The 90573-nt window shown below is 68.9% G+C and carries 78 protein-coding genes and 2 pseudogenes; 40 read left to right on the top strand and 40 right to left on the bottom strand.

From position 1 onward, the window contains the following. The first annotated feature begins 206 nt into the window (after nt 1-206). Genes ACGFSA_RS23535 through ACGFSA_RS23525 form a run of 3 tightly spaced genes read left to right on the top strand, consistent with a single transcriptional unit; the run spans nt 207 to nt 2219 of the window. Nucleotides 207-1094: an AraC family transcriptional regulator gene (locus ACGFSA_RS23535; protein ID WP_393307207.1), complete on the top strand. Its 888-nt coding sequence runs from the start codon at nt 207-209 to the stop codon at nt 1092-1094. Between the two features lie 10 nt (nt 1095-1104). Further along, nucleotides 1105-1917, top strand: coding sequence for an AzlC family ABC transporter permease (locus ACGFSA_RS23530; protein ID WP_393307205.1), 813 nt, complete (start codon nt 1105-1107; stop codon nt 1915-1917). Then, a complete protein-coding gene (locus ACGFSA_RS23525; protein ID WP_393307203.1) occupies nt 1914-2219 on the top strand; it encodes an AzlD domain-containing protein in 306 nt (101 codons plus the stop codon). The genes ACGFSA_RS23530 and ACGFSA_RS23525 overlap by 4 nt, the downstream gene beginning before the upstream one ends. 117 nt (nt 2220-2336) lie before the next feature. On the opposite strand, the gene ACGFSA_RS23520 is transcribed toward ACGFSA_RS23525, so the two are convergent. Beyond that, nucleotides 2337-3251, bottom strand: coding sequence for a hypothetical protein (locus ACGFSA_RS23520; RefSeq protein ID WP_393307201.1), 915 nt, complete (start codon nt 3249-3251; stop codon nt 2337-2339). Nucleotides 3252-3330: 79 nt separating this feature from the next. On the opposite strand from ACGFSA_RS23520, the gene ACGFSA_RS23515 reads away from it, so the two are divergent. Next, on the top strand, nt 3331-3525 hold the full coding sequence (locus ACGFSA_RS23515) for a DUF3046 domain-containing protein (RefSeq protein WP_037701444.1): 195 nt from the start codon (nt 3331-3333) through the stop codon (nt 3523-3525). Between the two features lie 183 nt (nt 3526-3708). Beyond that, a complete protein-coding gene (locus tag ACGFSA_RS23510; protein ID WP_393307217.1) occupies nt 3709-4878 on the top strand; it encodes an AI-2E family transporter in 1170 nt (389 codons plus the stop codon). A 172-nt stretch (nt 4879-5050) separates the two neighbouring features. Here ACGFSA_RS23510 and ACGFSA_RS23505 read toward each other — a convergent pair. After that, nucleotides 5051-5293, bottom strand: a pseudogene (locus ACGFSA_RS23505) (short-chain dehydrogenase); the annotation flags it as partial. 267 nt (nt 5294-5560) lie between these two features. Between ACGFSA_RS23505 and recA the strand changes: the two are divergent. Both recA and recX read left to right on the top strand, forming a co-directional pair. Next, entirely contained in the window at nt 5561-6691 is a 1131-nt protein-coding gene (recA, locus tag ACGFSA_RS23500; RefSeq protein WP_393307198.1) for a recombinase RecA, read from the top strand. Between the two features lie 3 nt (nt 6692-6694). Next, a complete protein-coding gene (gene recX / locus ACGFSA_RS23495; RefSeq protein WP_393307196.1) occupies nt 6695-7423 on the top strand; it encodes a recombination regulator RecX in 729 nt (242 codons plus the stop codon). A 144-nt stretch (nt 7424-7567) separates the two neighbouring features. Here the strand turns inward: recX and ACGFSA_RS23490 are convergent, their stop codons facing one another. Continuing rightward, nucleotides 7568-8206 (bottom strand): hypothetical protein, encoded by a 639-nt coding sequence (locus tag ACGFSA_RS23490; protein ID WP_393307194.1) that lies wholly within the window; start codon nt 8204-8206, stop codon nt 7568-7570. Nucleotides 8207-8458: 252 nt separating this feature from the next. On the opposite strand from ACGFSA_RS23490, the gene ACGFSA_RS23485 reads away from it, so the two are divergent. Beyond that, the gene (locus ACGFSA_RS23485) at nt 8459-9070 is read left to right on the top strand and encodes an ArsR/SmtB family transcription factor (RefSeq protein ID WP_393307192.1); all 612 of its coding nucleotides are present in this window, start codon (nt 8459-8461) and stop codon (nt 9068-9070) included. Further along, a complete protein-coding gene (locus tag ACGFSA_RS23480) occupies nt 9067-11640 on the top strand; it encodes an FtsX-like permease family protein (RefSeq protein ID WP_393307190.1) in 2574 nt (857 codons plus the stop codon). Before ACGFSA_RS23485 ends, ACGFSA_RS23480 begins: the two co-directional genes overlap by 4 nt. A gap of 61 nt (nt 11641-11701) precedes the next feature. Here ACGFSA_RS23480 and ACGFSA_RS23475 read toward each other — a convergent pair whose 3' ends face one another. From ACGFSA_RS23475 to ACGFSA_RS23440, 8 genes are all read right to left on the bottom strand, one after another. Then, a complete protein-coding gene (locus ACGFSA_RS23475) occupies nt 11702-12109 on the bottom strand; it encodes a rhodanese-like domain-containing protein (protein WP_393307188.1) in 408 nt (135 codons plus the stop codon). Beyond that, complete coding sequence (locus ACGFSA_RS23470; protein WP_393307186.1) at nt 12106-12657, bottom strand: cysteine dioxygenase; 552 nt, start codon at nt 12655-12657, stop codon at nt 12106-12108. The genes ACGFSA_RS23475 and ACGFSA_RS23470 overlap by 4 nt, the downstream gene beginning before the upstream one ends. A 73-nt stretch (nt 12658-12730) precedes the next feature. Beyond that, nucleotides 12731-12802 carry a putative leader peptide gene (locus ACGFSA_RS23465; protein ID WP_309544753.1) on the bottom strand — a complete coding sequence of 24 codons (72 nt, stop codon included), beginning with the start codon at nt 12800-12802 and terminating at the stop codon, nt 12731-12733. Nucleotides 12803-12850: 48 nt separating this feature from the next. After that, nucleotides 12851-14467: an FAD-dependent monooxygenase gene (locus tag ACGFSA_RS23460; RefSeq protein WP_393307184.1), complete on the bottom strand. Its 1617-nt coding sequence runs from the start codon at nt 14465-14467 to the stop codon at nt 12851-12853. Between the two features lie 176 nt (nt 14468-14643). Continuing rightward, entirely contained in the window at nt 14644-15555 is a 912-nt protein-coding gene (locus ACGFSA_RS23455; RefSeq protein ID WP_393307181.1) for an amino acid ABC transporter permease, read from the bottom strand. Next, nucleotides 15552-16217, bottom strand: coding sequence for an amino acid ABC transporter permease (locus ACGFSA_RS23450; protein WP_393307179.1), 666 nt, complete (start codon nt 16215-16217; stop codon nt 15552-15554). Before ACGFSA_RS23450 ends, ACGFSA_RS23455 begins: the two co-directional genes overlap by 4 nt. A 75-nt stretch (nt 16218-16292) precedes the next feature. Further along, on the bottom strand, nt 16293-17135 hold the full coding sequence (locus ACGFSA_RS23445) for a glutamate ABC transporter substrate-binding protein (RefSeq protein WP_393307177.1): 843 nt from the start codon (nt 17133-17135) through the stop codon (nt 16293-16295). Nucleotides 17136-17194: 59 nt separating this feature from the next. Further along, nucleotides 17195-17980: an amino acid ABC transporter ATP-binding protein gene (locus ACGFSA_RS23440; protein WP_393307175.1), complete on the bottom strand. Its 786-nt coding sequence runs from the start codon at nt 17978-17980 to the stop codon at nt 17195-17197. A 340-nt stretch (nt 17981-18320) separates the two neighbouring features. Between ACGFSA_RS23440 and ACGFSA_RS23435 the strand changes: the two genes are divergently transcribed. Further along, complete coding sequence (locus ACGFSA_RS23435) at nt 18321-19013, top strand: response regulator transcription factor (RefSeq protein WP_393307173.1); 693 nt, start codon at nt 18321-18323, stop codon at nt 19011-19013. Nucleotides 19014-19028: 15 nt separating this feature from the next. Continuing rightward, entirely contained in the window at nt 19029-20423 is a 1395-nt protein-coding gene (locus ACGFSA_RS23430; protein ID WP_393307170.1) for an ATP-binding protein, read from the top strand. 43 nt (nt 20424-20466) lie between these two features. Here ACGFSA_RS23430 and ACGFSA_RS23425 read toward each other — a convergent pair whose 3' ends face one another. Then, nucleotides 20467-21465, bottom strand: coding sequence for a TAXI family TRAP transporter solute-binding subunit (locus ACGFSA_RS23425; protein WP_393307168.1), 999 nt, complete (start codon nt 21463-21465; stop codon nt 20467-20469). A 98-nt stretch (nt 21466-21563) separates the two neighbouring features. Between ACGFSA_RS23425 and miaB the strand changes: the two genes are divergently transcribed. Together miaB and ACGFSA_RS23415 are read left to right on the top strand one after the other, a co-directional pair. Beyond that, nucleotides 21564-23066 (top strand): tRNA (N6-isopentenyl adenosine(37)-C2)-methylthiotransferase MiaB, encoded by a 1503-nt coding sequence (miaB, locus tag ACGFSA_RS23420; RefSeq protein WP_393307166.1) that lies wholly within the window; start codon nt 21564-21566, stop codon nt 23064-23066. Nucleotides 23067-23178: 112 nt separating this feature from the next. After that, nucleotides 23179-23898 (top strand): class III extradiol dioxygenase subunit B-like domain-containing protein, encoded by a 720-nt coding sequence (locus ACGFSA_RS23415; RefSeq protein WP_393307164.1) that lies wholly within the window; start codon nt 23179-23181, stop codon nt 23896-23898. Nucleotides 23899-24016: 118 nt separating this feature from the next. Here the strand turns inward: ACGFSA_RS23415 and ACGFSA_RS23410 are convergent, their stop codons facing one another. Then, on the bottom strand, nt 24017-24256 hold the full coding sequence (locus tag ACGFSA_RS23410) for an antitoxin (protein WP_393307162.1): 240 nt from the start codon (nt 24254-24256) through the stop codon (nt 24017-24019). A gap of 23 nt (nt 24257-24279) precedes the next feature. Further along, nucleotides 24280-24519, bottom strand: a complete 240-nt coding sequence (locus tag ACGFSA_RS23405; RefSeq protein WP_393307160.1) for a hypothetical protein — start codon at nt 24517-24519, stop codon at nt 24280-24282. 234 nt (nt 24520-24753) lie between these two features. Between ACGFSA_RS23405 and miaA the strand changes: the two genes are divergently transcribed. The 6 genes from miaA to hflX all read left to right on the top strand — a co-directional run bounded on the left by miaA (nt 24754) and on the right by hflX (nt 32728). Beyond that, the gene (miaA, locus tag ACGFSA_RS23400) at nt 24754-25692 is read left to right on the top strand and encodes a tRNA (adenosine(37)-N6)-dimethylallyltransferase MiaA (protein WP_393307158.1); all 939 of its coding nucleotides are present in this window, start codon (nt 24754-24756) and stop codon (nt 25690-25692) included. 107 nt (nt 25693-25799) lie between these two features. Continuing rightward, the gene (locus ACGFSA_RS23395) at nt 25800-26237 is read left to right on the top strand and encodes a hypothetical protein (protein WP_393307156.1); all 438 of its coding nucleotides are present in this window, start codon (nt 25800-25802) and stop codon (nt 26235-26237) included. 103 nt (nt 26238-26340) lie between these two features. Next, on the top strand, nt 26341-27213 hold the full coding sequence (dapF, locus tag ACGFSA_RS23390) for a diaminopimelate epimerase (RefSeq protein ID WP_393307154.1): 873 nt from the start codon (nt 26341-26343) through the stop codon (nt 27211-27213). 142 nt (nt 27214-27355) lie between these two features. Continuing rightward, entirely contained in the window at nt 27356-29509 is a 2154-nt protein-coding gene (locus ACGFSA_RS23385; protein WP_393307152.1) for a RelA/SpoT family protein, read from the top strand. A gap of 99 nt (nt 29510-29608) precedes the next feature. After that, nucleotides 29609-31063 carry a M1 family metallopeptidase gene (locus tag ACGFSA_RS23380; RefSeq protein WP_393307150.1) on the top strand — a complete coding sequence of 485 codons (1455 nt, stop codon included), beginning with the start codon at nt 29609-29611 and terminating at the stop codon, nt 31061-31063. Nucleotides 31064-31207: 144 nt separating this feature from the next. Continuing rightward, complete coding sequence (gene hflX / locus ACGFSA_RS23375) at nt 31208-32728, top strand: GTPase HflX (protein WP_366688968.1); 1521 nt, start codon at nt 31208-31210, stop codon at nt 32726-32728. A gap of 75 nt (nt 32729-32803) precedes the next feature. On the opposite strand, the gene ACGFSA_RS23370 is transcribed toward hflX, so the two are convergent. Beyond that, nucleotides 32804-33973 (bottom strand): trypsin-like serine peptidase, encoded by a 1170-nt coding sequence (locus ACGFSA_RS23370; protein ID WP_393307147.1) that lies wholly within the window; start codon nt 33971-33973, stop codon nt 32804-32806. Nucleotides 33974-34195: 222 nt separating this feature from the next. Beyond that, entirely contained in the window at nt 34196-35419 is a 1224-nt protein-coding gene (locus tag ACGFSA_RS23365; RefSeq protein WP_393307145.1) for a trypsin-like serine peptidase, read from the bottom strand. Nucleotides 35420-35733: 314 nt separating this feature from the next. On the opposite strand from ACGFSA_RS23365, the gene ACGFSA_RS23360 reads away from it, so the two are divergent. Genes ACGFSA_RS23360 through ACGFSA_RS23340 form a run of 5 tightly spaced genes read left to right on the top strand, consistent with a single transcriptional unit; the run spans nt 35734 to nt 43777 of the window. Then, nucleotides 35734-37125 carry a diaminobutyrate--2-oxoglutarate transaminase family protein gene (locus ACGFSA_RS23360; protein ID WP_393307143.1) on the top strand — a complete coding sequence of 464 codons (1392 nt, stop codon included), beginning with the start codon at nt 35734-35736 and terminating at the stop codon, nt 37123-37125. Between the two features lie 29 nt (nt 37126-37154). Then, nucleotides 37155-39050, top strand: coding sequence for an IucA/IucC family protein (locus ACGFSA_RS23355; protein WP_393307141.1), 1896 nt, complete (start codon nt 37155-37157; stop codon nt 39048-39050). Nucleotides 39051-39102: 52 nt separating this feature from the next. After that, on the top strand, nt 39103-39837 hold the full coding sequence (locus ACGFSA_RS23350) for a GNAT family N-acetyltransferase (protein WP_393307139.1): 735 nt from the start codon (nt 39103-39105) through the stop codon (nt 39835-39837). A 60-nt stretch (nt 39838-39897) separates the two neighbouring features. Further along, on the top strand, nt 39898-41757 hold the full coding sequence (locus ACGFSA_RS23345) for an IucA/IucC family protein (protein ID WP_393307137.1): 1860 nt from the start codon (nt 39898-39900) through the stop codon (nt 41755-41757). 49 nt (nt 41758-41806) lie between these two features. Then, complete coding sequence (locus ACGFSA_RS23340; protein ID WP_393307135.1) at nt 41807-43777, top strand: ATP-dependent DNA helicase; 1971 nt, start codon at nt 41807-41809, stop codon at nt 43775-43777. Between the two features lie 118 nt (nt 43778-43895). Here ACGFSA_RS23340 and lexA read toward each other — a convergent pair whose 3' ends face one another. Beyond that, nucleotides 43896-44690, bottom strand: a complete 795-nt coding sequence (gene lexA / locus ACGFSA_RS23335; RefSeq protein WP_266980763.1) for a transcriptional repressor LexA — start codon at nt 44688-44690, stop codon at nt 43896-43898. A gap of 553 nt (nt 44691-45243) precedes the next feature. On the opposite strand from lexA, the gene nrdR reads away from it, so the two are divergent. Further along, nucleotides 45244-45756, top strand: coding sequence for a transcriptional regulator NrdR (gene nrdR, locus ACGFSA_RS23330; protein ID WP_393307132.1), 513 nt, complete (start codon nt 45244-45246; stop codon nt 45754-45756). 161 nt (nt 45757-45917) lie between these two features. Continuing rightward, entirely contained in the window at nt 45918-48830 is a 2913-nt protein-coding gene (locus ACGFSA_RS23325; protein WP_393307130.1) for a vitamin B12-dependent ribonucleotide reductase, read from the top strand. 98 nt (nt 48831-48928) lie between these two features. Here ACGFSA_RS23325 and ACGFSA_RS23320 read toward each other — a convergent pair whose 3' ends face one another. After that, complete coding sequence (locus ACGFSA_RS23320) at nt 48929-49465, bottom strand: TerD family protein (protein ID WP_393307128.1); 537 nt, start codon at nt 49463-49465, stop codon at nt 48929-48931. Between the two features lie 128 nt (nt 49466-49593). Continuing rightward, a pseudogene (locus tag ACGFSA_RS23315) lies at nt 49594-50548 on the bottom strand (DUF1152 domain-containing protein). 89 nt (nt 50549-50637) lie between these two features. Between ACGFSA_RS23315 and ACGFSA_RS23310 the strand changes: the two are divergent. The 4 genes from ACGFSA_RS23310 to ACGFSA_RS23295 all read left to right on the top strand — a co-directional run bounded on the left by ACGFSA_RS23310 (nt 50638) and on the right by ACGFSA_RS23295 (nt 53251). After that, a complete protein-coding gene (locus tag ACGFSA_RS23310; RefSeq protein WP_393307126.1) occupies nt 50638-51243 on the top strand; it encodes a YdbC family protein in 606 nt (201 codons plus the stop codon). Between the two features lie 102 nt (nt 51244-51345). Then, nucleotides 51346-51642, top strand: a complete 297-nt coding sequence (locus ACGFSA_RS23305) for a hypothetical protein (RefSeq protein ID WP_393307124.1) — start codon at nt 51346-51348, stop codon at nt 51640-51642. 25 nt (nt 51643-51667) lie between these two features. Beyond that, entirely contained in the window at nt 51668-52327 is a 660-nt protein-coding gene (locus ACGFSA_RS23300; protein WP_393307122.1) for a histidine phosphatase family protein, read from the top strand. A gap of 12 nt (nt 52328-52339) precedes the next feature. Then, nucleotides 52340-53251 carry an ADP-ribosylglycohydrolase family protein gene (locus tag ACGFSA_RS23295; RefSeq protein WP_393307120.1) on the top strand — a complete coding sequence of 304 codons (912 nt, stop codon included), beginning with the start codon at nt 52340-52342 and terminating at the stop codon, nt 53249-53251. 251 nt (nt 53252-53502) lie between these two features. Here ACGFSA_RS23295 and ACGFSA_RS23290 read toward each other — a convergent pair whose 3' ends face one another. Beyond that, nucleotides 53503-56667, bottom strand: coding sequence for a DNRLRE domain-containing protein (locus tag ACGFSA_RS23290; RefSeq protein WP_393307118.1), 3165 nt, complete (start codon nt 56665-56667; stop codon nt 53503-53505). A gap of 647 nt (nt 56668-57314) precedes the next feature. Here ACGFSA_RS23290 and ACGFSA_RS23285 point away from each other — a divergent pair. Together ACGFSA_RS23285 and ACGFSA_RS23280 are read left to right on the top strand one after the other, a co-directional pair. Beyond that, the gene (locus ACGFSA_RS23285; protein WP_393307214.1) at nt 57315-65270 is read left to right on the top strand and encodes a DddA-like double-stranded DNA deaminase toxin; all 7956 of its coding nucleotides are present in this window, start codon (nt 57315-57317) and stop codon (nt 65268-65270) included. 114 nt (nt 65271-65384) lie between these two features. After that, nucleotides 65385-65978, top strand: coding sequence for an Imm1 family immunity protein (locus ACGFSA_RS23280; protein ID WP_393307116.1), 594 nt, complete (start codon nt 65385-65387; stop codon nt 65976-65978). A gap of 218 nt (nt 65979-66196) precedes the next feature. On the opposite strand, the gene ACGFSA_RS23275 is transcribed toward ACGFSA_RS23280, so the two are convergent. The 7 genes from ACGFSA_RS23275 to ACGFSA_RS23245 all read right to left on the bottom strand — a co-directional run bounded on the left by ACGFSA_RS23275 (nt 66197) and on the right by ACGFSA_RS23245 (nt 72040). Beyond that, on the bottom strand, nt 66197-67504 hold the full coding sequence (locus tag ACGFSA_RS23275; protein ID WP_393307114.1) for a tyrosine-type recombinase/integrase: 1308 nt from the start codon (nt 67502-67504) through the stop codon (nt 66197-66199). Continuing rightward, nucleotides 67504-67731 carry a helix-turn-helix domain-containing protein gene (locus ACGFSA_RS23270; RefSeq protein ID WP_393307112.1) on the bottom strand — a complete coding sequence of 76 codons (228 nt, stop codon included), beginning with the start codon at nt 67729-67731 and terminating at the stop codon, nt 67504-67506. Before ACGFSA_RS23270 ends, ACGFSA_RS23275 begins: the two co-directional genes overlap by 1 nt. Next, nucleotides 67728-69176, bottom strand: coding sequence for a replication initiator (locus tag ACGFSA_RS23265; RefSeq protein WP_393307110.1), 1449 nt, complete (start codon nt 69174-69176; stop codon nt 67728-67730). Before ACGFSA_RS23265 ends, ACGFSA_RS23270 begins: the two co-directional genes overlap by 4 nt. Nucleotides 69177-69326: 150 nt before the next feature. Beyond that, the gene (locus tag ACGFSA_RS23260; protein ID WP_116156787.1) at nt 69327-70073 is read right to left on the bottom strand and encodes a DUF2637 domain-containing protein; all 747 of its coding nucleotides are present in this window, start codon (nt 70071-70073) and stop codon (nt 69327-69329) included. 35 nt (nt 70074-70108) lie between these two features. After that, complete coding sequence (locus ACGFSA_RS23255) at nt 70109-71500, bottom strand: cell division protein FtsK (protein WP_393307107.1); 1392 nt, start codon at nt 71498-71500, stop codon at nt 70109-70111. Nucleotide 71501: 1 nt separating this feature from the next. Further along, nucleotides 71502-71690: a hypothetical protein gene (locus tag ACGFSA_RS23250; RefSeq protein WP_393307105.1), complete on the bottom strand. Its 189-nt coding sequence runs from the start codon at nt 71688-71690 to the stop codon at nt 71502-71504. Further along, on the bottom strand, nt 71687-72040 hold the full coding sequence (locus ACGFSA_RS23245) for a hypothetical protein (RefSeq protein WP_301972571.1): 354 nt from the start codon (nt 72038-72040) through the stop codon (nt 71687-71689). Before ACGFSA_RS23245 ends, ACGFSA_RS23250 begins: the two co-directional genes overlap by 4 nt. A gap of 177 nt (nt 72041-72217) precedes the next feature. Between ACGFSA_RS23245 and ACGFSA_RS23240 the strand changes: the two genes are divergently transcribed. After that, on the top strand, nt 72218-73087 hold the full coding sequence (locus ACGFSA_RS23240) for a GntR family transcriptional regulator (RefSeq protein ID WP_393307102.1): 870 nt from the start codon (nt 72218-72220) through the stop codon (nt 73085-73087). 570 nt (nt 73088-73657) lie between these two features. Here ACGFSA_RS23240 and ACGFSA_RS23235 read toward each other — a convergent pair. Next, nucleotides 73658-73903, bottom strand: coding sequence for a hypothetical protein (locus tag ACGFSA_RS23235; protein WP_004000830.1), 246 nt, complete (start codon nt 73901-73903; stop codon nt 73658-73660). Then, nucleotides 73891-74142, bottom strand: coding sequence for a hypothetical protein (locus ACGFSA_RS23230; protein WP_093554521.1), 252 nt, complete (start codon nt 74140-74142; stop codon nt 73891-73893). The genes ACGFSA_RS23235 and ACGFSA_RS23230 overlap by 13 nt, the downstream gene beginning before the upstream one ends. Nucleotides 74143-74415: 273 nt before the next feature. On the opposite strand from ACGFSA_RS23230, the gene ACGFSA_RS23225 reads away from it, so the two are divergent. Then, on the top strand, nt 74416-75135 hold the full coding sequence (locus ACGFSA_RS23225; protein WP_393307211.1) for an XRE family transcriptional regulator: 720 nt from the start codon (nt 74416-74418) through the stop codon (nt 75133-75135). Between the two features lie 2 nt (nt 75136-75137). Then, nucleotides 75138-75608 carry an NUDIX domain-containing protein gene (locus ACGFSA_RS23220; RefSeq protein WP_301972569.1) on the top strand — a complete coding sequence of 157 codons (471 nt, stop codon included), beginning with the start codon at nt 75138-75140 and terminating at the stop codon, nt 75606-75608. Between the two features lie 1248 nt (nt 75609-76856). On the opposite strand, the gene ACGFSA_RS23215 is transcribed toward ACGFSA_RS23220, so the two are convergent. The 5 genes from ACGFSA_RS23215 to ACGFSA_RS23195 form a co-directional block, all read right to left on the bottom strand. Continuing rightward, nucleotides 76857-78125: a tyrosine-type recombinase/integrase gene (locus ACGFSA_RS23215; protein ID WP_393307099.1), complete on the bottom strand. Its 1269-nt coding sequence runs from the start codon at nt 78123-78125 to the stop codon at nt 76857-76859. Next, entirely contained in the window at nt 78122-78307 is a 186-nt protein-coding gene (locus ACGFSA_RS23210) for a helix-turn-helix domain-containing protein (RefSeq protein ID WP_393307097.1), read from the bottom strand. The genes ACGFSA_RS23215 and ACGFSA_RS23210 overlap by 4 nt, the downstream gene beginning before the upstream one ends. Next, nucleotides 78300-79646 (bottom strand): replication initiator, encoded by a 1347-nt coding sequence (locus tag ACGFSA_RS23205; protein WP_393307095.1) that lies wholly within the window; start codon nt 79644-79646, stop codon nt 78300-78302. The genes ACGFSA_RS23210 and ACGFSA_RS23205 overlap by 8 nt, the downstream gene beginning before the upstream one ends. Nucleotides 79647-79779: 133 nt before the next feature. Continuing rightward, nucleotides 79780-81108: an FtsK/SpoIIIE domain-containing protein gene (locus ACGFSA_RS23200; RefSeq protein WP_393307093.1), complete on the bottom strand. Its 1329-nt coding sequence runs from the start codon at nt 81106-81108 to the stop codon at nt 79780-79782. Beyond that, nucleotides 81108-81434 carry a hypothetical protein gene (locus ACGFSA_RS23195; protein WP_393307209.1) on the bottom strand — a complete coding sequence of 109 codons (327 nt, stop codon included), beginning with the start codon at nt 81432-81434 and terminating at the stop codon, nt 81108-81110. Before ACGFSA_RS23195 ends, ACGFSA_RS23200 begins: the two co-directional genes overlap by 1 nt. A gap of 259 nt (nt 81435-81693) precedes the next feature. Here ACGFSA_RS23195 and ACGFSA_RS23190 point away from each other — a divergent pair, with 259 nt between their 5' ends. Then, complete coding sequence (locus ACGFSA_RS23190; protein WP_393307091.1) at nt 81694-82539, top strand: GntR family transcriptional regulator; 846 nt, start codon at nt 81694-81696, stop codon at nt 82537-82539. A gap of 70 nt (nt 82540-82609) precedes the next feature. Here the strand turns inward: ACGFSA_RS23190 and ACGFSA_RS23185 are convergent, their stop codons facing one another. Next, nucleotides 82610-83332 carry a GntR family transcriptional regulator gene (locus tag ACGFSA_RS23185; protein WP_393307089.1) on the bottom strand — a complete coding sequence of 241 codons (723 nt, stop codon included), beginning with the start codon at nt 83330-83332 and terminating at the stop codon, nt 82610-82612. Nucleotides 83333-83488: 156 nt separating this feature from the next. Here ACGFSA_RS23185 and ACGFSA_RS23180 point away from each other — a divergent pair, with 156 nt between their 5' ends. From ACGFSA_RS23180 to ACGFSA_RS23165, 4 genes are all read left to right on the top strand, one after another. Next, nucleotides 83489-83686, top strand: coding sequence for a hypothetical protein (locus tag ACGFSA_RS23180; protein ID WP_393307087.1), 198 nt, complete (start codon nt 83489-83491; stop codon nt 83684-83686). Further along, the gene (locus ACGFSA_RS23175) at nt 83683-83913 is read left to right on the top strand and encodes a hypothetical protein (RefSeq protein WP_164190798.1); all 231 of its coding nucleotides are present in this window, start codon (nt 83683-83685) and stop codon (nt 83911-83913) included. Before ACGFSA_RS23180 ends, ACGFSA_RS23175 begins: the two co-directional genes overlap by 4 nt. 679 nt (nt 83914-84592) lie before the next feature. Beyond that, complete coding sequence (locus tag ACGFSA_RS23170) at nt 84593-84973, top strand: HYD1 signature containing ADP-ribosyltransferase family protein (protein WP_393307084.1); 381 nt, start codon at nt 84593-84595, stop codon at nt 84971-84973. A 2-nt stretch (nt 84974-84975) separates the two neighbouring features. Continuing rightward, the gene (locus ACGFSA_RS23165; protein ID WP_393307082.1) at nt 84976-85257 is read left to right on the top strand and encodes a DUF6881 domain-containing protein; all 282 of its coding nucleotides are present in this window, start codon (nt 84976-84978) and stop codon (nt 85255-85257) included. 130 nt (nt 85258-85387) lie between these two features. Here ACGFSA_RS23165 and ACGFSA_RS23160 read toward each other — a convergent pair whose 3' ends face one another. The 5 genes from ACGFSA_RS23160 to ACGFSA_RS23140 all read right to left on the bottom strand — a co-directional run bounded on the left by ACGFSA_RS23160 (nt 85388) and on the right by ACGFSA_RS23140 (nt 90436). Further along, entirely contained in the window at nt 85388-86671 is a 1284-nt protein-coding gene (locus tag ACGFSA_RS23160) for a tyrosine-type recombinase/integrase (protein ID WP_393307080.1), read from the bottom strand. Continuing rightward, nucleotides 86671-86895, bottom strand: a complete 225-nt coding sequence (locus ACGFSA_RS23155) for a helix-turn-helix domain-containing protein (RefSeq protein WP_393307078.1) — start codon at nt 86893-86895, stop codon at nt 86671-86673. The genes ACGFSA_RS23160 and ACGFSA_RS23155 overlap by 1 nt, the downstream gene beginning before the upstream one ends. After that, nucleotides 86895-88340: a replication initiator gene (locus ACGFSA_RS23150; protein ID WP_393307076.1), complete on the bottom strand. Its 1446-nt coding sequence runs from the start codon at nt 88338-88340 to the stop codon at nt 86895-86897. Before ACGFSA_RS23150 ends, ACGFSA_RS23155 begins: the two co-directional genes overlap by 1 nt. 150 nt (nt 88341-88490) lie before the next feature. After that, nucleotides 88491-89234 (bottom strand): DUF2637 domain-containing protein, encoded by a 744-nt coding sequence (locus tag ACGFSA_RS23145; RefSeq protein WP_393307074.1) that lies wholly within the window; start codon nt 89232-89234, stop codon nt 88491-88493. A gap of 35 nt (nt 89235-89269) precedes the next feature. Continuing rightward, nucleotides 89270-90436, bottom strand: coding sequence for an FtsK/SpoIIIE domain-containing protein (locus ACGFSA_RS23140; RefSeq protein WP_393307072.1), 1167 nt, complete (start codon nt 90434-90436; stop codon nt 89270-89272). Between the last annotated feature and the right edge of the window lie 137 nt (nt 90437-90573).

Below are 90573 nucleotides of genomic sequence, written 5' to 3'. Positions count from 1 at the left end.
CTGCATCGAACGCGGCACCCGCCGCGACGACACCCTCGCCAACGCCTACCGCGACTGGCTAACCGCCGCTTGACAGCCAATAGGAGCATCAACGGACTGATGCCGGGGGGTGGCAAGGGTACAAAGGTGACGAGGGCCGGTACCGGACCGTGAGGATGGCCGGTACCGGACGCTGACCACGGCCGGTACCTGCGAGAATTCCGGCTATGGCGGCACCATCGGTCCCGGGGCCGACCCCGGATTCGGCCGCGGGGGAGTGGGCTAGGTACTGGCAGTACGCGGAACTGCCCGACCTCGATCTTCTGCGCGCCCGGTACGTCCGCCACACCTTCCCGCGCCACAGCCACGAGGGCTATGTATTCGGCACCATCACCCGGGGCGTTGAGGACGTCGGGTTGCCCGGCGGCACCGTGCACGCGGGTCCCGGCACCGTTGTCATGATCAATCCGGAGGTGCCGCACACCGCCCGGGCCGGGGCCCCCGAGGGCTGGGTGTACGCCACGCTGTACCCGTCCGCGCAGGCGATCAACGACATCGCGGCCGATACGACGCGGCTGCGCGGCACGGTCGGCTTCGCCGAGACCAGCGTCCTGGACCCGGAGGCGGCCCGGCTCATCGGCGAGGTGCACCGGGCGGCCGAGGAGGGCAACGCACTCGCCGCCGACAGCATGCTGCGGATCATGGTCGCGCGGCTGCTCAGCCGCCACGGCAGCGTGCTGCCCGCCCGTGCTCCCCGGTCGGCCGGCGCCCAGGGCGCGGAGCGGGCGCGTGCGGTGCTGGAGAGCCGCATGGCCGAGCCTCCGACACTGGAGACGTTGGCCGCCGAGCTCGGCACCAGCCCCTTCGCCCTGCTGCGTGCGTTCAAGAAGCAGTACGGGATGCCGCCGCACACCTGGCTCACCGATGCCCGGGTGCGGCGTGCACGGCGGATGCTCGATGCGGGCATCGCGCCGGCGGACGCGGCGGCAGAGGTCGGCTTCACCGATCAGCCGCACCTCAACCGTCATTTCACCCGGATCGTCGGGGTGCCGCCCGGCGCGTACCAGCGCGAACGCGCAAAAACGTACAAGACCGGTCCTGCTTCGTCCGCGTAGCGTTCCCGCCGTGCCAGAACAGACAGCATCCTCCAAGAGACTCGGCGAGAAAGCCGAGACCGCCGACGGTGTCACCGCCGGTGGCATCGCCGCCGTCGGCGAGGCGAAGCCGGACGCGGCCGTCATCCGCGACGCGCTCGGCGTCGGTATCGCGGTGGGCCTCTCCGGCTTCGCCTTCGGTGTCACCTCGGCGGGCTCCGGCCTGAGCCTGCTCCAGACCTGCGCGCTCAGCCTCCTCGTCTTCACCGGCGCCTCGCAGTTCGCGCTGGTGGGCGCCCTTGCCGCAGGCGGAAACCCGTACACCGCCGCCGCCGGTGCGTTCTTCCTCGGCGTACGCAACGCCTTCTACGGTCTGCGGCTGTCACAGCTGCTCGCCCTCCCGCGCGCCGTGCGACCGCTCGCCGCCCACTGGGTCATCGACGAGACGACCGCGGTGACGCTGCCGCAGCCCACCCGGCGGGCCGCACGGATCGGCTTCACCGTCACCGGACTCACCCTGTACGTGCTGTGGAACCTGACCACACTGCTGGGGGCGCTGGGCGCCGAGGCGCTCGGCGACACCGACACCTGGGGGCTGGACGCGGCAAGCCCCGCCGTCTTCCTCGCCCTGCTCGCTCCGATGCTGAAGAGCACCACGGAGCGCATCACGGCCGCTCTCGCCGTCCTGCTCGCCCTGGGGGCGCTGCCCATGCTGCCCGCGGGCGTACCCGTGCTGCTTGCCGCGCTCGCCGCACCCGCCGTCCTCTTCCTGATGGGACGCAGGAAGGTATCGGCCACGGACAGTCCGGCCAAGGACGCGACCACGACGGAGGACGCCCGATGAACGTATGGATAGCCATCGCCCTCACCGCCGCTGGCTGCTACCTCGCCAAGCTGCTGGGACTGCTGGTCCCCGCGGGGGCACTGGAACGCCCGCTCGTACAGCGTCTTGCCGCACTCCTGCCGGTGGCGCTCCTGGCGGCCCTCACGGCGCAGCAGACCTTCGGGAACGGAGAGCAGCTGGTGCTCGACGCCCGGGGGGCGGGACTCGCCGCCGCCGCACTCGCCCTGGTGGTGCGCGCACCCTTCCTGGTGGTCGTGGGAGCTGCCGTCGTCGTCACGGCCGGGGTGCGCGCGCTCGGATAGCCAACCAGGCCGGACAGGCAGCGTGCTCGGACAGGCAACGTGTAAGGGGTTCGGCCGATCGAGCCGAGCCCCTTCGCCCCGTGACGACAGCGTCGGAAGCGACCGCGCCGCCCGGTCTCAGTGGACGCTGCGGCCGTGGGCCCGCAGCGTCAGCAGCGCCTTGAGCGTCACCAGGGGGCGGCCCTCCAGGGCGGTGCCCGGTGCCCACTGCCGCCAGTTCACCGGCCAGCCGCCGTCAGCCTGCTGCTCCGCCGCCAGATGGTCGAGCGAGCGTTCCAGCTCCTCGTCGGTGAACCAGCGGCGGGCGAGCGATTCGGGGGTGCGGGCGTAGTCGTACGGGAAATGCTGCTCGCCCGGTGCGTACCCGGCCGCCACCGGGTACTCCGCACGCCGCTCCGGATCCAGTACGGCCAGCCGCTGTTCCCGTACCAGCCGCCCGAGGCGGTCCGCCGCCGCCTCCGCCCGTGCCTGGTCCGGAGCGCCGTCGAGGAAGGCGACCGCGGCTTCGATCTCGTACGGATGCGACTTCTCCAGCGCGTCGACCGCCGCCCAGCAGAAATCGGTGGCCCGGAACAGCCAGGCGTGCCACACCGCGTTGCGGTGCAGCAGTCCGACGACGGGGCCGGTGGCCAGCAACTGGGCCGGAGGGTCGTCGACGATCGGGATGAACGGCGCGGCCGGATAGCCGCGCTGCGAGGGGAGAAGTGCGGGCAGCGCCCCTCCCTTGGTCGACACATCGGTCAGGAAGCGGCAGATCCGCTCCGCCCGCAGGCCGCTGCAGCGCCCGATGGAGTCCAGGACGCTGAGCGCATGGGCCGTGTGCAGCGGCTGGCTCACAGGGCCCCGCAGATCCGGTTCGAGTGCGTGACCGTATCCGCCGTCCTCATTGAGATAGGCGCCGAGCGCGGTCTCCACCGCGTCCGCGCTCCCTCCCAGGAAGTGATGGGCGAACCGCCGCTGCTCGAGGATGCGGGCCGTGAGCCAGATGAACTGCTCGGCACGTTTGAGGGGGCTTGCTCCTGTTCCGGCCATGGACCGACCGTAGGCCGGTAAGCGCTCTCGACAATGCGTAGCCGCCCGGCTGCACTCTCAGGAGCGGGATACTGAGGTCATGCGGTTGACGATTTTCTGGGAACGGATGGCGGACCACTTCGGTGCGGGGTACGCCGACTCCTTTGCGCGCGACCATGTGATGGCCGAACTCGGCGGGCGTACGGTGCACCAGGCGCTGGCCGAGGGCTGGGAGGCGAAGGACGTCTGGCGCGGTGTCTGCACGGCGGTCGGCATCCCCGCCGACAAACGCTGACGCCGTGCCCGCGCACCGCTGGGCCTCAGCTGTTCCCGGGGTGGGCGGCCGGCTGTCACAGCCGTAGGCGAGACTGGATCCGTGGCACCGACAGACGAGACAGCCCAGACCCAGCCGCCCTTGACCCAGCCCGTCCCGCCGGCCGCGCCATCGACCCCGCCTCCCGGCAGCGGGGCGGCGCGAATGCCCGCATGGCTGCCGCGAGCCATGGTTCTCGCCCTGGCGCTCTACGCCTGCTTCCGGCTCGGCAGTTGGGCGTTCGACCAGCTCATCGGGCTGTTGATCAATATCCTGATCGCCTTCTTCCTGGCGCTCGCCATAGAGCCTGCGGTGAGCCGGATGTCGGCGCGCGGTATGCGCCGCGGTCTGGCCACCTTCCTGGTCTTCCTCGTGGTGCTGATCGCCGCGGCCGGGTTCGTCGCGCTGCTCGGCTCGATGCTCGCGGGCCAGATCGTCGACATGGTCGAGGAGTTCCCCAAGTACCTCGACTCGGTGATCAACTGGACCAACCAGAATTTCCACACCGATCTCTCCCGGGTCGAGGTTCAGGACAGCCTGCTGCACTCCGACTGGCTGCAGAAGTACGTCCGGAACAGCGCGACCGGTGTGCTCGACGTCTCGACCACCGTGCTCGGCGGGCTCTTCCGGCTGCTGACGATCTTCCTTTTCTCGTTCTACTTCGCGGCCGACGGTCCCCGGCTGCGCCGCGCCCTGTGCTCCGTGCTGCCGCCCGCCCGGCAGGCCGAAGCGCTGAGGGCCTGGGAGATCGCGGTCGACAAGACCGGCGGTTATCTCTACTCGCGCGGACTGATGGCGCTCATCTCCGGGATCGCGCACTACATCCTGCTGGTGATCCTCGGTGTGCCCTACGCCCCGGCGCTCGCGGTCTGGGTCGGCCTCGTCTCGCAGTTCATTCCCACGATCGGTACGTATCTGGCGGGCGCCCTGCCGATGCTGATCGCGTTCACCGTCGACCCCTGGTACGCCCTGTGGGTGCTCGGATTCGTCGTGATCTACCAGCAGTTCGAGAACTATGGGCTGCAGCCCAAGCTCACCTCGAAAACCGTGGACATCCATCCGGCGGTCGCCTTCGGCTCGGTCATCGCCGGTACGGCTCTGATGGGCGCCGTGGGCGCGCTCATCGCGATCCCGGCCGTCGCCACGCTGCAGGCATTCCTCGGTGCCTATGTGAAGCGCTACGACGTGACGGACGACCCACGGGTGCACGGCCGGCATCTGTGGCGGCGCGGCGAGTCGGTGCTCCCACAGCTGCGGCGCGTGGCGACCCGGGCTCCGGGGAGCGACGGTGACGCGGATGCCGAGCGGCCGAACGTTCCGGATCCGCGGGCCTGAAACGACAACCGGACGGCAGGTGGCCCGGCAGACGGCGTCGCGCGCGCCGTGCGGGAGCGCGGGTTGCGGGGGCGTGGGGGTGCGGTCCGCGGGCGGGCTCAGCGATACCCGTCACGTCGTCCGGCAGGCCCGCTTCCTGGACCTCGGGGACGTACCTCCGGGCGTCGTCGCAGACCTCCGAGGGCACGAGATGGTCCACCCGCACCGGGATCCCGTGGCCGCCCGCCTCGTCCACGAGAGCCGCGGTCTGACCGATGGTCTCCGGACGGTTCATCTCCGACCGTTGGGTCCCGGTCGTCCGCCCGCTCACGTGGACAGTCGGTCCGACGGCTCCCAGCTGAACGGCGGCGCCTCGGCCCGTACCGCGCGGCGCGTCGGCGACCAGGGCCGCTCGTTCCGTCGGCGATATCCCCATACAGCCGGAATTCAGCATGAGATCGACCACGTTTTCTTGACTCCCCAAGTGCGCGATGCTAGGGCGCTACTCTGGGGGCGGGCCGGTCCGGCGCGGTGTGCTTGACACTGAAATCGAACATCCATTCTCATGGGATTCCGGCCGGGTTTTCCCGGGCCCGACCGTGGAGTTGTCCACAGGCCGGGAGGACGTCGAGGCCCATTGTCAGTGGCAGGGGTTAGCGTCTTTGACGTGAAGCGATCGACTCAAGCAAATCGGGTGGAACCCATGGCAGGAACCGACCGCGAGAAGGCGCTGGACGCCGCACTCGCACAGATTGAACGGCAATTCGGCAAGGGCGCGGTGATGCGCCTCGGTGAGCGACCGAACGAGCCCATCGAGGTGATCCCCACCGGGTCGACCGCACTCGACGTCGCCCTCGGCGTCGGCGGACTGCCGCGCGGCCGTGTGGTGGAGGTCTACGGGCCGGAGTCCTCCGGCAAGACGACGCTGACGTTGCACGCGGTGGCGAATGCGCAGCGGCTCGGCGGCTCGGTGGCCTTCATCGACGCGGAGCACGCCCTCGACCCCGAGTACGCGAAGAAGCTCGGCGTCGACATCGACAGCCTCATCCTGTCCCAGCCGGACAACGGTGAGCAGGCGCTCGAGATCGTGGACATGCTGGTCCGTTCGGGCGCTCTCGACCTGATCGTCATCGACTCCGTCGCGGCGCTTGTGCCGCGCGCGGAGATCGAGGGTGAGATGGGTGACTCGCACGTGGGTCTGCAGGCCCGTCTGATGAGCCAGGCGCTCCGCAAGATCACCAGCGCGCTCAACCAGTCCAAGACCACCGCGATCTTCATCAACCAGCTCCGCGAGAAGATCGGTGTGATGTTCGGCTCCCCGGAGACCACGACCGGTGGCCGGGCGCTGAAGTTCTACGCATCGGTGCGCCTCGACATCCGCCGCATCGAGACGCTGAAGGACGGCACCGACGCGGTCGGCAACCGCACCCGGGTCAAGGTCGTCAAGAACAAGGTCGCGCCGCCGTTCAAGCAGGCCGAGTTCGACATCCTCTACGGCCAGGGCATCAGCCGCGAGGGCGGTCTGATCGACATGGGTGTGGAGCACGGCTTCGTGCGCAAGGCGGGCGCCTGGTACACGTACGAGGGCGACCAGCTCGGCCAGGGCAAGGAGAACGCCCGTAACTTCCTCAAGGACAACCCCGACCTCGCCAACGAGATCGAGAAGAAGATTCTCGAAAAGCTGGGTATCGGCGTCAGGCCGGACGCGGCTCTGGGCGTCGAGCCCGGTGCGGATGCGGCGGGCGGCGCTGCGGCTCCGGCCGACGGTGTGAAGTCGGTGCCCGCTCCGGCCGGCAAGGCCAAGCCGGCCAAGGCTGCGGCGGCCAAGAGCTAGACCGTGACGCGTCGTACGGAGTGGCCGGACAGCGCTGTCGGCGCCGGTCCCGGCCCAGGAGTCACCGGGCGCACGACCGATTCCGCGTCCGAGTCCGCATACGGGCCGGAGGCCGGTCCCAGTCATGGCACCGGCTCGGGCGGGCGATTCGGCGAGGGCGCGGACCGTCGTGCCCGCACCCGCTCCAGGAACAGCGGCTCCCCTTCCTCGCCGAGGGCCGAGAAGGGGGAGCCGCGAGACCCGGTCGAGCACGCGCGCAATATCTGTCTGCGGCTGCTCACCGGGACTCCGCGCACCCGCAAGCAGCTTGCGGATGCGTTGCGTAAACGGGAGATCCCGGACGAGGTGGCCGAAGAGGTGCTGTCGCGTTTCGAGGACGTCGGGCTGATCGACGACACGGCGTTCGCGGACGCCTGGGTGGAGTCCCGGCACCACGGTCGGGGGCTGGCCCGCCGCGCTCTCGTCCGGGAGCTGCGGACCAAGGGGGTGGACTCGGCGGTGATCGACGAGGCCGTCGGGCAGCTCGACTCCGAGCAGGAGGAGGAGACGGCCCGCGAGCTCGTCGCGCGCAAACTCCGCTCCACTCGCGGACTGGACCGCGACAAGCGGCTGCGCCGCCTTGCGGGCATGCTCGCGCGCAAGGGGTACGGGGAGGGGATGGCCCTGCGCGTGGTGCGCCAGGCACTCGAAGCAGAGGGCGAGGACACGGAAGGCCTGGGCGAGCCGTTCTGACAGCGTCGCTATCGGGATGTGCAGGGCTGCGTACACAGGGGGCGTGCACGCAGCGGATGCATACGGCACGGGTATTCAGCGCAGAGGGCGTCCACGGTGACGGTGTGCACGCCGGGGGGCTGCGGGTAGGGGGAGACGCGGCGGTCACTGTCCGGCATGTGAGGCGCGGCGGATGGTGGCGTCCAGCAGGGCCACAGCATCCGCCGCGGTGCGGCCGGGGTGTCGGTTCCAGGGGCCGATCAGGTCGGTCCAGCCCTGCGAGCGAAGCTCGGCGACGATCCAGGCGCCGGCCCGGTCCACGGTGCCGAGGGAGCCGTAGCCCAGGCGGTGTGCGGTGAGGAGGGCGCCGCAGACGCACCGGGCGCCGCGGGCGTTCCGCAGCCGGTACGGGGTGTTCTGCCAGCCCCACTCGGTCAGGATCTGCCGAGCGTAGGCGAGGTGGGTGGAGGGCCGCAGTTCGGGCTGCCCGATGCGGCGCCAGCTGTGGAACCGATCGGGGAGGATCGCGCCGAGACGCCCGGGGAGGGGGCGCTCGCGCGGGGCGGCCGGGGGCACGGAGCGGACTGAGTCGGCGATCAGCTGATCGACGGTCACGGACAGCAGATCGCGCCAGTCGGCCGGATGCCGGTCCGCCGGGTGTGGCACGGAGCCGGGTGAGGCGGAACGCACCGGTTCGGGGACGGTGATGTCCCAGCCCGTGATGATCTGCTGCCAGGCCTCCGTGTCATGGAGGCGGGCGACCTGACGGTCGAGCTGGTCGGGGGTGAGGGCGGGGGTCGGCATCTGCGTGGCATCTCCGTCATATCGGTCCCTTGTATGAGGTGAATGTCTGCCTTGTGGCGAATGTGCTCCACCGGGGTGAGCCATTCGGGTGCGTGTCGGGTCGGATCCCGGTCGGTCCCGGGTCAGTCCCGGGTCGGTTCCGGAGCGGTTCCGAGGGGAGGCGGGACAGCGGCTGCCGGGGGAAAGCCCCCGTACGAAGACGCCGACGCGCTCCAGTGCCCAGGTATCTGTGCACAGAGCATTGTGTGACGCATGGCAGAGAAGTCCGGTGGCACCGAGATCACAGAGCTGGCCGCTCTCCGAGCGCTCGCACAGCCGAGGCGGCAGCAGATCCTTCAGCACCTCACCCTGCACGGCCCCGCGACGTCCGCGATCCTTGCCCGCGCCCTCGGGCTGAACACCGGGGCCACCAGCTACCACCTGCGCGAACTGGCCAGGTACGGCTTCGTGGAGGACATCCCGGCCGAGGAGCCGGACCGGCGTCGGGCGAGGTGGTGGCGGGCCGTTCCCGGCGACCGGCGCTTCCCGCCGCGGTCCCGCCAGAGCCCCGAGGTGCGGCTCGCCATGGACGAGCTGAACCGCCACGCATACGCCGCCGACCTCGCCCTCTTCGAGCAGCTTCAGCGCGACAGCGGCGAACGGGGCGAGTGGGCCGACGCGTTCCCGTACTCGCGCGGCACCATCCGGCTCACGCTCCCCGAGCTCCATGCGCTCTTCGAGGAGTACATCGCCCTCATGAACCGCTACAAGCGGTCCGACGCCGACACTCCGCCGGGCGCCCGCACGGTCCACACCCGGCTGCTCGCCTTCCCGGCCCCGCCCCTTGCGGCCGACAACCGCACGAGAGAGACGGACGCATCATGATGCTGCGCTACGCCCTGCAGACGATCCGAGACCGAAAGGGCGGGTTCCTCGGCGCCCTGCTGGCCCTGATGTGCGCCGCCGCCCTTGTCACCGCCTGCGGCACGCTTCTGGAGACCGGCCTGCGCGGACGGATCGCGACCGAGCGCTATGCCGCGGCTCCGCTCATCGTCTCCGCCGACCAGAACGTCCACCGGACCACCGTCAAGCACAAGGGCAACGGGAAGACGAAGGTCAAGCACAAGGCGAAACCCGTCGCTGAGCGCGCCTGGATCCCCGCAGCCACCGCGGACCGGATCCGGAACGTGGACGGCGTACGCAAGGTGGTCCCCGAACTCACCTTCCTCGCCGTGCCCGTTGCCCAGTCCGCCGACAAGCCTGCCGGCAAGGCCGCTACATCTTCCACGCCTTCCTACGGACACTCCTGGGCCTCCGCTTCCCTCACGCCTTTCGCTCTCACCGCAGGCCGTCCCCCCGCCTCCGCCGACGACGTGGTGATCGACCGGGGCCTCGCCGAGCGGACCGGCCTGAACCCCGGAGACCGGCTCACCGTGCAGTCCACCGGCGCTCCCCGCCCGTACCGCATCAGTGGTGTCGCGGCCCCGGCCCACCGCGGCGACCTCCGGCAGCAGACCTCTCTCTTCTTCTCCGGCGCCGAGTCCGCCCGCCTCTCCGCCCGTCCCGGCCAGGTCACCGCCCTCGGTGTGGTGCCCGCGCCGGGCACGGACCTCGACCGGCTGAAGCAGCAGGTGGAGCAGGCGCTCAGGGGCACCACCGCGCAGGTGTCCACAGGCGACGACCGCGGCCCCGTCGAGTTCCTGGATGCCGCGGGCGCCCGGATCAAGCTCGTTTCCATGGGCGGTGCGATGGGTGGCACCTCACTCCTCGTCGCGATCCTCGTGGTCGTCGGCACCTTTGCGCTCTCCATCCAGCAGCGCCACCGTGAACTGGCCCTGCTGCGCGCCATCGCCGCCACACCGCGCCAGGTCCGCCGTCTTCTCGGGCGTGAGGCGCTGGCAGTCGGGGCCGTGGCCGGCGTGCTGGGATCGCTCGCCGGACTGCCGCTCGCCGGCTGGCTCCACAGTCGATTCATCGACATGGGTGCGATCCCACCGTCGCTGGAACGCACCGCGGGCATCTTCCCGGTTTTCGCCGCCCTCGCCGTCACGCTCCTCGGCGCCTGGGCAGCCGCCAGGATCTCCGGCCGCAGGATCGCCCGTATCCGCCCCGCCGAGGCCATGGCCGAGTCCACGGTCGAGCGCGAGCGGCCGTCCGTGGTCCGGATCGCCGCAGGTCTGGTGCTGCTCGCGGGCGGCGGAGCGCTCGTCGCCGTACTCGGCAGCCTGCGCACCGAGGCGGCCTCGACCCCCGTCACCTTCCTGGCCGTCGTGGTGCTGGCCGCGGCCGTGTCGCTGCTCGGACCGTTGCTCGTCAAGGTGGCGGCGGCACTGCTCGCGGGCCCGTTCCGGCTGGCCGGTTCCGGGGGCACTCTCGCCACCGCGAACATCCGTGGAAACTCCATCCGGATGGCCGCCGTCGTCACCCCGCTTACCCTGCTCATCGCGATGACCTGCACGGTTCTCTTCGTCCAGCCGACCCTCGGTGACGCGGCCCGAGCCCAGGCCCGCGAAGGAACCCGTGCCACCTGGGTCCTCTCCTCCCAGGGGCCCGGAGTCCCGTCTGCCGCCGCCGAGGCCGTGCGCAGGACGCAGGGCGTGACGGCCGCCACCGAGGTCGTACGGACCACAGTCAGGGTCGGCCTCGAGAAGTTCACTGCTCAGGGCGTCACCCAGACCGGTCTCGCCCACACCTGGGACCCCGAGGTGACCAGCGGCTCGCTCGCCGGTTTCACCGCCCGTCCCGGCACCGCCGCGATCAGTGAACTCGCCGCCGAACAGCTGGGGCTGCACGCCGGCAGCGAGCTGACAGTGCACCTCGGCGACGGCACACCCACCACCCTCACCGTCGCCGCGGTCTACACCCGCGGCCTCGGTTTCGGCGATCTGACCCTGCCCCACGACCTGATCGCCCGTCACATGGACAACCCCCTCGCCGCCACGGTTCTGGTCGCCGGAGACAGCGACCGCAGCCGGCTCGTTGCCGCTCTGCGGAAGTTCCCCGGCATCGCCGTGCTCGCCCCTGCCACCGCCGACCGGCTCCAGGCGGACCGGCAGCAGCAGAACGCAGAGGTCAACTATCTGGCCATGGGCCTGGTTCTCGCCTTCACCGCGATCGCGGTCGTCAACACCCTCGCCATGTCGGTGTCCGAGCGGATCCGGGAGTTCGCCATGCTCCGGCTGGCCGGTGCCACTCGACGCCAGGTCCTGCGGATGCTCCGCATCGAAGCCCTGTCGGTTCTGCTGATTGCCGCCGTCCTCGGCACCGGCATCGCTCTCGCCGTGCTGACCGCCTTCAGCATCGGCATGACCGGCAGCGCGGCGCCCACCGTCCTGCCGTCGGTGTACGCGACAGTGGTGGGCGCAGCCGCACTGCTGGCACTCGTCGCCTCGACGCTGCCCGGCCGACTGGCACTCAAGGTCAGCCCGGTGGAGGTGGCGACGTCCAAGCAGTGACATCGCCGGCCGGTGGCGGGCGGAGCAGCGCAGGGAGCAGCACGGCCGGGCCCGCCACCGGTCAGGTGCCGACCGGCAGCCCCGCCGCCCGCCACGCCTGGAACCCGCCGATCAGATCGGTCGCCCGGTGCAGCCCCAACTGCCTCAGGGACGCGACCGCGAGACTCGACGCGTACCCCTCGTTGCAGACCACCACCACCCGCAGATCGTGGCTGACCGCCTCCGGCGCGCGATGGCTGCCCTGCGGGTCGAGCCGCCACTCCAGCTCGTTGCGCTCGACGACCAGCGCCCCCGGAATCAGCCCGTCCCGCTCACGCAGCGCCGCGTAGCGTATGTCCACCAACAGGGCGCCGTCCGCTGCGGCGGCGATCGCGTCGTGCGGACCGATGCGGTCGTATCCGGCCCGGACCCGCGCCAGCAGTTCGTCGATCCCCACCCTCACCGCACCGTTGTTGCGCTCGTCGCTCACTGCCAGTCCTCCGGGCGTTCGATGTGCTCAAGACGGAGTAGCGCACCGGTACGGCTGTAGCGCCGGATCTGCGGCAGCGGCGGATAGTACGCATGGACCGAGACCGCGTGCTCGGTGCCGGATTCGTTCAGCACCTCGTGCACATGGTGCCGGCCGAACGCCCTGCCCAGGCCGGTCGTCAACTGCCTGGACCGGTCGACGCCTTCGGTCAGTTCGAGGGATTTCCAGCCGTCGGCGGGCAGCCTGGCCGCGAGCGAATGCTCCGTGAGCGTGCCGGCCGCGGTGGTGAAGGCGCCGATCGAGTCGGCGTGGTCGTGCCAGCCGGTGCCGGTGCGCGGCGGCCAGCCGATCAGCCAGGCCTCGCTGCCGCCGGGTCCGTCGAGCCGGATCCAGGTGCGGCCCTCGGGATCGAGGGGGAGCGAGGCGATCAGACCGGGGTCCGCCGCCGTGCGACGGACGAAGTCGAGCAGTACCGCAGCCGTGGGACCGCCACCGGAGTCCGGGCCGGAAGAAGGCGTGCGTACAGAAGGTGGGGGAGAGGCAGACACAGGGACCGTCCTGAGAGTTCGCGCGTGATGCCCGGCGTGCGACAGGGCGCACGCCGCGGCAGGGAGAGGCGATTCAGCAGGACGGGCGACACACGCAGCCCGCATAGCGGACGAGGTCCATATGGACCCTCCGCCACAGGCGCACATCGGTGTCGGTCACATTTCGGAGTACACCATGTGCTGCCCGTGGGGGTCAATTGATGTCTGCGGTCTGGCCGGAGCGGACGGAGGCACGTGGCGCACCGCCGCGCACCGCGTCCGCCGCAGCGAAAAGTTCCGCCGGCCGGACCCCGCCGAACGATGCCACCAGATGTCCGTCCGGCCTGATCAGCAGCACGGTATGGGCCGGGGCACCCGGGTAGGCCTCGGCCACCAGCAGCTCCCCCGTCACCGGCAGGGCGTCGACCGACTCGACGAGCCGGGGCATCACCCCCGCGGTCAACCAATGGCGCCGGTCCCACACCCCGGTCCCCGGAGCGACCAGCACGACCAGCAGACGGCCCCGCCCCAGCCGCTCGCGCAGCCGTACGGTCGTGCCGTCGGGCGCCGTCACCCGGACATCGTCGACCGGCGCGCCCGGGGGCGTGCCCACCGATGTGTGCGCCTCGGCGTACGCAGGCGCAAGGGGGGAGTGCGAGTACGAGGGGGGCGCACCCAGTGGGCCGCACCCCAGGTGACCGTCGGCGAGCAGTGAATCGTGCCCCCGTGCGCTCCCGGGGACGATGCTCCGTAGCCCTCCGCCGCCGCGCAGTATCGGCAGCGACTGGTCCGCCGCGCGCAGACGGGAGGCGACCGCGGCCCGGCGCTCCGCCTGGTAGCTGTCGAGCAGCACGTCGGAGGCGCCGTGATGCCAGGCCTGCGCCAGCTTCCAGGCCAGGTTCTCGGCGTCCCGCAGCCCTTCGTCGAGCCCCTGCGTACCAAGTGCACCGAGCAGATGGGCGGCGTCCCCGGCAAGGAAGGCCCGCTGGACCCGCCAGCGCCGGGCCAGCCGGTGATGCAGCGTGTACACGCCCGTGTCCAGCAGTTCGTACGGCGGGGTCTCGCCGCCGCACCAGCCCGCGAGAGTGTCCCGCACCCGGGTGATCAGAGCGTCGGGCGTGACGAGCTCGCCGCCTGGCGGGAGCAGCCAGTCCAGCCGCCACGCACCGTCCGGCAGCGGGCGCGCGGTGACTTCGGCGCCCCCGGTGCGCCACGGCGGCAGCCGGTGCAGCACGGCCTCGCCCGGCCAGGGCAGATCGGTGCGCAGTGCGGCGACGGCGTGCCGCTCCACTGCTGTGCGCCCCGGGAACCGGACGTCCAGGAGCTTGCGGACGGTGGATCTGGCGCCGTCGCAACCGACCAGGTAACTCCCGCGCCACCAGGTCGAATCGGGTTCCCTGGTGTGTACCGTGACCCCGGCCGGATCCTGCTCCAGGGTGTCGATCCGGCTGAGCGGCGCCATGTGCACCAGCTCCTGCGCGGCGACCGCGGCCCGCAGCCCGCGCGTCAGGGCGTGCTGGGGCAGATGGAGCGGGGCCGGGAGCGGATCACCGCTCGGGGAGTCCTCGCCGAGGCGCAGTTCGCGTACCAGCTGCTTGCGGCGCATGGAGCGCCAGCCCGTCCAGCGGGCGCCCTCGTTCCGGAGCGCCTTGCACCCGAGCCGCTCCACCAGGCCCGCGGTGTCCTCGCGCAGCACCACCGTCCGGGCGGGACGGGTCTCGTCCCTTCCCGGATCCTCGTCGAGGACGACGGAGGGAACGCCCTGCGCGGCGAGGGCGAGCGACAGCGTCAGGCCCACAGGCCCGGCGCCGACGACAATCACCGGGTCCACGGCGCGACTCCCTGGGCCCGTTCGGTCGGAGGAGTGGAAGCGGAAGCGGGGGCTCGGTCGGCGGTCACAGAACGTATGCAACCCACTGCCGGTGCTTGCGTCAAGTGACAACCGGGCGCGGCGAGGGGCGCCGGTGCATGCACCGGCGCCCCTGCGCAGAAATTACCGACGAACCGTCAGACGGCGCGTCCGTCGTCGACGACGAGCGCCGGCGTACCGATGGTCTTCGATGCGCCTCCGGGCGCGGTGCCGGCTGGGGAACCCTTGCTCTTCTTGTTGCGCCGGAGCCACCGCTCCAGCCAGCTCGCGAACGACGTGAGCGCGAAATTCACCACGAGGTAGATCAGGGCCACGATCGTGAAGCATGCGATGGTGTTCGCGCCGTAGTTCGCACCCATCGGACGGACCGAGGACAGCAGCTCGGGGAAGGTCATCATGGCGCCGCCGAGCGCGGTGTCCTTCACGATGACGACCAGCTGGCTGACGATCGCCGGCAGCATGGCCGTCACTGCCTGCGGCAGCAGCACGAACACCATGGTCTGGCCCTTGCGCATCCCGATCGCCTTGGCCGCGTCGGTCTGGCCCTTCGGCAGGGAGTGGATTCCGGCGCGCACGATCTCGGCGAGTACCGAGAAGTTGTACAGCACCAGGCCGGTCACCACGGCGTACAGGGGACGCGTCTCGGTGCTGATGTCCGTGTACTCGGCGTACGTCGCGTTCGCAACGATCATAAGGATCAGCACCGGGACGGCGCGGAAGAACTCCACGACGACGCCGGCCGGCACCCGCACCCACCGGTGGTCCGACAGCCTGCCGATACCGAACAGGGCGCCGAGCGGCAGCGCGATGATCAGGGCGAAGAACGCCGCCTTGAGCGTGTTCTGGAGGCCCGGCCAGATGTACGTCTCCCAGGGCTGGGAGCTGGTGAAGAAGGGCTTCCACTTGATCCAGTCGAGCTGGTGCTTCTCGGCCAGGCCGCTGGACACCCACCACACCACGGCCGCGGCGCACAGGACGAACAGCACCGTGTACAGGATGTTGCGCCGCTTGGCGCGCGGTCCCTGGGCGTCGTAGAGGACGGAGGTCATCGCTTCACCGCCACCTTCTTGCTCACCCAGCCGAGGATCAGGCCGGTCGGGAGGGTCAGAACGATGAAGCCGAACGCGAAGACCAACGCGATCAGGACCAGCTGGGCCTCGGCTTCGATCATGCCCTTCATCAGGTACGCGGCTTCGGCGACCCCGATCGCCGAGGCGACCGTGGTGTTCTTCGTCAACGCGATCAGCACGTTCGACAGCGGGTTGACCACCGCGCGGAACGCCTGCGGGAGGACGACCAGCCGCAGCACTTGCGTGAAGCTCAGCCCGAGCGCACGCGCGGCCTCTGCCTGCCCGACCGGCACGGTGTTGATGCCCGACCGGAGCGCCTCACAGACGAACGCGGCGGTGTAGGCGATCAGCGCGAGGACCGCGAGCCTGAAGTTGACGTCCTTGAAATCACTGGCCCCGAGGCTGATGTTGAGCGTCTGGAAGAGGCCCAGCGACGAGAAGACGATGATCACGGTCAGAGGGATGTTCCGGATGACATTCACATAGGCGGTGGCGAAACCGCGCATGAGGGGGACCGGGCTGACCTTCATGCCGGCCAGCAGCGTTCCCCATATGAGGGAGCCGAGGGCTGAGTAGACAGTGAGTTGCACCGTCACCCAGAAGGCCCCCAGCAGGTCGTAACCTTCAAGAAAGTCGAACACGATCTCCCGCGCTTCCGCGTGTAGGAGGGCATGGCGCGCCGCCGTTCACGGACGGCGCGCCGGGTCAGCCCTGCTTCACTTGACGATGTTGCCGATCTTCGGGGCGGGCTCGTTCTTGTAGTTCGCCGGACCGAAGTTGGCCTCCACCGCCTTGTCCCAGGAACCGTCCGAGACCATCTTGGTGAGCGCGTCGTTGATCTTCTTCTTGAGGTCGGCGTCGCCCTTCTTCAGGCCGATGCCGTAGTTCTCGTTGCTCATCTTGAAGCCGGCCAGCTTGAACTTCCCCTGGAAGTCCTTCTGCGAGGCGAAGCCGGCCAGGATGCTGTCGTCGGTGGTCAGTGCGTCGACAGCCTTGTTCTCCAGGCCGGTGACGCACTCGGAGTAGCCGCCGTACTCCTGCAGCTGGGCCTTGGGTGCCAGCTTGTCGTGGACGTTCTTTGCCGAGGTCGAGCCGGCGACCGAACACAGCTTCTTGTTGTTCAGGTCGGCCGGGGACTTGAACGAGTCGTCGTCGGCACGGACCAGGATGTCCTGGTGCGCCAGCAGGTACGGGCCTGCGAAGTCGACCTTCTGCAGGCGCTCGTCGTTGATCGAGTAGGAGGCGGCGATGAACTTGACGTCCCCGCGCTCGATCGCCGTCTCGCGGTCGGCGCTCTTGGTCTCCTTGAAGGTGATGTCCTTGGCGTCGTAACCGAGTTCCTTGGCGATGTACGTGGCGACATCGACGTCGAAACCGGTGTACTTGCCGTCGGGCGTCTTCAGACCGATACCGGGCTGGTCGATCTTGATGCCGATGGTGATCTTCTTGCCGCCGCCGGCCGAGTCGCCGCCCTTGTCGTCGGAGGAGCCACAGGCGGTGGCGGTGAGAGCGAGCGCGAGCACGGCGGCCGATGCGGCGGTGACCTTACGAAGCTGCATGGTGAACTTCCCTAGAGTTGAAGCGATGAAGCGATGTGAGTGAACAGCTGATCCGGAAATCAGTGGTGCAGGATCTTCGAAAGGAAGTCCTTGGCCCGGTCACTGCGCGGGTTGCTGAAGAACTGGTCGGGCGACGCCTCTTCGACGATCTTCCCGTCCGCCATGAAGACGACACGGTTCGCCGCCGAGCGCGCGAAGCCCATCTCGTGGGTGACGACGACCATGGTCATGCCGTCCCGGGCGAGCTGCTGCATGACTTCCAGCACCTCATTGATCATCTCCGGGTCGAGCGCGGACGTCGGCTCGTCGAAGAGCATGACCTTGGGGTCCATCGCCAACGCCCGTGCGATGGCCACGCGTTGCTGCTGGCCTCCGGAGAGCTGGGCGGGGTACTTGTCGGCCTGCGTCGCCACGCCCACCCGGTCGAGCAGCGAACGGGCCTTCTCCTCGGCAGCCGTCTTGTCCGCCTTGCGGACCTTGAGCTGCCCCAGCATCACGTTTTCGAGCACCGTCTTGTGCGCGAAGAGATTGAACGACTGGAAGACCATGCCGACATCGGCACGCAGCCTGGCCAGCTCCTTGCCCTCCTGGGGCAACGGCTTGCCGTCGATCGATATCGCGCCCGAGTCGATCGTCTCCAAGCGGTTGATCGTGCGGCACAGCGTGGACTTTCCGGACCCGGAGGGCCCGATGACGACCACGACCTCGCCCCGGGCGATGGTCAGGTCGATGTCCTGGAGCACATGCAGCGCGCCGAAGTGCTTGTTGACGTTGCTCAGTACGACAAGGTCGTTCGCCGCGGGTACGGCATCCTCGGCGGCCTTGGTCACTGAAACTCCGCTCATCGGCTTCTTGCTCCGTCCTCCTCGGTTGGGAAGGACCCTAGTGACGCAGTGCGACCACCGTCATTACATCTGAGCGGAAATTGAGCATAACGATCCGGCGGCAACCGGACACTCCGCGTGAACGGGACGGCGGGAGAGGTGCCGGGGGCGTACCGGGTGCATAACGGAAACCCCGTTGTAATAGGTGGGCCCTTGACTGGCGTACCGGTCATCGGAGTGGATGCCCTGGTACGTGATGACGTGAAACACCTCGGTACGGGGAAGTACCGGGAAGATGGACAGGCGCCGGGGAGTGCGGGAAGACCGCGCCACGAAGCGACAGCGGAGAGGAATGGGGGCCATGAGACTGCTGCTCGTCGAGGACGACAACCATGTGGCGGCCGCCCTGTCCGCGGTGCTCGCCCGGCACGGCATCCAGGTCGTGCACGCGCGCAGCGGCGACGAGGCCCTGAAGGCCCTGCTGCCGGCGGACGCGGAGCCCTTCGGCGTCGTGCTCCTCGACCTCGGACTGCCCGACCAGGACGGTTACGAGGTCTGCGGGAAGATCCGCAAGCGCTGTTCCATTCCCGTGATCATGGTGACCGCGCGGGCCGATGTCCGGTCGAGGATCCATGGTCTGAACCTCGGGGCGGACGACTACGTGGTCAAGCCGTACGACACGGGTGAACTCCTGGCGCGTATCCACGCGGTCAGCAGGCGCAAATCGGCCGGCGAGGACACGGCGCCGACGCCCGTCGCGGCGCTGCGCCTGGGGCATGTCCATATCGAACTGCCGACCCGCAGGGTCAGTGTCGACGGCGCCGAAGTCCAGCTCACCCGCAAGGAGTTCGATCTGCTCGCGCTCCTCGCCCAGCGCCCCGGCGTGGTGTTCCGCCGGGAACAGATCATCAGCGAGGTGTGGCGCACGAGTTGGGAGGGAACGGGGCGCACGCTCGAAGTGCATGTCGCGTCCCTGCGTTCCAAACTGCGGCTGCCCGCACTGATCGAGACCGTGCGCGGGGTCGGCTACCGCCTCGTCGCCCCGTCCGCGTAAAGGCGTACGGCCCCGGTGCGTACCCGTCTCCTCCCCCTGCTCATCGTCCTCATGGCGGCCGTGCTGCTCGCGCTCGGCTTTCCGCTGGCCGTCAGCGTGGCCGCCGCCCAGCAGCAGGGCGTCGTGATCGACCGCATCGACGACACGGCGCGCTTCGCCGCACTGGCCCAGTTCGTCACGGAACCGACCGGGAGCAACGACGAACGGCGCCGCGTGCTCCAGTCGGAGCTGGAGATGTACGACTCGGTGTACGGAATCCGGGCCGGCGTCTTCTACCGCGACGACACCGCCATGGCGAAGGCGCCGGCCGACTGGCAGCTCCCTGTCGAGGGGACGGGCCGCGAGGCGTTCAAGGAGGCGCTCCTCGGGCGCCGCAGTCATGATCCGCCGCAGGTCTGGCCCTGGCAGCGCGGCCGGGTCGTCGTCGCCTCGCCCGTCGTACGGGACGGCGATGTGGTCGCCGTCGTCGTCCTCGACTCGCCCACCGGTGGGATGCGCGCCCACACGCTGCGTGGCTGGCTGCTGATCGCCGTCGGCGAAGTGGTCGCGATGCTGGTGGCCGTCGGTGCCGCGATCCGGCTCACCGGCTGGGTCCTGCTGCCCGTCCAGACCCTGGACGCGGCGACCCACGACATCGCCAGCGGCCGGATGCGGTCCCGGGTGGTGGCCTCGGGAGGTCCGCCGGAACTCAGACGCCTGGCCCGTTCGTTCAACGAGATGGCCGACAACGTCGAGGAAGTGCTGGAGCAGCAGCGCGCTTTCGTCGCCGACGCCTCGCACCAACTGCGCAACCCCCTCGCCGCGCTGCTGCTGCGCATCGAGCTCCTCGCCCTCGAACTCCCCGAGGGGAACGAGGAGATCGCCTCCGTCCGCACGGAGGGAAAGCGCCTCGGGCAGGTCCTGGACGACCTGCTGGACCTGGCGCTGGCCGAGCATGCCGCAGCAGACCTTCAGCTCACCGACATCGGCGCGCTCACCGCGGAACGGGTGGCTTCCTGGCGCCCGTTCGCGGAGGAGAACGGTGTACGGCTGACGGCCGAGGGGGCATCGGCCGTGACAGCCTGGGCGGACCCCATCGCGCTGTCCAGCGCCCTCGACGCCGTCATCGACAACGCGTGCAAGTTCACCCCCGCCGGTGAGGAGGTCCGTGTCACCGTCGCCGCCGGCCGCGACACCGTCACCGTGGCCGTCGCCGACCGCGGCCCGGGGCTGACCGACGAGGAGCTGGAGCGGATCGGCGACCGGTTCTGGCGCAGCGCCCAGCACCAGAACGTGCAGGGGTCCGGTCTCGGGCTCTCCATCTCCCACACACTGCTCGCCGCGGGCGGCGGCTCCCTCTCCTATGCCCCGCACGAGCCGCACGGACTGCGGGTGACGGTGGCGGTTCCGCGCAGCGGTCCGGGCGACTGACTGCGGTACCGGGTGCCGCGACGGCGCGCCCCGCCGGAGCACGTCAGGGCTTGACGGACCGGTAGTAGCGTCTGGCCCCGTCGTGCAGCTGCAGCGGATCGGTGTAGATCGCTGTCCGCAGGTCCACCAACTGCGCCGCATGCACCTCGCTTCCGATGCGGTCCCGGCTGTCGATCACCGTCCGGGTGAACGCCTCGGTCATCGCCGGATCCGTGCGGTCCGTGGTGACCAGCACGTTGGCGACGGCCACCGTCGTGATGGCCGATCCCTGCTGGGCGCTGCGGTACGCGTCGGCGGGCATCACGGCCGAGCGGTAGTAGCGAGTGGGGCCGCCGTCGGCCCGCAGCCGTTTGATCAGCGATGCCTCCAGGGGTACGAGCCTGATCGGGAAGCGGTCCGACAGCTCCTGCACAGCGGTGGTCGGCAGCCCGCCGGACCAGAAGAAGGCGTCGAGAAGACCGTTCTGCAACTGCGTCGGCATCGTGTCGATCCCGGCCGGGACCGGAGTGATGCCGTGCGTCGGGTCAAGATCCGCGGCGGTCATCAGCCGGTCGGCGACCAGCCGCACGCCCGAACCCTCCTGCCCCACCCCGACCCGCTTGCCGGCGAGATCCGAGACCGTCTGCACGTCCGAGTCCCACGGCACCACCAGCTGGATGTAGTCGTCGTACAGCCGGACACATCCGCGCAGCCGGTCGGCCCCCGCCTTGCCGTCCCGTAGATACGTGGCGATGGCATCGGTCGTGGCGATGGTGAAGTCGGCCTTCCCGGTCGCCACCCGCTCGAGGTTCTGCTGGGAGCCCTCGCTGGTCTGCAGCCGAATCGAGACCTTGGGCAGGTCCTTGGCGAGCGCTCCCCTGAGCCGCTCGCCGTAGCGCTGGTAGACCCCGCTGCGTACCCCTGTGCTGAAGGTCAGAGATCCGCTCGGCGGCGGATCCCCGAGCGGCAGCACCCACCACAGCAGCAGCCCGAGAACGACGGCAACGACGGCGCCCCCCTGAAGGGTGCGTCGGCGGCCGATACGGGACAGTGCGTGGAGCATGGCGCGATCCTGCCAGCTCACTCCTCGTGATGGCCAGGGCCGGTCCTGTGGAAGAGAGGCCCTGGGTGTCCGTACGACCTCGTACCCTGGTGGACGAGATGAGCGAGGTAGAGGGTTTGAAAACGTACGAGGTGCGCACCTACGGGTGCCAGATGAACGTCCACGACTCCGAGCGGCTGTCGGGGCTGCTGGAGGGCGCGGGGTACGTACGTGCGCCCGAGGGCGCCGACGGTGACGCCGATGTCGTCGTCTTCAACACCTGCGCGGTGCGGGAGAACGCGGACAACAAGCTCTACGGCAATCTCGGCCGGCTTGCCCCGATGAAGACGAAGCGGCCCGGGATGCAGATCGCGGTCGGCGGCTGTCTGGCGCAGAAGGACCGCGACACGATCGTCCAGCGGGCCCCATGGGTCGACGTCGTCTTCGGAACGCACAACATCGGCAAGCTGCCGGTGCTTCTGGAGCGCGCCCGTATCCAGGAGGAGGCGCAGATCGAGATCGCCGAATCCCTGGAGGCCTTCCCCTCGACCCTCCCCACCCGCCGCGAGTCCGCCTACGCCGCGTGGGTCTCCATCTCCGTCGGCTGCAACAACACCTGTACCTTCTGCATCGTCCCGGCGCTGCGCGGCAAGGAGAAGGACCGCCGCACCGGCGACATCCTGGCCGAGATCGAGGCACTGGTCGCCGAGGGAGTCTCCGAGATCACGCTGCTCGGCCAGAACGTGAACGCGTACGGCTCCGACATCGGCGACCGCGAGGCCTTCTCCAAGCTGCTACGCGCCTGCGGGAAGATCGAGGGCCTGGAGCGGGTCCGCTTCACCTCGCCGCACCCCCGCGACTTCACCGACGACGTGATCGCTGCGATGGCCGAGACGCCGAACGTCATGCCGCAGCTGCACATGCCGATGCAGTCGGGTTCGGACACGATCCTGAAGGCGATGCGGCGCTCGTACCGGCAGGAGCGGTTCCTCGGCATCATCGAGAAGGTGCGCGCCGCGATGCCGGACGCCGCCATCTCCACCGACATCATCGTGGGCTTCCCCGGCGAGACGGAGGAGGACTTCGAGCAGACCATGCACGCGGTCCGTCAGGCGCGCTTCGCCAACGCCTTCACCTTCCAGTACTCCAAGCGCCCCGGAACCCCGGCGGCCGACATGGAGGGGCAGATCCCGAAGGAGGTCGTCCAGGAGCGGTACATGCGCCTGGCCGCCCTCCAGGAGGAGATCTCCTGGGACGAGAACAAGAAGCAGGTCGGCCGCACCCTGGAGATCATGGTCGCTGAGGGCGAGGGCCGTAAGGACGGCGCCACACACCGTCTCTCCGGCCGTGCTCCCGACAACCGCCTGGTCCACTTCACCAAGCCGGACGAGGACGTGCGCCCCGGGGATGTGGTGACGGTCGAGATCACCTATGCCGCCCCGCACCACCTGCTCGCCGAGGGCGCGCCGCTCGGTGTGAGGCGGACCCGGTCCGGGGACGCCTGGGAGAAGCGCACCGTCGCCGAGGCCGCCAAGCCGGCCGGAGTGATGCTCGGGCTGCCCGGCATCGGTGTCCCGGCGCCGTTGCCGCCCGCGGCGGCTCCCGGCTGCGGGTGCGACTGACCTCGTAGGGGAAGGGGGCACGGGCCCGCGGCCGGTACGCCGGGTCGCGGAGCCGTGGCCGGAACGGACGGGGGAAACGGGCGGAATCGGCTGACGCAGTACGCTGCCCAGCATGCTTGTCGCCGCAGCTGTCTGCCCCTGTCCGCCCGTGCTGGTACCCGAGGTCGCCGCCGGAGCCGCGCCAGAGCTCCTGGCCGCGAGGACCGCGTGCATCGATGCCCTGGGCGTGCTCGCCGCGGCCCGCCCCGACCTGCTGATCGTGATCGGGCCGGCGGATCCCGATGGCCGCGGGCCGCATCCCGAGGGGGCCCTGGGCTCCTTCAAGGGCTTCGGCGTCGATCTCGACGTCCGGCTCGGGCTCGGAGGAGCCGCCGGCGCTGCGGCGGAGCGCCCGCTTCCGCCGTCCCTCTCCGTCGGCGCGTGGCTGCTTGCCCGTGCGAAGTGGGCGGACGCGCCGATCGAGGGTCTCGGCGTGGGGGAGACGCTCGAAGCCGGGCGCTGCGCGAGCACCGGACGGGAGTTGGCGGCCAGGGCCCGCCGCGTGGCCATGCTGGTGATGGGCGACGGCAGCGCCTGCCGCACAGTCAAGGCCCCCGGCTATCTGGACGAGCGCGCCCTCTCGTTCGACACGGAGGTGTCACGGGCCCTGGGCGCCGCGGACCTCGCCGTGCTGAGTGCGCTGGACGAGTCACTGGCGTACGAACTGAAGGCGGCGGGCCGGGCGCCGTGGCAGGTGCTGGCGGGCGCGGCGGAAGTGGCAGGGCTGAGCGGGCGGCTGCTCTACGAGGACGCTCCGTACGGCGTCGGATACATGGTCGCCACCTGGTCCTGAGACCGGCTCCGGCTGGTCCCGGACCGGTTCGGAGGGTTCCGGGCCGGGCACGCACGTGACGGCCGTGGAGCGATGCCGCTCCACGGCCGTCCACCGTGATCAGGTCGAGGTGCCGAGGTCAGGAAGCCGGTGGCGGCGTACCACCCTCGCCCATGTGGGACAGACGGTCAATCGCATCCTTGGCCTTCTGCGAGCCGGACTCGATCTTGTCGCTGTACTTTCCCTTCGTCTTTTGATCGACCGTCCGTGCTGCCTTGTCGATCCCATGGTCGATCTTGTCCCCGTGCTGCTGCGCGAGGTCGCCGACCTTGCCCTTCGCCGGACTCAGCTTGGCCTTCAGACTGTCCATGAAGCCCATCGGACACCTTCCCTGGTGGGGGACTATGTGCGGGCGTTGTCTCCGGCCTCGTTGTCCGCCGCCTCGTCGGCCGACTGCTCCTTGGGGATTTCCACGCCCTCGGAGGACTCCGACCCGGTGGACGTCACCGACTCGTCCACCGTCGTCCCGGAGGAGGCCGACGCGGCGACCTCGGAAGCCTCGTCCGTCGGCGCGGCGGCTTCCTCGGCGGACGTCTCGACCGCTCCGGAGGAGGAACGGCGAAACCATGAAAAAACACCCATACTCAGTCCACATTTTACTCGTGTGATCGAAATTCCGCGCCGCCCGGAGCGTCTCATTGCGCCACTCGGGCTCTCGTCCGTCAGCCCTCGTCGGGCCTTCGGTCATCCGACCGCCTGCCGGACGGGGGCCGGTCCGAACCGGCGCGCGAAACCTCGGAACAGCAAACGACTCCGGCTTCGCGCCGTCACGTAACCCGTTCGGGGAGAGGGCTGGACATTTGCGAGACTGGGGCGGTGAGTAGTCCATCTCCCGCACCGCGGGTCATCGCCGTCGTCGGTCCCACTGCAGCCGGAAAGTCCGATCTGGGGGTATTCCTGGCCCAGCAGCTCGGTGGCGAAGTGGTCAACGCCGACTCCATGCAGCTTTACCGGGGGATGGATATCGGCACCGCGAAGCTGACGCTCGCCGAGCGCGGGTCCGTACCCCACCGACTGCTGGACATCTGGGACGTCACCGAGACAGCCAGCGTCGCCGAGTACCAGCGGCTGGCCCGAGCCGAGATCGACCGGCTGCTCGCCGAGGGCCGGACCCCGGTTCTGGTCGGCGGCTCCGGGCTGTACGTGAAGGGTGCGATCGACGCACTGGAATTCCCCGGCACGGACCCCTGCGTACGCGCCAGGCTGGAACAGGAACTGGCGGAGCACGGTTCAGGGGCGTTGCACGGCCGACTCGCCGCCGCCGACCCCGAGGCGGGCCGGGCCATCCTGCCGAGCAACGGCCGCCGCATCGTCCGGGCCCTCGAAGTCATCGAGATCACCGGGAAGCCCTTCACGGCCAACCTCCCGGGCAACGAAGCGGTCTACGACGCGGTCCAGATCGGCGTCGACGTGGCCCGCCCCGAACTCGACGAACGCATCGCCCTCCGGGTCGACCGGATGTGGGAGGCAGGGCTCGTGGACGAGGTGCGGACACTGGAGGCCCGCGGTCTGCGTGAGGGGCGCACCGCCTCCCGTGCGCTCGGCTATCAGCAGGTGCTCGGGGCGCTGGCCAAGGAGTGCACGGAGGACGAGGCGCGCGCCGAGACGGTCCGCGCCACCAAACGCTTCGCGCGCCGTCAGGACTCCTGGTTCCGCCGCGACCCCCGCGTCCACTGGCTGAGCGGCGCCGAGGAACACCGCGGGGAACTTCCGCACCGGGCGCTGGCGTTGGTCGAACGAGCGGTTACAGCCTGATCACGTGATGGCATCGGGAAGCCCTGCCCGTCATTAAGGCGACCGGGAGCGTGCCATCATCGAGCATCGATCGACCAGTGGAGTCCGAGTTGGGAGGGCGCGTGGCGATGGAGGCCGGCCCTCGCGACACAGAACAAGACGCACCGGACACGCAGCACGAGGCGGGACGCCTGAGCCCTGACGGGCCCGACGAGCCCCAGGTGACCCCCGAGGTCGAGGTCGAGCTGCGGCCCGCGCGCCGTCTGAGGATCTGGCAGCTCGCTCCGATCGTCATGCTTGCCGCGGTCGGGTCTCTGATGTTCGCCTTCCCGCTCGCCTTCGAGTTCGGCGACGGGGGCGCGGTCGTCGCCATGCTCGGTCTGCTGATCAGCTGCTGCGCCGCGGGCTGGGGGATGACGGCCGCCCGCCGTGTCGGCCACACCTGGCCGGGCCTGCCGGCCCGGGGCTCGGGGGAGCGTCCCGACTGGCGTGTGATCGCCCTGTACGTGGCCGTGTGCGGCGTACTGGTCGCGCTGGCCATCTGGCGCGTGGCGCGACTGCGCTGAGTCCGGGCTCACGCCGGCCCGCCCGTCATCTGTCCACAGCCGCGCCCGTCCACCGTTCGGCCCGGCTTCGTCCGCTGTCGGCGCGGCCTCGTACAGTTGCCCTGTGAGCACCTCGCAGATCCCCTTCCTCAAGGGTCACGGCACCGAGAACGACTTCGTGATCGTTCCCGACCCGGACAACGCAGTCGACCTGCCCGCACCCGTCGTCGCCCGGCTCTGCGACCGGCGGGCCGGTATCGGCGGTGACGGGCTGCTGCACGTCGTGCGGTCCGCCGCACACCCCGAGGCGCGGACCATGGCGGCCGACGCCAAGTGGTTCATGGACTATCGCAATGCCGACGGCTCGATCGCCGAGATGTGCGGCAACGGCGTGCGGGTCTTCGCCCGCTATCTGCAGCGCGCCGGACTTGTCGAGGAGGGCGACCTCGCGGTCGCGACCCGCGACGGCGTGAAGAAGGTCCACCTCGCCAAGGGCGGCGACATCACGGTCTCCATGGGGCGCGCCCAGCTCCCCGAGGACGGCGTCACGGTCACCGTGGACGGCCGCACCTGGCACGCCCGCAACGTGAACATGGGCAACCCGCACGCGGTGGCCTTCGTCGACGACCTGGCACACGCGGGCAAGCTGTTCTCCGTACCGCCGTTCAGCCCTGCCGCCGTCTACCCCGACGGTGTCAACATCGAGTTCGTCGTGGACCGCGGACCGCGCCATGTGGCGATGCGGGTCCACGAACGCGGTTCCGGCGAGACCCGCTCCTGTGGCACCGGCGCCTGCGCCGTGGCCGTCGCCGCCGCCCGCAGGGACGGCGCGGACCCCGCCGAGACCGGTACCCCGGTCACGTACACCGTCGATCTGCCGGGCGGCACCCTTGTGATCACCGAGCGGCCGGACGGTGAGATCGAGATGACCGGAGCCGCTGTCATCGTCGCCGAGGGCAAGATCGATCCCGCGTGGCTCGAAACGGTGACCGGCTAGAGCTTCGCTCGAATGGGTGATCCGTTTCACGCTGAGCGAGAGCGGGACTCCGCCACGTGGTGGGGTCGGTAGCATCAAGCACCGGCCCGGAGGCGCGTCCGCACCTCCCCACCGCCGGTCGACGTTCGCCGGAGGTGCCCCCATGAGCGCAGAGGCCACCAACCCAGGTGCTCCCATCCGCAGACGAGGCCGTCCCCGGATCGATCTCCGCAGGCTCGGCCGCGTCGCCGTGCTCGGACCGGTCTCCCGTGACCGGCTGCCCGACGCGATCGGTCACGTCGCCGAGGCCCACCGGGCCCACTACCCGGACGCCGACCTCAGCATCCTCCACAAGGCCTACGTCCTGGCAGAGTCCTCCCACCGGGGGCAGATGCGCAAGAGCGGCGAGCCCTACATCACGCACCCGCTCGCGGTCACGCTGATCCTCGCCGAGCTCGGGGCCGAGACCACGACACTGACCGCTTCGCTGCTCCACGACACGGTCGAGGACACCGAGGTGACCCTCGATCAGGTGCGGGAACAATTCGGCGACGAGGTCTGCTACCTCGTCGACGGCGTCACCAAACTGGAGAAGGTCGACTACGGGGCGGCGGCCGAACCCGAGACGTTCCGCAAGATGCTGGTCGCCACCGGGGACGACGTCCGGGTCATGTCGATCAAGCTCGCCGACCGGCTGCACAACATGCGCACCCTCGGCGTGATGCGCCCGGAGAAACAGGCGAGGATCGCCAGGGTCACCCGTGACGTGCTGATCCCGCTCGCCGAACGGCTCGGGGTGCAGGCACTCAAGACCGAGCTGGAGGATCTTGTCTTCGCGATCCTCCATCCCGAGGAGTACGCGCACACCCGGGCACTGATCGCCGCGGCCTCGGCACCGGAATCCGGCTCCCCGGGCGCCACCGGCGACCCCCTCTCCGGCATCGCCGAGAACGTCAGAACCGTGCTGCGGGACGCCGACATCCCCGCAGAAGTCCTCATCAGGCCCCGCCATTTCGTCTCCGTGAACCGCGTCAGGATCAAACGCGGAGAGCTGCGCGGCACCGACTTCGGGAGGCTGCTCGTGCTCGTCGGCGAGGACGCCGACTGCTATGCCGTCCTCGGCGAGCTCCACACCTGCTTCACCCCCGTGATCTCCGAGTTCAAGGATTTCATCGCGGCTCCCAAGTTCAACCTGTACCAGTCGCTGCACACCGCCGTCGTGGGCGCGGAGGGCGCGGTCGCGGAAATCCTCATCCGTACCCATCGGATGCACAAGGTCGCCGAGGCGGGAGTGATCGCCCTCGGCAACCCCTACACCGCGGACGGCACCTCCACGCTGCCGCAGGCCGAACCCGCGGACGGCGAGCGCGCCGACCCGACCCGGCCCGGCTGGCTCTCCCGGCTCCTCGCCTGGCAGCAGTCCGCCCCCGACCCGGACACCTTCTGGACCACCCTCCGCGCCGACCTCGCCGAGGACCGGGAGATCACGGTCTTCCGCACCGATGGCGGCACGCTCGGACTCCCCGCGGGCGCCAGTTGCGTGGACGCCGCCTACGCGCAGTACGGCGACGAGGCCCACAGCTGTATCGGGGCCCGGGTCAACGGCCGGCTCGCCACGCTCTCCACCGTGCTCAACGACGGGGACACCGTGCAGCTGCTGCTCGCAGAGGACACCGCCTCCGGCCCCTCACCGGACTGGCTCGATCACGCCCGTACGCCTGCCGCGCGCATCGCCATCACCGGGTGGCTCCACGCCCACCCGGAGGGTGCCCAGGGGACGTACGGCAGCCAGCCCGCGGGCCGCGGGCCCGAGCGGCAGCCGGCGTACCTGTCGGACGCCGGAGCCAACCGGGCCGCACGCCGCGCCGCGACCGTCGTCGTGGGCATGCCGGACGCCACCGTACGGCTCGCAGGCTGCTGCACCCCCGTACCGCCCGACGACGTCACCGGATTCACCGTGCGCGGCGGCGTCGTCACCGTGCACCGGCGAGAGTGTCCCGGGGTGGCCCGGATGCAGGCAGGGGGCCGGACGCCCGTCACGGTGGGCTGGGGCGACGCGGCGGAATGCCGGGTCACCCTGGTCGCCGAGTCCTTCGGCCGGCCAGGGCTGCTCGCTGATCTCACCGAGGCCATCGCGTCGGCGGACGCGGCGATCATCTCCGCCACCGTGGAACCGCCCAGCGAACAACGTGTTCGGCACACCTACACGCTGCAGCTCCCGGCCGCCGCCGGACTGCCCGGACTGATGCGCGCGATGCGGGACGTACCGGGGGTGTACGACGTGAACCGCGCCCAGCACCCGGCCGCCGCCGTCTGAACCAGTCCTTCGCGGCGCCCAGCTGTCCCGGCGACCTCGTTCGAGTGGCGCGGCGCGTGCCGCGCCCGTACCCGTGCGGGTCGCTGATAGCCGTAGTCCATGCCGTTCATCCCCCGCCGCCTGCGGGCCACCCTGCTGGCCACTGCATCGGCCACCCTCGTTGCCGCCACCCTGCCCTCACCCGTGCCGCTCGGCATCGGAGATTCACTCTTCCCCACCCTCGGCAACCCGGGGTACGACGTCCTCTCGTACGACATCGGATTCACCTACCACGGCAGCAACAGCAAACCCCTGGACGCCGTCACCACGATCGACGCGCGGACCACCGAGCGACTGGACCGGATCAACCTCGACTTCACCCGCGGCACCGTCCGTTCCGTCGTGGTCAACGGCCTGCGTGCCGACTTCGCCGTCACGGGCGAGGACCTTGTCGTCGAACCCCTCGGCACGCTGCCCGCCGGAGTGCCGCTCCGGATCACCGTCCGGCACACCAGCGACCCCAGCGGCGACCAGGACAGCGGCGGCTGGCTACGCACCTCCGACGGTCTGGCCACGGCCAACCAGGCCGACGCCGCGCACCGGGTCTTCCCCAGCAACGACCACCCCTCCGACAAGGCCTACTTCACCTTCCGGGTGACCGCCCCCAAGGACCTGACGGTGGTGGCCAACGGCCTGCCCGCCGGCACGGTCCGGCACGGCGCCTCGACCACCTGGACGTACCGGACCGAGCACCCCATGGCCACCGAACTGGCCCAGGTCTCCATCGGGCACTCGACCGTCCGGAAGCGGACCGGACCGCACGGACTGCCGGTTCGTGATGTGGTGCCGGCCGCGGACGCCGCCCGCCTGGAGCCCTGGCTCAAGAAGACGCCCGGACAGCTGGAATGGATGGAGCGCCAGGTCGGCCGGTATCCCTTCGAGACGTACGGACTGCTGGTCGCCGACACGGAGACCGGTTTCGAGCTGGAGACGCAGACGCTCACACTCTTCGAACGGACCCTGTTCACCAACAATGCTTACCCCCAGTGGTACGTCGACTCGCTCATGGTTCATGAGCTGGCCCACCACTGGTTCGGCGACAGCGTCTCTCCGCAGACCTGGTCCGATCTCTGGCTCAGCGAAGGACATGCCAGCTGGTACGAGGCCCGCTACACGGAGGAGCACGCCAAGAAGTCGCTGGAGAACCGGATGCGTGACGCCTACACCCAGTCCGACAGCTGGCGCGCAGTCGGAGGCCCGCCCGCCCGTCCCGCCGCGCCCTCGCCGGGACGGAAGATCAGCCTCTTCCGGCCCGTCGTGTACGACGGCAGCGCGCTGGTCCTCTATGCGCTGCGACAGGAGATCGGCAAGAGCGCCTTCGACCGGCTGGAACGCCGCTGGGTGAGGACGCACCGGGACTCCACCGCGACCACGGCGGACTTCGTCCGGCTGGCGTCGGGGATTGCGGGACGCGACCTGACCGCATTCTTCGACGGCTGGCTGTACAGCGAGAAGACCCCGCCGATGCCCGGGCACCCGGACTGGCACAGCACGCAGCCGGCCGGACACCGGTAAACCCGGGTGACGGGGCCGTCCGGGCCGTGCCACTATCGACGGGTCACCGCGGCAGCCGGATCGGAGATTCTCCCGAGCGGGAATCTTCCGGACAGGTCACGCGTTGTGACTGACGTAACGGACTTCCATCGACGTAAGGATCCAATGACCTCCTCTTCTTCCCTTCCCCAGGACGCGCAGAATGCGCAGAGTGCCACGGAGAACGTCACCGAGAGCCTCACCGAAAGCCTTCGGGCCAACGCCCTGATGGAAGAGGACGTCGCCTGGAGCCACGAGATCGACGGAGAGCGGGACGGCGAGCAGTTCGACCGCTCCGAGCGCGCGGCACTGCGGCGTGTGGCGGGCCTCTCCACAGAGCTTGAGGACGTCACCGAGGTCGAGTACCGACAACTGCGCCTGGAGCGTGTGGTGCTGGTCGGCGTCTGGACCTCGGGGACCGTGCAGGACGCCGAGAACTCCCTCGCGGAGCTGGCGGCGCTCGCCGAGACGGCGGGTGCTCAGGTGCTGGACGCCGTCTTCCAGCGGCGCGACAAGCCCGACCCGGCCACCTACATCGGCTCGGGCAAGGCGCTGGAGCTGCGTGACATCGTCCTCGAATCAGGAGCCGACACCGTCGTCTGCGACGGTGAGCTCAGCCCCGGCCAGCTGATCCATCTGGAAGACGTCGTCAAGGTCAAGGTGGTCGACAGGACCGCCCTGATCCTCGACATCTTCGCCCAGCACGCCAAGTCCCGAGAGGGCAAGGCGCAGGTCTCGCTGGCACAGATGCAGTACATGCTGCCGCGACTGCGCGGTTGGGGACAGTCGCTCTCCCGTCAGATGGGCGGCGGCGGTTCCAGCGGCGGCGGCGGTATGGCCACCCGTGGCCCCGGTGAGACCAAGATCGAAACGGACCGGCGCCGGATCCGCGAGAAGATGGCGAAGATGCGCCGGGAGATCGCGGAGATGAAGACCGGCCGCGAGATCAAGCGGCAGGAGCGCAAGCGCAACAAGGTGCCCTCGGTCGCCATCGCCGGTTACACCAACGCAGGCAAGTCGTCGCTGCTCAACCGGCTGACCGGGGCGGGCGTCCTGGTGGAGAACGCACTTTTCGCCACGCTCGACCCGACCGTGCGCCGGGCCGAGACGCCGAGCGGCCGGATCTACACCCTGGCCGACACCGTCGGGTTCGTTCGGCATCTGCCGCACCACCTCGTCGAGGCGTTCCGCTCCACCATGGAGGAGGTCGGCGAGTCCGACCTGATCCTGCACGTGGTGGACGGCTCGCATCCGGTTCCCGAGGAGCAGCTTGCAGCGGTGCGCGAAGTGATCCGCGAAGTGGGTGCGCTGGACGTGCCCGAGGTCGTGGTGATCAACAAGGCGGATGCGACCGACCCGCTGGTCCTCCAGCGTCTGCTGCGGAACGAGAAGTACGCCATTGCCGTCTCGGCGCGGACCGGGGCCGGAATCGACGAGCTGCTCGCGCTCATCGATGCCGAACTGCCCCGGCCGTCGGTCGAGATCGAGGCACTCGTTCCGTACACGCACGGCGGACTCATCTCCCGGGCACACGCCGACGGCGAAGTGATCTCCGAGGAACACACCTCGGAGGGCACTCTCCTCAAGGCGCGGGTGCACGAGGAACTGGCCGCGGAACTTGCGCCGTTCGTGCCTGTGGCGCACTGACAGCACGACACAGTACGGACCGAAGGCCCGCCCCCTCGTGAGGGAGCGGGCCTTCGGGCGTGATCCGGACCGTGACTACTGGCCGACGAACTTGTCGCTCATCATGGTGAAGATCTCCTGCGCGCCCCGGCCCAGATGGGGTCCTGCGAGCCAGCCCGAAGTCGCCGGGCCGATGGAGGTGTTGGAGACCAGCGCCAGCTTGCCGTCGGAGCCCTCACTGAACCAGCCGCCACCGGAGGAACCGCCGGTCATGGTGCAGCCGATGCGGTACATCGTCGGGGTGCTGGGGCTGATGGAGAGCCGGCCGGGACGGTCGATGCACTTGTGCATGATCAGACCGTCGTACGGGGCGGCGGCGGGGTAGCCCCAGGCGCCCATGGCGCTGATCTGCGAGATCTCGGGGGCGTCGAAGTTGACCGGCAGGGCGTTGCCCACGGTCTCTTCAAGCGACTTGGTGCCGTTCTCCGGCTTCACGTGCAGCACGGAGTAGTCGTACGGAGCGCCCTCGCCACCGGTGGGGCCGCCATTGGCGATCCACTCACCGGAGGTCGTGACCCAGTCGGCCCAGAACGCGCCGTACGGGGCGATCTCCTCGGGCCGGGCGTTCTCCAGCGCGGCGCCGGACTTGCCCTTGTCGTTGTAGGCGGGCACGAAGACGATGTTGCGGTACCAGCCGCCCTTCGAGCCGGCGTGGACACAGTGTCCGGCCGTCCACACCAGGTTGGACCTGCCCGGGTTCTTAGGGTCCTTGACGACCGTGCCCGAGCAGACCATGGACCCCTCGGGGGAGTCGAAGAAGACCTTGCCAACCGGGGCGGCGTGCTCGTGGTACGGCAGGTCCTCGGGCTCTGCCTTGACCGGCGCGGGCTCCGGGTCCGTGACGCCCTGGTCGCCGGAGAAGTCACTGGCCGCCATCGTCTTCGCCGGATCCTTGGCGGACTTCATCCGCTCAGGCTTCCACAGCCCGTCGATCACCGGGTTGACGAAGTCCTTGGCCTCACGCAGCCACTTGTCCTTGTCCCAGTTCTTCCACTCGCCGTTCTTCCAATTCTCCGGGTCGACGCCGTGCTTCTTGAGCCTCTCGGCCAGATCGGCGGATATGCCGCCGCCGGTGTCGTTGCCACCGGCGGATTCGGCGGCGGGCTTGTCGGCCGCCTTGTCCTCGCTCGGACCGCATGCTGTGGCCGTCAGCGAGAGAGCGGCGACGAGGCCGGTCGCGACGAGCAGTGGTCGTATGGACCGCATGGAAATTTCCCCCTGAAACACTCAGAAAATGCCATGAACGCGTCATGTGGGCGTCAGCATCAATGGCCACCCCAAAATGCAGGCCCACCCTATGCCGGTCCGGCGCATGCTTTTCACCACCGGGGCGCCTGCGCGTGAGGGGGCGCCCGACGGACGGCTGTCGCGCCGAGAGCCCCCTGAGCACCCGTCACCGAGAAGGGTGCCGGTGTTAGTTCGTCTGCGTTACTGTCCCGCGGACTTCTTGCTGACCGCGTCGTAGATGCCCTTGGCCTCCTGGCCGAGGCGCGGCCCTGCCAGCCAGCCGGCCGTCACCGGGCCGATGGACGTGTTCGACACCAGTGCGGGCTTGCCGTCCTGGCCCGCCGCGACCCAGCCACCGCCGGAGGAGCCGCCGGTCATGGAGCACCCGATGCGGTACATCGTCGGGTCTGCCTCAGTGAGCGAGAGGCGGCCCGGCTTGTCCTTGCACTGCAGCATCTTCTGGCCGTCGTACGGCGGAGCGGCCGGGAAGCCGGTTGCCGTCATGCTGTCGATCTTCGGCACGGCCGGGGCGTTGAACTCGACAGGCAGCGCCGAACCGACCGTCTCCTCAAGGGACTTCCCGGTCGAGCCCTTCTCCGGGGCCACTTTCAGGACTGCGAAGTCGTACGGGGCTCCCTGGCCACCGGTGGGGCCACCGTCGGCGATCCACTGGTCGGACGTCTGCGCCCACTGCCCCCACCACACGCCGTACGGGGCGATCTTCTCCTTGGGCGCGTTCTTCAACTCGGCGAGCGACAGGCCGCTGTTGTTGTACGACGGCACGAAGGCGATGTTGCGGTACCAGCCGCCCTTCTTGCCCGCGTGCACACAGTGCCCGGCGGTCCACACCATGTTGGACTTTCCGGGATTGGCCGGGTCCGTCACCACGGTTGCGGAGCAGACCATGGAACCCTCGGGGCCGTCGAAGAAGAGCTTTCCCGACTCTGCGGCATTGCCGTGGTACGGCGACTGCACATTCGTGGCCCGGACGGGCGCGGGCGTCCGGTCCGTCACACCCTTGTCACCCGAGATGTCGTTGTCGACCGGTTGCTCGGGCGCCTTGTCGGCATCCCGCATACGGTCCGGATCCCAGAGGCCCTCGATGATCGGGTTGACGAAGTCCTTGGCCTCACGCAGCCACTTGTCCTTGTCCCAGTTCTTCCACTCGCCGTTCTTCCACTTGTCGAGGTCGACTCCGTGTTCCTTGAGCCTGTCCCGCAGATCATCCGGAATAGTGATCTTGTCGTCCGAGGTCTGCCCGGCGGAGTTGCTCGGCTCGGCATTCGCCCCGTCCTCGCTCGGCCCGCAGGCGGTGGCCGTGAGTGCGAGAACGGCGGTGACCGCGGCCACAGCGAGCACGGACGAGGGCGTGCGACGTGCGCTCCTCCCCGGACCTGCGGTGAGAACTGGTCGAATCGGTCGCATGCGGTGATCCCCCTGGGACTTCGTAACTCAACACTTCTGTCGTGCATTTGGGCACTGTTCCGAACGTGCCGCGCGCTCCGGTGATAGTGCCCGGAGTGTCGGCACGGCCCCCACTATGCCGTTGCCGATGGTGACGGTACGCAGCAGGTCCCCGGTTCCGTCTCCGCAAGGATCTTCCGATTACCCGTGATCCCCTGCGCCCGGCGTCGTTGGTACGTACGAGGGACTTACGGGCAGCGTTCATCGCCGCAGTCCGTCCTTGCGGAAACGTACTGACGTGCAACGCAACTGTCACAACGGGAGGACCAGAAGCCGTGGCCGTGACCGAACCAGCTCCGGTGGCACCATCCGCGGTGCACGAGGGAATCCTGCGCCGCCAGTCGCTGCGCGAATCGGCCGCTCGCACCTATGCGCGGTCACTGCCGATCGTGCCGGTGCGGGCGCGCGGGCTGACCATCGAAGGTGCGGACGGACGGCGCTATCTCGACTGTCTCTCCGGAGCCGGCACGCTGGCGCTCGGGCACAACCATCCGGTGGTTCTGGAAGCGATCAAGAAGGTCATCGACTCGGGTGCGCCCCTCCACGTCCTCGACCTAGCGACCCCGGTCAAGGACGCGTTCACCACGGAACTGTTCGCCACACTGCCACGGCAGTTCGCCGACAACGCCCGTATCCAGTTCTGCGGACCGGCCGGCACGGACGCCGTCGAGGCGGCCTTCAAACTGGTCCGTGCCGCGACCGGTCGCAGCGGACTCCTGGCCTTCACCGGCGCCTACCACGGGATGACGGCGGGAGCCCTTGCGGCCTCGGGTGGAGCCGAGGATGTCCGCGTGACCCGACTTCCCTTCCCACTGCAGTACCGGTGCCCGTTCGGCATCGGTGGCGAACGCGGTGCCGACATCGCCGCCCGGTGGACCGAGAGCTTGCTCGACGATCCCAAGGGCGGAGCACCCGCGCCGGCCGGAATGATCCTCGAACCGGTGCAGGGGGAGGGCGGCGTGAACCCCGCCCCCGACGGCTGGATGCGCCGGATGCGTGAGATCACCGCGTCCCGTTCCATTCCCCTGATCGCTGACGAGGTCCAGACCGGCGTCGGCCGGACCGGCGCTTTCTGGGCAGTCGAGCACAGCGGGATCACCCCTGATGTGATGGTGCTCTCGAAGGCCATCGGTGGTTCCCTCCCGCTTGCAGTGATCATTTACCGCTCCGAACTGGACACCTGGCAACCGGGCGCCCACGCCGGCACATTCCGCGGCAACCAACTCGCGATGGCCGCCGGCACGGCCACCCTCGCCTACGTGCGCGAGAACCGGCTCGCCGAGCACGCCGCGTCGCTCGGCGCCCGTATGCTGGCCCGCCTCCGCACGCTGGCCACCGACCACCCGTGCATCGGAGACGTTCGCGGCCGGGGGCTGATGATCGGGGTCGAACTCGTCGACCCCGAGTCCGCCCCGCTCACCGGCGGTACCGGAGGCGCCACCGAGGCGCCGCCCGATCCGGTCCTCGCCGCCGCTGTCCAGCAGGAATGCCTCCGACGCGGCCTCATCGTCGAACTGGGCGGACGCCATTCCACCGTCGTACGCCTGCTCCCTCCCCTCACACTCACCGACGAACAGGCAACGGCGGTCGTCGACCGCCTCGCCGACGCCCTGGCAGTCGCTGAACGCTCGCCGCATCGCCGAATCACGACCGGGTCGACCCACTGACCCCGGACACCCTCACAAGGAAGACCGCCGTGAACCCCACCCCCGCGCCCGCGCCCGAGGCCGACGGCGCTCCCGTCGGCCCGCAACGAGGCCAGTCCGTCCTCGTCGGCCGAGTGGCAGTCGAGCAGACGACGGTGCCGCGCCAGATGGCGGCCCTCCATGGCGAGCGGTGCACTCCGCAGGCACCCCCTGTCGGCGCAGGAACGGCCGATCCTCTCGACCACCCGGACCCGCTCCGGGCCGCAGACGCATCAGGCGTCGAGAACCTGCTGCGCTGCTGGGTCCGCGAGAACGATCTGCCCCGACCCGACGGGAACGCTCTCCGTATCCCGCTTCCCACCAGCGGCACCGCCCTGCTCGTCCCCGTCCTCTATTGGTCCGCCACGGGATGGCACCGCTTCGGCCCGCCCAACCTGGAGCACGCACCCGACGAGGCGCCGACCGCCGATGCCGTCACCATCGCCGCCCTCCTGGGCCGAGAGGCAGACCGCAACGAAGGTGCCGACATGGTGGCCCGGGTCGCCGACTCCGTACGCCGTACAGCCGGTTTCATCGCCGAGCGACGCCGCGCACCCGCACCTCCCGCCGACGCGGACCTCTTCCTCACCGCCGAGCAGTCGCTTTTGCTGGGTCACCCCCTGCACCCCAGCCCCAAGAGCCGCGAAGGCATCTCCGAGACCGAATCCCGTCTCTACTCACCCGAGTTGCGCGGCTCATTCCCGCTGCACTGGATGGCTGTGGACCGCTCCCTGCTGGCCACCGAGTCCTCCTGGACGGACGGAGGCCGCCCCGTCCCCGCCGAAGACCTCGTCGCCTCCCACGCCGATGGACTGCATCTCCCCGCCAACGCGGCACCGCTTCCGCTCCATCCCTGGCAGGCCCGGGAACTGGGCAGCCGTCCGGACGTTGCGGCCCTGCTCGAAGCCGGTCTTCTCCATGACCTGGGACCGCACGGCAAGCCCTGGCACCCCACCTCCTCCGTCCGTACCGTCCATCAGTCCGGCGCCGACGTCATGCTCAAGCTCTCCCTCGGCGTACGCATCACCAACTCCCGTCGTGAGAATCTCCGCAAGGAACTCCACCGGGGCGTGGAGGTCCACCGGCTGCTCCGCAGCGGACTCGCTGCGCAGTGGCACGCCGTCCACCCCGGCTTCGACATCGTTCGCGACCCGGCCTGGCTCGCCGTCGACACACCGGGTGGCGAACCCGTCCCCGGCCTCGACGTCATGCTGCGTCACAACCCCTTCGGCCCGTACGACGATGCGGTGTGCGTCGCCGGGCTGACTTCCCCGCGCCCCTGGTCCGGCCGGCCAGGCATGCAATCGCGCCTCGCCGCCATCGTCTTCCGCCTCGCTGCCACCACCGGCAGAACCAAGGGAGCGGTCGCCGCCGAGTGGTTCCTGCGCTACCTCGACCGGGTCGTGCGCCCCGTGTTGTGGCTCGATGCCACAGCAGGCGTTGCCCTCGAAGCCCACCAGCAGAACACGCTGGTGCTGCTCGACGCTGCCGGCTGGCCCGTCGGGGGTCGATATCGGGACAACCAGGGCTATTATTTCCGCGAATCACATCGCCAGGTACTTGAGCAGAGGCTCCCCGGCATCGGAACCCTCAGCGACACCTTCGTCTCCGATGCGGTCACCGACGAGCGCTTCGCCTACTACTTGGGCATCAACAACATCTTCGGTCTGATCGGGGCCTTCGGCGCCGAGCATCTCGCCGACGAACGAGTGCTCATCGCCGGCCTCCGCCGGTTCCTCGGCGGGGTCATCGACCTCGGCTCCCCGCTTCCCGCGCAACTGCTGCAGAACCCGCACCTGCGGTGCAAGGCCAACATGCTGACCCGGCTCCACGGTCTCGACGAACTCGTCGGCCCCGTCGACACTCAGTCCGTCTATGTCACCATCGCCAACCCCCTGTACGCCTGAAGGAACATGACCACCGCCTGAACCACTGAACCGCTGAGAGGAGAGCGTCACCGTGCCTCCCGACGATGCGCACGCCGATGCAGGAACGGGCCGCGCCCCACAGGCTGGTTCGGGCATCGAGGACACCCTGGACCTGAAGCTCTCCGACGAGCTCCTCGCGCTGTTCGGGGAAGACACACCGGCATCAACACCGGCCACCGCCCCGTCCGCCACCTCCGACCTGCTCGACAACCCGGCCGAATGGCGACCGGTCACCACGACCGCCGGCGTGTTCCAACTCGTCCCGGTGCGACTGGACCGCGACCTGGCCGTGATCAGTCGTTGGATGAACGACCCCGCGGTCGCCACCTTCTGGGAACTCGCAGGGGACGAAGCCGTCACCGCCACCCATCTACGCCCGCAGCTCGACGGTGACGGACGCAGCGTCCCCTGCCTGGGCGTGCTCTCCGGCATTCCCATGAGCTACTGGGAGATCTACCGTGCGGACCTCGACCCATTGGCGCGCCACTATCCCGCCCGACCGCATGACACCGGAATCCACCTCCTCATCGGCGGTGTGAACAACCGCGGGCGCGGCGTCGGCACCACCCTGCTCCGGGCCGTCTCCGACCTCGTACTCGACAACCGTCCTCTCTGCGCACGCGTCGTGGCGGAACCCGACTTGCGCAACACTCCCTCCGTCTCCGCCTTCCTGAGCGCCGGCTTCCGGTTCTCCGCGGAAGTCGAACTCGCCGACAAGCGAGCCGCCCTGATGGTCCGCGACCGAGCTCACCGTGCCCAGCTGTGAACGATCTGTTGCATTACTTACACCGCTCGAAGCCCATCGGTTCCGTCCCGAGGAGTCCCCGTGCCGAACAATCCTGCGAGCCATGAATCAGCGGAGTCTCCCGCGCTGCTCAGCACTCCAGAACTGAACCGGACGGTCTGGGAACGGGCTGCCGCCCGCCTGCTCGCGAAAATGCTCGGAGAGTTCGCCTACGAGGAAGTCGTCGCCCCGGTTCCCAGGGCCGCCGGGAGCGACACCTACACCCTTGCGCTGGACGACGGCGAAACCCTGAACTTCCGTGCCGGACGGGGCGTCTACGGCGGCTGGCACGTCGCCACCGACTCGATGCGGGTCAGCGACCGGAACGCGCTCGCGGGTACCGGTCAGGACGAGAGCACCGGGACCATCCCGTTCCGTGATCCGCTGCAGTTCCTTGCCCGCGCCCATCGTCTCCTCGAACTCGACGGCGCCACTCTCGGCCACCTGATCCGTGAGATCACCACTACACTCGCCGCCGACGCCCGGCTGGACCACACCGCGTTCACCGCCGCGCGGCTGGCCGAACTCGACTACGCCGAGCTCGAGGGACACCAGACCGGCCATCCGTGGCTCGTCGCCAACAAGGGGCGCCTCGGATTCTCCGCCGCAGACGCCGCCCGCTTCACGCCCGAGGCCCGCAGACCGGTCAGGCTGCCGTGGATCGCCGTGAGCACCCGGATCGCCGGCTACCGAGGTGTGACCCGCCTCGCCACTCCCGGGCAGCTGTACGCGCAGGAACTCGGCGCCTCAGTCCACGCATCATTCACCGCCGAGCTCCGCGCCCGCGGCCTCGACCCGGACTCCTACCTCTTTCTTCCCGTGCACCCCTGGCAGTGGGACGAATGGATCGTTCCGCTGTTCGCCCCGGCCATCGCCGACGGTGACATCGTTCCGCTGCACACCGACGAAGACCTACGGTTGCCGCAGCAGTCCATCCGTACCTTCGCCAACCTCGGACACCCCGACCGGCACACCGTCAAACTGCCGCTGTCGATCCTCAACACGCTGGTCTGGCGGGGTCTCCCGACCGAGCGCACCCTCGCGGCACCCGCCGTCACCACCTGGGTCCAGGGCCTGCGCGACCGCGACCCCTTTCTGCGTGACACCTGTGGGGTCATCCTGCTCGGAGAGGTGGCCTCCGTAACAGTCGAGCATCCGCTCTACGACCATCTCCCCGAGACCCCGTACCAGTTCAAGGAAATCCTCGGCGCGATCTGGCGAGAACCGCTCCACCCCCGGCTCGCGCCCGGCGAGCGCGCCCGCACCCTTGCGTCGCTGCTCCACACGGATCCGCACGGCCGCGCCTTCACGGCCGAGCTCATCGCCCGCTCGGGTCTGACCCCCTCCGCCTGGCTGACCCGGCTCTTCGCCGCACTGCTCCCGCCGCTGCTGCACTTCCTCTACCAGTACGGCACGGTCTTCTCCCCACACGGCGAGAACGCCATCGTGGTCTTCGACGGCCAGGATGTCCCCGTGCGGCTGGCGATCAAGGACTTCGTCGACGATGTGAACATCAGCGCCCGGCCGCTGCCGGAGCACGCGACCATGCCGGACGACGTACGCAGCATCCTTCTCACCGAGGAGCCCGGCTTCCTCACCCAGTTCATCCACTCAGGGCTCTTCGTCGGTGTCTTCCGATTCCTGTCCAGGCTGTGCGAGGAGCAGCTGGCTGTCCCGGAGGACGAATTCTGGTCACTCGTCCGAGCTGAGATCCTGCGCCACCACGCCCGCTTTCCCGAGCTCAAGGACCGCTTCGAGATGTTCGACATGCTGACGCCGCGCATCGAACGCCTCTGTCTCAACCGCAACCGCCTGTATCGCGACGGCTACCGCGACCGGCCCGAGCGCCCCCACGCCGCCGTCCACGGCACGGTTCCCAACCCACTCCACCCCTCCGCATGAGTCCTGGAGTGATCCCCGTGTCAGTGGTGCACCGTAGGCTGGTCACGCTATGACAAAGCCATCCCTCCCCGAGCTCCTGCACGCCGCCGTGACCGCCGTCGGCGGTATGGAACGGCCTGGTCAGGCCTCCATGGCCGAGGCCGTTGCCGAGGCTGTCGACGACAATTCCCATCTGCTGGTCCAGGCCGGTACCGGCACGGGCAAGTCTCTCGGTTACCTGGTGCCCGCGCTGGCGCACGGGGAGCGCGTCGTGGTCGCCACGGCCACCCTGGCGCTGCAGCGCCAGCTCGTGGAGCGCGACCTTCCGCGTACGGTCGACGCCCTGCATCCGCTGCTGCGCCGTAGACCCCAGTTCGCGATGCTCAAGGGGCGCTCGAACTATCTCTGTCTGCACCGGCTCCACGAAGGTGTCCCGCAGGAAGAGGAAGAGGGTCTCTTCGACCAGTTCGAGGCCGCGGCGCCGTCGAGCAAACTCGGCCAGGATCTGCTCCGGCTGCGGGACTGGTCGGACGAGACCGAGACCGGAGACCGCGACGACCTCACCCCCGGCGTTTCCGACCGGGCCTGGGCGCAGGTCTCCGTCTCCTCCCGGGAGTGCCTGGGTGCCAGCAAGTGCGCGTACGGCGCGGAGTGCTTCGCGGAGATGGCCCGCGAGCGCGCCAAGCTCGCCGATGTCGTCGTCACCAACCACGCGCTCCTCGCCATCGACGCGATCGAGGGGGCCCCGGTGCTCCCGCAGCATGAAGTGCTGATCGTGGACGAGGCCCACGAGCTGGTTTCCAGGGTCACCGGAGTGGCCACCGGAGAACTCACCCCCGGGCAGGTGAACCGGGCCGTGCGCCGCGCGGCGAAGCTGGTCAACGAGAAGGCCGCCGATGCCCTCCAGACCGCGGCGGAGGGCTTCGAGCGGGTGATGGAGCTGGCGCTCCCCGGCCGCCTGGAAGAGGTCCCGGAGGACCTCGGCTACGCGCTGATGGCGCTCCGCGACGCTGCTCGCACCGTGATCACGGCCCTGGGGTCCACCCGGGACAAGTCCGTCCAGGACGAGGATGCCGTCCGCAAGCAGGCGATGGCCTCCGTGGAGACGATTCACGGCGTCGCCGAGCGCATCACCCAGGGGTCCGAGTACGACGTCGTCTGGTACGAGCGCCATGACCGCTTCGGCGCGTCTGTGCGCGTCGCCCCGCTCTCCGTCTCCGGCCTCCTGCGCGAGAAGCTCTTCGCGGACCGTTCCGTCGTCCTCACCTCCGCCACACTCAAGCTCGGCGGAGACTTCAACGGTGTGGGCGCGTCCCTGGGCCTGGCTCCCGAGGGCACCGAGGGCGATGACATCCCGCAGTGGAAGGGGCTCGACGTCGGCTCGCCCTTCGATTACCCGAAGCAGGGCATCCTGTACGTCGCCAAGCACCTGGCCACGCCCGGCCGGGAGGGTTCGCGCACCGACATGCTGGACGAGCTTGCCGAATTGGTGGAGGCCGCCGGCGGGCGCACGCTCGGGCTTTTCTCCTCCATGAGGGCAGCCCAGGCCGCCGCGGAGGAACTGCGTGGCCGGCTCGACAAGCCGATCCTGCTGCAGGGCGAGGAGACGCTGGGTGAGCTGATCAAGAACTTCGCGGCCGACCCCGAGACCTGCCTCTTCGGCACACTTTCGCTCTGGCAGGGCGTCGATGTCCCGGGAGCGAGCTGTCAGTTGGTGATCATGGACAGGATCCCGTTCCCGCGTCCCGACGACCCGCTGATGAGCGCGCGCCAGAAGGCCGTCGAGGAGGCGGGGGGCAACGGGTTCATGGCTGTCGCGGCGACCCATGCCGCACTGCTGATGGCCCAGGGCGCCGGTCGTCTGGTCAGAGCCACGGGCGACAAGGGTGTGGTCGCGGTGCTCGACCCGAGGCTGGCCAATGCCCGGTACGGCAGCTATCTCCGGGCCTCGCTTCCCGACTTCTGGTACACGACGGACCGCAACCAGGCCCGCCGCTCACTCGCGGCGATCGACGCTGCCGCCAAGGCCGACGGGCGGTGATCCGGAAGCCCGCCCGGGGCTTCTGCTCATCTTTGAGCGGTCGGCGGCGTCAGCCGCACGGACAGGACCCCGGGACCGGCGCAGCGGATCCCGGGGTCCTGCAGGAACAGGTGTCTCTTCACACCCGCCGCAGCACCGCCACGACCTTGCCGAGGATGGTGGCCTCGTCGCCAGGGATCGGCTGGTACGCGGAGTTGTGCGGGAGCAGCCATACATGGCCGTCCTCCCGCTTGAAGCGCTTGACGGTGGCCTCGCCGTCCAGCATCGCGGCCACGATGTCGCCGTTCTCCGCTACGGGCTGACGGCGGACGGTGACCCAGTCGCCGTCACAGATCGCCGCCTCGATCATCGAGTCGCCGACGACCTTCAGAACGAACAGCTCGCCGTCCCCGACCAGCTGGCGGGGGAGCGGAAAGACGTCCTCGACCGATTCCTCGGCGAGGATCGGGCCACCGGCTGCGATCCGCCCGACGAGCGGCACGTACGATGCCGCGGGCTTGCCGGTCGTATCGGTCGGCTGAGTACTGGGCTGATCCGAACCACGGACCTCGTACGCCCGGGGACGGTGCGGGTCGCGGCGCAGGAAGCCCTTGCGCTCCAGGGCCATCAACTGATGGGCGACGGAGGACGTGCTGGACAGGCCCACCGCCTGACCGATCTCCCGCATCGATGGCGGGTATCCCCGGCGTTGCACGGAATCCCGGATGACCTCGATCACGCGCCGTTGGCGGTCCGTGAGCCCCGAGCTGTCCGCTCGGATGCCTGGAGGTCGGCCGGGGAGCGAGCGTGCCGGTCGTGCTGGCTCTGGCCCCTCCGTGTTCGTGACTGAGTCATTCATGGCATGCACCGGCTGGAGTCGGCTCTGGGAGCGGTCCTGGGCAGTGATGGTGGCACTGTCTGCGGTGGTGGTCACGTCGGCCCCTCTCGAATGGTCTCCCTAGCTGGACAACGGTAGTAGCTTTCGAAAGGTTGCGCCAAACACACGTTCGAGTGAAAAACGAATAAAAGTCTGTGCCCTGTTCACTGCTGGGTGTATGAGCGAAGTTCGGGTGGGTTTCCGGCGGTGTTCCGGCCCAGGTCCGGGTCGCTTTGCGGCGTTCCGGCGCGACCGGCAATTCGGAGCATTACGGTAGCCTTCGCGGCCGCGCCGCTGCCACGCGGGGTCGTCTTCCAGCGGCCGTTCGGGCCGGACGTCGGGTGCCCCGCGATCCGTGCGGCCGGGAGTGTCCCGTAACCTCGTGGGCGGCCGCACGTTGCCTGCGGGCCGCCCGGGATGCGTGACACGCGCTAGGGCCAAATGCGCAACCAAACCCAAGATCTAGTGGTTGGATTGTTCCAGCCACCCAGAAGTTGTGGTCTCCGGTCGATCCGACCGTGGCCATCGCCTATGCTTGTGGCTGCTTCGAAGGTCCCCAGCAGGGCCTGATGAGGCTATTCAGTCGTGCCGTGAAGGAGGGTTCGGAGCCATGCACTGCCCCTTCTGCAGGCACCCCGACAGCCGGGTCGTCGACAGTCGCACCACCGACGACGGCACGTCGATCCGCCGGCGCCGCCAGTGCCCCGACTGCTCCCGCCGTTTCACCACGGTGGAGACCTGCTCGCTGATGGTGGTGAAGCGCAGCGGGGTGACCGAGCCCTTCAGTCGCACCAAGGTCATCTCCGGCGTGCGCAAGGCGTGCCAGGGGCGGCCGGTCACCGAGGACGCCCTCGCCAAGCTCGGGCAGCGGGTCGAGGAGGCGGTGCGCGCCACCGGAAGCGCCGAGCTGACCACCCACGACGTGGGTCTGGCCATTCTTGGCCCCCTGCAGGAACTCGACCTTGTCGCGTACCTGCGCTTCGCGTCCGTGTACCGGGCGTTCGACACACTTGAAGACTTCGAGGCCGCGATCGTGGAACTCCGCGAGCGACGGTCTCCCGCGGAGGGATGCGGGACCGGCGGGACTCTCGAGGTTCCCGTTCCCGCCGTCGCCGCCGACTGAGTGACACCGGCTGATCGGCACAGGGCTGTGAGATCAGCGGCAGGGCGGCTGCAGGAACCTGCTCCGGGCGCTGTGCGCGGCATCCGAAGCATCAGACACACACTGTGCCCCGGGAAGTTCTGGGCACTTCAGGGCGTTTTTGCCCACATATGGGAGGCGGCATGACAGAGACGGCGAGCGGCCCGGCACGAGGTTCCCGAGCCAAGGGATCCAAGTCGACTGCGACGAAGCAGGGCCTGCGTATCGAGCGCATCCACACCACCCCCGGCGTGCATCCGTACGACGAGGTGGCGTGGGAGCGCCGTGACGTCGTCATGACCAACTGGCGCGACGGCTCGATCAACTTCGAGCAGCGTGGCGTCGAGTTCCCCGACTTCTGGTCGGTGAACGCGGTCAACATCGTCACCAGCAAGTACTTCCGCGGCGCTGTGGGCACGCCGCAGCGCGAGACCGGTCTGCGACAGCTCATCGACCGGATCGTGAAGACGTACCGGAAGGCGGGCGAGGACTACAACTACTTCGCCTCCCCGGCCGACGCCGAGATCTTCGAGCACGAGCTGGCGTACGCCCTCCTGCACCAGATCTTCAGCTTCAACTCGCCGGTCTGGTTCAACGTCGGCACGCCCCAGCCGCAGCAGGTCTCCGCCTGCTTCATCCTGGCCGTCGACGACTCCATGGAGTCGATCCTCGACTGGTACAAGGAAGAGGGCATGATCTTCAAGGGCGGCTCCGGTGCCGGCCTGAACCTCTCCCGTATCCGCTCCTCCAAGGAGCTGCTGTCCTCCGGTGGCAACGCCTCCGGTCCTGTCTCCTTCATGCGGGGCGCCGACGCGTCCGCCGGAACGATCAAGTCCGGTGGCGCCACCCGCCGTGCGGCCAAGATGGTCATTCTCGATGTCGACCACCCCGACATCGAGAACTTCATCGAGACCAAGGTCAAGGAGGAGGAGAAGATCCGCGCCCTGCGCGACGCGGGCTTCGACATGGACCTGGGCGGCGACGACATCACGTCCGTCCAGTACCAGAACGCCAACAACTCGGTCCGCGTGAACGACGAGTTCATGAAGGCCGTCGAGTCCGGCGGGAAGTTCGGGCTGCGCGCCCGGATGACCGGTGACGTCATCGAAGAGGTCGAGGCCAAGTCCCTCTTCCGCAAGATGGCCGAGGCCGCCTGGGCCTGCGCCGACCCGGGTATCCAGTACGACGACACGATCAACCAGTGGCACACCTGCCCCGAGTCCGGCCGGATCAACGGCTCGAACCCGTGCAGCGAGTACATGCACCTGGACAACACGTCGTGCAACCTGGCCTCGCTGAACCTCATGAAGTTCCTCAAGGACGACGGCAAGGGCAACCAGTCCTTCGAGTCCGAGCGCTTCGCCAAGGTCGTCGAGCTCGTCATCACCGCGATGGACATCTCCATCTGCTTCGCCGACTTCCCGACCCAGAAGATCGGCGAGAACACCCGCGCCTTCCGTCAGCTGGGTATCGGCTACGCGAACCTCGGCGCCCTGCTGATGGCGACCGGCCACGCGTACGACAGCGACGGCGGCCGCGCCCTCGCCGGGGCCATCACCTCGCTGATGACCGGCACCTCGTACAAGCGTTCCGCCGAGCTCGCCGCGGTCGTCGGCCCGTACGACGGCTATGCCCGCAACGCCGAGCCGCACCAGCGCGTCATGAAGCAGCACGCCGACGCCAACGCCGCGGCCGTCCACATGGACGACCTGGACAACCCGATCTGGGCCGCCGCCACAGAGGCCTGGCAGGACGTCATCCGCCTCGGCGCGAAGAACGGTTTCCGCAACGCTCAGGCCTCGGTCATCGCGCCCACCGGCACCATCGGTCTCGCGATGTCCTGCGACACCACCGGCCTCGAGCCCGACCTCGCCCTGGTCAAGTTCAAGAAGCTGGTCGGCGGCGGCTCGATGCAGATCGTCAACGGCACCGTTCCGCAGGCTCTGCGCCGCCTGGGCTACCAGGAGGAGCAGATCGAGGCGATCGTCGCCCACATCGCCGAGCACGGCAATGTGATCGACGCCCCCGGTCTGAAGGCCGAGCACTACGAGGTCTTCGACTGCGCGATGGGCGAGCGTTCCATCTCCGCGATGGGCCACGTGCGCATGATGGCGGCCATCCAGCCGTGGATCTCCGGCGCGCTCTCCAAGACGGTGAACCTGCCGGAGACGGCCACCGTCGAGGACGTCGAGGAGGTCTACTTCGAGGCGTGGAAGATGGGCGTCAAGGCGCTCGCCATCTATCGCGACAACTGCAAGGTCGGCCAGCCCCTCTCCGCGAAGACCAAGGAGAAGGGAAAGTCCGCAGCGGACGCAGCCACGGCCAAGGCCGAGGCGACCATCCGTACCGCGGTCGAGAAGGTCGTCGAGTACCGCCCGGTCCGCAAGCGTCTCCCCAAGGGCCGTCCCGGCATCACCACCTCCTTCACGGTGGGCGGCGCCGAGGGCTACATGACCGCCAATTCCTACCCGGACGACGGTCTCGGTGAGGTCTTCCTGAAGATGTCCAAGCAGGGTTCCACCCTCGCCGGCATGATGGACGCTTTCTCCATCGCCGTCTCGGTCGGTCTGCAGTACGGCGTCCCGCTGGAGACGTACGTCTCGAAGTTCACCAACATGCGCTTCGAGCCGGCCGGCATGACGGACGACCCGGATGTGCGGATGGCGCAGTCGATCGTCGACTACATCTTCCGCCGCCTGGCGCTGGACTTCCTGCCCTTCGAGACCCGCTCGGCACTCGGAATCCACTCGGCCGAGGAGCGTCAGCGTCACCTCGACACCGGTTCGTACGAGCCGTCTCTCGAGGACGACGAGCTGGATGTCGAGGGCCTGGCCCAGTCCGCCCCGCTCCGGACGGAGCCGCTGAAGGCGGTGGCCGCTCCACAGGAGGCGGAGATGCCCGCTCCGAGGACGGCACACACCTCGGCGGAGCTCGTCGAGATGCAGCTGGGCATCAGCGCGGACGCGCCGCTCTGCTTCTCCTGCGGTACGAAGATGCAGCGCGCCGGGTCCTGCTACATCTGCGAGGGCTGCGGCTCGACCAGCGGCTGCAGCTGATCCAGAGCCCCGTAGGGGCATGAAGCACCGGTCAGGGCGGTGGAGTCGGTCTCTCGACTCCGCCGCCCTCGGCGTCTGTCCTGCCGGGGCTCAAGGTGTCAGGTGCCCGGCTTGTGGTTTCCCATGATCGCGGCGTACGAACCGGGGTCGCCGTCGAAGCCCCGGACCGTTCCGTGGAACGTCCAGACGCCCGATCCGTTCCGGACGAACTCGGCCACGGTCGCCGCGGTGGCGGTGGCGACCCCGGAGAAGTCGTCCTCCGCCAGGTTCGTGTAGCCCTCGCGAATCTGCACGCCGGTATTGGCTATGTCGCCGAACGTCTTCCGGCCGTCGCGCTGCTGAATGACCACTCCGACCACGACCCGGGTGTACGCGGGCGACAGCCGCTCCAGTTCCAGAGTCATCACCTCGTCGAAACCGAGACCCTGGCCGGTCCTGCTGTCGCGGTTCAGCGTGATGGTGCCGTCCGGCGAGCGGCTGTCGAAGTGCACGAGATACGAGGGGCTGCCGGACGGTTCGTCCGCCGGGTAGGTCGCCGCGATGATGTCGAGGTCGTGAGCGGGCGCACCCGGCGGACTCGGGTCCCACTTGAGCCTGACTTCGACCTTTTCGATGTCCTTGTTGGGGGTGCTCATCGGGCTTCCCTCCTTGTCGCTGGGCCGTCGGACCGGTCGTACCATCCGATCATGTCCGTAACTCTCCCTGGAGCCAACTGGCTTGGGCGCGGGCGGCGGAATCGGGCCATTGTTGTTCCCGGCGCCGTTCAGTGCGGGATGCGGCGCGGTGGACGCTGGCTGATCTCTTCGCGGAAGAGCTCGATCGCGCTGCTGACCTGCCGCATCAGGTGGGTGTTCTCGATGCCGTCGAGAGAGACAGTTGCGGGCCAGCCCATCCAGCTCGAAGGTGAAGCAGAGTGTCATCAGCGGGTTGATGAACAGCTCGCTGCCACGGGTGCGTGACGTGAACTGGACGTCCCCGAAAGCGCCCTGGACCGCGGCGGCGATCGATCCGTTGACGATGCTCGGGTGTTCGGGCGTGTGCTCCTGGGCGTGTGCCACCGCGTCGACGAAGAGGGCGCCCTCGCGCGTCGTACGGGAGACGGAGAAAGCGCCGAGGCAGGCGCCGTCGCGTTCCAGGGCGGCCATGTTCTCCAGGACGAGTCCATGACTCACCCCGTGGTATGCGTCGACTCCGAAGCCGACGGAGACGACCAGGCGCTCCGGTACGTCGATACCGGCGAGGGCGGCGACGCTGGTCAGGTCCTCCTCCGGGGTGCCGAGACCGGTTTCGTCGCCGCGCATCAGGATGTCCGTACCGCCGTCGACGAGGACGACCGCATCGATGTCGTACCGCTCGATCAGCGCCCGGTAGGCCGCGCGCAGCGGCTGCACTCCCACCCGGGTGAAGGCGTGCACGGTGCTCGGATAGTGGTGCAGATCGAGCCACTGGGCGAGGGTGCGTTCCGGGAAGTACGCCTGGTGGAGGGCCGTTTGGGGGGTGATCACGGCCACGTCCGGCGCCAGCCACGCATCGAGGGGGAGTCCTTCGAGCGCGCTGAACGACAGATTGGCCAGCCGGACGTCCTTGCCCTGATGGAGCAGGGAGAGCGCCACCGGCAGGCCCGCGTAGATGTCGAAGCCGCCACCCGCCCCGGCCACGAGGACGCGCTCGGCCGATTCGAGACGCGCGAACAGAGGGTTGGTGCGGAATGCCGTCATGGAGATCATTCTCCGGTCCGGGTTGGCCGGTTCGGGCGCACTCCGGCAGAGCGTGACCCGCGCCACGTTCGGCGCCGTACGATAGCTCGGTGCTGGTCAAGTGGATTCGCTGCACCGTGACGGATCGTCGTGGTTTCGAGCGGGGGCAGCGAAAGTGGGCGGGGCTGCTCGGTGAGCCGGGGTTCAGGGGACAGGGGGGCGGATGGAGTCGGGGGCGACCGGAGGTTGCCCATGTGTTCGCGTTCTGGGAGAACCGGGTTTTCTACGACTCCTTCATGGCGCGTGCGCATGACCAGTTGGCTGCGGCGCAGTCCGGAACGTACAGCGACATTCAGGTCAAACTGTTCGAGTACCGCTTCGACGTGAAGACCGGCTTCGAGCCGCATTTCACTGATGCGGACGTGGTCAGAGTGGCACACAGCACCGTGCATGAGGACCGCGTGGAGCATTTCGCGCTGATGCAGCAGCGGGTGTGGAATCCGGCGATGGCCGGATCGCCCGGAATGCTGCGCGGTGTGTTCGGTGAAGCGCCGGGGCACGAGTTCCTCGTGTTGTCGATGTGGCAGTCGAGCGCTGAGCGAGGCAAGTACCGGCCGGGGAGCGTCGAACGGCTTTCGCAACGGGCACAGACCGAGGACGACGTGGCGGCTCTGGCGGGGGACGTCGTGCAACTCGAGCCCTCCTGGACGGTCTGAGCCGGCGGCACCCGGGCCCTTGCGCTCGCGATCAGCCAGGTCCTGTCGCGGTGCGGCGGGTGCTGAGCGGCGTGCCGGGGCGGCAGCCTGGGCTGCTTTGGCATGCCGGTCGGCGATGTCTCCGGCAACGGGCTGTTCCGTGCCCAGGACCTGTGGGTACCCGGCGGATCGCTCTCCGTGGGGCGGCGCAGGCGGCTCGCGCTCGCTCGTCTGCCGGCCCGGCCCGCGGATCTGCCGCTCGACGAGCCGGTGAACCACGTGGTGCTCGGGCCGGTGCGGGAGCTGAAGAAAAGCCCTGGAGCCGCGGCCGGGGTGCTGGGCGTCTCCCACGACCGGCTCTGCGGCGCCGTTTCACCGGCGGCATACAGCGGAAGGCTGTCCGGACAGCTGCTCGAATGACCTGGAACCGATCTAGGGTCTGTACATGGCACGACCGCAGCGCATTGTCCTCGTCCGGCACGGCGAGTCCGAGGGCAATGTCGATGACACGGTGTACGAGCGTGAGCCCGACCATGCATTGCGGCTCACCGCGACGGGTTTGCGGCAGGCCAGGGAGACGGGGACCCAGCTGCGCGAACTCTTCGGCAGGGAGCGGGTCAGCGTGTACGTCTCGCCCTACCGCCGCACGCACGAGACCTTCAGGGCCTTCGGCCTCGACCTGGAGCGGGTGCGGGTGCGGGAGGAGCCACGGCTGCGTGAACAGGACTGGGGAAACTGGCAGGACCGCGAGGACGTAAGACTGCAGAAGGCGTACCGGGATGCCTATGGGCACTTCTTCTACCGCTTCGCGCAGGGGGAGTCCGGCGCCGATGTGTACGATCGGGTCGGAGCATTTCTGGAGAGTCTGCACCGGAGCTTCGAAGCCCCCGACCATCCGCCCAACGTTCTGCTGGTCACCCATGGACTGACGATGCGGTTGTTCTGCATGCGCTGGTTCCACTGGACGGTGGCCGAATTCGAGTCACTGTCCAATCCCGGCAACGGGGAGAAGCGGACGCTGATACTCGGCGAGGACGGGCGTTACACCCTTGACCGGCCGTTCGAGCGGTGGCGCACCCCTGAGCCCTACGGCATCACCGGATAGAGTGGAAGGGCGATGACCGCTGACTCCGCTACCGCCTCACGCTTCGAGCGCGCCCTGGCCAGCCTGCGCGGGCTGGCCGTGGGAGACGCCCTGGGATCCCAGTTCTTTGTGCCCGTCAACTATCCGCTCCTGAAACAGCGCACATTGCCGCCCGGACCCTGGCAATGGACCGATGACACGGAGATGGCCTGCTCGGTCCTGGCCGTGCTCGTCGGGCACGACCGTATCGACCAGGACGCGCTCGCCCACTCCTTCGCCGACCATCACGACTTCGACCGGGGATACGGCCCCGCCGTGAACCGGATGCTCCGACTGATCCGGGAGGGCGGCGACTGGCGCGAGCTGGCGTCGGCGCTTTTCAACGGTCAGGGCTCCTGGGGCAACGGTTCAGCGATGCGCATCGCACCCCTCGGCGCCTGGTACGCGGACGACCCCGAGCAGGCCACGCACCAGGCCGAGATCTCCTCGTACACCACGCATCAGCACCGGGAAGCCGTCGTGGGTGCGATGGCCGTGGCGGCGGCCGCCTCGCTCGCAGCCGCGCCCGGCGGGCCACCGACGCCTGAGGACCTCCTTGACGGCGTGGTCGCGCTCGTACCGCGCAGCGCGGTGGGCGCCGGGCTCCGCCGGGCCCGCGACATGCTCGACTACGGCGATGCCGGGACCGTGGCCGCGGTCCTGGGCAACGGCCGCCGTACCAGTGCACATGACACGGTGCCGTTCGCTCTCTGGTCTGCGGCGCGGAGCCTCGGCGACTTCGAGAAGGCGTTCTGGGTGACCGCTCAGGCCGGTGGGGACGTGGACACGACCTGCGCGATCGTCGGTGGGGTCGTCGCGGCGGGCAGGACGGGCGCACCGCCGGCCGACTGGTCGGCGCAGACGGAAGAGCTGCCGGGCTGGCTTCCCCGCCCGGGCCGCAGCTGAGACGGGCCGACTGTCACGGTACTGACACATCCCTGCCGCGGGCGGCTGCGAGCGGCAGCAGGGGGCTAACCGTCGCCGAGGCCCTGGACCGCGAGCGGTTCGCGCACGAGGAGCGGGCGCGGGTCGCGGAGGTGCGGCAGGCCGTCGCGGAGGGCGAGGCCCTGTAGACGGTGCCCTGGCGGAAAGGGGTGGGCCCCCGGTGCCGTCGCACGGCACCGGGGGCCCACCCCCTCTCCTCCTGCCGGAGGGGACTATCCGAAGCCCAGCATCACCATCCAGCCCGAGCCGATGACGGTCTTCGCCGCCGGGTTGGTGTTGGTGGTCGACGGGAGGTAGATGCTCATGTGCCCGTCGGCCACGAAGCGGGCCCAGAAGTCCGGGATCCCGTCCTTGTTGATGTCCGGGATGCCGATCACCTGGTCGATGGTGGCCTTGGTCCAGCCGGTGCCGAACGGGACGTCGACTCCGTCGGCCGAGTTCACGGCCACCTTCAGTGAGTCCAGGTCGACGCTGCCGGCCACCGCACCGGGCTTGCCGTGGCGGACGTACATGTTGCCGTTGTCGACGTTGCGCCAGAGCAGGTCGGGCACGTTGTCCTTGTTCATGTCCGCGAGGTTGACGATGTCACGCCCGGTGCCCCAGGCGGTGCCCTCCATCAGCGTGGCGCTCTGGAAGGTGCCGCCGGAGTAGCCCGAGAGCACCCAGAAGGCGGTGCCGGCGCGCAGGGCGAGGTCGGGGTGCTTGTCGCCCGTGATGTCGCCGACGGCCTTGAGCTGGGTCCAGGTGGACGGGGCCGGTGCGTTCGAGGGCAGCCGGACCTTCATCCGCTGGTCCACGTTGAACGAGCCGTAGCCGTCGCCCGGGTAGAGCCAGAACCCGCCGTCCGGGGTGACCGCGAAGAGGTCCGTCGTCCCGTCGCCCGGGTAGGTGTCCTGGTAGTGCGCGATGAGCGCCGCCTTTTTGGACGCCGGGTCGTACCAGTGGCCCGGTGGGTTCAGTACCGTTTTGCCGTCGGACCCGATCTTGTACGACGAGGCCAGCTGGCCGTACAGCTCGCCGCCTTCCTGGCCCGGATAGGTGCGCAGGGTGCCTGCGGCGTCGATGACGAGCAGGTCGGGGATGCCGTCGCCGCCGGTGTCACCCGGGCTGTCGGCGATCTCCTTCGGCGGGACGTATGTCGTGTAGTCGGTGCGCGCGCTCGCGTTGCCGACGCTGTCGTAGGCGTACACCTGGAGGGTGTTCGGGCCTGCGTTCAGCGGCTTGAGGGCCGTCACGGTGGCCACGCCGCTGGCGTTGGCGGTGACGGTGATGGGGCTTACCCCGCCCCACGCGTACGTGAACTTCGTGGCGCCCGGCGACTCGAAGGTGATCGGACCGGTGCCGCCGAAGTTCACCGTCGCCCAGGTCGCGCCGTCCGAGGTGGCGCGCAGGAACACGTTACTGGTGACGATGGGCTGGGACGGGCCGCTCGGGTCGACCGTGATGCGGCACGGCTCGGTGCCCGGCGGGTAGTTGGTGGAGTCCGCGCCGACCGCGTCGCGGGCCATCACGTCCCAGGAGAGCGTGGTGTTGGTGGTGATGTCCTTCAGCAGAGGGTCGGTGACCGGGATGGTCAGCGAGGCCGCACCGCTGGAGTTGGTGGTCACGAAGGTGCCGGCCGGCACGGTGCCGCCGGATTTCCAGATGCGGAAGCGCAGCGACTTCAGGTTGCTGTCGGCGTCCTTGGCGGTCGCCGACAGGGTGATGTTGGTCTTGCCGATCGTCACACCGGCGCCGGGGCCGGGCGTGCAGGCACCACCGGGGCTGGAGGTGCCGGCGGTGGGCTCGGACGGCTTGCGGTTGTAGGTGGACTCGATCTGCGCCGAGGTCGCCTTGAACTTGCGCCAGGTCTGGGTGTCCGTCTCGGTCGTGGCCTGCATGCCCACAGTGATGTTCGCCCAGCCCTTGTCGGCCGCGGTCTGGGCGGTGGACGTGAAGTCGAAGGGCTCGTACTCGTCCGGGCACAGGGACGCCGACCAGCCGTGCGCGAAGGACTTCTTCTCGATCACCGACGCCCAGCTCGGCTGGGCCTTCCACGTGGTGGCGGACGAGATCCCGCCGGTGAGCCAGAACTCGAACTGACGCTTGTCGCAGGACCACGAGTGGTTGTTGAGAACCTTGAAGGTCGCCTCGGAGACCGTGGCGCCCTTGATCGAGCTGTCCCAGCCCATCCGCCAGAACGAGCGGGCGAGGCCGCCGGTGTCCTTCTCGTAGCCGACGCGGGCGTCGGAGGTGCCGTTGGAGAAGTTGGTGCCGTTGAAGAAGCTGGTGGTCGGGTACGGCCTGTAGGCCACCGTCCACGCGGCCCAGCCCGGGTTGAGCGGCGGGTCGACGAACAGCGGATAGCTCACGCCCTCGCGGTCGGCCAGGCCGGTCGCGGCGAGACCGAGGCCGAGCCGGGCGGAGGAGGTGTTCTCGCCGGCCAGGGTGATCGGCAGCGGCGCGGACTGGGCGCCCGGCTCGATGCCGGTGAGGCCGGAGAGCTTCAGGACGTCGGCGCTGGTGGCGACCGAGGTGTGGTTCGGGGTGCCTTCGGGCAGCTCGGGGTCACGGCCGCTGGAGTCCCAGGCGAACGGCGTCGGGATCGTGCCGATCTCCTTGCCGCCCGCGCCGGCCTTGTCGAGGACCTGGACCCGGCTGGCCGTCTTGTCCTGCCGGAAGACGGCGGTGTCGGAGCGCAGCCCGTACGTGACGGTCTTCAGCGCCTTCTGCCGCGCGGCCTCGGGGGTCTTGACGATGAGGACCTGGGCCAGGCCGCCCTCCTCGCGGGTGACGAGCAGCAGGTCGACGCCCGGCAGCACCTCGGAGTAGAGGGCGCGCGGGCCGTCGAGCACCGGCTCGGGCAGCGCGCCCGGCCAGGTGTACGCGACCGTGTGGCCGTCGAGGTCGATCTCGGCGAGCACCGTCTCGCCCGGGGCCTCGGCGCGCGTGAACGAGCGGTCGGCACGCGCCGGATGGGCGCTGCCGCTCGCGAAGCGCACCGGGACGACGGGGTTGACGGGTGCGATGCCGAGGCCGTGCGGGGCTTTCGGTGTCCGCTTGAGGGTGTTGTCGACCGCGGCCCAGTGGCCCTCGGCGTTCTTCGCCCGGACCGGCGTGGCGTTGGTCCGGGTGCGCAGCTGGCCGTCGGGCAGCGCCCAGGTCAGCGAGGTGGCCGTGGTGGCCGTGTCGATCAGGACCTGCTTGCCGGAGCGAACGGCGAGGGCCACGGCGGTGGCCTCGTCGCGCGGGCCGGTCGAGGCGCGGGTGGCGTCGGCGTTGCCGCCGGACGCGGTGGGTGGGGTGCTGCCGCCCGGCTGCCACCAGGGCAGCAGTGCGGCGATCAGGGCGGCCAGGACGAGGCCGAGGGTCAGGGACAGCCGCGTGCGCGTGCGCACGAATGGGCTGAGATATCGGGGCGGCGCGGTCACGGCGGTCTACTCCCGTGGGAACCAATCGGATTGAGGACAGCACAGACAGCCCCGTCGGCAGGCCGCGAGGCGGAAGGCGCGCACACGATGGCACACCCGGGGACCGGCGTCCATGCGTAAAGAGTTTATAAACTCGTTACTCTTCGATGGAAATGATTTGACCGAGTGTTAATTGTGTCCGGTTCAGGGCTTTTATGGATTCTTATTGAGTTTCATCCGGTGAATCATGCACAAACCTCTGATGAGGCGTCAGTTGTGGCACCATGATCCACTTTGCACCGTGGCGGAGATCACTGGGACCTGTTTCCGGGCCCTCCCGGTGACCTTGAAATGTGGTCCGTCCATGACAGAGAGTGCGCACGCACGCGCCTGAGCAATGGCGTGTGCCTTTTGGTGTTTGCGCACCTCGTCCGTTGTCTGAATTGCCAGGGTGGGAGTCGACGCGTATGCGTGCTTCAGGTCCGCTGTCATGGCTGGGGCGAGGACGCCCAGCCCTGACGGAGTCACAACGAAGGCGCCGGCGGCGAAGCCGCACGGCGACCGTCCTCCTTTTGTCCTCGACATTGACCGTGACCAGCCTGGGCGGTCAGGCGCTGGCCATCCCCGGTCCCGGCATGAACCGCGAGAAGGACCTCTCCAAGGTCGAGCTGCCGGTGCTGCCCAAGAGCACCGAACTCCCCGGCGACGAGACGGCCCCGAAGACGCTGGCGCTGGCGCCCGAGGTTCCGATCGAGCCTTATACGCCGGCGAACATCACTCCGTGGGTCGACGGCAGTGGTAGCGCGAAGATCGAGTCGTCGACCCTGCCTGGTGCCACGGTGCCGGTGACGAATGAGACGAACAATCTGCCGATTGCCATCGGTGTGCCCGAGGCCGGCGATGCCTCGGCCCTCGCCGGCAACTGGACTGTGGGGCTGGCTCCGCAGACCGCGTCGCAGGACGCGGGTGTGTCGGGTCTGGTCATGAAGGTGACCCCGCCGGCGACGGTCGACCCGGCCGCCGAGGTGACGCTGACGGTCGACACGACCGGTTTCGCGGATCTGTATGGTCCGCAGGCGGCTCACCGTTTCGGTCTGATGCTGCTGCCGGAGTGCGTGTATTCCGCGCCGACGGAGGGTGACTGCGCGGACGACGCGGGTGTCACGACGATGTCCGTGTCCGAGGGGGACAAGGACGTCAAGAACGGCAAGGCCCACTTCCAGCGGCTGAGTTCCTCGGTCAAGGTCGTCGCGGCGAAGGACGCGCCGACCAAGTCGAAGGCCGCGAAGAAGGCGAGCACCCGCACCCTCGTCACCGGCACGGTCCCGGTCGCCGGCCTGCTCGGCGAGGACTTCGCCTCGGCCGGCCAGGCCACCAAGGCGTCCTACGAGGCCGGGGTGCGGCCCGTCGCCAACACCACCGGCGGCGCCGCGCTCGGCATGCTCGACACCGGCTCCTCGGTGCAGGGCGACTTCACGGCCTCCCCGCTGCTGTCGTCCGGCGCCTGGTCGGCGGGTTCTTCGTCGGGTGCGTTCACCTACTCGTACGACGTGCAGGTCCCCGAGACCGCCGGCGGCCTGATGCCGAAGGTCAGCCTGGCGTACTCCTCCCAGTCGGTCGACGGCCGGACCTCCTCGTCGAACAACCAGGCGTCGTGGATCGGTGACGGCTGGGACTACAACGCGGGCTCCATCACCCGTACGTACGTCAACTGCCGCGAGGACTCCAAGAAGGACGGTGCGAACAACAAGACGCACCGCACCGCGGACCTGTGCTGGGGCTCGGACAACGCGACCCTCTCGCTCGGCGGCATGACCACCGAGCTGGTCTGGGACGCCACGAAGGGCCCGAACGGCAGCAACGGCAAGCCCGTCGGCCAGTGGTTCACCGCCAACGGCGACGGCTCCAAGATCGAGCGGATCACCGGCAAGGACACCGGCAACAAGGCGAAGGACGGTGAGTACTGGGTCGTCACCACCAAGGACGGCACCAAGTACCACTTCGGTCTGAACAAGCTGCCCGGCTGGTCCGACAAGGGCACCCCGGACAACACCGCGGACGACGACCCGACCACCGACTCGGTGCTCACGGTCCCGGTCTACGGCAACCACCCGGGCGAGGACTGCTACAAGGGTCCGACCACCGACGACTGGAAGAACTCCTGGTGCACCCAGGGCTGGCGCTGGGGCCTCGACTACGTCGAGGACGTCCACGGCAACGCCATGTCGCTGTGGTGGAACAAGGACCAGAACTACTACGCCCGGAACTTCAACTTCAAGGCCCCGGTCGTCTACGACCGCGACGGCTACCTGTCGCACATTTACTACGGCCAGCGCAAGGACAGCATCTTCACCGCCACGGCCCCGGCCCGCGTCGGCTTCACCGTCGCCGAGCGCTGCTACGCCGTGGGCGGCGTCACCTGCATCGAGGGCAATTTCAAGTCCAAGGACCCGGGCAAGTACCGGCCCTGGTTCGACACCCCGGCCGACCTGCGCTGTGAAGCCAAGAAGAAGTGCTGGAACGCCGGCCCGTCCTTCTGGACCCGCAAGCGCCTCGACAAGATCCAGACCGAGGCCCAGCGGCGCACCGACACCACCGTCCGCGAGGACGTCGACGAGTACCAGCTCAAGCAGTCCTTCGCCGAGCTGAAGACCGGCGCGAACACCGCCCTGTGGCTGGAGTCCGTCCAGCGCACCGGCTACGCCCGCAAGGGCTCCACCGACGACAGCATCACGCTCAACTCGGTGCGGTTCGAGCCGAACACCGAGGACATGCCCAACCGCGTCCAGGCGGTCCACCCGTCGCGTCCGGGCTTCTCCCGGCTGCGCATCGCGCGTATCGTCAACGAGTACGGCGGCGAGACCGTCGTCAACTACAAGCCGATCGAGGGCGACTGCCTGACCGGTCCGTTTCCGGGTAAGGCCGACAAGGCGGCACTGAAGGCCAACAAACGGCTGTGCTACCCGTCGTTCTGGAGCCCGGACTCCGAGGTCGAGGACATCGACTGGTTCCACAAGTACGTCGTGGAATCCATCGAGGAACTGCCCAACATCGCCGGCAACTTCACGACCCGGACCTCCTACGAGTACAAGAACCCGGCCTGGAAATTCGCCGACGCCGAGTTCACCAAGAAGTCCACGCGCACGTATTCGCAGTTCGCCGGCTTCGAGCAGACCACGGTGATCACCGGCCCGGAGAAGTCCGCCGCGGACAACGGCGAGGGCTCCACCCCCGGCGAGGACACCCCGGGCCCCGACAGCCCGCGCTCCAAGTCCGTCACCCGCTACTTCCGCGGCATGGGCGACACCGTTGCGGTCAAGGACATCACCGGTGCCGAGATAGCCAAGGACCGCGAGGCGTTCGCCGGCCGGATCGCCGAGGAGCTCACGTACACCGACTCCACCAAGCTCGACACGGACTGGCTGTCCCGCTCGACCACCAAGCCCGAGGCCACCGAGCTGGCCAAGCGCGACCGTGACGACGGCCTGGACCCGCTCAAGGCATGGCGGGTCACGGAGCCCGAGGAGATCGCCTACACCAAGGCGTCCGGCAAGAACAAGGACGACAAGGACGACAAGGGCAACGTCGGCCGCACCCAGCGCTCGGTGAAGACCACGACGACGTACGACGCGACGTACGGTCTGCCCGAGTTCGTGGAGTCGCTGGGCGACACCGAGAAGACCGGCGACGAGTCCTGCACCAAGCTGGAGTACCTGCACCAGACCACCAAGAACCTCATCGGCCTGTCCAAGCAGGTCCTGGTCTCGCCGACGACCTGTGTGAACGCCAAGTGGGCCGACCTGTCCACGCTCAGCGGCGCCAACCGCACCGCGTACGACGGCACGACCCACGGCACCGCACTCGCAGCGAACAGCCGCGGTCTGGCCACCGAGTCGTGGTCGCTCAACGGCGCCGGCACCGGCTTCGAGACCAACGGCACCACGGGCTTCGACGAGGTCGGCCGGGTGATCCGGACGACCAGCCCGGAACAGCTGAAGCAGCCGATCCCGAAGTCCTCCACGATCACCTACGACCCGCCCCAGGGCCAGGTGTTCAAGGTCACCACGACCAACATCGCCGGCCACAGCCAGATCCAGGAGCTGGAGCCGGGCCGCGCGGTCACCCTCAAGACGACCGACGTCAACAACTTCGTCAGTGAGGCCCGGTACGACCCGCTGGGCCGTCTGGCCGAGGCGTGGGCCCCGGGCCGCACCCCTGGCAGCGGCGTCCCGGACTTCCGCGCGGTCTACACGGTCCCGAAGGAGGAGACCGACCCGAAGGACCCGAAGATCAAGATCCGCAAGCCTCCGTACGTCACCACGTACGCGCGTGGCTACGAGGACCGGATCGACACCTCTGTCACCCTCTACGACGGCCTCGGCCGTGAGCGCCAGACGCAGGAGGAGTCGGACAACGGCTCCGGCTGGCTGATCACCGACACGCTGTACGACAGCGCCGGTGAGGTCTACCAGACCAACAACGCCTATCTGACCCAGGAGGCCACGCCGGGCGAACTCTTCACCCCGGTCTCCGACACGGTCGTTCCCAACATCACCCGCTACACCTACGACGGCCTCGGCCGCGTGGTCAAGGAGACCCCGTACCTCAAGTGGGTCGACCCGAAGACCAAGGAGTCCTACTCCAAGGCGTACGAGGACCGGGCCACGAAGTACGAGTACGGCGAGGACTGGTCGAAGGTCGTCCAGCCGCAGGGTGACTCGTCCTACACGGTCTTCACCGACGCGCTGGGCCGCACGGTCCGCACGGACACCGTCAATCCGGCAGCACCCGGCGGGTTCACGTCGACGAGCTACGACTACGACGCGCACGGCCAGTTGGAGAAGGCGACCGCCTCCGCCGACACGACGCACCCGTGGACCTGGACGTACGACCACCAGGGCAAGCTGCTGACAGCGACCGACCCGGACGCGGGCGCGACCTCTACGGAGTACGACGCCTTCGGCCGCGTTCTGACCCTCACGAACGCCCGTGGCATCAAGGTCTGGAGCGGCTACGACGAGCTGTCGCGGCCGAAGCAGCAGCGCCTGAACAGCGCCGCCGGAACCGTGCTGGCCGACTACACGTACGACACCGTCCCGGGCGGCAAGGGCATGCCCGCGACCGCCACGCGCTACACCGACGGTCTGGCGTACACCCAGAAGGTCAACGGCTACACCAAGGACTACGCGCCGACCTCGACCACGCTGTCCCTGCCGCAGTCGATCGTCGACACGTGGGGCTTCAAGAAGGACTACACCTACAGCTACACGTATTCCGACAACGGAATGCTGGACGAGACCACGCTCCCCGAGGCGGGCAAGTTCGCCTCGGAGAAGCTGGTCGTCCGCTACAACAAGCAGGGTCTGCCGCTCTCGATCTCCGGCAAGGACTGGTACGGCTCCGAGACGGTCTACGACCCGTACGGCCAGGTCATGCGCTCCACCCTGGGCGCCCAGCCCTACCGGGTGTGGACGCAGAACGCGTTCGACGAGTCCAGCGGCGCGCTCACGGAGCAGTCGGTCTACCGGGAGAAGGGCGGCGCCGACGCGGACAAGTCCGTGGTCGATGGCAACCTGGTCTCGAACCGGGGCTACACCTACGACCCGGCCGGCAACGTCACCTCGATCCAGGAGATGTCCACCGGGATCGAGGAGCGCCAGTGCTTCGTCTACGACCCGGTGGGTCAGCTCAAGTCGGCCTGGACCTCCAAGGACCAGACCAACTGCACCAACCCGAAGAACACCGACGGCACGCTCAACGTGGCGTCGGGCAGGGACGGCTCCGGCTACTGGCAGGAGTACGAGTACGACCTTCTCGGCAACCGCACCAAGCTGACCGAGAAGGACCTGGCCGGCAACACGGCCAAGGACGCGGTCACCGACTACGCGTACGGCAAGAACGCCGCGAAGGACCAGCCGCACACCCTGACCAAGGTCACCAAGAAATACACGACCCCCGCGGGGGCGCAGGTCACGGCCGAGGCCACGCGACTGTACGAGCTGACCGGCGAGACCAAGTCGATCACCTCGGTCCAGAACGGTGACAAGCAGGACCTGACCTGGACCTGGGACGGCCAGGTCGAGCGGATCACCGGTTCGGGCTCCGGAGGCAAGACCCCGTACGTGGGTCTCGGCCAGAAGTGCATCGACCTCAAGTCCGGTCTCGCCGCGGCGGGTCAGCCGGTCCAGCTCTACCAGTGCAACGGCACGGTGGCGCAGGCCTGGCACTTCGACCCGGTCCCGGGCACGGCCTCGGCTCCGCAGGCGAACCCGGACCTCGGCACCCTGAAGATGTACGACACCTGGTGTCTGCAGCCGGCCGCCAACGCCGCCGGTTCCGCGGTCCAGCTGAAGAAGTGCGACGGCGGCAGCGCCCAGAAGCTGAAGCGCAACGCCTCGGGTCAGCTGACCCACGTCGACTCCAACCTGTGCCTCGCGGTGCAGGGCGCGGCGAACGTGAGCGGCACCGCGATCGTGCTCACCACCTGTGACGCGGCCCAGGCCGCCCAGCAGTGGCTGCCGCAGAACGACACCCGGCACATCTACGGCCCCGACGGCGGACGTCTGCTGACCATCCAGGGCAAGCAGGCCACGCTGAATCTCGGTGAGGCGCAGGTCACCATCCAGCAGGGCGGCGTCCTCGTCCGTACCGAGCGCACCTACGCGGCCCCCGGCGGCGCGATCATGCGTTACGCCAACGGCACGGGCGGGGAGGCGCTCACCGCGCTCGCCTCGGACCACCAGGGCTCCGCGTACGCGGAGGTCGCACTCACCACCGGCATGCCCGTCCGGATACGCAAGCAGGACCCGTTCGGCAACCAGCGCGGCGCCGACACGGTGGGGCAGAACTTCCAGAACAGCAGCGGATTCCTGGGCAAATCCCGCGACGACGCCTCCGGCTTCCAGCCGCTGGGCGCCCGTCTCTACGACCCGACGGTCGGACGTTTCCTGTCCGCCGACCCGGTGCTCGACATGAACGACCCGCAGCAGGCCAACGGGTACGTCTACGCCCACAACAACCCGGCCACGTACTCGGACCCGACGGGTCTGGCCATCAGCCTGACCGCCTCGGAGCAGGCCGCGGCCCTCGCGGGCGCGGGTCTGTCCGCGGCCCAGGTCGCACAGGCACAGGCAATGCAGGGCAAGTCCCTCACCTCCGTCATCCTCGCGGTCGCGTGGGAGACGCTGAAGGACTTCATCGGCATCAACGACGCCATGGCCTGCTTCGGCGGTGACATGTGGTCCTGCGTGAGCATCGCCGTCGACGCGATCCCGTGGGCGAAGCTCGGCAAGATCCCGGCAGTCATCAAGGCCGTCAACCGCACGATCGACGCCATCAAGGCGTTCAAGGTCGCCAAGAAGGCCGCCGAGGCCGTCCTCAAGGCAGCCAAGGCCGCCGAAGCCGCAGCGCTACGGGCCAAGAAACTCGCCATCGAGAAAGCCAAGAAGGAAGCCGCGCAACGAGCGAAGAAGAAAGCCGCCGAGGCCGCCAAGAAACTAGCCGACGCGGCTGCCGCCGCGAAACGGAAGACGGGCAATCCCGCCCAGAAGCAGGCCCAGGTCAAGGCCGCTCCGAAGGTCTCCTCCCACAGCACAGGCGGCGGCAAGGGCGGCGGCAGCAAGAGCTCCGGCGGAGGCGGCGGCGGCAGCTCCGGCGGATCCGCCCGCAGCAAGGGCGGATCGAGCGGCTCCGGCGGCGCCGGCAAGGTAGAGGAAGGCGGCAGCAGCGGCTCCTGCTCGATCGGCAACAGCTTTGTCCCGGGCACCAAGGTCCTCATGGCCGACGGCACCACGAAGCCGATCGAGCAGGTCAAGGCCGGCGACAAGGTCGTGGCGACCGACCCGAAGACGGGCGAGACTCGGATCGAGACGGTCACGGCCGAGATCAAGGGCCAGGGCCTGAAGCACCTTGTCAAGGTCACGATCGACGTCGACGGCAAGAAGGGCACCAAGACGGCCCGGGTCACCGCGACCGACGGCCACCCGTTCTGGGTCCCCGAGCTGGGCAAGTGGATCAAGGCCACCGACCTGCATGACGGCCAGTGGCTGCAGACCAGCGCCGGTGTGTACGTCCAGATCAGCTCGGTCCAGCGCTGGACGAGCCCCGGAGCGACGGTTCACAACCTGACCGTCGGTGACGTCCACACGTACTATGTGCTGGCGGGGGCTACGCCGGTCCTTGTTCACAACTGCAATCCGCTCGACGGCATCGCGGACGAGTTGGCAGGCAGCAAGATTACGACTGGTCAGGTAGTTGATGACGCTGGGAATAAAGTCGGAGCTCCTGTATCAAGCGGTGAGAATGGTTCATTCGTGCAAGTGAGGGACGCGCTCAGAAAATCTGGCGTGCCTCACGACGCTGCAGGTGGGTTCGCGGCCGCATCTCATGTAGAAACCAAGATCGCTTTGGCTATGAGAAGCAATGGCGTTCAGAGGGCGACAGTCGTAATCAATAATTCTGACGGGGTTTGTTCTGGTCCCTATTCATGCATGACTGGGGTGTCTGCAATTCTACCAAGAGGGTCTAGCCTGACATCCGTTTGGCGCACTGAAGAGGGCTGGCACGGGGTAACTATGCTGGGCGGCGGTTAATCTTAAGAGGTGTAATATCCGGCCGGCCCCGCCCTGGGGTAGAATTTTCCGGGGTGGGGCCGGTCTAGTTTCAGTATTCCGCATCGCCTCACCTGCGAACGTTGGAGGATATTAATGATTCTGACTATTTTCACTGGCGGTACGACATATCATGCAGCGTCGGGAGCTATTCTTAGGCGCTTGATTGGAGAGTTGGTGACCGGCGGGCCCGACCGAGGGCCAAATGTGGTTGGACAGCCAAAGGGTGGCATTCTTGCAACGTTTGTACTCTTGGCGCCACATAGGGATCCGATGAAATCAGATCGGTATTTTGACAGCTGTCTTCAGGTCTCGACAAATCCGCTTACAGGATATGGCGCATTGAGGTGGCAAGTTCCCGAGGATTCCGTAGTTCGAGTGGATCGGGAGATTGCGAGGAGTGTGTGGACCTCCAGGAATCCGGAACCGCCGGTGTTGGATCAAAACGTTGTTGCTGATTTGGGCGATTGGAGGCTCTTCGAGCCCCGCAATACGCTGCCGGTATCTGATATTCGTGCGGCCGTCGAGGAATTTTGCGAACTAAGAAGCGGTCAGAGGCCTACGGCGATTTGCTGGGATCGTGGTGACTTTGGCGCGTACCACTCTCTGAATGGACAGGCGGATGTGCCACCTTCCTACTGTCAGGATCCGTGGTGCAGAGATTCGGGTACACGGCACCCATTGCACTGATGAAGGTTCTCGGTGGCGCTTCATGCAAGATGGAATCTCCCTTTCGGTGAGACGGTATTTATTACTCGATCATGAAGGTTATGCGCGAATTTCGCGGTGATGTCGCTGTTTGTTGAACTTCAATTTGCTTCTCGATGTGCGCAAGCGAATTTGACGCCCCGTCAGGCGGTGTCTGGCGAGGCGTCTGTGTGGGGTGACGGCAGTAGTTGACGGCAACGTCAGCGGACGAGGGCGGCGCCGGGTGGCGGTTCGTCGCCGTCGGAGCGTGCCGTCTTGGTGTTCTCCGGGCTGTCGAGTGCGGTGCTGAGGGTGTCGATGGCGTCGCGCTGGAGGCGGAGTCGGACGTGGGCGTAGACGGTGGCGGTGACGCCGATGTGGGCGTGGCCGAGGAGTTCCTTGATCACGACGAGTTCGACGCCCTGTTCCAGGAGCAGGGTGGCGGTCGAGTGGCGGAGGTCGTGGAAGCGGATGCGGCGGAGGCCGGCCTTGCGGAGGAGCGCGATGAAGGTGCGGGTCAGGTTTGTCGGGTCGATCGGTCGACCCTGCGCTGTGGTGAACACGTGCCCGCTGTGCTGCCACGCCGTGTCTGCGGTCGCACGTTCGCGCCGCTGCTGTTCGTGGTGGTGCTTCAGCGACTGGACGCAGCGGGTAGGGAGGGCGATGCGGCGTTCGGAGGCCCGGGTCTTGGTGGGCAGCGTGGTGAGCCCGCCTGCGGCCTTGCGCTGCAAGGTTCGGCGGATCGCGGCGGTGCCCGCGTCGAGGTCGAGGTCTTCCCAGTGCAGGCCGAGGAGTTCGCCCTTGCGGAGTCCGGTGTGGAGGGCGAGTTCGAACAGGGCGTGCAGCCGATGACCCTGGGTGGAAGTGAGGAGTCGGCGGGCTTCGTCGGCGGTGAGGGGTTCGAAGCGTCGGGGCCTTGGGGTGCCGGTGCGGACGTTGCGGGCGACGTTGCGCGGGATCTCCTCCTCACGGACGGCGTGCTCCAGGGCGGACTTGAGCACGGAGTGGATGTAGGTCAGCGTCAGCGGGGAGAGCAGCTTGTGGCAGCACTGGCCGGCGGCGCAGCAGCGGGACCGGTCGCGCCGGGCGTCGATGTGACGGGTGCAACACTGGCAGGTGGTGCGGAGCTGGTTGAGCCAGGTGCGGACGTCCTTGGCGGTGAGCTTGGCCAGCTTCTTCTTGCCCAGGCCGGGAATGAGGTACCGGTTGACGCAGGCGGTGTAGCGGGTGTGGGTGTTCTCGCGGAGGTGGTGGACGGCGACCGCCTCCAGCCAGTACGTCAGGTACGCGGCCACGCTGCCCTGCGCGGAGGGGACGGGGACGCCGCGGTTGCTGGCGGCGATCTTCTCGGTGAGCTTGGCCAGGGCCTCCTTCCGGGTGGTGCCGTAGACGCGCACACGGCGACGGGTGTTGCCGGGGGCGAGGACGTATCCGGCGGCTTCCCATCGGCCGTCCTTACGCTGGTAGACGGTCCCGTCACCGTTGGCGCGGGTACGGCGGGAGGCGGGGGTGTCTCGGGGCGTGGTCATCAGGCGGCGGCTTCCTGGTCGAGGCGGGTGCGGATGAAGTCGGTCAGGGCGTCGGCGGGGATGCGGCGGGCGCGGCCGAGGGTGATCGAGGCGAGCTGCCGGGTGCGGAGCAGGTCGTAGACGGCGGAGCGGCCGAGCTGGAGGCGGGCCATGACCTGGGGCACGGTCAGCAGCTCTTCCGGCGTACTCAGTCCCCGCCGGGGCGGGGCGGGTTCCTGCGCGTTCATCCGCAGCCCTCTTCGGCGATGAACCGGCGTTCCAGTTCCCGGCGGTGCCAGACGTGGGCCGCAAGGAGCGCGCCGCCGGGGCTGTAGCCCGAGCCCTGGTAGGCCCAGTGGCCGATGACGAGGGTGGTGTCCGGGTCGTGCTCGGGCAGGCTGGCGTGGGCGCGGGCCTGTTCGGTGCGCCAGGTGCGGCGGGCGTCGCGCAGCGCGCCGAGGGTGGTGGAGTAGCGGCGGGATTTGGTGGAGAAGTGGCCCCGGAAGCCGAGCATGTGCGCCCACTTCCAGAGCTTGAGGCCGGTGAATTCCGGCAGCCTGCCCAGCTCCCAGCAGGTGCGGATCATCTGCCGCACATGCCGGGCGACGGCGAGCCGGGGCAGGGGACGGGCCTGCCCGGTGCCGTCACAAGCGGTGCACGGGAGCGGGGTTCCATGAGGCAGGAGGGTGGCGCCGCGTCCCTGGCAGGGGCGGCAGAACAGGGCGTGGTCGAGGGTGCCGGAGGCGTCGGCGGACTTGGTGGCGTACTTGGCCACGTAGGCGGCCACGGCCTGGTCGGTGAGTTCGGCGTCAGTGCCGAAGGCGGCGATCTCGCGCACGTCGAGCTGTGTTCCCCAGGTGAGTTCGCGCTCCCCGATCGCGTCCGACGTGAGGGCCACTCGGACACGGCGGGCTGCGGCCCGGATGGCGTCCGTGAGCACGGTGACGGTGGCAGACGGGGGCGGGGGCGTGGTGTTGCCGTCTGGGCCGTCGAGCCGGATGACGGCGTGGAAGTGGACCAGGCCGCGCTTTTGGTACTCGGCGACTTTGGCGAAGGAGATCCGCAGCACGGCGCGGGCGGCCTTCTGGGTGAGGCCGAGCCGGGCGGCGATCTCGCGGCGCAGGTAGATGGTGAAGCGGGCCCACAGAGCGGAGGCGTGGGCGTTGAACAGGACCGCACCCGCGTAGTCGTACGTCGCCGGGTTCAGCGGCGTGCCCAGTAGGGCGTCCGTGGGTCCGTGGAGCTGGTGACAGCGGCAGGGCCTGATGTCGCCGCCGGGGGTGGTGGGGCGGTTGTGGACGGGGCCGAAGGAGGGTGCGGTGAGGGTGGCGAAGACGCGGGGGTGGGTGCGGACGGTGTCGGGCACGGTCTTGCCGCCGGAGAGGCCGGCGCGGATGAGGTGGTAGGTGTCGGCGGCGTAGAGGCGGGAGCAGGCCGGGCAACGGGAGGAGCGGCGGTTGCCGCACGTGGTGAGCAGGCTGCCCGTCGGCTCGTCGGAGGAGGTATAGGCACGAAGGGCTTCGCCGGTCGTGGTGTCGACGGTGGTGGTCTGTCCGGTCAGGCGGATGGGTTCGGCGCAGCCGCCGAGGCGTTCGATCTGCTGCTGTGCGCGGTCGAAGTCGGGGTGGTTGACGAGGTGGAGCAGGTCCCGTACGGCGGGGCTTGCCACGTGGCGCAGGTCCAGGGTGACCATTCGGGGCGTGTCCCTTCGGTTCGGGTGGGTGGCCCCGAGCAGCAACCAGCCGGATCTGTCGGCTTGTTGGTGCTGCTCGGGGCATGGCGAACCAGGCCCAGGGGCGGGCGTGGGTTCAGCGAGGGGGATGTGGCCGGTGGGGGCCGGTGTTCAGAGCTGAGCGAGTGCGGTGGTGGCCACCGGGAGGGCGATGCCCATGCGTGTGCCCAGGTGGGCGGCGGTGATCGGTGTTCCGTGCTCGGCGCGGTGGGTGTCCGCGATGCGCCGGGCCGCGTCCAGCAGGGCGGCCGGAAGGGCAGGGCCGGAAGCGGGTCGGCCCGTCGTGGTGACGGCGACCGGCGGAGCGGCGGCCGGAGCGGGCTCCAGCTCCTCGATCAGGGAGGCGGCGATCTGCGGGGCGGGCGTCGGGGGTGCCGATTCGGGTGATGGTGCGACGTCGGGCACCGGCTCGGTGGCAAGGGTGGCGGCGGTGGCCTCCAGGTGCGGGTTGGGGCGGGTGTGGGTGTGGAACTGGGCGAGGAAGGCGGGGCCGACGTGGCCCCAGCCGAGGAGCAGGAGGGGGGCGACGGTGTCCAGGCAGGCCCGTCCGTAGCGTCCGGCCAGCAGCGGTTCGGCGGTGTTCAGCGCGAGGGTGAGCAGGCCGCACAGGTGCAGCAGCCGGGTGCCGGCCTTCAGCTCCGCCTTGGGGACGCCGCGCAGAGCGAGGAAGCGCAGGGCGACCAGGAGCCCGACGACGGACAGGTCGACCATGGGGGCGATCAGTGGCGCGATCGGGTGGGGGACGCCGAGCCGCAGGGCGAGGGCCCAGACGTTGCCGAAGGAGAAGACGAAGGCCAGGGCCGCGATGACCGCCATGACCACGGTCACGGTGCGCCGGGTGAACCGTTCCTCCGCCATGTCCTCAACCTCCTTTCCGGTGTGGGCTTTCGGGGCTACTTGGCGAGCGACGGCCGGGGTGCCGTGGTCCGGCCGGTCGAGGCGAGGAGGGCGTCCAGGCACAGGTCCGGATCGGCGGTCAGGTGCGAGGTGGCTTCGGCGACGCGGGCGGCGTCGGCGTCGGAGACGTAGGGGGTGCGGATGCGGGTGTAGCCGGGGCGGCCCTGCATCGCCATGACCGCGACGCCGACGTAGGCGGGGTCCTGCAAGGTGACCGGGCTGGCGTCGGGCCAGTTGCGGATGTCGTCACCGAGTGCGGCCACCGCTGCTTCCACGGTCTTCTGCGCGAAGGACAGCCCGATGGGGCACACGTCGCGGATGAAGGTGGGGATGGCGTCGCCGGTGGTCTTCTGGCTGATCAGGATCACCAGGATGCCTACGCTGCGGCCCTTTTTGACCAGGTCCTCCACCAGCCGGGCGTTCTCCGCCGTCAGCGCGGCCAGCCGTTTCGTGGCCGGGTCGCTTCCCTTGTACTCACGGAAGTACGTGTGCGCCTCATCAATGATCAGGACCGTGAGCGGCCACTGCGGCGAGGGCCCGACGTGCCACATGTTCTTCACGCCCAGCACGTCCCGGATGGTCGCCGAGCGCCGCTTGCGCAGCTCCACCAGGCGCTTGAACAGCGCGTTCGCTTCATCGAGATCGTCTCCGCAGAACGCGAACATCCGCTTGACCAGGTCGGCGTAGTCGCCCTCCGAGGCCCGCGACACCTTCCCGTCCGCACCCGCGATCTGCACGGACGCAGACGGCGCGAAGTCACAGACGAACTTGTTGACCCCCGAGGTCTTGCCCGCACCCGGGACGCCAGCCACCGTCACTCCGGGCACGTTGGCCAGGGACACGCACACCCGGGCGGCGTACTCGTCCACTCCCAGCTCCCAGCGCGTCAGGTCCGCGAGCGGGCGGCCGGTGGGCCGATGGCGGGTCGGCGTGGTCAGCGGATCGGAGCGCACGCCCCGGATCAGCACCTTGCCGGGGCCGTCCGGCAGCACGGAGACCCGCGTGCACCGCCAGGCGTCCGCCAGGAACCGCGCCGACTTCTGGTACTCCTCCAGTCCGACCTGCGGCAGCGTCCGGGCCTGCACGATCACGCCGTACTGGTCGGGCTTGACCTTGATCTTCGGCGTCAGGATCCGGGGAGCGGGCGGGGGACTGTCCTTTTGGGCGGTGATCTGCGTGAGCAGGCTCGGGGTCTTGTCGGTGACCGTCAGTCCGGCCATCCGCGCGAGGCGTACCCAGCCCCAGCGGACCCGGACGGCCTGCCGCATGCTGACCCGCGTGCCCTTGTCGGCCCGCACGTAGCGCACCACCGTCCACACCAGCCACACACCGATGAGCGCCGTAGTGATCGGCAGCGCGTACGAGGCGTATCCCGTGATGGCTTCCATGTCAGGCCCCCTCTTCGCGTATCAGGCGGAACACGTCGCCCAGGTCGAGGTGGGCCGCCTGTTCCGGGGCCAGGCCGAGGACATCGAGCACGGCAGCCGAGACGGCGAAGGTGGCCTTGCCTTCCGTATCAGGCAGGGGCCGGAGCGAGGACAACTCCCGCTCCGACAGGTGGCGTTCGAAGCGGGTCACTGGTTCGCCTCCACCGTCACCAGTTCCAGGCGGGAAGCCCGGTAGGCGACGCCGTCGGAGAGCTGACCGTTGAAGATCCGCGCCCACGGGGTCGCGAAAAGGTCCACCGGCCGCACCATCGCCCCCGGCTTCAGCCCGGCCGCAAGGCCCGTCTCCGGGACGGTGATCTTCAGGACTTCGGCGCGACCGTCCTCCATGAGCATCACGGTCACCGTGTACAGCGACGCGCCGGTCTCCCGGTCGGTGGCGACCTCCCCGGTCTGCTGGTCCTTGATCTTCAGCGCCGGTTCGGTGCCCGCGATGCACACCGCCGACGGCAGCAGAGCAACCCGGATTCGAGTCATGGCCATGCCATCACATCCTCGTTCGATGGAGCCGCTTGATCGGCTCGGCATGAGCATAGAGAGATAATCGTAAAACTTGCAACCCCGATGAAGTTGTGACGCCGATGAGGTGGGTGGGCGATCAGGCGGGAAGCACAGTGATCTGTCCGTAGCGACCTACCGGGCAGGCGATACCGTGGGGTCATGACCCTGCCCTTGGACGAGGACTCCCGACCGCCGTATCTCCAGGCCGCTGCTGCCCTGCGGGACGCGATTCTGACCGGCGAGTTCACATCGGGCGAGCGACTGCCCTCGGCGAACGTGCTCGGCGAGCGGTTCGGCGTCTCCAGCTCCACCGTCCAGAACGCCCTGCGGGTCCTCAAACAGGAAGGGCTGGTCTACTCCCAACTCGGCCGGGGCAGCTTCGTGAGCTCGACGGACAGCGGGAGCGATGCCCCGGACTCCCCAGCGGACGAAGACGGAGAGGAGTCAGGCCCGGACTGGCCGGCCGACCTCATCCGCAACGACGACAGCCGCCCGCCCTACGTTCAGGTCGCCGACTTCCTCCGCCGCGACATCGCAGAAGGCACCTACCCTCCGGGCTCCCAGCTCCCGCCCGCCCGTGAGATCCAAGAGCGCTTCCAAGTAGCCAACTCCACCGCGCAGAACGCCTACCGAAGCCTCAAGCAGGAAGGACTCGTGTACTCGGTCAAGGGCCGCGGTGTCTTCGTGCGCCAGACCCCGGAACCGGGCAAGCACCACGGGCCGATCACGAACTACCTGCTACGGGAAGAGATCGCCCGCGAGGCCCGCGCAGCCGCCGCCGACTTCGCCGACCTCACCGATGACGAGCTCCTGGCACGGGAAGCAGAACTCGACCAGCGATGGGCCACGATCCGTGAGGAACACCAACGGATCTTCAACGAGCGCCGGAAGATCAAACGCGAGACAAGCCGACGCGGCCTGTTCCTGCCCCCCCTCCATGAAGCCGACGCCGACTCGGACGCATCGCCGCGCGAGAAACTCGAAGCCGCACTGGCCGAATCGAAGAAGCGCCGGCAACGGCGGTCCTGACCAGCGACCCGGCAGCCCGGCCGGTGGGTTGGACGGGGTGAGCTGTTCAGAGTTTCTTTACTTGATCAAGGGCGTCCCGCTGACGCGGGCCGCCGCGCGTCGGCGGTCGGTGACCGCCGCCCGCTCCTGTCTGCCGCCCCGCTGGCGACGGCCGCCGACCACTCGGCGCGCAGAGCCCGGGAGCGTAGGCCGGACTACCAATCGGAAGCCCCGGTCCGACCGCTCAGCAGCAGACTGGCCGGGCACCTGAGAGGGCGCCCGGCGGGCTTGCGCCGTCCCGGACGCCCATGCTTGCTGCCTGGCTGGGGGCCGTGACGATGGAGATAACTGGGCTGATGCCGGTGCGGGGTTGAGCGAGACACACGTGGCGGGTGATCGGTCGGCACGCCCGCCGTCGTGGCTGACTTTCTGTGGCAGAGGCCAGAACCTCATGACCATGGGCCCGGCACGCAGGTGAGGGCCCGTCCCTGCCGGGGCTGACGAGTGCGGGGGAGCCTCGATCGGCTGCGCCCGGCAGGGACGGGAGTCGGGTGGGTCAGCGCGGTGCGGCGCCTGGGCGAGGAGAGTGGCTCACGTCTGGCGCCAGGTCCGCCAGGGGCGGGTGATGATCTCCCGGTAGGTGTGGTGCGACGGGTTCTGACCGCAGTGCCGCAGCACCCAGTCCTGCGGTTCGGCGAAGTCCTCGCTTGTCGGTGAGGTCTCTCCGTCCACGGCACACTGCATCGCGTACAGGACCGGCTCCGCGTCCGGCTCGCGGTCGGGCTGGAGCGTCCAGGTCTCGTAGCGCAGGACCGAGCGAGGGGTCACCGTCCCCACCTCCGGTTGGCCACGGCCACCTTCGCGCTCAACTCCTCCGTCGGAGTCGGCGTACGTACGTCCTCGGGCGGCACGTCCCACTCCCGGCCACCGCGCGGCGGCCGAAGCTGCACGTGCGGCCCCACATGCCCCATCACCACGCCCACCTTGCCGCTCCGCCGGTCGACCACCAGGGCGCCGGCATCGGGCGAGACGGTGTGCCCGTCGGCATCAGGGGTAGGGGCCGTCATCGTGACCACCCCGGCGAGGCGGCGCGCGACCGGGCGTCCAGTCGCAGGGCAGGAACACATGGCGTGGTGCTCTTTCGCACGGTGACGCTCCTCGGCGGCGTGGATGCGTGCCCCTGGGCCTGTTGGTGCCACAGGGTCGGCACCGATCCTCACGCCGGTCACCGGGACGAAGGAACCTCCGCCAAACCCCACTTCGGGACGTCCTGCACCGTGTAGAACGTCCCTAGTGCCGTCCTGAGACGAAGGGGGAGACTCGTGCCGAACGAGAGACTACGAGCCGTCATGGCGGCGGGAGGCTGGACGTACGCCGCACTCGCTCAGCAGGTCGAGGTCGACCCCAAGTCGGTCGAGCGCTGGGTGAACCTCGGGCGTATCCCACGTCGTGCCACCGCCCTCCAGGCGGCCAAGGTCCTGGGAGAAGACGTGCACGCACTCTGGCCGGCGCTCCGCCAGGCCCGCCCCGCCCGCGCCATCAGCCCTGAGCTGGTGGCGCTCTACGAGCAGCGGGCCGACATCCCCGTCTCGGCGTTCACCGACCTGATGGCCCAGGCCCGGGAACGGATCGACATCCTCGTCTACGCGGCCGTCTTCCTCCACGAGGCGTACCCCCGGCTGAACGAACTCCTCACCGAACGCGCCGCCCAAGGCTGCACCGTCCGCATCGCGATCGGAGACGCCGACAGCGACACCGTCCAAGCCCGCGGCCAGGAGGAACGGTTCGGCCACGGCATCGAATCCCGCTGCCGCCTCGCCCTCATGCACTACAGGCCACTCGCCGGCACCCCCGGCATCGAAGTCCGCACCCACGAAACCACGCTCTACAACTCCCTCTACCGCGCCGACGACCAGCAACTCGTCAACGCACACGTCTGGGGCGTCAACGCCTACGCCGCCCCCGTATGGCATCTTCGCCGACACGAGACAGGCGGCATGTTCGACACCTACGCCGAGAGCTTCGACGCTGTGTGGACGACGGCAATGCCCGCACGAGAGGAAGGCTGACTGTGGCCCGCACCGAGTACTACGACGACCCGAACGCGCCCAAGCCGAACAGCATGGTCGTCGCCGCCTCCGCCGTCGTCACCGACGACCACGGGCGCATCCTCCTCCAGCGCCGCCGAGACAACGACTTGTGGGCGCTGCCCGGCGGCGGGATGGAACTCACCGACTCCCTGCCCGGCACGGCCGTCCGCGAGGTCAAGGAAGAGACCGGCCTCGACGTTGAGATCACCGGTCTGGTCGGCACCTACACCGACCCGAAACACGTCATCGCCTACACCGACGGCGAGGTCCGCCGCCAGTTCAACGTCTGCTTCACCGCCCGCATCACCGGCGGCCAACTGGAGATCTCCGACGAGTCCACCGAACTCCGGTTCGTACCGCCCGAAGAGATCGAGCAGTTGCCGATGCACCACACCCAACGACTCAGGCTCCAGCACTTCCTGGAACACCGCGAGAAGCCGTACCTGGGCTGAACCGCCTGACGGCAGTAGCGACGGCAACACCCACGGATTCCCCCGCACAGCCACGGACACCAGCGGAACCCGAAACCGCCGCTGATCTGCGAATACGCAGATAGAGAGGGGCCGCGTAGCACACGTACTATGTGCTGGCAGGGGCCGCGCCGGTACTGGTTCACAATTGCGGCGGTGCTCTGCTTGATCGAGCCCGCGAGCTTTATGCAACGCGGGCCGACGAGGCGTCGACAGTTGCGGTTGCCCGAGTTCGTAACGTGAATACGGGTCGATCTGAAACGTGGGTTGCAACTGAACGCACGGGTCTGCCCGATGAATGGAGGGGTGGCAATGCGCCGCTGCGCGGCGAGCGCTACATCCCCGGGCAAGGCCATGCCGAGGCTACGATCATGAATCGTTTGGGGAGCGACTGGGAGATCACAGGGATGGCTTCGTCGACTAGGATGTGCCCTGCATGCTTCGCGCAAGCGACAGGTCCAGGCGTGGGCCTCACACCAAGCCCGATCGGCAAGGGCACCGGAGTGTCGAGTACTGGAAACACGCCATGGCGAGTGGTTCTAGGGGGTGGCGGCTGATGGACTTGTGGAGCCTGACCGGAGGGCTGTCTCTCGCCAGGATGCGACCCATCCTTGAGGTTGCGGGGGCCTCGCACCTTGCAGAGATCGATGACATCGTCGCTGGGTGCAGCGGTCCAGCAGGTCCTGGAGGTGCAGAGAAGATCGCCTCGCTGAGGAGCTGGCGAAGCGAGATCGGCGCTCTGGAGGACTCGTCTGACCCGTCATATTTCCAATCGACAGCCGCTGGCGTAGCGATTCTGGTGGCGTCGCAAGAGCTGCCTTCAGACGATCGCGAATGGAGGATCAGGTCCAGCGTGGGGAACTTCTGGGATTCCTGCGATGATCTGTTGCAGGCTGGCGGCGGATACTCAAGGGCGGAGTTTCAGGGAATCAAGACGACTCTGCGGGGAGTTGAGGACATATGGCGCGAGGGTGATTTCCGCTTGTTGTCCGAAGAAGGGGCCGATGTCGCGGAATTGTACGCGGAACGCCTCTCTAAGATTCGCTCCAGCTACCCGAAGCGTCGGCAGATCGCGCGAGTCGTAGCGGAGTGCGCCGAGTGGAATACTCCGACAATTTCCCCATGATTCCTGGCGGGGTCATCGGAATCTGGTAGCAGTGCGACGGAGCCCTCATCGACGTGATGTCGATGAGGGCTCCGTGCCGTTTGACGGCAACGCTGACGGCAACGTCAGCGGACGGCGACCGCAGTGAGCGGGTCGTCAGGGTCGTCGTCCTGACCGCCGAGGGCGTGGCCCAAGGCGTCGATGGCGTCACGCTGGAGTCGGAGCCGTACGTGGGCGTAGACGCCGGCGGTGACGCCAATGTGGGCGTGGCCGAGGAGTTCCTTGATCACGACGAGTTCGACGCCCTGCTCCAGGAGAAGGGTGGCGGTTGAGTGGCGGAGGTCGTGGAAGCGGATGCGTCGGAGGCCTGCCCGGTTGAGGAAGCTGCGGAAGCGGCGGGTGAGGTTGGCCGGGTCGAGAGGCCGTCCGGTGGGTGTGGTGAAGACGAGCCCGCTGTCGCTCCAGTCCGATCCTGCTGTCCCTCGCTCTTTTTCCTGCCGTCCTCTGTGCTCCTTGAGGGAGTGGAGGCATTCGGTGGGGAGGGCGATGCGGCGCTCGGATGCTCGGGTCTTGGCGGGGAGGTGGGTGAGGCCGCCGGTTCGGGTGCGCTGGAGCGAGCGCCGGATGCTGGCCGTTCCGGCGTCGAGGTCGAGGTCCTCCCAGTGAAGGCCGAGGAGTTCGCCCTTGCGGAGTCCGGTGCGCAGGGCGAGTTCGTACAGCGCGTGGAGCCGATCGGCACGGGCCGCGTCGAGGAAGTGACGGGCCTCTGCCGCATTGAGCGGACGGAAGCGCCTAGGCTGGTGCGTGGTGGTTTTGACGTTACGGGCGACGTTGCGCGGCAGCTCGTCTTCGCGGACGGCGTGTTCCAGTGCCGACTTGAGGACCGAGTGCACGTAGGTCACGGTCAAGGCGGACAGCTGCTGCTGGCAGCACTCGCCGATGGCGCAGCACTTCTTCCGTTCGGTGTCCAGGCCCTGGGTGCAGCACTGGCAGGTGGTACGGAGCCGGTCGAGGAAGGTGCGGACGTCCTTGGCGGTGAGGCGGGCGATCTTCTTGGCGCCGAGGCCGGGGATGAGGTGGAGTCGGACGCAGGCGGCGTAGCGGGTGTGGGTGTTCTCGCGGAGTCGGTGGATGGCGACGCTGCCCAGCCAGTAGGTGAGGTAGTCGGTGACGGTGCTGTCGGCGGTGGCGACGGGCAGGCCGCGGTTGCTGTCGGCGATCTTCTCGGCGAGTTTGTCGGCGGCTTCTCTCCGCGTGGTGCCGTAGACGCGGACGCGTTTGCGGGTGCCGTTGGCGGCGAGGACGTAGCCAGCGGCTTCCCAGCGGCCGTCCTTGCGTTGGTAGATGGTGCCTTCGCCGTTGGCGCGGGCCTTCTTGCGCTTGGGGGCGGTCATCGGGCGGCCTCTTCCAGGTGGCGCTGGACGTAGTCAGCGAGGGCGTCGGCGGGGATACGGCGGGCGCGGCCGATAGTCAACGAGGCCAGACGGCGGGTGCGCAGGAGGTCGTAGAGGGCGGAGCGGCCGATCTTGAGACGGGCCATCGCCTCGGGGACGGTGAGGAGTTCGTCATCACGCACGAGTTGCTACCTCCTGCTCGCCCGTCGGGCCGCCGCCGATGAGTGCGGCGAGGTGTTCGAGGTCGGGGGTGAGGCCGGTGCCGTCGTAGGCCCAGTGGGCGATCACGAAGGTGGTCGGGGAGGGCGGAGGGGTGTGGCGGCGTTGCCAGGCGGCTCGGGCAGCGCGGAGGGCGCCGAGGGTGGTGGAGTAGGTGCGGGTCTTGGTAGAGAAGTGGCCGCGGAAGCCGAGCATGTGGGCCCACTTGCGCAGGTTCAGGTGCTTGAGGTCGTCGCGGGCGCCGAGGGCCCAGGCGGTGCGGATCATGCGGGCGGCGTGCTCGGGTACGGATTCGAACCAGAGGTCGGTGATCCTCTTCAGCTGGTGGTCGAGGGTGCCGGTCGCGGCTTCGGTGCCCTTGGTGGCGTACTTGGCGACGTATCCGGCGACCTTGCCCTCGGTGATCGTGGTCCCGCCTTGGAAGGCGGTAGACCGGATGACCCTGGTGTCGATTTGCTTGCCGAAGTCGAAGGAGCGAGCGCGGCCGTTGACCTCCGGTCCGTCGATGTGGGCGCGGGTGGCCGCGATCTGGATGGCGTCGGCGAGGAGTTCGGGGGTGGCCCATGCGGGTGGTGTGGTGTAGGGGCCTGCGGAGCCGTCGAGGCGGATCACGGCGTGGAAGTGGATCATCCCGCGCTGCTGGTACTCGGCGACTTTGGCGTACGAGACGCGGGCGACCTTGTGTAGCAGGCGCTGCGGGAGTCCGGCTGCGGCGGCGATGGTGCGGCGCAGGTGGAGCATGAAGCGGGCCCAGAGGGCGGGGGCGTGGGCGTTCCACAGCACGGCACCGGTGTAGTCGTACCGCTCGGGGTCGAGTGGGGTGCCGAGGAGCGGGTCGCCCTTGGCGTGGGTGCGCCCGCAGCGGCAACGCACGGAACCGCCCATGCGTCGGCCGTGGACCGGCCCGTATGAGGGTGCGGTGAGTGTGGCGAAGACGCGGGGGTAGGTGGCGACCTGTTCGGGGATGTTCTTGCCGCCGCGCAGGCCGGCGGCGATGAGGTGGTAGGTGTCCTGGCGGTAGAGCTCGGCGCAGGAGGGGCAGCGGGTGGTGCGGCGGTTGCCGCAGCGGACCAGGAGGTGCCCGGCGGGCAGTTCCTTGGACGTCAGGTCGCGCAGGATCTCGCCGGTGAAGGCGTCGATCTCGGTGCGCTGGCCTTCGAGCCGGATGGGCTGGGCGCAGCCGCCGAGTGAGGAGAGCTGTCGTATCAGGCCGAGCAGGTTCCGGTACCCGGTGAACGTGGGCAGTGCGGCCGTGTCCGGTTCGGGGCGGGGGATGGTGGCGCTGGGGTTGTGCGGTGGCATGCTGGCGGGACCTCTCTGCACTGCGGCACACGTGTGTGCCGTGGATGGATGGGAGGGAGGCCCCGGCAGGGGCGAGGGTTTGGCGACTACACGCCCTTGCCGGGGTTCACTGCGAAGCGGGACCCGGATGCGGTCACGCGGCCTTGTCCAGGTCGATGTGGTCGGGCAGGTCGCGGACCTTGAGCCCTTCGGCGCACATGAGGTCGTTGATCTGCCAGCAGGCTTCGGTGGGCAGGTAGACCGAGCGCAGCCGGACGGGGGTGCGCATGTCGCCGATGGAGGCGATGGACACGCCTTGGGGCATGGTGCGGTCGGCGGCGGTGATGTCCAGTTCCCGGCCGTCGGGGAAGAGGTGCAGGAAGTCCTCGACGGTGTCGACGCGGTGGCAGATCCGGGCGGACAGGTTGGTGCGCACGGCGGTGGTGAGCACGTCGGCGGAGGGCTTCTGGGTGAGCAGCCACAGCCGGATGCCGAACTTGGCGCCCTGGCTGGCGATGGCCAGCAGCTCGGCCTCGAAGCGCTCGCGGGCCTTGCGATCCGGGTGCCGGGTGTAGTTCGCCACCTCATCGATCACCACGAGCAGCAGCGGCAGCTCGGGGCTGAAGTCGGTGATGCGGTCGGTGCGTCCGGACCAGAACAGCCGCTCCCGGCGCTGCATCTCCTCCCGCACCCAGCGCAGGATCTCGGTCGGCTCGTCGGGGTGGATGGCGTCGGAGACCTTGTAGGCGGTGCGCCACCAGGGCGCGACGGCGCCGAGGTTGGGGTCGATCACGATCAGGCGCACATCCCGCATGAGCGAGGCGTGGGCGAGCAGGGTGTTGACGGTGATCGATTTGCCGGAGCGGGTGAGGCCGGCGATGAGGGCGTGGGCGGAGTAGGCGAGGTTGAGCACGATGGGGGTGCCGTCCTCGTCCCAGCCGAGTAGCACGTCATCGGTGGAGACGAACTGCCCCGGTCGGCAGGCGGGGGAGCCGTCCGGGCCGAGGAGTGGTGAGCGGATCACCGCCTCCAGCGGCTCACGGCGGAAGCCGCGCGCGACGATCACTCCGGGCTTGGGCTGGCTGAGCCGGATGCGGCGCATACCCCAGGCGTCGCACAGGCCCTCATTGGCGTCCTGCCAGGCGCTGAGCCCGACCTGCGGGAGGGCATCGGCGGTGACGGTGACGCCGAAGGCGTCGGCGCGGGTGCGCAGGCGCGGGACCAGCACGCGCGGCTTGGCGGGTTGCTCCTGGGGGCCGTACTGCTGGAGCACGGTGGGGGTGGCGTCCTTGACCGCCAGACCGAGCATCGGGGCGAGTCGCTTCCAGCTCCACCGCAGCCGCCGTGCCTGCCGCAGGCTGACCCGGGTCTCGGCATCGGCCCGGTACCAGCGGGCGAAGCAGTACCCGGCCCAGGCCAGAAGCCCGAGCCCGCCGAGGCCGACCACGGTCAGGAGCGCGTGCCCGAGGGGGTTGTCGGTCATCAGGCGCCTGCCTTGGCGGTGACGGCGTCGGCGCGCAGGGAGATGCCGTGCCGGTCCTTGCCGTTGATCTCGTTCTCCCAGGCCGAGGCGACCAGACCGGTGAAGACGACCGGCAGGCCGACCTTCAGGCCCTTGCCGAGACCCGGCTCCGGGACTTTCACGGTGATCACTTCGGCGCGGCCGTTGAAGGCGAACATCACGTCCACCAGGTGCAGGTGGGCGCCGGTGGCCCGGTCGATCGCGGGCTGCTGGCCTTCGCGGTCCTTGAAGTGCGGCCGGGACTCGGAGGCCAGGATCAGCATGGCCTGGGACTGGTCGATGGGCATGGTCTTCACGGCAAACCTCCAGGTAGAAGGGTGCAAGTCACCCGTGTGGGTGATCGCGTGCCGCAACCCTACATTCATTCCATCCAAAGTCCATCCCTATTGAGTTCCATCCGTTCGTGGGGTGGTCCATCCCTACGGCGGCTACCCTGACCCCGTGAGGCCGCTGAACTGGTGAAACACGACAGGTAGCGAGCGGCCCGCGGCGGGTGGAATCGGACTGGGACCGGGGATGGACATGGCTGCTGCTGACGAAGCGCGCTTGACGTTCGAACGCATCGCGGACGACCTGCGGCAGCAGATCCGGGACGGCGAACTGCGTCCCGGCCAGCTCCTGCCGACGCAGAGCCAGCTCATGCAGACCTACAAGGCATCGAGCCTGACCGTGCAGAAGGCGATCCGGCTGCTCAGGAACGAGGGCTGGGTCATCGCCCGCCAGGGGCGCGGCACATTCGTCACGCGCTCGGCCGACTTCGAGGACGCCTTCGAGAAGGTCGCCGGCGATCTCACACAGCAGATCTACTCCGGCGCCCTGGCGCCCGGCGCCAGACTCCCGGCCCGTGAGGTCCTGGCGGAGCACTACGCGGTGCCGCTCAACGTGGTCACCAACGCCATTGCCCTGCTGGCCGGCAACTTCCTGCTGCGCTACCCCAGCGAGCTGCCCGGCGACGAAGTCTACGTACGGGACTGGGACGACCACGGCTTCGCCACCCAGCTCACCCACGGCCGCCTGGTCCGCAAGATCAGAGACGGATCACTGGCCAGGGGCACCGCGGTTACCGTGGACGAGGTGGTCGACACGATCGGCGGCGACCCGGAATCAGCCGACCAGGCCCTGACCTTCCTCGCCCTGGAGGGCAGGATGAAGAAGGCCCACCAGCGCAACGGCTCGATGGCGTATGTCGTCGTGGGGGGCGAGTTCGGCACAGAGGTACCGGTCCCGGTGCAGCCGGTGGACGAGTCGGACGAAGCGTCGGTTGCCCCGTCGAAGGAGTTCCCGGCGGTGGCCGGATTGGCGGATCTGGCCTACAAGTTGGAACGAGCCCTGGAGCGGATCGAGGAGCTGGAGGAGCGCGTCGAACGCCTCGAAGGCCGCGACGCGGACTGAGGCGGACACGTGAACGACAGCGTCCCCGAAGGCCGCCGGTCGGCTTTCGGGGACGCTTCGCGTGGATCGGTCAGGGCTGGTACTCGTAGCCGATGGTGAATCGGGGCGGCAGGCACCACTCCCCGTACTCGATGATCCCTTCCGCGTCCGACCATCGGTGGGCGCCGGCCAGGATCGGGGAGCCGACCGGCAGCCCCAGGGCGCTCGCCTCTCGGGCGTCGGCGGGGCGGGCGTGCATGTCGTCGCGGGCGTGGGTGATCGTACGCCGGGTGGCTTCCAGAACCCGGGCGGACAGTCCGTGATTGCGGCCCGGGGCGGTGTTCAACAGGTCCGGCACGAGGGCTGCGAACGGGGCCGGGTACCAGGTGACCGCGAACACGGTCCGGGTCTTGCCCCGTCCAGCCAGCCACTCGCGCCGCACCATTTGGTCCCCGGCCTCCAGATCGAAGATCTCCGCCACGTACAACGGTGGGATGATCAGCTCGGCGGCCGTCACCCGGCTCGTTTCACCCTCCGCCAGGAACGACTTCACCCGCTGGACCCGGGCCAGCCGATCCCGAGCCGACAGCGTCCAGCGCGGGTCATCAGCGACGTAGGTACCCCTGGGAGTGGTGCGGATGAAGTTCTCCACCTGAAGGGCCTGCAAGGCGCGGGAGACGGTGGCGGCTGCGGCCTGCCACTGGCCGGCGATCTCCCGGTTGGTCGGCAGCTTGGCACCTGGTGCAAGCTCTCCCGACAGGATGCGCTCACGGAAGTGATCCGCGATCTTCGTGAACGTCTTGGGACTGGGCATAAGGCTTGCCCCTCCGTTGAGTTGACGTGGTGTCAGTGAGGGCACACTAGTGCACTGCGAACCGTAGCGGGAGTGCTTCGGCCACTCGAATACTGAACTAGAGCACCGACCTGTCAAGAGGTCGGCCATGTGATGTTCGAGAGGTGGCGATGTGCAGTGACGGAGCCGACCAGGTACTCGACCCCGCCGGTCGAACTGCCCTTGCGTCTGGAACTGGAGCCGACTCCCGTTGAAGGCTGCGCGGGCTGCGCCGAGCTGGCCAACGTGCGCGACCGGGCCCGCTTGGTCGGCGACATGACTACCGTCAGCGACTGCAACGTCTACATGCGACGCCACCCGGAGGGCCACCAGTGAGCCCCCGCACCGTCTACCGGCACGTCGCTCACGCCATCCGCCACGCCCCTGAAGGTGGCATCACCTACGAGGCGTTCTGCGCCACTGCCGACTGCGGAGCCGAATCCGGACCCCACGCCGAGCAGGAAGCCGCACAGGACTGGGCGCTCCGCCACACCGGACGCACCGGCCACGACCTCTTCAGACGCGTCGTCACCGACCACGCCAAGGTCACCCGAGCCGAATAGAGCCCCGTCGGCAACCGGAACAGGACCCACACGCCGCAGACCATCGCACCAGGCCAGCAGCCCAGCCGAACGCTCAGCCACCGGCCACGGCGTACCGCCGAAGCGGGGTGCGTCCAAACTTTCTCTACGTCTTCAAGGCGACCCGCTGACGCGGGTCGCGCGCGGCACGGCCGCCCACCCGGCCCGCTCTCGGCTCCGCCGCCGCGGGCCGGCCAGCGACCAGGCCGCGCAGAAACAGCACAGCGTTGCGCCGGAAGCGAGGAGAAGCCGGACGCGCCCGCCCGGCGAGCGCCAGGCCGACGGCGAGGCGACGGCGGGGAGTTGGCCGAGGGCAGGCCCGGAGGTGGGGGCGGTCGGCTCCGTGGGCTTTACCCACCTCCCCGGGCCGGGGCCCGCGTCGGGCAAGGCCAGGGGGCCACTCGTTCAAATTCCGGGCAGGATCACGACCTGCCCGAGTTGCCGGGCCAGCGTACGGCCCCCTGACCATGCCCGACCCCAACCCGGGCAGGACACCGGCCAAAGCCCACTCCACCGACCTCACGCGCATAGCCGTCTGACGGCAACGCCGACGGCAACACGGGCGCACAGGAGGGGACTTCCGCGCACATCCACGGACTGGCCGAATTACGGTGACCTGCGAAAACGCAGATGACGGCACCTCAGCCAGCACACGTACTATGTGCTGGCGGGTCAGACGCCGGTACTCGTTCACAATTCAAATGGCTGCCCGACAAGTCTCTATCACTACACGAATGAGGCGGGGCATGATGGGATCACTGGAAGTGGCGAACTGCGTGCATCCTTGAAGGCGGATAACCCAAAGGATGCGCGCTACGGAGACGGTCAGTACCTGACGGACATAAAGCCGGGAACAAAGACTCTCGGTCAGCTCTCTGCAGCTTTCCTGAGAGTTCCCTGGGCTGGACGTAAGTTCACGCATTACGTCGAAATCGACGTCAGGGGCCTGAATGTTGTCGAAGGGAGACCCGGCGTGTTCGTAATTCCAAACAACGGGCCACTGGATCTCACCGGCCGCATCCTAAGCTCAGGGAGGAACTAGAGGTGAGGTACGTCAAGGTCGCTTGGAGTCACGACTTCGCCGACGATCCTGTGCTCTATCTAAGCGAGCTAGGTGACGACGGTTACGAAACTCGGAAAGTGCAGTTCTATCGGGACGGTCGAGTCGAGTGGGCGGATGAAAGTCATGAGACCGCGACGGTTGGACTCTCGGAAATTCCATTTCCAGCGCTGGAGGAAATTTCCAGCCAGCCTGAGTTCGTTGCCGAGTTGATTGACTCGAAGGAATTCGAGCAGGCGTGGATTCGGTCCCACTCTTCTTCGTGATGGTTCCCTGAATTCCATTTAGGGAGTCGAAGTCGGTGCAGTGAATTCTCTGTCCGGCGAAAACGGCCTCTGGGGCCCACCGATATTCGGTGGGCCCCAGAGGTGTTTGACGGCAACGCTGACGGCAACGTCAGCGGATGGCGGCTGCGGTGGGTGGGTCGTCGGGGGCATCGTCGCCCGGGCCGAGGGCGTTGCCGAGGGTGTCGATGGCGTGGCGCTGGAGGCGGAGTCGGACGTGGGCGTAGACGCCGGCGGTGACGCCGATGTGGGCGTGGCCGAGGAGTTCCTTGATGACGACGAGGTCGATGCCCTGTTCCAGGAGCAGGGTCGCGGTCGAGTGTCGGAGGTCGTGGAAGCGGATGGTCCGGAGCTGCGCGTGGTGGAGGAGACGGCGGAAGCGGCGGGTGAGGTTGGTGGGATCGAGAGGTCTTCCGGTGGGGGTGGCAAAGACGAGCCCGGTGTCTGTCCAGCCTGTTCCGGCTGCCTCACGTTCTTCCTGCTGCAGTTCCTGGTGGGTCTTGAGGTAGCTGATGCACTCGGTGGGCAGGGCGATGCGGCGTTCGGAGGCGCGGGTCTTGGTGTGAAGGATGGTCAGACCGCCGGTGGGCGTGCGCTGGAGGGAGCGGTGGATGCTGGCGGTGCCGCCGTCGAGGTCGAGGTCTTCCCAGTGCAGCCCGAGGAGTTCGCCCTTGCGGAGTCCGGTACGCAGGGCGAGTTCGTACAGGGCGTGGAGCCGGTCGCTGCTGGCTGCGTGGAGGAACTGCCGGGCCTCGCTCGCGGTGAAGGGCTTGAAGCGCCGGGGGCGGGGCGCGGGCGTCTTGATGTTGCGGGCGACGTTGCGGGGCAGGTCGTCTTCGCGGACGGCGTGCTCCAGGGCGGACTTGAGGACTGAGTGGACATAGGTCACGGTCATCGGGGAGAGCCGCGTGCCGCAGCAATGGCCGATGGCGCAGCACTGCCGCCGGGCTGTGTCCCTTCCTTGGGCGCAGCACTGGCAGGTGGCGCGGAGTCCGTCGAGGAAGGTGCGGACGTCGCGGGCGGTGAGTCGGGCGAGCTTCTTTGCCCCGAGGCCGGGGGTGAGGTGGAGGCGGACGCAGGCGGCGTAGCGGGTGTGGGTGTTCTCCCTTACCTGGTGGACGGCGACGCCGTTCAGCCAGTACGTCAGGTACGTGCTGACGGTGCTGTCGGCTGCCGCGACGGGCAGGCCGAGGTTGCTGGTGGCGATCTTCTCGGTGAGCTTGGCGAGGGCTTCCTTGCGGGTGGTGCCGTACACGCGGACGCGCTTGCGGGTGTTGCCGGGCGCGAGGACGTACCCGGCGGCTTCCCAACGGCCGTCCTTTCGCTGGTAGACGGTTCCGTCGCCGTTGGCGCGGGAGCGGGTGCGGCGGGATGAGGCGGGGCGCGGTGTGGTCATCAGGCGGCTTCCTGTTCGAGGCGGGCGCGGATGAAATCGGTGAGCGCGTGGGCGGGGATGCGGCGGGCGCGGCCGAGGGTGATCGAGGCGAGCTGCCCGGTGCGGAGCAGGTCGTAGACGGCGGAACGGCCGAGTTGGAGACGGGCCATCACCTGGGGCACCGTCAGCAGTTCCTGCGCCGGACTCAGCGCGGGGTGAAGGACCGCAGAGGGAGGCGTGGTCATCAGCTACCGCCTTCGGCCGTGAACTGCCGTTCCAGTTCCTTGCGATGCCAGACGTCGGCAGCGAGGAGTGCGGCGCCGGGGCTGTAGCCCGAGCCGAGGTAGTCCCAGTGACCGACGACGAGCGTGGTGGTTGGGTCGGACACGGGCTGGTCGGTGTGGGCGCGGGCCTGTTCGGTGCGCCAGGTGCGGCGGGCGTCGCGTAGTGCGCCCAAGGTGGTGGAGTAGTTGCGGGACTTGGTGGAGAAGTGGCCCCGGAAGCCGAGCATGTGCGCCCACTTCCAGAGCTTGAGGTGGGCGAACTCAGGCAGCTTTCCCAGCTCCCAGCAGGTGCGGATCATCTGCCGCACGTGCCGGGCGACGGCCAGGCGGGGCAGCGGGCGGGCCTGTCCGGTGCCGTCGCAGGCGGTGCAGGCGAGCGGGGTTCCGCGGGGCAGAAGGGTGGCGCCGCGTCCCTGGCAGGGGCGGCAGAACAGGGCGCGGTCGAGGGCGCCGGAGGCATCGGCGGACTTGGTGGCGTACTTGGCCACGTAGGCGGCAACGGCCTGGTCGGTCAGTTCGGTGTCGGTGCCGAAGGTGGCGATCTGGCGTACGTCGAGCTGTTGGCCCCAGCCGAGTTCGCGTTCCCCGACCGCGTCCGAGACGACGGTGATGCGGGCGCGGGGTGCGGCGGCGCGGATGGCGTCGGTGAGCACGGAGACGGTGGCGTGCGGGGGTGGAGGCGTGGTGTTGCCGTCCGGGCCGTCCAGGCGGATGACGGCGTGGAAGTGGACCAGCCCGCGTTTCTGATACTCGGCGACCTTGGCGAAGGAAACCCGCAACACGGCGCGGGCGGCCTTCTGTGTCATGCCGAGCCGGGCGGCGATCTCGCGGCGCAGGTAGATGGTGAAGCGGGCCCACAGCACGGAGGCGTGGGCGTTGAACAGGACCGCGCCCGCGTAGTCGTAGGTTGCCGGGTTCAGCGGCGTGCCGAGCAGTGGGTCCGTGGGTTCGTGGAGCTTGCGGCAGCGGCAGGGCCGGACATCGCCGCCGGGAGTGGTCGGGCGGTTGTGAACGGGGCCGAAGGAAGGGGCGGTGAGGGTGGTGAACACGCGGGGGTGGGTGCGGACGGTTTCGGGGACGGTCTTGCCGCCGGAGAGGCCGGCGCGGATGAGGTGGTAGGTGTCGGCGGCGTAGAGGCGGGAGCAGGCCGGGCAGCGGGAGGAGCGGCGGTTGCCGCACGCGGTGAGCAGGCTGCCCGTGGGCTCCTCGGACGAGGTGTAAGAGCACAGCACCTCACCCGTCGACGTGTCGACGGTGGCGGTGTGGCCGGTGAGGCGGACGGGTTCGCTGCAGCCGCCGAGGCGTTCGATCTGCTGCTGTGCGCGGTCGAAGTCGGGGTGGTTGACGAGGTGGAGCAGGTCCCGTACGGCGGGGCTTGCCACGTGGCGCAGGTCCAGGGTGACCATTTGGGGCGTGTCCCTTCTGTTCGGGTGGGTGGCCCCGAGCAGCAACCAGCCGGATCTGTAGGCGTGTTGGTGCTGCTCGGGCATGGCGAACCAGACCCAGGGGCGGGCGTGGGTTCAGCGAGGGGGATGTGGCCGGTGGGGGGCCGGGGCTCAGAGTTGAGCGAGTGCGGCGGTGGCCACCGGCAGGGCGACGCCCATGCGCGTGCCCAGGTGGGCGGCGGTGATCGGTGTTCCGTGCTCGGCGCGGTGGGCGTCCGCGATGCGCCGGGCCGCGTCCAGCAGAGCAACCGGCAGGGGCGGGCCGGAGGCGGGCCGAGTCGTCTTGGCGACTGCGACTGGCGGAGTAGCGGCCGGAGTCGGAGCGGGCTCCAGTTCCTCGGCCGGGGAGGCAGCGACGGCCGGGGCGGGCATCTGGGGCTCGGGTGCGGGTGCGTCGTCGGGCACCGGCTCTGCGGCAAGGGTGGCGGCGGCCTCCAGGCGTGGGGTGGGGCGGATGAGTGTGTGGAACTGGGCGAGGAAGGCGGGGCCGACGTGGCCCCAGCCGAGCAGCAGGAGCGGGGCGACGGTGTCCAGGCAGGCCCGTCCGTAGCGTCCAGCCAGCAGTGGTTCGGCGGTGTTCAGGGCGAGGGTGAGCAGGCCGCACAGGTGCAGCAGCCGGGTACCGGCCTTCAACTCCGTCTTGGGTACGCCGCGCAGGGCTAGGAACCGCAGGGCGACCAGGAGCCCGACGACGGACAGATCGACCATGGGGGCGATCAGCGGCGCGATCGGGTGGGGAACGCCGAGCCGCAGGGCGAGCGCCCAGACGTTGCCGAAGGAGAAGACGAAGGCCAGAGCCGCGATGACCGCCATGACCACGGTCACGGTGCGCCGGGTGAACCGTTCCTCCGCCATATCATCAACCTCCTTTCTGGCGTGGGTGGTTCGGTCTACTTGGCGAGCGGGACAGGGGTGCCGTCCGGGCCTTCGTCGTCGGGGAACGTCCGGCCGGTCGAGGCGAGGAGGGCGTCCAGGCACAGGGCGGGATCGGCGGTCAGATCCGAGGTGTCCTCGGCGATCCGGGCCGCGTCGGCGTCCGAGACGTACGGGGTGCGGATGCGGGTGTAGCCGGGGCGGCCCTGCATGGCCATCACGGCGACGCCGACGTAGGCGGGGTCCTGCAAGGTGACCGGGCTGGCGTCGGGCCAGTTGCGGATGTCGTCGCCGAGTGCGGCCACGGCGGCTTCCACGGTCTTCTGCGCGAAGGACAGCCCGATGGGGCACACGTCGCGGATGAAGGTCGGCAGGGCGTCACCGGTGGTCTTCTGGCTGATCAGGATCACCAGGATGCCGACGCTGCGGCCCTTCTTGACCAGGTCTTCCACCAGTCGGGCGTTCTCCGCCGTCAGCGCGCCCAAACGTTTCGTCTCGGCGTCGCTGCCCTTGTACTCACGGAAGAACGTGTGCGCCTCATCGATGATCAGGACCGTGAGCGGCCACTGCGGCGAGGGGCCGACGTGCCACATGTTCTTCACGCCCAGTACGTCACGGATGGTCGAGGACCGGCGTCGACGCAGCTCCACCAGGCGCTTGAACAGCGCGTTGGCTTCGTCGAGGTCGTCACCGCAGAACGCGAACATGCGCTTGACCAGGTCGGCGTAGTCGCCCTCGGAGGCGCGTGACACCTTGCCGTCCGCAGTCGCGATCTGCACGGACGGAGACGGCGCGAAGTCACAGACGAACTTGTTGACGGTCGACGTCTTGCCCGAGCCGGGAGTGCCGGCCACGGTCACGCCGGGCACGTTGGCCAGGGACACGCACACCTTCGCGGCGTACTCGTCCACGCCCAGCTCCCAGCGCGTCAGGTCTGCGGGCGGGAGGCCGGTGGGCCGGTGCCCGGTCGGCGTGGTCAGGGGGTCGGAGCGCACGCCCCGGATCACCACCCGCCCGGGGCCGTCCGGCAGGACGGAGACTCGCGTGCACCGCCAGGCGTCCGCCAGGAACCGTGCCGACTTCTGGTACTCCTCCAGTCCGACCTGCGGTAGCGTCTTCGCTCGCACGACCACGCCGAACCGATCGGGCTTGACTTTGATCCGGGGAGTGACTCTGGTGCGCAATTCTCGGCGGCTGCTTGACCGGTAGGTGATGATCGTTCCTGCGGTCGTTACGTGTCGTCCGGCCGTGGAGGGTGGGTTGTGATGTCGTTGCGGCCGATGGGGCTGCCGCCGGTCCCGGAGCAGACGGTGCGGGTCGC

The organism is Streptomyces sp. NPDC048496 (genome assembly GCF_043200055.1).
Lineage (GTDB): Bacteria > Actinomycetota > Actinomycetes > Streptomycetales > Streptomycetaceae > Streptomyces.
This window is presented reverse-complemented; position numbering and strand designations above follow the sequence as displayed.

What these genes read in the sequence shown, in the direction of transcription:
- ACGFSA_RS23535 (WP_393307207.1), top strand. Translation starts at nt 207, where the DNA reads ATGGCGGCACCATCGGTCCCGGGGCCGACCCCGGATTCGGCCGCGGGG.
- ACGFSA_RS23525 (WP_393307203.1), top strand. Translation starts at nt 1,914, where the DNA reads ATGAACGTATGGATAGCCATCGCCCTCACCGCCGCTGGCTGCTACCTC.
- ACGFSA_RS23520 (WP_393307201.1), bottom strand. Translation starts at nt 3,251, where the DNA reads ATGGCCGGAACAGGAGCAAGCCCCCTCAAACGTGCCGAGCAGTTCATC.
- ACGFSA_RS23515 (WP_037701444.1), top strand. Translation starts at nt 3,331, where the DNA reads ATGCGGTTGACGATTTTCTGGGAACGGATGGCGGACCACTTCGGTGCG.
- ACGFSA_RS23510 (WP_393307217.1), top strand. Translation starts at nt 3,709, where the DNA reads ATGCCCGCATGGCTGCCGCGAGCCATGGTTCTCGCCCTGGCGCTCTAC.
- recA (WP_393307198.1), top strand. Translation starts at nt 5,561, where the DNA reads ATGGCAGGAACCGACCGCGAGAAGGCGCTGGACGCCGCACTCGCACAG.
- ACGFSA_RS23490 (WP_393307194.1), bottom strand. Translation starts at nt 8,206, where the DNA reads ATGCCGACCCCCGCCCTCACCCCCGACCAGCTCGACCGTCAGGTCGCC.
- ACGFSA_RS23485 (WP_393307192.1), top strand. Translation starts at nt 8,459, where the DNA reads ATGGCAGAGAAGTCCGGTGGCACCGAGATCACAGAGCTGGCCGCTCTC.
- ACGFSA_RS23480 (WP_393307190.1), top strand. Translation starts at nt 9,067, where the DNA reads ATGATGCTGCGCTACGCCCTGCAGACGATCCGAGACCGAAAGGGCGGG.
- ACGFSA_RS23455 (WP_393307181.1), bottom strand. Translation starts at nt 15,555, where the DNA reads ATGACCTCCGTCCTCTACGACGCCCAGGGACCGCGCGCCAAGCGGCGC.
- ACGFSA_RS23445 (WP_393307177.1), bottom strand. Translation starts at nt 17,135, where the DNA reads ATGCAGCTTCGTAAGGTCACCGCCGCATCGGCCGCCGTGCTCGCGCTC.
- ACGFSA_RS23440 (WP_393307175.1), bottom strand. Translation starts at nt 17,980, where the DNA reads ATGAGCGGAGTTTCAGTGACCAAGGCCGCCGAGGATGCCGTACCCGCG.
- ACGFSA_RS23435 (WP_393307173.1), top strand. Translation starts at nt 18,321, where the DNA reads ATGAGACTGCTGCTCGTCGAGGACGACAACCATGTGGCGGCCGCCCTG.
- ACGFSA_RS23425 (WP_393307168.1), bottom strand. Translation starts at nt 21,465, where the DNA reads ATGCTCCACGCACTGTCCCGTATCGGCCGCCGACGCACCCTTCAGGGG.
- miaB (WP_393307166.1), top strand. Translation starts at nt 21,564, where the DNA reads ATGAGCGAGGTAGAGGGTTTGAAAACGTACGAGGTGCGCACCTACGGG.
- ACGFSA_RS23415 (WP_393307164.1), top strand. Translation starts at nt 23,179, where the DNA reads ATGCTTGTCGCCGCAGCTGTCTGCCCCTGTCCGCCCGTGCTGGTACCC.
- ACGFSA_RS23410 (WP_393307162.1), bottom strand. Translation starts at nt 24,256, where the DNA reads ATGGGCTTCATGGACAGTCTGAAGGCCAAGCTGAGTCCGGCGAAGGGC.
- ACGFSA_RS23405 (WP_393307160.1), bottom strand. Translation starts at nt 24,519, where the DNA reads ATGGGTGTTTTTTCATGGTTTCGCCGTTCCTCCTCCGGAGCGGTCGAG.
- ACGFSA_RS23395 (WP_393307156.1), top strand. Translation starts at nt 25,800, where the DNA reads ATGGAGGCCGGCCCTCGCGACACAGAACAAGACGCACCGGACACGCAG.
- ACGFSA_RS23385 (WP_393307152.1), top strand. Translation starts at nt 27,356, where the DNA reads ATGAGCGCAGAGGCCACCAACCCAGGTGCTCCCATCCGCAGACGAGGC.
- ACGFSA_RS23380 (WP_393307150.1), top strand. Translation starts at nt 29,609, where the DNA reads ATGCCGTTCATCCCCCGCCGCCTGCGGGCCACCCTGCTGGCCACTGCA.
- hflX (WP_366688968.1), top strand. Translation starts at nt 31,208, where the DNA reads ATGACCTCCTCTTCTTCCCTTCCCCAGGACGCGCAGAATGCGCAGAGT.
- ACGFSA_RS23370 (WP_393307147.1), bottom strand. Translation starts at nt 33,973, where the DNA reads ATGCGGTCCATACGACCACTGCTCGTCGCGACCGGCCTCGTCGCCGCT.
- ACGFSA_RS23365 (WP_393307145.1), bottom strand. Translation starts at nt 35,419, where the DNA reads ATGCGACCGATTCGACCAGTTCTCACCGCAGGTCCGGGGAGGAGCGCA.
- ACGFSA_RS23340 (WP_393307135.1), top strand. Translation starts at nt 41,807, where the DNA reads ATGACAAAGCCATCCCTCCCCGAGCTCCTGCACGCCGCCGTGACCGCC.
- nrdR (WP_393307132.1), top strand. Translation starts at nt 45,244, where the DNA reads ATGCACTGCCCCTTCTGCAGGCACCCCGACAGCCGGGTCGTCGACAGT.
- ACGFSA_RS23325 (WP_393307130.1), top strand. Translation starts at nt 45,918, where the DNA reads ATGACAGAGACGGCGAGCGGCCCGGCACGAGGTTCCCGAGCCAAGGGA.
- ACGFSA_RS23320 (WP_393307128.1), bottom strand. Translation starts at nt 49,465, where the DNA reads ATGAGCACCCCCAACAAGGACATCGAAAAGGTCGAAGTCAGGCTCAAG.
- ACGFSA_RS23305 (WP_393307124.1), top strand. Translation starts at nt 51,346, where the DNA reads ATGCCGGTCGGCGATGTCTCCGGCAACGGGCTGTTCCGTGCCCAGGAC.
- ACGFSA_RS23300 (WP_393307122.1), top strand. Translation starts at nt 51,668, where the DNA reads ATGGCACGACCGCAGCGCATTGTCCTCGTCCGGCACGGCGAGTCCGAG.
- ACGFSA_RS23295 (WP_393307120.1), top strand. Translation starts at nt 52,340, where the DNA reads ATGACCGCTGACTCCGCTACCGCCTCACGCTTCGAGCGCGCCCTGGCC.
- ACGFSA_RS23285 (WP_393307214.1), top strand. Translation starts at nt 57,315, where the DNA reads ATGAACCGCGAGAAGGACCTCTCCAAGGTCGAGCTGCCGGTGCTGCCC.
- ACGFSA_RS23280 (WP_393307116.1), top strand. Translation starts at nt 65,385, where the DNA reads ATGATTCTGACTATTTTCACTGGCGGTACGACATATCATGCAGCGTCG.
- ACGFSA_RS23275 (WP_393307114.1), bottom strand. Translation starts at nt 67,504, where the DNA reads ATGACCACGCCCCGAGACACCCCCGCCTCCCGCCGTACCCGCGCCAAC.
- ACGFSA_RS23270 (WP_393307112.1), bottom strand. Translation starts at nt 67,731, where the DNA reads ATGAACGCGCAGGAACCCGCCCCGCCCCGGCGGGGACTGAGTACGCCG.
- ACGFSA_RS23265 (WP_393307110.1), bottom strand. Translation starts at nt 69,176, where the DNA reads ATGGTCACCCTGGACCTGCGCCACGTGGCAAGCCCCGCCGTACGGGAC.
- ACGFSA_RS23260 (WP_116156787.1), bottom strand. Translation starts at nt 70,073, where the DNA reads ATGGCGGAGGAACGGTTCACCCGGCGCACCGTGACCGTGGTCATGGCG.
- ACGFSA_RS23255 (WP_393307107.1), bottom strand. Translation starts at nt 71,500, where the DNA reads ATGGAAGCCATCACGGGATACGCCTCGTACGCGCTGCCGATCACTACG.
- ACGFSA_RS23245 (WP_301972571.1), bottom strand. Translation starts at nt 72,040, where the DNA reads ATGGCCATGACTCGAATCCGGGTTGCTCTGCTGCCGTCGGCGGTGTGC.
- ACGFSA_RS23240 (WP_393307102.1), top strand. Translation starts at nt 72,218, where the DNA reads ATGACCCTGCCCTTGGACGAGGACTCCCGACCGCCGTATCTCCAGGCC.
- ACGFSA_RS23225 (WP_393307211.1), top strand. Translation starts at nt 74,416, where the DNA reads ATGGCGGCGGGAGGCTGGACGTACGCCGCACTCGCTCAGCAGGTCGAG.
- ACGFSA_RS23215 (WP_393307099.1), bottom strand. Translation starts at nt 78,125, where the DNA reads ATGACCGCCCCCAAGCGCAAGAAGGCCCGCGCCAACGGCGAAGGCACC.
- ACGFSA_RS23205 (WP_393307095.1), bottom strand. Translation starts at nt 79,646, where the DNA reads ATGCCACCGCACAACCCCAGCGCCACCATCCCCCGCCCCGAACCGGAC.
- ACGFSA_RS23200 (WP_393307093.1), bottom strand. Translation starts at nt 81,108, where the DNA reads ATGACCGACAACCCCCTCGGGCACGCGCTCCTGACCGTGGTCGGCCTC.
- ACGFSA_RS23195 (WP_393307209.1), bottom strand. Translation starts at nt 81,434, where the DNA reads ATGCCCATCGACCAGTCCCAGGCCATGCTGATCCTGGCCTCCGAGTCC.
- ACGFSA_RS23185 (WP_393307089.1), bottom strand. Translation starts at nt 83,332, where the DNA reads ATGCCCAGTCCCAAGACGTTCACGAAGATCGCGGATCACTTCCGTGAG.
- ACGFSA_RS23160 (WP_393307080.1), bottom strand. Translation starts at nt 86,671, where the DNA reads ATGACCACACCGCGCCCCGCCTCATCCCGCCGCACCCGCTCCCGCGCC.
- ACGFSA_RS23155 (WP_393307078.1), bottom strand. Translation starts at nt 86,895, where the DNA reads ATGACCACGCCTCCCTCTGCGGTCCTTCACCCCGCGCTGAGTCCGGCG.
- ACGFSA_RS23150 (WP_393307076.1), bottom strand. Translation starts at nt 88,340, where the DNA reads ATGGTCACCCTGGACCTGCGCCACGTGGCAAGCCCCGCCGTACGGGAC.
- ACGFSA_RS23145 (WP_393307074.1), bottom strand. Translation starts at nt 89,234, where the DNA reads ATGGCGGAGGAACGGTTCACCCGGCGCACCGTGACCGTGGTCATGGCG.